Here is a 113676-nt window from a genome sequence, read left to right on the forward strand (position 1 = left end):
CACCGCGATGACGCCGTGGGTGTGGCCGAAGATGCATCTGAACCCGCCGAACTGGATCGACCCGATCACCCAGGCCTGCGAGGCCGGCCAGTCGTCGTGCTTCACCACCGGGATCGACCCCGGTTTCGCCAACGATCTCTTCCCGATGACGCTGATGGGCCTGACCTCTCAGGTGCGCCAGGTGCGTGCCTCGGAGTTGCTGGACTACACCAACTACGAGGGTGACTACGAGTTCGAGATGGGCATCGGTCGTGAGCCCGAGTTCAAGCCGCTGCTGGAGAACTCCGACATCCTGGTCTTCGCCTGGGGGGCGACCGTCCCGATGATCGCTTACGCCGCCGGTATCGAGCTCGACGAGATCACCACCACCTGGGACAAGTGGGTGACCCCGACCGAACGCAAGACCGTCAAGGGCGTCATCCCGCCCGGCCATGTCGCGGCGGTGCGGTTCACCATCAACGGCGTGTACCGTGGCGAGACCCGGATCCAGCTCGAGCATGTCAACCGCATCGGGTCCGACGCCGCACCGGACTGGCCGTCGGGTAACCAGGACGACGTCTACCGGGTGGACATCCAGGGCACTCCCAGCATCTTCCAGGAGACGGCGTTCAGGTTCACCGACGGTTCGCACCGGGACGCCGCCACCGCGGGCTGCCTGTCCACCGGGTTGCGCGCGCTCAACGCCGTGCCGGCGGTCAACGACCTCCCGCCAGGCTGGGTCACACCGCTGGATCTGCCGCTCATCCCCGGTCGGGGCACCATTCGCTGAGTAACGCCGGCGGCGTCCGCACCGACATCTTCGGTGAATCCGAAGATCGGCGCTGGGGCATCCGCACGCCTGGAGATCAGGTCGGCAGCCCGGATTGGACGACATGACAGACCCAACGAGACCGGCCCTCGGCTTGTCGATCGGGGCAAGCATGCTGGTCGCGGTGACCCCCGAGCGTTCGGTCACCCGCAGGCCGGTGATCACGCTTTTCCGGCATCGCCCGCCCGAGGTGGGGTTGCCGGCGGAGAACCCCAACCTCGACGAGACCGGCCTGGTGATCACCGATTTCGTCGACCGGGTCGGTGACCCTGTCGGCATCGTCGCCGCCGACGGGTCGGTGCACCCGGCGGAGACTTTGCTGGCCGATGCGTTGCGGGCGTTGGCCTACGCCGCCACCGCGGGACGGCCGCTGCCCCCGGTCACCGCGATCACCCATCCCGCGCACTGGCGAACCGTCGCCGTCGACGCGCTGCGCCGCGCGCTGCGCCGGGTGCCGGAATGGTCGGCCGACGAGCCGCTGCTCATTGCGGACACCACCGCGGCGTCCAGCGCCCTTCGGGCCGACCCGGGCCTGCCCGCCCGCGGCGTGGTGGCCCTGTGTGATTTCGGCGGCAGCGGCACGTCGATCACCCTGCTGGACGCTTCCGGTGCGCCGGTCGCGCCGACGGTGCGCCACCTCGACTTCTCCGGTGACCTGATCGACCAGGGTCTGCTGGCCCACGTGGTCGCCGAGCTGTCGGCCGGTACGGCGCTCGACGTCACGGGCACCTCGGCCATCGGAAACCTGACCCGGCTGCGCGCCGAGTGCCGCGCCGCCAAGGAACGACTCTCGACCGTCACGGTCACCGCTCTGCCCGCCGACCTTCCCGGCTTCCGCGGTGATGTGCGGCTCACCCGCACCGAACTCGACGACGTGATGAGGCGCTCGCTGACCGACCTGGTCGCCATGGTCGAGGACACCATCTCGCGGGCCGGTGTGCGGCCCGGCGACATCGCTGCCGTGGCATCCGTCGGTGGTGTTGCCGCGATCCCGGCTATCACCACGACGCTGTCGCAGCACCTGCGGGTGCCGGTGATCACCACACCTCGCCCCGCCCTGTCGGGGGCCATCGGTGCGGCACTGCGTGCCGCCCGCGGACCGGCCGACGACAGCGCCACCGCCCTGGCGCCCGCGCCCGCCGTCGTCGTCGCGCCGATCATGGCGGTGGAACCGGCGCCGGCGACCGGCCGTGCCCTGGCCTGGTCGCAGGCCGACGACGACGCCGTGGGTTTCGACGATTCGACGCCGGTGTTCGACCCGCCGGTGTTCGGGCCGCCGGCCGCGGTCGACCCGCGCCCGGAACTGGCGTTCGAGCCGGACCCGGTTCCCGCCGGTGAGGCCGCGCTGCCCTGGTACCGGCGCCCGATGCCGGTGGTCGCCGCCGCGCTGGCGGTGATCGCGCTGGCCGGCGCGGGAACCGCGGTGGCGTTGCGCTCCGAGGGCACCGCCGCCCCGGGCACACCGACCCCGAGCGTCACCACCACCCCGCAGGCCGCGCCGGCGTCGACCGCGCCGGCGGCCGATCCGAGTTCGGCGCCGGTCGAGAACCAGGCCGTGCAGGCACCCACCGCGGCACCTCAGCCGCGCACCGTCGTGCAGGCGCCCGCGCCGGTCACCCAGACCGAGATCGTGCAGGCACCACCGCCGGCACCGGTGACCACCGAGGCCCCGCCGGTCACCGAGACCCAAACCACGACCGTCGTGAGCACCACGGTGTCCACCCCGCCGCCGGTCACCGAGACCGCCACCGTCGAATCGTCGCAGGCCCAGCCGGCGCCGATCATCCCGACCATTCCGCCGATCCCGACGATCCCGGGGCTGCCGCAGTTCCTGCAGCCGCGGGCGTCAGGCTGATCCGCGGCGCTTGACCAGTACGACCTGCGCCAACGGGATGGACATCTGCTCGGGCGCGGCGGCCAGCCGGGCGGCCACCGATGCCTCCAACCGGTCGACGAATTGGCCGGCCCGCTCGTCGACCGAGCCGGGATCGAGCGCCGCTGCCAGGGCCGGGAAGATCGACGCCCGAAGAAACTGAGCCCAGTTCGCGCCGAAGGCCTTGGCGTCACCGTCTTTGGTGAACTGCGCCCAGAACCGGTCTTCGGCGTTGAACAACTCCAGATGCTCGATGGAGAGTCCCTCGAATCGCCCGGACGGGGCGAATGGTGCACGAAAGTCCTTCTCGTCGCGGCCTATCGAGGGGATCGACATGCGCCGCGCCTCCTCGGCCGTGATGAGCCGATCGTCGACGAACTGGCGCAGCGCGGTCACGATCGCGTCGAATGCGGCCTGAAAGCCGGCGCCGCCATCGGCTTCCAGGCCGACGGTGAGTACCACCAGTCGACCGCCCGGCGCGAGCTCGCGACCACGGAACGCGACGAACTCGTGCCAGTCCTCGGCGCCCTGCCGGGCATAGGCCAGCCGAGCCGCCTCGTCGGTGCTGTGGGAGATCTGCACGTGGTCGGGGATCGGCATCGGGATGCGACTCAGCCAGTGCACGGCCCAGGAACTCCAGCCCAGCACGATGCTGTCCGACGGCAGGATCTGTTGGTAGAACGACCGCCCCACCGCGGAGGCGAAGGTGGCCCGGTCGTATTTCAGATAGCTGTCCGGATCGTCGGTGAGCGTGCTGAACAATGCCGTGAAGTCGTTGTCGGCGACATCGGTGTGGGCCACCAGGATGGCGTGGTCGGTGCGGGTCCGCGCGCGCAGGATCGTGATCGCCGCCCCGATCGGCAGCAGCGAGTTGTAGCCGGTGGCCGCCCCGTAGTCGGCTATCGCGATGGGTTGGGGTGCCTTCGGCAGCGGGACACTGCGGGCAGCTTCCTCGAAAAGCGCTATCGCAGGCCGTAATCCGGCCGCTTGCAACCGCGACGAGGCGGTGTAGGTGGCGCTGTCCATCGGTTGCGGGCGCACCACGATACTGGACTCGGGCACGTCAGCCCCGGCGGCGGCGGTGCAACAACAGCCCGACGACGAGCCCGACCACCAGCATCGCCGTCAGCAACAACCACATCGGTGACTCCACGGTGATCCAGAGAACGTGCACCCGCTGGCGATCGCGGTTCTGGGCGATGAACGCCGCCGCCAGCACCACCAGCGTGATCGCCAACCAGTAGCGCAGGGCGAATCGGCGTACCGCACCGCCGGCCCGCGGTGATACTTCGTCTCCGGACATGGCGACCTCCCGTCGTTGCTGTCAGGAAGGACGCTAGTCGCTGAGGGCGCGTTAGTCGGATAACTCACGCCAGTCAATTGCGCGGAAAGCTTCCACAACTGCCCGGCACCCCCGGTAACCTCGGCCTGCGAACCGGGTGGCTAACTGGCTGATCGGAGCCGCGGCGCCGCCTCCGGCATGACACACTTCGGCCATGTCCGCAGCCAAGTCGGCCTCGCGCTTCCTGGGTGCGTCCGGGGTCGTCATGATGATCGTCGGTGGCGTTGGCTTCATCGTCGTGATGGCACTGAACGCGTTCGTCCTCGACAAGTTCGACGCCTACGGCGAGGTGCCGATCCCCGGCGCGGGACAGGTCCAACTGCCCGCCGGCGAGGTGCAGATCAGCTTCCACACGTCGGTGACGGGTTCGCCGGCGAGCGGTTTCCCACTGCCCGCGGTGCGGTTGAGCATCGTCCCACCGGCCGGTGACCCGGATCCGGTTCTCACCGAAAACCACGGCGCCACAACAACGGTCAACAGCGACACCCATGTGCGGATCTGGACCGCTGACGTCGCCGCCGCCGGCACGTACCAGATCCGCACCGAGGGCCAGGTGACCGGCTATATCAATCCGCGCTTGTCTTTCGGCCGCGGCAGCGACTACGACTACCTGCACTGGGTGTTCGCCGCGGTGTTCGGTTTCGGCCTGCTCGACATGATCCTCTCGCTGTTCCTGCGCGGTCGCGGGCCGCGCTCCCAGCCGACGGGCGGGGTCGATGTGCCGGCGTCGGGCCCATTCACGCCCAGCGACCAGGGCGTGCGACTCGAGCAGCTGAAAACGCTGGCGGCATTGCGCGATTCCGGTGCGCTGACCCAGGACGAGTTCGACGCCGAGAAGCGCCGAATCCTACGGGGCTGACCGGCGCAGCCGTCTACACTCACGCGCGTGAGGGCTGTCAGCTGTGTGCATGGAACCCTGTCGGTCGTCGATCTGCCCGCGCCGGTCCCCGCTGACGGACAACTGGTTCTCGACGTGCGTAGTTGTGGGATCTGTGGATCCGACCTGCACGCCAAGGACCACGCCGACGAACTGCGAGGCGTCACCGAGGGGGTCGGCTACCACGACTTCATGCGCAGCGACACCCCCGTCGTGCTGGGCCACGAGTTCTCCGGCGAGATCGCCGAACGCGGGGCCAAGACGCCGAAAGCCTTCAAGATCGGTGCCAGGGTGGTGTCCTTCCCGCTGGTGCGCGCGCACGACGGTGTGCACCTGACCGGCCTGTCTCCGCTGGCTCCCGGCGGCTACGCCGAACAGGTCCTGGTCCAGGCGGCGATGACGTTCCTGGTGCCCAACGGGCTGTCGCTGGAGACCGCCGCGCTGACCGAGCCGATGGCAGTCGCCCTGCACGCAGTCCGGCGCAGCGAGATCGGCAAGAGTGACACCGCGATCGTGATCGGCTGCGGCCCCGTGGGTTTGGCGATCATCTGCCAGCTCAAGACGCTGGGTGTGGGCAAGATCGTCGCCAGCGACTTCTCGCCGGGTCGTCGCGCGCTGGCCGCCCGGTGCGGTGCGCACGTGGTGGTCGATCCCAAGGCGGACTCACCCTATGAGCGCGCCGCGGCCAAGGGTGTGCTGACCAGCGCCCCGGCCCTCTACGAGCTGGGTATGAGCTCCATGGAGAAGTTGCGCAGGGTGCCGGGCTGGCAACACCTCTACCGTGCCGCCGAAGCCCTGGGGGCGGCGGGTCCCAAACGGCCGGTGATCTTCGAATGCGTCGGCGTGCCAGGAGTGCTCGACGCAATCCTCGGCGCCGCACCGATGAACTCCCGGGTGATCGTCGCCGGCGTGTGTATGGGCGCCGATCGCATCCAGCCCTCGATGGCCAACATCAAGGAGATCGACCTGCGCTTTGTGTTCGCCTATACGCCAATGGAATTCCGCGACACGCTGCACATGCTGGCCGACGGCAAGCTCGACGCCTCGGCATTGGTCACCGGCACGGTGGGACTCGACGGCGTGGCGGCGGCCTTCGGTGCGCTCGGCGATCCGGAGACGCACGCGAAGATCCTCATCGACCCCCGCAGCGAACTGACGGCACCTCGTCAGCTGCCCCTGGCGACCCACTCGTCGTAGTTCACCAGCTCGTCGCCGATGCGCGTGGTGTCGCCGTGTCCGGTGTAGACGACGGTGTCGGCGGGCAGCTTGCCCAGCTTTTCTTTGATCGAGCCGAGGATGGTCGGGAAGTCGGAGAAGGACCGGCCCGTCGCGCCTGGGCCGCCCTGGAACAGGGTGTCGCCGGAGAACACCGCGCCCAGTGCCGGCGCGTACAGGCACGTCGAGCCGGGGGAGTGACCGGGGGTGGCGATAGCGTGCAGCTCGATGCCGTCAGCGGTGAGCACCTGGCCGTCGGAGATCGTGCGGAATTGCTTGTCGCCGTGAGTCATTCGCCACAACATGTCGTCTGCGGGGTTCAGTAGGACCGGGGCGTCGAGGTCCTTGCTGAGCTGCGGGGCGACGGTGATGTGGTCGTTGTGGCCGTGCGTGCACACCACGGCCACCACGTGCCGATTGCCGACGGCGGCCTCGATGGCCTTGGCGTCGTGGGCGGCGTCGATGACGATCACCTCGGAGTCGTCACCGACGATCCAGATGTTGTTGTCGACTTCCCAACTGCCGCCATCGAGTTCGAAGGTGCCGTGGGTGACGACACGTTCGATGCCGCTCATTACAGGATCACCACCGAGCGCAGCACCTCACCGGCGTGCATCTTGTGGAACGCGTCCTCGATGGCGTCCAGTCCGATGCGTTCGGAGACGAACTTCTCCAGCGGGAGACGGCCTTGTCGGTACAGGCTGATCAGGGTGGGGAAGTCCCGCTCGGGCAGGCAGTCGCCGTACCACGACGACTTCAGCGATCCGCCGCGGGAGAAGAAGTCCACCAACGGCATCTCCAGGCGCATGTCGGGAGTCGGAACGCCCACCAGCACAACGGTTCCGGCGAGATCGCGGGCGTAAAATGCCTGTTTCCAGGTCGCCGGGCGGCCTACGGCGTCGATCACCACGTCGGCACCGAAGCCGTCGGTGAGGTCCTGGATGGTCTCCACCGGGTCGAGTTCGCGGGCATTGACGGTGTGGGTGGCCCCGAACTGGCGTGCCCACTCGAGTTTCTTGTTGTCGGTGTCGACGGCGATGATCTTCTTCGCGCCGACCAGGGCCGCCCCGGCGATCGCCGCGTCACCGACACCACCACAGCCGATCACCGCGACGGTGTCGTCGCGCCCGACGTTGCCGGTGTTGACCGCCGCGCCGAGTCCGGCCATCACCCCGCAACCGAGCAGGCCCGCCACCGCGGGGTCGGCCTCGGGATCGACCTTGGTGCATTGACCTTCGTGCACCAGGGTCTTGTCGGCGAACGCGCCGATGCCCAGTGCGGGCGTCAGCTCCGTGCCGTCGGTCAGCGTCATCTTCTGTGTGGCGTTGTGGGTGTCGAAGCAGTACCACGGCCGCCCGCGCTTGCAGGCGCGGCACTGACCGCAGACCGCCCGCCAGTTCAGGATCACGAAGTCACCCGGCTCGACGTTGGTCACCCCAGCGCCGACGGACTCGACCGTGCCGGCCGCCTCGTGGCCCAACAGGAAGGGGTACTCGTCGTTGATGCCGCCCTCGCGGTAGGTCAGGTCCGTGTGGCAGACGCCGCATGCCGTCACGTCGACCACGACCTCACCCGGACCGGGATCGGGGATCACGATGTCGACGAGCTCGACGGGTTCGCCCTTCTTGCGAGAAATCACACCGCGCACTGTCTGGCTCATGAGTCAAACCTTAGCGTGATGCGCGCGGAATGCCGTATGCCCGTCCCGGGCTCGGGAACACGGTCCTAGCGCTGAGCTACGCGCACATCGCAAAGCCGCGACCGGGCCGCTGGTCGCCGACTAGGTGCACGACCCGAGGGATGTAGAGCACCGGGCTCTGCGGGCCCAACCCGGTCGCGGGTAACGTCCACCCGATGTCCACGCCACTCGACATGATCGCCGACTGGCCGGTCCCCGCGGTCTCGGCGGCCGTGGTCGGCGCAGCCGGGGTACTGGCCGAGTACGGCGACCCGGTGCGCCCGTACCGGCTGGCGTCGGTGACCAAGCCGCTCGCGGCGCGGGCGGCGCAGGTGGCCATCGAGGAGGGCGTCGTCGAGTTGGACACCCCCGCGGGTCCGCCCGGCAGTACTGTTCGGCACCTGCTGGCACACGCCTCGGGGTTGTCGATGCACTCGCCCCAGGTGATGGCCGAGCCCGGCAAGCGGCGGGTGTACTCCAATTACGGCTTCCAGGTGCTGGCCGAAACCATCGAGGAGAGCTCCGGCATTGAGTTCGGCCGCTACCTGGCCGAAGCCGTCTTCGAGCCGCTCGGTATGGCCGCGTCACGGTTGGAGGGTGGGGCGGCAGCGTCCGGCTACGGGGCGCTGTCCACCGTCGCGGACCTCACGGCCTTCGCCGCCGACCTGCTCGTCCCCGCCACCGTGTCACCACAGCTGCACGCGGCGGCGACCACCGTTCAGTTCCCGGGCCTCACCGGCGTGTTGCCGGGATTCGGTGTCCAGCGGCCCAACGACTGGGGCCTCGGTTTCGAGATCCGCGACGCCAAGTCGCCGCACTGGACCGGCCTGCGGAATTCGCCGCGGACGTTCGGGCACTTCGGTCAGACGGGCACGTTCATCTGGGTGGATCCGGATCGGCACGTGGCCCTGGTCGTCCTGACGGCCCGGGACTTCGACGAGTGGGCCAAGCCACTCTGGCCGGCCCTGTCTGATGAAGTTCTGAGAGTGTACGGGGCGGACTAGCGCAACAGGCGCCCCACAAGGCACAATAAACACGCACGACACAACTGCATCCTCGGAAACACCAGGTCGTTGGGGAAGACGTCCCTCGTGGAGCCGAAGGAGAAAGTCATGCGTGCGTCGAACCAGTTCGCCGACGTGACGACTGGCGTGGTGTACATCCACGCCTCGCCAGCGGCGGTGTGCCCACACGTCGAGTGGGCGTTGTCGTCGACCCTGAACGCCAGGGCGAACCTGAAGTGGACCCCGCAGCCCGCCATGCCCGGGCAGCTACGCGCGGTCACCAACTGGGTTGGCCCTGTCGGTACGGGTGCGCGGCTGGCCAATGCGCTGCGCTCGTGGTCAGTGCTGCGATTCGAGGTCACCGAGGATCCCAGCGCCGGCGTGGACGGGCAGCGGTTCTGCCACACTCCGCAGCTGGGCCTGTGGAGTGGGGCGATGAGCGCCAACGGCGACACCATGGTCGGCGAGATGCGGCTGCGCACCATGATGGCCTCCGGTGCCGACACCCTGGCTGCCGAGCTGGACTCCGTGCTGGGGACCGCCTGGGACGAGGCCCTCGAGCCTTACCGCGACGGCGGCGACAGCGGCGAAGTGAGCTGGCTGAGCCGGGGAGTCGGCTAACCGAACCGCCCGCCGCGATCAGCGGCTCTGGTGGACGCTGGTGTCGCCGAGCCGGGCTTTTCGGTGTCCCGAGCGGCATGAGACCAACAGCGCCGGCTACGGCACCCGCGCAGAATCGGGCGATTCACCCCTTGCGGCGATGATTCGCCATCCTTCAACCGGAGGATGCGGGCAGCACGCTCACGTGGTGATCAGATGCTGGCGGTGCAGCAGTTCGATGGATTCGTGACGATCGCGTTCGATGTGGGCGTAGGCGACGGACTCGGCCAGCCGCTCGTTGCCGGTCTCGATGACCTCGACGATCTCGGAGTGGTCACTGTGGGCCCGTCCGCCGTCCAGCTCTGATGTCATGTAGAACAGCCACATCATCCGGCCGGTGAGCGAGCGCATCATCGTCCGCATGAGGTCATTGCCGGTGAGATCGGCGATCGCCTCGTGCAGATCGGTGCTCTGCTGAGCCACCAGGTAGGCGTCACCGGTGAGCATTCCCTCCCCGGCGGCCGCCAGCGCCTTTCGGAGTGCGGCGGTAGAGCTTCCCTGCGCCACCCGGCGCGCCGCATACCGTGCGGCGCCCACCTCCAGGCACAGCCGCAGATCGAAGAGTTCATGCGCGGACTGCACCGTCCACGTCGTCACGATGGCGCTGCGCCGCGGCAGGGTCCGGATGAACCCTTCGACTTCCAAGATCGGGACCGCCTCGCGAAGCGGCACCCTGCTGACGTTGAACTCGGCGGCCAGCCGTTGCTCGACGAGCCGCGAACCTTGCGGGTACTTCCCGCGGATGATCGACTCGCGCAGCGCCGCATGGATTTGCGTCGACAGCGACCCCGAAGGCTCGTCCCCGTCACGTTCGTTGTCGTCACGGCCATCGTCGAGACACGGCTGCGAGATCGTCCGCTCCTTTCCGCCGCGGCCGCCGGGCCGGTGGCCGGTCTGGTGCGAGGGTAACCGCCGACTGGTCGAGGCGGCCGAATTAGATGCCAAGCGCGTCGAGGGTGTGTTGACCCAGTTCCTTGCGGGACACGTGGACCCCGGCGGTCGTCGCGGGCGCCGGTTCGGCAGCATCGGTTCCGATAATCGGGGACAGGGGGGCGTCGGGATTCGGCTGCTGGAAGAACGCGATCGACTGCCGGCCCGCTTCGGCGCCCGGCCCGGTGGACCACACCACCCGGTGCGGTGTCGCCGCAACCCGCCCGCCCGTCCAGTACTCCAGGACGTCACCGATGTTGAGCACCAGGGAATTCGGCACCCACGGCACCGTCCACCAGTGATCTTGGGCGAAGACTTCCAGGCCACCCGGCTCGCTCGGGCGGTACAGCAGCGTCAGGGCGCCGTGATCGGTATGGGTGCCGTTGGGGATGACGTCGCTGTGCTCGACCGCGTCCCGGGGTGGGTAGTAGTTGAAGGCCAGATTGTTGAAGTGCCGATCGAAGAACCTCTCGAAGACGTTGGAGGGCAGTCCGAAACCGACTGCCACCAACTCGAGCAGCCGCGCACCCAGTGCGTCCATGGCCTGGTAGTAGCTCTCCCAGACCGGCCTCATGGCCGCTGGCCGCTCCGGCCAGAGGTTCGGCCATCGCCACAACCGCCACTCGTTGGAGTCGGGGTTGAAGTCGTCGAGCGGATCGAGCCGGTTGATCAGGAACGACTCCATCGCGTTGAACGCCCGTGCGGTTTCGGCGGTGTCGGGCGCGGGTTCGTATCCCCGGATGATCTCCGGGGCGGGGAACGTCACTTCCAGTTTCTCGGCGAGCGGAAGGGCGAAGAACTCGCTCGACATCGCGCACATGGCGTCGAACAGGCTGCTGGCGACTCCGTGGCCGGTCACGACGGCGAATCCGGTCTCGACGAACGATTGGACCAATTCGGTTGCCACGGAGCGGATATCGTCCGTAGTGGCGGTCGGCGACAGCGCGGGGGCGATGTCGATGACCTGAACTTCGAAGACACCCGTGCTGGGGTCGTCGCTCAGATCGGTCGTGGTCAGGTATTCGGCGGCGGGCACGATGGCGGGTTGGTCGTGGTACGTCATGAGGTCGCCTCTACTTGGTGTCGATGCCGAGTTGGTTGAAATTGAGTTCGAACGATCCGACGTTGTGCGCGTCGGTGACGTTCGTCAGCCACTTCTGCGCGACGACCCAGTCCTTGTTGTAGGCCAGATTCAGGTAGCAGCCGGTCTGCTCGTAGGCCTGGGCGGCTTGGACATAGAGCGCGGTGTCACCCGACTTGACCGCGGAGTTCAGCATGTCGTCGACCTCCGGGTTGTCGCACATGAAGTAGTTGATGCCACCGGTCTTGTCCCAGAACACATGTCCCCACATGTAGGGGTTGCCGCCGTCCGGCCCGTTGGAGCCGTCGACGAAGGCATCCGGTCCCTTGGTGGGGTCATTCGGCCAGGAGAACACCGTTGCGGTGGTGTACCCCTGGGCCGATGCTTTGATACCCATGGTTTGCAGTTGTGCCACTACGAGATTGGCGATCTTCTGGGCGTTGTCGTTGTTGGTGGCGTATCCCAGTGTCATCGTGGTGCCGGCCGGTAACGTCTTGGCGTAGTCCGCCATGACCTTCGGGTCGTGGGTGATGGTCTGCTTGTCCGCGCCGTCGGGGATCATCCCGCGCCCGTACATCGTGGTGGCCGGCTCGGAGGTTTGGCCCATGACGCTGCTGACCAGTTGCTGCTGATCGATCAGCTGCAGGAAGGCCATTCGTGCGGGCTGGGTGGCGAAGAAGCTGCCGTGCGGGTTGAGGGTCAGCAACGCCGCGCCCAACGTGGGCAGGAAGTAGTTCTTGAGGTTGGCGTTGCCGTTGAACCGCTGCAGGGCTGCCGACGGCAGGGCGTTGACCGCTCCGGATACCTCGCCCTGTTCGATGGCCAGCTCCAGTGACGAGACGTCGTTGTAGACGGGCAGTTTCACTGTGGTGAAGGGTGACTTCTGTCCCCAGTAGCCGGGGTAGGCGGTGAGCTCGTACTCGGTGCCGGTCTGGACCTTGCTCAGTTGGTAGGGGCCGGTTCCGAGGTCGTTTTTGGCGAGGTAACTCTGCGCGTGGTCGTTGCCGGCGTTCTTGGCCAGCCCGGTGGGGGATTCCATCCTTGGTCCGAACGGGGATGCGAGGTAGTCCAGGAAAGCCGAATTCGGCTCCTTCAGCGTGATGACCACGGTGTGCGGGTCGGTCGACACGACACTCTGGACGCCGGCCACCATGTACGCGGGTCCGCCGTTGACCGCGGCACGACGATCGAACGAGGCTTTGACCGCGTCGGCGGTGAACGGGGTGCCGTCGTGGAACGTCACCCCGTCCCGCAGCGTGAAGGTGAAGACCGTGTTGGTCGGGTCGACCGACCATGCGGTGGCCAGGGCCGGCGCGATCTCGGGGGTCTGTGCGCCGTCTTTGTATTTCACCAGACCCTCGTAGACGTTCTGGATGATGGCGACACCGTTGTTGGCGTAGTAGATGTCGGGATCCGGCGGCTGGCCGATGTCACCGTTGAGCCCCAGGATCAGGGTGCCGTCGGTGGGGGCGCTGGAACCGCCGCCCGACGATGTCGAGCTGCAGGCGGCCAGGGCGAGGGTCAACGCCAGGGCGGCCGCGCCCAGTCGGGCGGGCTGGCGTACGGCAATGCGGGTCAACGATTCTCCTTCAACAGATGTGAGCTGCGGCCGTCACAGGGTGAGCCGAGGGTCGGCGGCCGCTTGGAGGATGTCGACGACAGCGTTGGCGCCGATGTAGATGGCTGCGAGGAGCAGCGTCACGCCTGCGATCGCGGCGAAGTCTGCTACCGGGATGCTCGCCGCCAGATAGTTGCCGATGCCTGGCCAGTTGAACACCTGCTCCACCACGACGACGCCGGCAAACATGAACCCGAGCTGTAGACCCGCCATGGATAGTGCTGGACTGGCGGCATTTCGGGCCACGTGGCCCATCGCCACCCGAGCCGGGTGCAGCCCCCGCGACTGGGCGGTACGGACGTAGTCGGCGGACATCGTCATCCGCACGCTAGACCGCAGCACCCGGCCGATGGCCAGTGCGGGAGCGATCGCCAGGGTGAGCGCGGGAAGCAAGAGGTGGGTCAGCGCCGACCACAGCGCAGCCGGGTTGGCGGTGAGTAGCGCGTTGAGCAGACCGAAACCGGTCGGACCGGCGACCGTTCCCCGGCCCCCGCCGGGAAGCCAGCCGAGTCGGGCGTAGAACACCACCAGCCCGGCGATACCGATCAGGAACGATGGCGCGCACGCCGCGACCAGCAGCCCGGCGCGCACCGGGATTCCGGCGCGCAGGGACCCCGTCGCCGTGTAGACCGCGGCCATCAGCAGTGCTAGGACGAAGGCGGTGAGGACGAGTTCGATGGTGGCCGGCGCCGCGGTGGATAGATCGGTCGCCACCGGATTGCGGGTGCGCAGCGACATCCCCAGGTCCCCGTGGATCAGGCCCGATAGGTAGTGCATGTACTGAGCCGACACCGGTTGGTCGAGACCGAGTTGCCGGCGCGCCTGGGCGACCGCTTCCGGGGACGCGCCGTTGCCCAGGTAGGCCTTGACACCGTCTGCGGGACTTGCCTTCTGGAGCAGAAAGACCAGCAGCGTCAGCAGCAGGATCAACATGGCGGCCGATGCCAGGCGGCGCAGCGCGAATGCGGTCATACGCGGGTTCCGACCGACTTGCTCATCGCGTCGCCGGCAAGATTGGCCGCCAGGCTCAAGACCAGAACCGCGGTGGCGGGAATGACCGGGACCCACCACTGGGACAGCACCTGCTGCATTCCGCTGGCCGTGTCCGAGCCGAGTTCAGGTGCGGGCTGACGCTGGCCGAGGCCGAGGAACGACAACCCGGCCAGCAACAGCACGACGTTGCCGATGTCGACGCTCGCGGTGACGATCGCGGTGGGCACGGCACCGGGTAGCAGGTGGCGAGTGGTGATGCGGACCGGTCCCACCCCGGACAGGCGGGCGGCCTCTACGTGGGGTCGCGCGGCCAGCGAGCGGATCTCGCCGCGCAGGATCCGTGCATAGTAGGGCCACCAGACGACGCAGATGCCGACGATCGTGTGCAGTAGCCCCGGACCGAGCGCGGCGACGACGGCGATGGCGACCAGAGCCGCGGGCATGGCCAGGAACAGATCCGTCGTCCGCATCAGGATCGCGTCGATCCAGCCCCCTGCGGCGCCGGCCACCACGCCGATGACACCGCCCGCGATCAGGCCTACCGCGACGATGGCCAGCGCCGAAAGCCAGCTGGTTCGCATCCCGAACAACGTGCGGCTCAACAGGTCCCGGCCGAGCGCGTCGGTGCCCAACAGGTGGTGGGCGGTCAGCGGCGGGAGGTTGGGGTCACCAGCCGGCTGCACCGGGTCGTAGACCGCGAGCAGCGGCGCGACGATGATCGCTGCCGTCGCCAGGAGCAGCAGCACGCACACGCCCACGCCGGCGGGCGCGGACGCGAAGCGTGGCCGCACCTTGGGGAGCCCGAACATCCCGGTCACCGGGGCGATTGCGGTCACGTCAGTTCATGCCCCGGGGGGAGGGTGACTTGACAGTTTGTATACAGAAATGCGAACGGGACGCTGGGGCGGCGTTTGCCGCAGAAGCCGAGGGCGTCTGGCGCCGGCCACCGGGAGGTGACGCCGACCGGGTCGCGATGTCCGCACTTCGACGCAAGATATGGTGCTGTACAGGTCAATTCATGCATACCGGAGAGTGCTGCAGTTGGCACTGCCCGCCTCGTGCCCCTCGCGGATGCGCCGGGGGCGCTGAGTGACAGGACCCATCGACGCCGATCGCGACGGGGTATTCCGAGTGCCACGGCGCAGACTGTATACCGTTAATGTTGCTAGCCGGTTGCGCCGTGAAAATTGCGAGTTTCGGCGCGATGACCCGCGCGGATCGTCTCGCGCTACCTGGTCGGCTGCGGCACGAACAACGTCAGTGCGCCTGGGACGGCTGAGATCTCCGCAGGCAGCGGGCAGACGTAGTCGCCGTCGGCGTATGCATTGATACCGGGCGACTCGACGGTGACCGTGCGGGCGCGTTCGGTGGTGACCTCGTCGATGTTGACGTGGGTGCCCTTGAAGACGGTCGGGAACAACCGCATCAGCTTGGTCCGCGACGCGGTCTGGATCATGGTGATGTTGAGCAGCCCGTCGCGGTGATCGGCGCCGGGGCAGATCAGCATGCCGCCGCCGTAGCTGCGGGTGTTGCCGAATGCGGCCAGCGTGAGGTCGGTGACGATCTCGCGCTCGCCGTCGAGAACGAGCCGGAACGGCAGCAGCCGCAGCCGGGAGATCTCGGCGATCATGGCGACGTTGTATCGCATCCTGCCGTGTGGCCAGCGCATGTGATTGACGCGATCGCTGACCAGCGAGTCGAATCCTGTCGCCGCGACCGTGCCGAACCAGGTTCTGCTGGCGTCGGTGCCTTCGATGAGTCCGAGGTCGACGGTCTCGGTGTGGCCGGCGGCGATCACCTCGACCGCGGCCTCGGGGTCGGCGGTGGGCAGTCCGTATTCCCTGGCATGGTCGTTGCCGGTTCCGGCGGGAACGATGCCCAGCGGAATCCCGCTGCGCGCCAACACCTGCAGCGCCAGCCGGATCACCCCGTCACCGCCGACGACGACGAGCGCGTCGGTATCGCGCTCGAGCGCCTCGCTCGTCAACTGCAGGGCATGATCGGCGTCGCGGCCCACGACCCCGGTGACGTCGATCCCCAGCTTCTGGAAGCGGGCCACCGCGCGCTCCGCGGCATGCGGGGCGTTGCCGTGCCCCGACATCGGGTTCGTCAGGACCGTGACGTGACGGATCATGGAATGAGCTTGCCCGGGTTGAGGATCCCCGCCGGGTCGACGGCCTGCTTGACCGCCTGCAGCACCTTGACTCCCAGCTCGCCGATCTCGGCGGTCATCCACCGGCGATGGTCGGCGCCGACCGCGTGGTGGTGGGTGATCGTCGCGCCGGACCGCGAAATCGCCTCGGAGGCAGCGGCCTTTGCCGCCAGCCACTGCTCGGCGACGTCGCCGCGCTGTCCGGCCACGACGGTGAAATACAGCGACGCGCCGGTGGGGTACACATGCGAAATGTGGCACATCACCAACGCCGGTGTCCCGCTTTCGGCGGGGCTGGTCCCCGAATCGCTGGGCTCCTGCCCGGCCAGCGACGTCGTCAGTGCCTCGGTCACCGCGGCCTTCAGCGTCGCGAGATTGGACCACGTGGTGGCCGTCTCGAGGGTCTCGCACAACGCGCCCGCCGCGAGCAGCGAGTCCCTCAGATAGGGAGCGTCGAACCGGCCGTGCTCCCACGCCCGCGCCGGCGCCTCGCCCAACGACGTACCGCCCTGCGCCGCCAGCACCGCGCGGGTCTCCTGGTGGCGGCTGCGCGTGTGGGCGTCGCTGCCCTCGAACACGGTGATCCCCAGGCAACCGCCGGTGATGCTTTGCTCTCCGATGTTTCCGGTGGTGGCCAGGTTCACGCCGGTCTCTGCTTCGTCGGACAGCCGCAGCACGGTCGGGCCGGTACCGATCTGGCTGACGGCGCGCAATGCCGCGGCGCCGGTGGCGAAGTCCGGGAAGGACCACGCCTCATAGCGCGTGGTCTCCGGCACCGGATGCACACGCAGTCGAACCCGGGTGATCACGCCGAAGACACCTTCGGATCCGGAGAACAGTTCACGCAGGTCGGGTCCGGCGGCAGTCTCCGGCGCCCGGCCGAGGTCGAGAACGCCGACCGGGGTGACCACGGTGAGCCCCCGGATCATGTCGTTGAACCGGCCGTATCCCGCGGAGTCCTGCCCGGAAGACCGGGTGGCGGCGAAACCGCCGATCGTGGCGAACCGGAAGCTCTGCGGAAAGTGCCCGAGGGAGAAGCCCCGCTCGCCGAGCAACCGCTCGGCGTCCGGGCCGGTCACCCCGGCGCCGAGTTCGGCCTGCATCGAGGTCTCGTCGAGCCAGTGCAGCGCGTCGAGCCGGCGCAGGTCCAACGAGATGACCGCGGCGAACCGGCCGCGGATGGGGTCCAGGCCACCCACCACGCTGGTGCCGCCGCCGAAGGGCACCACGGCGATGTCATGCTGCGAGCAGTACCGCAAGACGGTGGCGATCTCGTCCTCGTTGCCTGGCAGGATCACCGCGTCCGGGGCGTCCTGGTGAGTGTGCTTGCGGCGCAACAGGTCAAGGGTCGACTTGCCGCCGGCGTACAGCAACCGCTCCTGGTCGCCGGTGCGCACGTGGCCGGCGCCGACGATCGCGCCGAGTCCGTCGCGGTGGACGTCGCCGAGAGTCGACGGACGCACCTGCACCTCGTCGATGCGCGGTGCGGGGATGTCGTTCGCTGTCACACCCAGCGCCTGCTCGAGCAGTGCGCGAATGCCCTCGGACAGCGGCTTGGCGGCGTCCGGGTCGCCCCAGGCGTTCCAGGCCATCGGGGGCAGTAGGGTGCGGGCTTCGTCGCTCATGCGTTACAGTATTACAGATGCTGTCAATCAGTAACGATGAGTCGGTGGACATCGCCGACCGCATACTCACCGCGGCGGCCACCTGCGTGCGGGACTTCGGGGTGGAACGGGTCACCCTCGCCGAGATCGCACGGCGCGCGGGTGTCAGCCGTCCGACGGTGTATCGACGCTGGCCGGACACCCGCACGATCGTGGCAGCGCTGCTGACCGATCGGATCACCGGGGCCTGGCGTGCGGTGCCGGCCCGGCAGCCAGGTCGCGCCGGGCTGGTCGAGCGCGTCGTCACGGTGGCCCGGCGGCTGCGCCGCGACGAGCTGATCGCCGCGGTGCTGCGGACCGCGCCGGATCTGGCGATGGTCTACATCACCGGCCGCCTGGGCACCAGCCAGCAGATCCTGATCGACCTGCTCGCCGACGAACTCCGCACCGCCCAGGCTGAGGGCAGCGTCCGGGACGGCGATGCGCGGCAGATGGCAGCCATGGTGCTGCTCATCGCGCAGTCGGCCACCCAGTCGGGCGCCATCGTCGAGCCGCTCCTCGATTCGGATGCGCTGTCCGCCGAACTCGACCACGCCTTGAACGGATACCTCGCGCCATGAGCGACCGCACCGCCCTCAACGCCGCCCGACGCGCCGCCGACCTGAGTGCGCTCGGTATCGGTGAACCGGTCGACGTCGTGGTCATCGGCGGCGGCATCACAGGCACCGGCATCGCACTCGACGCGGCCAGCCGCGGCCTGTCCGTCGTGCTGGCCGAGAAGCACGATCTGGCCTTCGGGACCAGCCGCTGGAGCTCCAAACTCGTCCACGGGGGACTGCGCTACCTGGCCACCGGCAACGTCGGCATCGCCCGGCGCAGTGCGCTCGAGCGCGGAATCCTGATGACGCGCAACGCCCCTCATCTGGTGCACGCCATGCCGCAGCTGGTTCCGCTGCTGCCGTCCATGGGCGGTGGGCAACGAGCCCTGGTACGCACCGGCTTCCTCGCCGGTGATGCGTTGCGGCTGCTGGCGGGCACCCGGTCGTCGGTACTGCCACGCTCACGGCGCATCGACGCCGCCCGCGCCGTCGCGATGGTGCCGACGGTGCGCCGCGAGGGCCTCGACGGTGCGCTGCTGGCCTACGACGGCCAGCTCGTCGACGACGCCCGGCTGGTCGTGGCCGTCGCCCGCACCGCCGCGCAGCACGGGGCCCGGATCCTGACCCGGGTCTCCGCGCGGTCGGCCACTGGTACCTCGGTGCGACTCGTCGACGAACTGACCGGCGAAGAGCTGACGGTGCGGGCCCGCGCGGTCATCAATGCGACCGGGGTGTGGGCCGGTGACGTGGACCCCGCGATCACCCTGCGCCCCAGCCGGGGAACGCATCTGGTCTTCGACGCCGCAACATTCGGCAATCCGACTGCCGCACTGACGATTCCGATTCCGGGGGAGGTGAACCGGTTCGTATTCGCAATGCCCGAGCAGCTGGGCCGGATCTACCTCGGTCTCACCGACGAGGACGCGCCCGGGCCGATTCCCGATGAACCCCAACCCACCCCGGCCGAGGTGAATTTCCTGCTGGGCACCGTCAACACCGCACTGGGAACGGCGCTGACCCACGACGATGTCCTGGGCGCGTACGCAGGCCTGCGCCCGCTCATCGACCTCGCGGACCGGCGACCCGAGGGTGAGCCGGGCCGCACCGCGGACCTTTCCCGGGAGCACGCGGTGATCGAATCCGAATCCGGGATGTTCAGCATCGTCGGCGGCAAGCTCACCGAATACCGTTACATGGCGCAGGACGCCGTCGACCGTGTGTTGGCGGCTCGGTTCGCCGTCGCGCGGCCGTGTCGCACCCACAATCTCCCGCTGGTGGGGGCAGCCGCCAATCCCGTTGCCACCCTTCGGACGACGAGTGAGATTCCCGGCTCTCTGGTTGCGCGCTATGGCGCCGAATCTCCGAACGTCATCGCGTCGGCGCGCTGCGCACGGCCCACCGACCCGGTCGCCGACGGCATCGACGTCACCCGCGCCGAGTTCGAATTCGCCGTCACCCACGAGGGTGCGCTGAGCGTCGACGACATCCTGGACCGCCGAACCCGCATCGGATTGGTGGCTGCCGACCGGGAATCCGCCGTGAGCGCCGCCGAGGAACTGCTCGCCGCGGTGCGTTAGGCGGCGCGGCGCGTGCGACCATGCCCTCATGCCGAAGATCTATGAGTACAAGCGTCATCCCCGCGCCGCGGAACTGCACGCGGGCAGTCCGGTCCGCACGCGCGACAGCCGCAGGTTGAACCACCCCAACCTTTGGGTCCGCTTCAACGCGAAGTTCGGATTGCTCATCACGGTCACCGTCGGCACCATGTGGACCGCTTACGTGTTCACCGCATTGGCTCTGTTCGCCTTGCCCGACGCGGTCAAGCAGGGCACCTACTACGTCGTCGTGTGGCTGTCGAGCAGCTTCCTGCAACTGGTCCTGTTGCCGATCATCATCGTCGGCCAGAACATCCAGGCCAAGGCCGCCGACAAGCGGGCCGAGGAGACCTACAAGGACGCCGAGGCAGTGCTCAAGGAGGCCGAACAGATCCAACAGCACCTGCTCGCCCAGGACGAGGTCATCGCGGGCATCCTCAAGCACCTGCAGGGCACACCACCGGCAGCCGCCGCACCGACGACCGCCTGACGGCGACCGTTCATGGCCGACCGCCACGACGAGGAGCCCGCCGTCGCGGCCAAGACCGGGGGGCCGGTTACAGCGGGATGTTCTTGTGCCGTCCGCGCCGTGCCGGTGCCTCGGCGAGAGCCTGGGTGAGCTTGCTGCGGGTGTGCGCCGGGTCGATCTTCTCGTCGACGACGCCGATCTCGACGGCGCTGTCCACGCCACCGGCGATCCGCTCGTGCTCGATCGCCAGCTCCTCGTGCAACGCGTCGCGCTCGTGGTCCGGCGCGGCGGCCAGTTTCTTCTTGTGCAGGATGCCGACGGCGGCCTTGGCGCCCATCACGGCGACCTCCGCGTCTGGCCAGGCGAAGACCTTGGTGGCGCCGAGTGACCGGGAATTCATCGCGATGTAGGCGCCGCCGTATATCTTTCGGGTCACCAGCGTGACCCGGGGAACGGCGGCCTCTCCGAAGGCGTGCAGCAGTTTGGCGCCGCGGCGCACTACGCCGCCCCATTCCTGGTCCACGCCGGGCAGGTAGCCGGGGACGTCGACGACGACGACCAGCGGGATGCCGAAGCCGTCGCACAGCCGCACGAAACGTGCTGCCTTCTCGGCGCTTTCAGAGTTCAGGCAGCCGCCGAGCCGCAGCGGGTTGTTGGCGATCACCCCGACGGTGCGGCCGGACAGCCGGCCGAGGCCGACGACGATCGACGGCGCCCACTTGGCCTGGAACTCTTCGAACGGAGTGTCGGCGTCGAGGAGCGCCTCGACCAGCGGATGCACGTCGTAGGCGCGGCGCGGGGATTCCGGAAGCAGAGCATGTAGGTCGGTGTCGCCGGCCTCGGCCTTGCTGCGGTCGAAATGGCCCTGCTGGCTGAACAATCCGACCAGGCGGCGGGCGCGCGCGTAGGCATCGAGCTCGTCGTTGGCGACGATGTGGCACACGCCGGACTTCTTGTGGTGGGTGTCGGGGCCGCCGAGGGACGCCATATCGACGTCCTCGCCGGTCACACTGCGCACCACGTCCGGGCCGGTGACGAAGACGCGGCCCTCGGTCGCCATGATGACGATGTCGGTCAGGGCCGGCCCGTAGGCGGCGCCGCCGGCGGCGAAGCCCACGACGACCGAGATCTGCGGGATGTAACCGGAAGCCCGGATCATCGCCTCGAAGACCAGTCCCACCGCGTGCAGCGCCCGCACCCCCTCGGCGAGCCGGGCACCGCCGGAGTGCCAGATTCCCACGATCGGGCTCTGCTCCTCGATGGCGGTGTCGTAGGCGTTGACGATGTGCTCGCAGCCCTCGACGCCCATGGCGCCGCCCATGACGGTGCCGTCGGTGCAGAAGGCGACGGTGCGCACCCCGTTGACGGTGCCAGCCGCGGCGAGGACGCCCGAGCGGTCACGCTCGTGCAGCAGCTCGACGCTGCCGTCGTCGAAGAACGCCGAGAGCCGCAACATCGGGTCGCGGGGATCGAGTGATTCGCCGACGGCCTGAGGGACCATGATCGTCATCTACATCTCCTTAGTGCGCGCCGGATGTCACTCAAGCACTGTCAGCGCTGATTGCGTCTAGTACTTCCCGAAGGCGATCGCGACGTTGTGACCACCGAATCCGAACGAGTTGTTGATCGCGTACTGGTAGTTGCCTGGCCGGGGTTCCCCGGCCACCACGTCCAGATCGATCTCCGGATCGAGGTTGCGCAAGTTGAGCGTGGGCGGCACGACGCCGTCCCGCAGCGCCAGCACGGTGAGGATCGACTCCACCGCGCCGACGGCACCCACCGAGTGGCCTAGCGCCGATTTTGGTGCGTAGACCGCCGGCCGGTGGTTGCCGAGCGCGTTGTTGATGGCCTTACCCTCCGCGACGTCGCCCACCTGGGTGCCGGTCGCATGAGCGTTGATGTGGTCGATGTCCGACGGCTGCAGGCCCGCGAGTTCGATCGCCCGGGTGATCGCATGACCTGCTTGCTCACCGTTGGGGTCGGGCGCCACGATGTGGTACCCGTCGGACGTGATCGCCGCCCCCATGATGCGCGCGAGGATGTTGGCCCCACGAGCCTTGGCGTGCTCTTCGGTCTCGATGACCATGAGCGCGCCGCCCTCACCGAATACGAACCCGTTGCGGTCCTTGTCGAACGGTCGGCAGGCACCAGCGGGATCATCGTTGGTGGTGGACAGCACGATGCGCATCTGGGCGAAGCCCGCGATCGGCACCGCTTCGATCCTGGTCTCGACGCCGCCACACACCGCGATGTCGGCTTCGCCGAGAACGATCTGGCGCCACGCCTGGGCGATGCCCTCCGAGCCGGAGGCACAAGCCGAGACCGGGGTGGTGACCCCGGCCTTTGCCTTGAGCTCCAACCCGACCGCCGCGGCAGGTCCGTTGGGCATGTACTTCTGCACGACCAGTGGTGAAACGGCCCGCAGTCCCTTGGTCCGCATGCCGTCGTATGCGAACAGCATTTCCTCGGTGGATCCCATGCCCGTGCCGATCGACACCATCAGCCGGCGGGTATCGATGTCCGGCGAGCCTGCGTTTTCCCAGACCCGCCGACCGAGCACGGTCGACATCCTCTGCAGGTACGACAGCCGCCGTAGTTCGACGCGTGTCAACTCGCTTTCGAAGTCTTCCAGGAGGTGTCCGCCGATGCGCACCGGTAGGTCGTACTCTTCGACGAACGGATCTTCCAGCTTGCGGATCCCGCTCTGCCCGTCGAGCAGATTCTTCCAAGTGTTCTCGGCATCAACTGCCAGGGCAGTCGTCATCGCGATTCCGGTGACGACGACGTTGGGGAAGCCGCTCCCCGTCGACAAACGCGTCAACCCTGCCATTACTTCCTGCTCGTCCTTTCCTCCGGGGACAGGTATCAGTAGCGCCCGAAGGCCAATGCCACGTTGTGGCCACCGAACCCGAAGGAGTTGTTGATCGCGTACTGGTAGTCGCCGTAGCGTGGCTCACCAGCCACGACATCCAGATCGATCTCCGGGTCCGGTGTTTCGTAGTTCAGCGTCGGCGGGATCACGCCGTCGCGCAGCGCCAGCACCGTGAGGATCGACTCGAGCGCACCGACCGCACCGATCGAGTGCCCGAGAGCCGACTTCGGTGCGTACACCGCGGCGTGCTCCACGCCGGCGACTCGCAGCGCGTTCGCCTCGGCGACGTCGCCGATGGATGTCGACGTGGCGTGCGCGTTGACGTGGTCGATGTCCTTGGGGGACAAGCCCGCCGTCTCCATAGCGCGCTTCATAGCGTGGCCGGCCCGAAGGCCGTCCGGAGCCGGAGCCACCATGTGGAAGGCATCGGAGGTGATACCTGCGCCCAGCAGCCGGGCCAGCGGTTTGGCACCGCGGGCCAGAGCGTGTTCCTCGGTCTCGATGATCATCATCGCGCCGGCCTCGCCGAAGACGAAGCCGTCCCGATCCTTGTCGAACGGACGCGACGCGCCCGCCGGATCATCGTTGCGGGTCGACATCGCACGCATCATCGAGAACGCCGCGATGGGCAGCGCCTCAATGCCGCCCTCGACGCCGCCGCAGACGGCGAAGTCCGCGTCACCCATGACGATCTGACGCCAGGCGTGGGCGATGGCCTCCGAACCCGAAGAGCAGGCCGAGACCGGGGTGATGACCCCGGCTCGCGCCCCCAGCTCCAGGCCGACGACCGCCGCCGCGCCGTTCGGCATGATCATCTGCACGGCGAGCGGCGACACCTTGCGGGGGCCGCCCTCGTTCATCAGGTCATAGGTCTCGACGATCTTCTCGCCACCACCGAGTCCGGTGCCGATGACCACCGAGAAGCGGTCGGGATCGACCTCGGGGGCACCTGCGTTCTCCCAGAGCTTCGCGCCGACGAACTTCGCCATCCGCTGCACGTAGGACATGCGGCGGAAGTCGAGGCGACCCATGTGGTCATCGACGGGGTCGGCGAGATGACCACCGATACGAACCGGCAGATCCCACTTGGTGACGAAATCGTCTTCGAGAACGCGGATGCCGCTCTCGCCGGCCAGCAAGCCCTTCCACGTGCTTTCAATGTCGCCCGCAAGCGCGGTTGTCGCGGTGACCGCTGTCACCACGACGCTGGGGAAACCGCCGTTAGCAGTGGAAGGTCTGGTCATTCCGCTGCAAACTTCTCACGCAGGGCGGCGGCAGCCTCGGGGTTCTCTTCTTCGAGCTTCTGGATGTAGCTGACGACGTCACCGACGGTGCGCAGGCCCGCGAGGTCCTCGTCGGGGATCTTCACGCCGTACTTGTCTTCGGTCTGCACGGCGATCTCCACCATCGACAGGGAGTCGATGTCCAGGTCGTCGACGAACGACTTCTCTGGGGTGACCTCCGAAGGCTCGATGCCGGTGACCTCTTCGATGATCTCGGCGAGGCCGGCGATGATTTCTTCCTGGCTGGCGGCCACAGTGTGGCTCCCTTCGTAATTGGTGGTGTTACTTCGTAAAACAGTGATGACGTGCTTTATGTGATTGTTCCGGGGGACGCCGGCTGCACTTACAGCTCGGTGAGTCCATCCAGATCTGCGGGTGCCTTGATGGCGTGCGTGGGTACGCCCCGAAGTTCGCGTTTGGCGATACCGGTCAGAGCACCCGCGGGCGGGAACTCCACAATCGCCGTGACCTCTGCGCCCTCGAAGAACTCGCGGATGGTCTGTGTGCAGAGATCCCAGCGCACCGGGCGGGTGAGTTGCGCGACGAGCTTCTCCATCGCGTCCTGTCCCGAAGATACCGGCTTGCCGTCGGAGTTGCTCAGCAGCGTGGTCGTCGGATCCGTGGCGGCGACGCCGGCGGCCGCGGCCGCGTAGCCGTCGAGCGCGGAGGCCATGTAATGCGTGTGGAACGCGCCGGCGGTGGCCAACTGGCGCACCCGGGCCTTGGCCGGGGGGTCCTCGGCGAGCTTCTCCAGGGCGGCAACGGCTCCGGCCGCAACGATCTGACCGGCGGCGTTGCGGTTGGCGGGGATCAGGTCCAGGGCCTCGAGACGAGCCAATACCTCGGCCTCGTCGCCGCCGAGAATCGCCGACATACCGGTCGGCTCGACGGCGCAGGCCTTTGCCATCTCGGCGCCACGGACCGCGGCGAGTTTCACCGCGTCGTCGGGGGAGATGACACCGGCAATGGCGTAGGCCGCGATCTCGCCGACGGAGTGGCCGGCGACGACGGTCTTGGCGGTGAATCCGCCGCGCTTGGTCAGTTCGGCGTTGGCCAGCAGGGTGGCCGCGACGACCAGCGGCTGGGTGACGGCGGTGTCGGTGATCTCGTCAGCCGACGCGCTGGTGCCCAGTCGGACCAGGTCCAGACCACTAATGTCGGACCAGGTGGCGAGCTGTTCGGCGACGCCGGTCAGCTCCAGCCACGGGGCGAGCATGCCGGGGGTCTGTGATCCCTGGCCGGGTGCGAGCACGGCGATCACGGGTTCTTGAGGCACTCATTAAGAAAACATTGTGAAACCGGATTTGCGGGGTGTAAGAGATTATGAACCTTGTCTTATGTTTTTGTTGGTTCTCCACAAAACTGCATGTGATGCGACTCCGCTGATATCTCGTCGCGATCTGCGCAGCGGGCTAATTGGTCCCCGTGGTGGCCACCCGCGGAGGTGTGAGCTGCACTACAGAACCGTTTCCCATGGTGTGGCTGGGCACCGGATATCCGAGTCGGCCGACGGTTGAGGCCACCCTCAGCACGTACGCATCGCGCGGCAGCGTGGGATCGCGGCCGGTGAAGTCGCCGATCCGCCTGAGTCGGTACCGGACGGTATTTGGATGAACGAACAGTTTTCGGGCGCAGGCCTCGATCGCGCCGCCGCTGTCGAGGTAGGCGTCGAGGGTTTCGGTGAGGGCTGGGCCGGCGTCGGCCAGCGGGCGCATGATCTCGGTGTGTAGTGCCGCGATCGCCGACGTGTCGCCGAGAAGCGCCCGCTCGGGCAACAATTCGCGGGCGAGCACCGGGCGCGGCGCGCCGCTCCAGCCGGCTACCGCGTTCATCCCCGAGATCGCCTCGCTGGCGCTGTGGTAGGCGGCGCTGAGCATCGGAGCGGTCGGCCCGATGACCACCGGGCCGGACGAGAACGCGCCGAGCAGGTCGTTGAAGAACTTGTCGGTGGGCGAGAGCTGGCCGGAGATGATCGTGATCAGCCACGTGCCGTGCACGTCGGCGAGTGCGGCGCGGTCGTGGCGCATCGCGATCTCGCGTACGTCCTGGCCGGCTAGCTCCTCGCGGCCGGCCGGCGGGGTGCCGACCAGGACGGTGGCCGGGGCGGTGGTGTCCCAGTTCAAGGCCGCGGCCCGCGACAGCAGTTCTGGGCCCGCATCACCACGCACGATGGCGTCGACGACGCTGGCTTCCATCCGGCTGTCCCACGACCCGCGGGCCTCGGCGGCGTCGGCGTAGGCGGCCGCCGCGGCGAACGCCAGGTCCCGGCTGTAGCGCAGAATGCCCACCGTGAGGGCGTTGAGCTGGTCCTGCGAGCGGGCCAGCAGGGGGACCACCTCTTCGAAGAACTCCATGGTCACCCGCACCATCTCAACGGTCTGGGCCAGTGCGATCCGGCGGGTCAGGTCCTGGGGCACCAGCTCGAAGGCCTGAGCCGTGTAGCCGACATCGCTGGTCGGGTTACGCATCCACTCGACGAAGTTGACCACCGCCGCCTGCACCACCAGCTGCACGCTGGCGCGCTGCGAGGCTTCCAGCTTGGCGAAGAACGGCAACCGCTCCTCCATGGCGTGCACGGCCTGGGTGGACAGCCGCCCGGAGTACTGCTTGAGCCGACGCAGGGTCGACTCCGGCACGTTCTCCAACAACTCCAGCGGAGAGCGCGGCGGATCGAAGGGTGGATTGTCGCTCACCCCTAAAATCTACGCCGAATTTGTGGCAGAACCCACCAAACGCCGGGTTCGCCGGTTTGCGCCGACTGTGCGGTTTCGTACACGACACGCCGCTGTCGGCGTACGAGGTTGCACAGTCGGCGTCCCAAACTATGCGACTCCGGGGTCGCTCGTCTGCTCCGGCGCCGCCATCACATCGTCAATCCGGTACTCCCGAGCCGCCGCCACCGCCACCGACGGGTCGATCTCCCCGTCGCGGGCCAGCGCCTCGAGCACCGCGACCACCACGGACTCGGCGTCGGTGTTGTAGAAGCGGCGCGCCGCCGGCCGGGTATCGGAGAAGCCGAACCCGTCGGTGCCCAGCGTGACGTAGGTGTTGGGCACCCAGGGGCGGATCTGCTCGGGCACGGCGCGCATCCAGTCCGACACCGCGACGACGGGACCTGCGGTGCCGTTGAGCGCCTGGGTCACATAGGGCACCCGGGCCGGCTGGTCGGGGTGGCGCAGCAGATCCTTCTCCACCGCCACACCGTCGCGGTTGAGCTCACCCCAGCTGGTCACCGACCACACGTCGGCCGCCACGTCCCAGCGCTCGGCGAGCAGGTCGGCGGCACGCAGTGCCTCCGGCATCGCCACGCCGGAGGCGAGGATCTGGGCGACGTTGGTGCGCTTCTGCGACGCCTGCCGATACCGGTAGATGCCGCGCAACAGCCCTTCTGGATCGAAGTCTGCCGGCTCCGGCGGCTGCGGGTAGGGCTCGTTGTAGATGGTCATGTAGAAGTACACGTTTTCCGGGTTCTCGCCGTACATCCGAGCCAGACCGCTCTCGATGATGTAGGCGATCTCGTAGGCGAACGACGGGTCGTAGGCCACCACCGCGGGGTTCGTCGAGGCCAGCAGCAGCGAGTGCCCGTCGGCGTGCTGCAACCCCTCACCGACCAGGGTGGTGCGCCCCGCCGTGGCGCCCAGCACGAAGCCACGGGCCATCTGGTCGGCAGCCGCCCACAGCCCGTCACCGGTGCGCTGGAACCCGAACATCGAATAGAAGATGTAGATCGGGATCATCGGCTCGTTGTGGGTCGCATACGACGTGCCGACCGCGGTGAACGACGCGGTGGAGCCCGCCTCGTTGATGCCCTCGTGCAGGATCTGGCCGATCTCGCTTTCCTTGTAGGCCAGCATCAGCTCGGCGTCGACCGCGGTGTAGAGCTGGCCGTTGCGGTTGTAGATCTTCAGGCTGGGGAACCACGAGTCCATGCCGAAGGTCCGGGCCTCGTCGGGGATGATCGGGACGATGCGGGGCCCGATGTTCTTGTCCCGCAACAACTCCTTGAATGTGCGCACGGTCGCCATGGTGGTGGCGACTTCCTGCGCGCCGGACCCCTTCTTGAGCGGCTTGTAGATGTCGCGCGGGGGCAACGTCAGGGCCTTGCTCTTGGTCCGCCGTTCGGGCAGGAATCCGCCAAGAGCACGCCGCCGGTCGATCAGGTAGCGGATCTCCGGTGCCTCTGGACCCGGGTGGTAGTACGGGGGCAGGTACGGGTTGTCCTCGAGCTGGGCATCGGAGACCGGGATCCTGATGGCGTCGCGGAAGTCCTTGAGGTCTTGCAACGCAAGCTTTTTCATCTGATGGGTGGCATTGCGGCCCTGGAAGTGCGCGCCGAGTGAGTAACCCTTGATGGTCTTGGCGAGGATCACCGTGGGCTGGCCCTTGTGCTCCGTCGCCGCCCGGTAGGCGGCGTAGACCTTGCGGTAGTCGTGGCCGCCGCGCTTGAGGTTCCAGATGTCGGCGTCGGACATGTCCGCGACCAATGCCTTGGTTCGCGGGTCCCGGCCGAAGAAGTGGTCGCGCACGTAGGCGCCGTCGTTGGCCTTGTAGGTCTGGTAATCACCGTCGGGCGTGGTGTTCATCAGGTTGACCAGCGCGCCGTCCTTGTCGGCGTGCAGCAGGGTGTCCCACTCGCGGCCCCACACCACCTTGATGACGTTCCAGCCGGCGCCGCGGAAGAAGGACTCCAGCTCCTGGATGATCTTGCCGTTGCCGCGCACCGGTCCGTCGAGGCGCTGCAGGTTGCAGTTGACGACGAAGGTCAGGTTGTCCAGGGCCTCGTTGGCCGCCACCTGGATCAGGCCGCGGCTCTCCGGCTCGTCCATCTCGCCGTCGCCGAGGAACGCCCACACATGCTGGTCGGAGGTGTCCTTGATGCCGCGGTCGTGCAGGTAGTGGTTGAACCGGGCCTGATAGATGGCGTTCATCGGGCCCAGGCCCATCGACACCGTCGGGAACTCCCAGAAGTCCGGCATCAGGCGCGGATGCGGGTACGACGGCAGCCCGCCGCCGGGGTGGCTGTGTTCCTGGCGGAAGCCATCGAGCTGATCTGCGGTGAGTCGTCCTTCGAGGAACGCGCGTGCATAAACACCGGGGGAGGCGTGCCCCTGGATGAACACCTGGTCGCCGCCGCCGGGGTGGGCCTTGCCGCGGAAGAAGTGGTTGAAGCCGACCTCGTAGAGCGCGGCTGAGGACGCGTAGGTGGAGATGTGGCCGCCGACGCCGACACCCGGTCGCTGTGCGCGGTGGACCATGATCGCGGCGTTCCACCGGATCCAGGCACGGTAGCGGCGCTCGACGTCCTCGTCGCCAGGGAACCACGGCTCAAGTTCGGTGGGGATGGTGTTGACGTAGTCGGTGGAGGTCAGGGCTGGGATCGCGACCCGCTGCTCACCGGCGCGCTCGAGCAGCCGCAACATCAGATAGCGCGCCCGAGCCGGCCCGGATCGGGCCAGCAGGTCGTCGAACGATTCCAGCCACTCCGCGGTCTCCTCGGCGTCGATGTCGGGCAGATACGACGCGACTCCTTCGCGGATCACCCGGACACGATCAGATTCGTTTGGGCTGCTTGAGTTTTGGGCCAGATCGTGGCGCGCGAACTCGGTGGTCAACATCAGCTCCTTAGTAGCTGGCGCAGGTTTTGCACCATCTGCCCCCTATCGTGCCGCACTCGAGGCCGTACCGACGAGTAGTGCCGTCGAGGCGCCCGGTGAATTTCTTGCGCCGTGCCGATTAGGACGGTGACCCGGTAACGTCCGAGCTGTGCTGATCAGAACGGCTCGCAGGCTGCGGATCGGTGGGCTGCTGATAGGCGCCGCCGCGGCAGTCACCGCCGGCGTGGTGGGCTGCACGACCGTCACCGGTGGTGATCCGTCGGTCAAGGCCGGCGACGCGCCGGCCTACCGGACCTCCATCTCGGTGTCGATGTCGCAGTCCGCGGCGTCCTCCAGTGCCCGCGAGTCCGAGCGGCAGGCCTCACTGACCACCCAGGCCACCCACGACACCTGCGAGACGTTGTCCACCACCAGCGCCGACGCGATCGACGCCGTCAACGCCTTCGTCGGGGCGTTCAATCAGGGCTCCGGCGACGTGTCGGCCACGGCGGGCCCGGCGGTCGATGCGCTCAACCAGAGCGCCGACGCGGTGGCGGGCAGCATCACCGATGCGGTCCCCCAGGACTTGAAGGATGCTTTCGCCAGCTGGGTGGACGGTGCCCGGGCGACCGCCAAGGCGATCACCGACAAGGCACCCCCCGAACAGTTCAACAAGACCATCAAAGATCTCAATGACACCAGGTCGAAAGCCCTGAGCTTGTGCGACGCGACGTACTGATTCCCACCGGACGGCGAGTTATCTCGCGTGTCGTGCGACGATAGGCCTAGACAGCCGACCCTGATTTGAAGGAGGTTCCGACGGTGGTCGCGGAGGGTGGCCCCCCGGGCTATGCCCAGAAGCTGGGCATCCAAAAAGATCAGGTCGTGCAGGAGTTGGGCTGGGACGAGGACAGCGACGACGACATCCGGGTCGCCGTCGAGGACACGGCCGGCGCGGAACTGCTCGACGAGGATGCTGACGAAGTCGTCGACGTGGTGCTGTTGTGGTGGCGCGACGGTGACGGTGACCTGGTAGACCGGCTGATGGATGCCATCGCACCGCTAGCCGACGACGGTGTCATCTGGGTGCTGACACCCAAGACCGGCAAACCGGGGCATGTGCTGCCGGCCGAGATCGCCGAGTCGGCGCCCACCGCCGGGTTGATGCAGACGTCCTCGGCCAACCTGGGTGACTGGAGCGCTAGCCGGCTGGTGCAGCCCAAATCGAAGGCGGCCGGGAGACACTCGTGATGGTCGGGGTCGGCAGCCCGGCCCCCGACTTCACGCTCAAGGACCAGAACGGTCAACCCGTCACGCTCGGCGGCTTCCGCGGCACCAAGAACGTGCTGCTGGTGTTCTTCCCGCTGGCCTTCACTCCCATCTGCCAGGGTGAGCTCGACCAGATTCGTGATCATCCGGGCGTGTACTCCAGTGGCGACACCACCACGCTCGCGATCTCTGTTGGCCCGCCGCCGACGCACAAGGTCTGGGCCGCGCAGAGTGGGTTCACGTTCCCGTTGCTCGCCGATTTCTGGCCGCACGGCGCTGTCGCCCAGGCCTATGGCGTGTTCAATGCCGACGCCGGGTTCCCCAACCGGGGCACCTTCGTCGTCGACCGCGACGGGATCATCCGGTTCGCCGAATGTAAGCAGCCTGGTGAGGCCCGAGACCAGTCCGTCTGGACCCAGGCCTTGGCCGCGCTGGACGCCTGAGCGGATTTTCCTGCACCCGCACCCGCCGTGTAACCTGCCCGGGCACGGGCGTGTAGCTCAGTGGTAGAGCTCTGGTTTTACACACCAGCGGTCGGGGGTTCGAAACCCTCCGCGCCCACCGAAACGTTTAGCGGACGGGATCGTCCGGGGCCGCCGGACTTTCAGTCCAGGCCGGCCAACGCCTTGCGGGCGGCTTCGAGTTCGGCTTCCAGCGCCGCGACCCTGGCGGCCTGCTGCGAGCGTGCTTCCTCGATGATGTCGTCGATCGGGGTGGACAGATCCTCGTGCAGTTCCTTGGCCGCCCGCGACACCGCCGCAGCCGCCACCGCGATGTCGCGCGCCAGATACGTGCTGCCCTGCTTGAGTTCCGCGCGCCAATCACCGTCAGCGGTCCCGGTCACGGTGAGGGTCAACTCCAGCGTCTTGGTCTTGCGGCCGGCCGCTTTGGCTCGTTTGGGCTTCTCCGCGGCAGCTTCGGGCGACGGCGTCGCAGCCGGTTCCGGGGCCGCGGGCATCGCAGCGCGCGTGTCGAAGGCGGTCGACGGGGCGGGTGCTGCCAAAGTGTCTACGGTCATCGTTGCGACGATCTCCTTGCGAATGGTGGTCAACGGCACTGACGTCATTAGAACACACGTTCGAGCACCTTGGAACGGGCCACGCCGCAAAAAATCCCGCCCGGACCGTACGGCCCGGGCGGGATTTGTGACGACGGTGTCGACGGACTACGGCGCGTAGCAGCGCTCGTCGCCGTTGTCGTTCAGCCAGCAGTTCGAGCTGATGAAGTGAGCGCCGGGGCCGGGCAGGTTGATGACGCAGGTGCCGTTCTCCAGGTGGTAGCCGTAGCCACAGCCGTCCGCGGCGCTGGCGGCGGGCGCGAAGCCCAGGCCCAGGGCGAGCGCCCCGGCGGCGAGGGTGCCGGCGAAGAGGCCCGCGGCGCGCTTGGTGATGTGTGCAGTCATGATTTCCTCCGAGTTGTGTTGTTTGTTGTTCTGGCGTTTTCGGTCCCGCTCCGGTTGAGCGATCCTTGAGAGAAATAGTGCGCCGGCTCACATTGGGTGTCTTTCCGCCAAGTGGCCAGTGCGAGGAGGAATTTCGGGTCCTCCGATTGGGGGAGGCCGGCGCACCGCGAAACCTCTGGTTGGGGTTGCTACCGCATCGAAAATGGCTGTGCTGCAATGACGCCCGCGGCGGTAGCGTCCGGATGGCAAAACGCACCCGCCCGGGCCAGATGGCCCGGGCGGGATTAATCAGGAAGTCTTCAATTGTGGGGTTGGGTCAGTGATGGCTAGTAGCAGCGCTGATCGCCGTTGTCGTTGATCCAGCAGTTGGGATGACCGGGATCGGCCTGGGCGCCCGGGCCGGGCAGGTTGACCACGCAGCTGCCGCCGTCGAGGTGGTAGCCGTAGCCGCAGTCCTGCGCGGCGCTCGCGGTGGGGGCAAAGCTCAAGCCGAGGGTCAGCGCGCCGGCGGCGACGGCACTGGCGAAAAGTCCTGCGGCGCGCTTGGTGATCTGTGCAGCCATCGTGTCCTCCGAGTTGTGGTCCCGCTCCTGCTGAGCCGGGCATGAGAGAAATACTGCGCCCGCACAACTCGGGTGTCTGTCCGCCAAGCGGACTGTGTGCCGGACGAATCGCGTGTACTCCGGTCGGGGGACGCCCGGCGGGTTGATACTGAACTGGGCGGACAAGAGGGGGGGCCTGAAATGCGTACAACGGCGTGCGTGGGTGCAATCGGTGGACTGGCCGTAGGGCTCGGATTGGGTGCGGCGGTGATGATCGGCTGCGGGACCGCGTCGGCTGAAACCGCCGGGCCCGGCTCATCGACGACTAACTCCGCCGCGAGTAAATCCGCCGCGACCGCCCGACCCGCCCAGGGGCGCTCGCAACGGCCGAAGTTCACCCCGGCCAGATCATCCCGGCAATCCGCGCCGCAACCCCCGAAACTAACGGCGAAGACGTTGTCCCGCACCGTATTGCGACCGGCATCCCAGCCTGCGCAGCCGGCGGTTACCGTGCCGCCGATCGCCACCGTCAGCACCGCCACCACCGCGCCGGTCACCACCAAAGTCGGCTGGGTGACCGGACCCGCCACCGCGACCCCGAGCCGGTTCGGTATCTACGGCACGGACGTCGGCATCATGTGGGACAACGGTATGACCGGCGCGAACCACCAGGTGCTGATGATCTTCGGGGACACCTTCAGCGGGCCGAACATGAGCGGAGCCTGGCGGTCCAACGTCTTGCTGAGGACCACAGACCCGATCGGGCGGGTATTCGCTCCCGGTTCCACCACCGATCCGTTCGCCGGATCTCCGCTGAGCTCATCGGGATTGTCCAAGCAGGCCATCGCTGGCAGCGCCCGCTACCTCGGCCCGCTCGGCTCGCAGGTGACGATCATCCCCACCGCCGCGATCTCGGTGCCGTACGACAACACCTACGGTGCAAGGCAATACGTCAACTTCATGTCCGTGCGATCCTGGGATTTCGGCGGCGCGTGGACCACCAACTACTCCGCGATCGCCTACTCCGACGACAACGGGCAGAACTGGACGGTCGCGCCGCAGACCATCCGGGCGGGCAGCTGGTTGCGCTCGTCGACCCCGTTCGTCTACGGAAACCAGAACTTTCAGCAGGGCGCGTTCGTCAAGCCGCCGGCCGACTCGCCCGACGCCGGATACGTCTTCTCCTACGGCACGCCGTCGGGCCGGATGGGATCGGCCTACGTCTCCCGAGTCGCGGAGGCCGACATTCTCGATCTGTCGAAGTACGAATACTGGAACGGCACCGACTGGACGGCCGGCAACCCCGACGCCGCGGTTCCGATCCTGCCGCCCACCAGGCAGAGCCAGTACGCCGGCGGGTTCCTGGGCCGGTTGGGACTGTTCTTCGGCGGCTGGGTCGCCGGGGTGTTCGGGGTGGGCGGCCCCAACGGCCACGTCAGCGAAATGTCGGTGCAGTACAACACCTACCTCGACAAGTACGTCGCCACGTACTCCAACGGCGTCGGCAGCGTCGTCATGCGTACCGCGGACTCGCCGCAGGGCACCTGGTCGTCGGCCACCACACTGGTGACTTCGCTGCAGTACCCGGGGCTGTACGCGCCCATGATGGATCCGTGGTCCGCCGGGCAGGACATCTACTGGAACCTGTCGCTGTGGGGCAGCTACAACGTCGTGATGATGAAGACGACGCTGGCCTAGGCCGGCGGGGCGAAGAACTCCAGCCGAGCCACCGAAGGTCATGCCGGACAACGATGTTGGGGCCGGTTCGGTTCAACAGCAGGTGTGGCGAGGCTGGTCGGCCAGGTGCGTGTGCCGGCCGGGATCGGCGGCGCCGACCGCGCCGAGGAACGCCGCGAGATCGATGCGTTCGCCGCTGAGCCACGTCCCCGCCACCTGAGCCTGCTGTGCCAGCTCGGCGGGGTCGACGGCGTACGGGTCGGCGGTGAGTTCGGTGAAATCGGCCAGCTTGCCGACTTCGATGGAGCCGACGAGGGTCTCGCGATGCAATGTGCGGGCCGCGTCGATGGTGTGCGCGCGCAACGCCTGATCCAGCGTGATCGCCTGGTCGGCGCCGTGCACATTGCCCGCCCGGGTGCGCCGAGTCACCGCCGTCTGGATGTTGAGCACCGGCGTCGGCGGCGACACCGAGCCGTCGTTGTGCAGCGACACCACCGCCCCGGAGGCCACCGCGTCGGCGAACGCCTGCCACCGGCCGCCGTGCTCGTGATCGAAGATCTGCCCGTCGAGCAGCTCGCCCCAGTAGTAGTACTGGAACGGGGCCATCGAGATGTGCACCCCCAGCGACGCCGCGCGGTCGAACTGGGCGCGGGTGCCTGCCCCGAGGTGTTCCAGCCGCCAGCGGTGGTCGGTGCCGATCAGATCGTGCCGATGCAACGCGGCCTCGTAGGCGTCGAGAGCGAGTTCGATCGCCAGGTCACCGTTGGCGTGGAACGCCATCTGCCAGCCCGCTGGAGCCGCGATGTCGAGGATGGCGTCGAGTTGTTCACGGCTGTAGTTCATCGAGTCGGCGCCGCCGGCCACCGCGGGGTCGATGCCGGCGGTCCGGGTGGCGTCGGTGCTCAGATAGGGGAAAGAGATAGCGATGTTGCCGATCCACGGCGAGCCGTCGGTCCACAGCTTCACGCCCCGCTTCACCAGCAACTCTTGCGGGGCAGCGAACGTCTCGGCGTCGTTGAAGGTACTGCTGGTCGACATCTCCCACATGCTGACGCGAAGTGGGCACGACGGGGCGGCGGCCAGCGCCTCGTAGGCTGCCTTGAGCTTCGGGTCATAGGTCATGTCGGAGGTCGACGTATAGCCGCCCCGCGCCATCCAGGCGTAGTACTCGGCGGCGCTGACCAGTGGGTTGCCCAGCTCGGCCAGGATCGGCCCGGCGACGGCCACCAGCACCGGCGTCTCGAACCCTTGCCCGGACAGGCTGCCGTCGGCATTTCGGCCGAAGTGGCCGCCGACCGGCTCAGCAGGTGGGTTGACGTCCCATCCGTAGCGCTTCATCACCGCGGTGTTGAAGTACACCCCGTGACCGGAGTTGTCGGTGACCACAGCTTGGCGGTCACCGAAGATGCGGTCGAGCTCGGGGGCCTTCGGCGAGGGACGCTGGTGCAGCAGCGCGTCGAACCCCGCGAAGAGCAGCGGTGTAGCGGGGTCGGTGTTGGCGACGGTCTCGGCGAAGATTGCTTCGATGTCGGTCCAGGTCGGGGCATCCCACGGGGCGACGGATCGGGCGGGCGGCTGGGTGGCCACGCCGCTCATCACCGGATGACTGTGCGGCTCAACGAATCCGGGCACTAGGGCGGCAACCCCGGTATTGATCACCTCGGCGTCGGGGAAGTCGGCCCGGCACTGCGCGGTCGAGCCCACCGCCGCGATCCTGCCGTCGGACACGACGACGGCCTCGGCGCGTGGCCGGTCGGGATCCATGGTGATGACTGTCCCGGCGGTGAGGATTCTGGTGTCGGACATGGGCCTCCTCGGGTCGGTCGGTCGAAGGCAGTACACCACGTGTGAGAGAGTGCCGGGGTGTTTGCGCGCAGACGGTGGCCGGCGGTGGGCATTCTGGTCGCCACCCTGGCCGACCTCGTGTTTGCCGACCCGGCCCGCGGTCATCCGGTGGCGGGGTTCGGTTGGTGCGCAGCCGCACTCGAAACGCGCACCTACCGCGACAGTCGTGCCGCCGGGGCGCTGCACACCGGTGTGCTGGTAAGTGCAGTGGCCGTCGCCGGTGTGGTGGCTCAGCGCAGCGTGCGGGGCCCCGCATTGGGTGCGCTGACCGCCGCCGCGACATGGGCCGCACTCGGCGGAACCACCCTGGCCCATACCGGCGACCGGCTGGCCGCCCTGCTGGCGGCCGATGACGTCGACGGGGCGCGCGCGCTGCTGCCGTCGTTGTGTGGACGCGACCCGGCGGCGCTGGACACCGCGGGGTTGGCCAGGGCCGGCCTGGAATCGGTGGCCGAAAACAGCTCAGACGCCCAGGTGGCGCCGCTGCTGTGGGCGGCGGTCGGGGGAGTGCCGGCGGTTCTGGCCTATCGCGGCGTCAACACCCTGGATGCGATGATCGGGCATCGCTCACCGCGCTATGGCCGGTTCGGTTGGGCGGCAGCGCGATTGGACGACATCGCGAACTACCTCGCGGCGCGGGTGGCCGGCGTCCTGGTTGTGCTGTGCGCGCCGGTGGTCGGTGGGTCACCGGCCGGTGCGTTACGGGCCTGGCGACGCGACGCCGCCCGCCATCCCAGCCCGAACGCCGGTGTGGTGGAGGCGAGCTTCGCCGGAGCGCTGGGTGTGCGCCTCGGCGGCCCGACGCAGTACCACCATCAGCTCGAGATCCGCCCCACCCTCGGTGACGGGCGGGTTCCGGGCGTGGACGACCTGCACCGCGCGGTGCGGTTGTCGCGGGCGGTTCAGCTGGCGGCGGCAGCCGTGGCGGTCGCGATCACTGCCGCCGGCCGTAGCGGTCGGCCAGCTTGTCTTCGACGGTGACCGGGCCTGCCGGCTTCGCGGCGGCGGTGGCGGCCGCCTGCGCCTCGCGGCGGCGGGCCTTGATCTCGGAGTAGGCGAAGTACCCGAGCCCGATCGGGGCGACGATCCCGAACGCGATCCACTGGATGCCGTAGGACAGGAACGGTCCGGAGTCCAGGTGCGGCAGCTCGGCGATGCCCAGCGAGCCCGGCTGGTTGTCCACCAGCTGCAGGTAGGAGCGGGTCAGCGGGACCCCGGTGACCCGCGTCGCCAGCGCGGTGTCGACGGCGTAGAGCTGGGTGACGCCGTTGTCCCGGAACGGAGGCTTGTCCGGCGGCGCGGTCTCGGAGTCCCGCAGCCGGGCGGTGATCGTCACCGTCCCGGACGGGACGACCGGGATCTCAGGCACCTTGGAGCCCTGGACGGGGCGGACATAGCCGCGGTCGACCAGCACCGTCGGTCCACCGTCGACCACGAACGGCACCAGGACCTCGAACGCCGGCTCACCGCCGACCACGCGCAGCCTGGCCAGCACCTGGGCTGGCGCGATATAGCGACCGGTGGCCGTCACCCGCCGCCACTGCTCGTCGGGTGCCGCCGAATCCTGATGGGGCAGAGCCGATGTCACCGGCACCGGATCGGCGTTCAACGACGCCGCGATCTGGCTGTTCTCCCGGTTGGTGCGAGTGTTTTTGCCCAGCTGCCACGGTGCCAGCACCGTGAAGCACAGGTAGGCGAACGCCACCACCACCAGCGCCAGGGCGATCCAGCCCGGTCGCAGCAGGAACGCCCAGCGCTTCATCAGCCCGCCAGTCCCTGCGCGGCCAGCTGTTCGTCGACCCAGGCGTGCAGCCCCGGCAGCGCCGCCTGGATCACGGTGAAGGTCTCCTCGAACTCGGTGTGGTCGCCGTAGTACGGGTCCTCGACGTCCTGGGCGTGGGCGCCCGAGCGCGGGTCGAACGAGCGCAGCAGTCGCACCCGTTCGGGCTCCACCCCGAGATGAGTCAACATCCGCAGGTGGTTGCGGCCCAGCGCGACCACCAGATCGGCGGCCAGGTGGTCGTCACCCACCTGCGCGGCGCAGTGCTGGGTGGGATATCCGTGTCGGCGCAGCACGGCGTTGGCCCGCTCGTCGGCGCCGTCACCGACATGCCAGTGGCCGGTCCCGGCGCTGGTCACCCGGACCGCGCGGGCCAGGCCACGCTGCGCGATCTGGTGGGCGAACATTTTCTCGGCCATCGGGGAGCGGCAGATGTTGCCCGAGCACACGAAGGTGACGTGCAGCGGGGCGGGGGAGTCAGACACCGAGCACCTCGCGCAGCGCGGGAACGGACGAGACGTGGGCGGCGGCGGTCGCCGCGGCGGCCGGGTCCGCGAAGTCCGTCGCCCCGTAACCCCAGCCCACCACCACGGTGCCGATGCCGTGTGTCGCCGCACCGTGCACGTCGTGGGCCCGGTCGCCGACCATCAGCACGCGATCCGGCACCGGTTCGAGCTGGTTCAGGGCATGTGCCACCACATCGGCTTTCGCCGAGCGCGACCCGTCGGGGCTGGCGCCGGCGATGACGTCGAAATAGCCGCTCAACCCGAAATGGTCGAGGATGCGCCGAGCGGTCGGCTCGGCCTTGGACGTGGCGACGGCCAACCGGACCCCGGCTGCGCGCAGGTCGGCCAGCAGCTCCGGAATCCCGTCGAACAGGCTGTTCATCGCCCAGCCGCGGCTGGTGTAATCGGCGCGATAGGCCGCGATGGCGTCGTCGGCCCGGTCGCCGAGTCCCATCCCGAGCAGGGTCTGGTGCATCGGTGGTCCGATTATCCGGCCGGCTAGGTCGCCGGCGGGGACTTCGGCGCCGACCGCATGCAATGCGTGCCGGAAACTGGCCACGATGCCCTCCGCCGAGTCGGTGAGGGTGCCGTCGAGGTCGAAGATCACCAATTGGGGTCGGGTAGCGGAGGCCGTGCGGGTCACCCGTCCATTGTCGCCGATCCCCGCGGGGAGCCGCCGCATGCCTCGGTTGCGGGCCCGCGCACTACTGTTCTTGACGTGGCGAAGGGAGCGATGAGCGCTTGCGCGAAGAGCAGATGACACGCGATGAGCGCTTGCGCGAAGAGCAGATGACACAGACGGGCGTGACACTCGCTGAGGTGATCGCCGTGCTCGACGCTGCCTACCCGCCCGCGTTGGCGCACAGCTGGGACTCGGTCGGGTTGGTGTGCGGCGACCCGGACGACACCGTCGAGTCGGTGACTGTCGCCGTCGACGCGACCGCCGACGTCGTGGCGACCGTCGGGCCGCGTGCGCTGCTGCTGGCCCACCACCCGCTGCTGTTACGCGGCGTCGACACGGTGGCGGCGAGCACCCCCAAGGGCGCGCTGATCCACCAGCTGATCCGTCGAGGTGCCGCCCTGTTCACCGCCCACACCAACGCCGACGCGGCGAACCCGGGCGTGTCCGATGCGCTGGCAGCCGTCCTGGGGGTGACGGTCGACGGAGTGCTGGAGCCGGCCACCGCCGGACCGGACGTCGGGTCCCCGGCCGCGGGTGTCGGCATCGGCCGCGTCGGCAGCCTGGCCGAGCCGGTCAGCCTCGCAGACTTCGCGGCACACGTGCGCGCCGCGCTGCCAGCGACCACCTGGGGCGTGCGGGCGGCGGGCGATCCCGACGCCTGGGTGTCTCGGGTGGCTGTGTGCGGCGGCGCGGGGGATTCGCTGCTCGCCACTGCCGACAGCGCCGGCGTGGACGTCTACGTGACCGCCGATCTGCGCCACCATCCCGCCGATGAGCATCGGCGAGCCGGCGGGGTGGCGCTGGTCGATGTCGCGCACTGGGCCAGCGAATACCCGTGGTGCGCGCAGGCCGCTGCATTGTTGACCGCGCACTTCGGTGCTGCGCTGCCGGTGGCCGTGTGCCCGCTGCGCACCGACCCCTGGAACATCGATTCCCAACCGCGAGAGGTATTTCGTGAAAGCTGAACTGGCACAGCAACAATCACTTCTGGAGCTGGCCGATCTGGATGCCGAGCTGTCTCGCCTGTCCCATCGGGCGGCGCACCTGCCCGAACAGCAGGAGTACGACCGGGTGCAGGCCGAGCACCGTGCGGCCGGCGACAGGCTGGCCGCACTTGTCATCGCACTCGACGACCTCGACGCGCAGGTGGCGCGGTTCGAGTCCGAGGTCGACGGGGTGCGCCAGCGTGAGGATCGTGACCGCAGCCTGCTGGACTCGGGCACGGTCAGCCCCAAACAGCTCGAGGAGTTGCAGCACGAGCTGCACACCCTCGAGCGCCGGCAGGCCAGCTTGGAGGATTCCCTGCTGGAGGTCATGGAGCGCCGTGAGCAACTCGACCGCGACCGTGCCGCCCGGCAGGCTGACCTCGACGCGCTGCAAGTCGATCTGGCCGCCGCGGCGCAGGCCCGCAACGAGGCGCTCGCCGACGTCGAGCAGGCGCGCGGGCAGTGCATGGCGCGCCGGACCGAGATTGCCGGGGGACTGGATGCGGCGTTGGTGGCGCTCTACGAACGGCAGCGCGCATCCGGTGCCGTCGCCGCAGGCCGGTTGCTGGGCAAGCGCTGCGGCGCGTGCCGCATCGAATTGGATCGCGGTGAGCTGGCACGGATCTCGGCGGCACCCGTCGACGAGGTGGTGCGCTGCCCCGAATGCCAGGCGATCCTGCTGCGGATCGGTGGAGCGGAGAAGTGAAGGTGCGCATCGAGGCCGACGGCGGGTCGCGGGGAAACCCCGGTCCGGCCGGGTACGGCTGTGTCGTCTGGTCGGACGATCACGCCACGGTGCTCGGTGAACGCAAAGCGTCGATCGGCATCGCCACGAACAATGTCGCCGAATACGAGGGACTGATCGCCGGGCTGGAGGAGGCGCGGCGGCTGGGGGCCGACGAGGTCGAGGTGTCGATGGACTCGAAGCTCGTCGTCGAGCAAATGTCCGGGCGATGGAAGGTCAAGCACGCCGCGATGGCCGAACTCCATCAGCAGGCACGCGCCTTGGCATCGACGTTCGCCTCCGTTGCCTATCGGTGGATTCCCCGCGCGCAGAATTCCTACGCCGACCGGCTGGCCAACGAGGCGATGGACCGTGCCGCCGGTTCGGCCGGTGACCCGCCGCCCGAGGCGGTGGCGGTGCCGCCGGCGGCCTGGACCGGCAATCGCGGTGCCCCGACCCGCCTGCTGCTGCTGCGCCACGGCCAGACCGAATTCTCCCGTCAGCGCCGCTATTCCGGTCGCGGCAACCCCGAGCTGACCGATACCGGCCGGCAACAGGCCGAAGCGGCGGCGCGATACCTGGCCAAACAGGGCAGCGGCGTTTCGGCGGTGATCAGTTCCCCGCTGCAACGTGCCTACGACACCGCGGGGGCCGCGGCGGGTGCGCTCGGGCTCGATGTCACCGTCGACGACGATCTGATCGAGACCGACTTCGGTGCGTGGGAGGGCCTGACCTTCGCTGAGGCCAGCGAGCGCGACCCGGACCTGCACGGGAATTGGTTGCGTGACACGAGTTTACGACCTCCGGGCGGGGAGAGCTTCGACGACGTGCAGGAGCGGGTGCGGCGGGTCCGGGATCGGCTGATCGCCGATCATCCCGGCGACACGGTGCTGCTCGTGTCGCACGTGACGCCGATCAAGACGATGTTGCGCCTGGCCCTCGACGCCGGAACGAGCATCCTGCACCGGCTGCATCTGGACCTGGCGTCGCTGAGCGTCGCCGAGTTCTATCCCGACGGCAACGCGTCGGTCCGTCTGGTCAACCAGACGTCCTATCTGGGCTGAGCTGCTACGCCCGCAGGTGCACCCGTTCGCCGTGCGGGCCGAACAGGATGATGGCTTCCACGGGTCCCTCGACCGCGCCGAACCAGTGCGGGGTCCACGTGCTGAACTCCACCGCCTCGCCGGGCTCGATGACGAAGTGCTGCTCGCCGAGGATGAGCTGCAGGCGCCCGGCGAGCACATAGAGCCACTCCTGGCCCTCGTGGGTGGGCAGGTCGGCCGGTGGGGTGCGCCGTCGGGCGCTGATTCGGATCTTGAAGGCCTGCGGTCTGCCCGCGCCGCCATGGCGGGTCAGCGGCCAGTAGGTGACCAGATTGCGGGTGTGCGAGGGAGCTCGCACGCGCGGGTCGGTGGGTGGCGGCGCCTCGAGCAACTCGTCGACGCTGACCGACAGCGCCGCGGCCAGCCGGGGTAGGTGATCCAGCGCCAGCCGGCGCTTGCCCGATTCCAGCCGGCTCAGCGTGGAGACGTCGATACCGGCCCGGGAGGCGACGTCATCCAGGGTCAGCCCGAGCCGGATCCGCAGTTCCCGCAGCCGCCTGCGCACGCGGAGGTCGACATCGTCGGCGTTTGCCTGCATGGCAATCGACATTGCCATCTCTGCTGTGGTCGCGGCAAGCTCGATCCATGGATACCGATCACCACAGCCACTGGGAGACGCGCTACGCGGAGAAGCCGCGAATGTGGAGCGGACGCCCCAACGCCCACCTCGCCGAGATTGTCACGCCGTTGAAAGGTTCGCGCGCATTGGATCTCGGTTGTGGCGAGGGCGGCGACGCCATGTGGCTGGCCGAACATGGTTGGCACGTCGTGGCCGTCGATGTCTCCACCACCGCACTGGCCCGCGCCGCCGAAGACGCAGCGATGCGGGGAGTGTTGGAGCGCATCGACTTTGAGCACCACGACCTGACCCGCAGCCTGCCCGAGGGGCCGTTCGATCTGGTCTCGGCGCACTTCTTTCACACCCCGTTGGAGATGGACCGGCCGGCGATCCTGCGACGGGCGGCGGCTACCGTGGCCCCCGGCGGCACACTGTTGATCGTCGATCACGGCGGTGCCCCACCGTGGGCGCCAGCCGAGGTTCACCACCATGACTTCCCGCCCGCCGAGGGCGTGCTGGCCGGACTGGCGCTGGACGACACCCAGTGGGAGACGGTGCGGCTGGGCCCGGTCGAGCGCGACGCCGTTGGCCCCGACGGCCAGCAGGCCGTCCTCGTCGACAACGTGATCCAGTTGCGGTGCAGATGGGCTACCGTGTTCAGGCGGACGAGTTGGCCGGGCGGCCGCGGCTCACCTGGTGAGCCGAGGAAAGTCCGGACTTCACAGAGCAGGGTGATTGCTAACGGCAATCCGAGGTGACTCGCGGGACAGTGCCACAGAAAACAGACCGCCGCCGGCCTTCGGGCCGGTGGTAAGGGTGAAACGGTGCGGTAAGAGCGCACCAGCATCCCGGGTGACCGGGGTGGCTCGGTAAACCCCACCCGAAGCAAGGCCAAAAGGCCGCACCTGGTGCGGCTGCGCAGGCGCTCGAGGGCTGCTCGCCCGATGCCTGCGGGTAGGCCGCTCGAGGCACCCGGCGACGGTGTGCCCAGATGGATGGTCGCCGCCGCCCTGTCGCGGTCCACCGTGGCGGGGCGGGACAGAATCCGGCTTACAGGCCAACTCGTTCGCCCGCCGGGGCCCGCCCGCCGGGGCCCGTCAGTGGGCCTTGTCGACGCTCTTGCGCAGTGCGCTCAACGCGTCGTCGAGCTGCTCACGGCAGCGGTTGGCCGCGTCGTCCTCGCGCTGATAGAGCAGGCCGTAGGTGAACGTGTCCTCACCGGCCGCCTGCGCGGCGAGTGCCTGCTGACTCAGATGGGTTCGGCTGACCACGCTGTCCTGATGATCGCCCAGCAGGGTCTGGATGGTCTTGGCCCGGTCAGAGACCTTCGGCTCGCCCGTCGCCGCTGCCACATAGCGAAGTCGTTTGGCGCCCTTGCGGATCCGGTGCAGCGCCTCGTCCTTGTCCTCCAGGGGCGCGCGTGACGCCGCCTTGGCGGCCTTGCGTACCCGCCGATAGGCCGAGTCGATGTTGACCGGTGCCTGCGCGGCGACCGATTCCGGCGGCTGCGCGGCCACCAGCGCCTCGAGCCCGTCGAGCAACCGGAAGTACCGCGGTGAGCGCATCGCCTGCAGCGAACGCCGCAGGCCGGCCTGATAGCGGCGGCGTGCCCCCTCGACCAGGCGTTCCCACACCGGGCCGCGGACCAACTCGGCGGGCAGCGCCGTGAGCGCGGCCTCGTAGCGGTCGGCCAGCACCTCGGCGTCGCGTGCCACCCCGAGGACACCGGCCAGCTGGCGCAGCTCGTCGAGGATCCAGGTGTCGTCGGTCAGTCCGAACGCATCCTCCGAGGTTTGCAGCAGGCTGCGGATCTTGCGAGTGGTCACTCGCATCTGATGCACCGAGTCGTAGGTGTCGGCCCGGACCGCGCGATCCCACACCAGCAGCTGTTCGACCTGCTCGGCCACCGCCCGGTGCACTGGGTCGTTCGACGCCTGCGGTTTCTCGGGAGCCCCGGCCGCCGCCATGGCCGAGTCGAGGACCTTGGCCAGTTTCGAGCCGTGGCCCGCCGGCACCGCACCGGCGTCGAGCAATCGGTTGCCGAGCCGCGTGAGCACCTCGGCGGCGTTCTCGACGTCGCCGTCGACCAACTCGAGTTCCCACTCGTGCCAGTTCTGCGCTTCGCCGTCGCTGCCGTCGACCGGGTCGATGGCCCAGGCGCTGACCTCGTCGTCACAGAACTCGGCCAGCTCCGCGCCGCCGGCGGCGTACATCATGACGACGTTGCGGGTCGTGGTGATGCGTGCGACCGGCGTCAGCGGGCGATCCCGCACGATCGCCAGCACGACGTCGGCCAGCTCCTCGGGGACGGCGGTCTCGCTCGTGGCCGCCGACAGCGGCACCCGGACCTCGGTGCGCGCATCCGGGCCGGACGGCAGCTTCAGATGCCAGCCGGCATCGGGTCCGCCGGTGCGGCGCCGGAGGGTGATCCGGTGCCGCGCGAGGTCCCGTGCCGGTGTGTCGAAGTACACGGCATCCAGTGACTGTGATGCCTGCCGCTCCACGCGGGCCACGAACGAGAGGCCCTCGAAGGACGGGAATACTGTCTCGGCAGGCACGTCGAACTTGCGCTCCACCTCGAGATGGCGGTTGGTACCTGCAGCTCTTGGACCCATCTTCACCTTCGCTCGCGACGAACACCTGCAGTGCGCTACTGAGGCCAGGGTGTCACATCCCAGTGAACACGGCCCGGACGCCGGCAGCAGCGGGATCAGGGGCGGCAACCGAAAGATCCACGACTTCGCGCCACGCCCACCCCGCAGCAGTGCGTAGGCGCCTTTAGCTCTTAAGATCTTCTTATGGGTCGTGGAACGCTTGCCGCCGCTGGTCAGGGTGCCCGGCTGAAACTTGAGGATTATCTCGACACCGACGGCAACATCGCGCTGCCGTCCGACGTCACCATCACCCGGTTCCTGGACCACAACGTCGCCGAGCTGGGTGACACCCCTGCCTACCGTTACCTGGACTACGACCACGACCCCTCTGGCCGGCCCATCGAGTTGACCTGGGACCAGCTGGGCAAGCGGCTGCGCGCGGTCGGCGCCCGGCTGCAGCAGATCACCCAGCCCGGTGATCGGGTCGCGATCCTGGCGCCGCAGGGCCTCGACTACGTGGTGGGCTTCTTCGCCGCGATCCAGGCCGGCAACATCGCCGTCCCACTGTTCGCGCCCGAATTGCCCGGCCACGCCGAGCGCCTGGACGCGGTCCTCTCCGATGCGCTGCCCTCGACGGTGCTCACCACCACGTCCGCCGCCGCGGAGGTGCAGGCCTTCATGCGCAAGCTGCCCCGCACCCGCCGGCCCCGGGTGATCGCCATCGACGCGGTGCCCGAGTCGGTCGGCGAGACGTTCACCCCCTCGGCCCTCGACGGAAACAGCATCGCCTACCTGCAGTACACGTCGGGATCGACCCGCACTCCCGCCGGTGTGGAGATCACCCATCGTGCGGTCTGCACCAACGTCGTGCAGATGATCATCTCGGTCGGGCTGGACTGGGACGTCGCCAGCATCAGCTGGCTGCCCCTGTTCCACGATATGGGCCTGCTGATGATCATGTTCCCGGCGCTGTTCGGAGCTCACCTGACCCTGATGTCGCCGACCGCCTTCGTGCGCAGACCGCACCGTTGGATCAAGGAACTGGCGGCCGAGGCCAAACGTGGCCGGACGTTCGCCGCCGCACCGAACTTCGCCTTCGAGCTCGCCGCCCAGCGCGGCTTGCCGCCGCAGGGCGAGGACATCGACCTGAGCAACGTGGCGGGGCTCATCAACGGCTCCGAGCCGGTGAACATCAACTCCATCAACAAGTTCAACGAGGTGTTCGGCGCCTTCGGCCTGTCGCCCAACGCGGTCAAGCCGTCCTACGGAATGGCCGAGGCCACCCTGTTCGTGTCCACCATCGGTGCCGAAGACCGCGCCACCGCAACTTATCTCGACCGCGTGGAGCTCGGTCTGGGCCGGGCTGTGCGGGTCGATCCGGATGCCCCCAACGCCGTTCCGCACGTGTCGGTCGGCCACATCGCGCGCAGCCAGTGGGCCGTCATCGTCGACCCTGCCTCCGAGGCTGAACTGCCCGACGGCTACGTCGGCGAAATCTGGCTGCACGGCGAGAACATCGGCCGCGGGTACTGGGGCCGTGACCGCGAGACCGAGCGATCGTTCCGCAACAAGTTGCAGGTGCGCCTCGAACACGGCAGCCACGCCGAGATGGCTCCGGCCGACGGCACTTGGTTCCGTACCGGCGACATGGGCGTCTACCTAGACGGCGAGCTCTTCATCACCGGTCGGATCAAGGACATGGTGATCGTCGACGGCCGCAACCACTACCCGCAAGACATCGAGGCCACCGTCGCCGAGGCCTCGCCGGCCGTGCGGGCCGGCTTCGTAGCGGCGTTCTCCGTGCCGGCCGACGATGCGCCGGGGGAGCGGCTGGTAGTGGTCGCCGAGCGCGCACCCGGCTGGGGCAAAGCCGAACCGGAACCGATTCTCGAAGCGATCCGCGCGGCCGTCTCGCGGCGCCATGCCCTGCCGGTGGCCGACGTCAGACTGGTTGCCGCCGGAGCGATCCCGCGCACCACGAGCGGTAAACTCGCCCGTCGCGCCTGTCGTGCCGAGTACCTGTCCGGGGAACTGGGCGAGCGCTAGCGGCGGGTGGCTCAGCTGGCCAGCTGACCGGCGAACTCCCCGGCTCGGTCCCAGGCGTTGCGCTCGGCCGCGAACGCCTCGGCCTGCTGAGCCCGGAACTCGGCGATGTCGCCGGCGTTGGCGGCCAGGAAGTGCTGATAGTCGGCCATCGAGAACTTCCCGTCGACGATCTGCACGTCGCCGCGCCCGGCGGCCATGTCCGAGCGCAGGTCCAGCAGCTCCTCGGCGCTGACCGGATAGAAGTTGATCCGATCGAAATACCTTAGCAGCCAAGGGGTTCCGGGCTCGAAGGACTGCGAGTCCGCCGGGTGGCGGTGATTCCAGACCTGGGTGGTGCGGCCGACGAACTGGTAACCGCCGGGACCTTCCATGCCGTAGATGCACAGGTAGGCACCGCCGATCCCGACGGCGTTCTCCGGGGTCCAGGTGCGGGCCGGGTTGTACTTGGTGGTGACCAGCCGGTGGCGGGGATCCAGCGGGGTGGCCACCGGTGCACCCAGGTAGACGTCACCGAGCCCGAGCACCAGATACTGTGCGTCATAGACGATGTCGTGCACACCCTGCACATCGGCGAGACCGTTGATCCGGCGGATGAACTCGATGTTCCACGGGCACCACGGGGCGTCAGAGCGCACGCCATGGATGTAGCGCTGGATCGCCTCGTGGGTGGAGGGATCGTCCCAGGACAGCGGCAGGCGCACCGTGCGGCTGGGGACCACCAGTTCGGCGGTGCCGGGCAGCGTCTCCTCGGTACGGGCCAGCAGATCGACCAGTTCGGCCATGCTCAGCACGGCCGGGTCGAACTGCACCTGCAGCGAGCGCACCCCGGGGGTGAGCTCGTTGACCCCGGGAACTCGGCTGGACAGCAGGGACTCGTAGAGCACGTGCACCCGCGCGCGCATGGCGAGGTCGAGCACCATGGCGCCGTATTCGACCAGCACGCCGCCGTCTCCGGCGCGGCGCACGGTGACCTCGGTGCCGTCGGATCCCGCGAACCTCGTCAACACCCCGTCGTCGGCATCACTGGAGGTCGAGATGACCAGCGGTATCGACGCCCGCCGGTCGGCGTCGATGCTGCCCAGCGACGGTGCCCGGTCGGCGCGCACCGGAACGAACCGCACGCTGTCACCGGGGGCCATCTGCCCGAGCTTCCACCGGTCGCCGCGCACCACGGTGACCGGGCAGACGAAGCCGCCGAGGCTCGGTCCGTCCGGCCCCAGCAGGATGGGGGTGTCGCCGGTGAAATCCAAGGCGCCGACGCAGTAGGCGTTGTCGTGAATGTTGGACGGATGCAGGCCCGCTTCGCCGCCGTCGGCCCTGGCCCACTGCGGCTTCGGTCCGACCAGGCGCACACCGGTGCGGTCGGAATTGAAGTGCACGGTGTAGTCGGTGCCGACGATGGTCTCGATGTCGGCGCGGGTGAAGAACTCCGGTGCCCCGTGCGGACCCTCGGTGACCGCTACCTCCCAACGGTGACCGATGGCGGGTTGTTCGTCGATCGCCGCCCGCGCCGGCCGAGCGGAGGCCGCACCGGGGTCGGCGGCCGTGGTCAACAGGTCACCGGCGCGAAGCCCGCGGCCCTCGTGTCCTCCGAAGCAACCCATGGTGAATGTCGCTGCGCTGCCCAGATATTCGGGCTCGACCAACCCGCCGGCCAGCAGGATGTAGCAGCGCATCCCCGGACCGTCGACAAAGCCGACGTCGAGGACCCCGCCGCTGGGGATGGTCACCGACTGCCATTGCGCCACCGGCGCCCCGTCGACGGTCACCGGGGCCGGGGCGCCGGCGACACAGACCCGGCCGCCGTCGGGAAACCGCAGCGCGGGACCGGCTTTGGTGCACTCCAGGCCCGCAACACCTTCTGGGTTGCCCAGTACCCGGTTCCCGATCCGGAACGACAGGTCGTCCATGGGCCCCGACGGCGAGACGCCGACATGCCAGTAACCGACCCGGCCGGGCCAGTCCTGCACCGTGGTCAGCATTCCCGGCCGGACCACTTCGATGGTGCTCATGCGCCGGAGATCACCATCCGCACGGGTGTCGGGTCGAACCCGTTGCAGGGGTTGTTGATCTGCGGGCAGTTCGACACCAGAACCAGGGTGTCTGTCTGGGCCTGCAATGTCAGCGACTTGCCCGGCGCGGACAGGCCGTCGACGATGCCCAGCGTGCCGTCGGCCTCGATGGGCACGTTCATGAAGAAGTTCACGTTGGAGACGATGTCGCGCTTACCCATTCCCCATTTGGCCGCCTCGGCCAGGAAGTTCTCCGCGCACGCGTGCTGGTGGACCGTGTGATGGCCGTAGCGCAGCGTGTTGGACTCCTTGGAGCAGGCACCGGCGATGGTGTCGTGGTTGCCCACCTCGTCGGCGACGATCCGCACCAGCGGCCTGCCGTCGTCGGCACGCAGCACCGAGCCGGTGGTCAGGAAGATATTGCGCTGCGAGGCGATGGTGGCCTGCGCGCTGTAGCGCCCCGCCGGGTCCACCGCCTCGCCGGTAACGGCGTAGAACAACGTGTCCACCGCCTGGTTGCCGTGCAGGTCGATGATCTGCAGGGACTGACCGGCTCGCAAGATCGCCGACCACGGTGAGCGGGCCGCGACGACCTCGTCGGAGATCACGGCCGTAAGTGCAGATGTCATCGCGGTGCCTCGCTGGATTGTGCTGCGGCCCAGGTCGCTTCGGTGTTGAACAGGGCCCTGAAATACTCCGGGTCGTCGTTGACGGGGTAGGTGAGTTCGTCGTCGGCGCGCCAGGCCACGATGTCGAGCTCGGTGACGGCGGGTTGCGGGTCGAGGGGGTGGGCGGTGTTCACCACTGCGACGATTACCGGCAGGTGGATCAACAAGTCGATCGCCGCACCCGGTCCGGCGGAACCGGTGTAGGTCAGTGCTCCGGTGTCCTCGACGCGCACTCCCTTGAGGAGCGCTGCCGACGGCGCCACGTCGCGGACGTCCATCCCGTGCTTCATCGCCGCCAACAACATCTGCTGGCGGCCCGCCGCGGGCAGCCCGCACAACATGTCGTGCTGGCCGGAGCTGTCGGCGACGATCGTCGCGAGCAGGCGGCCCTGGTCCGACAGCAGTGGGTGGCCCACCCCCAGGTAGGCCTGCCAGGGGACCTTCATGGTGTCGGCGACGTTGAGCCGCTCCCATGAGGCGTCGGCGCGGAACAGCAACAGGTGCGCGCAGGCCCCGCCGTCCGGGTCGGAGAACCGAACTCGGGTCCCGCGACCCAGCACCCGAGTGGTGTAAGACTCGGCGGGCACCGATTCCGCCCAGGCCAGCCGCGAACCGTCGACACCGTCCGGAAGGGCCGGTATCCGCATGGTCGCGGCACTGGCCTGAGACCGGGCGTGCGAGCGGGCGCCATCGGTGGACGCGGTGGTCATCGTGTCACTCCTGTCCGGGCCTGAGCCCGATTAACTGTCAAGTGAAAGTTTTCCCAGGCGTCGTTCCCGCCGGATGTCGCCGGTGTAACGACTGGGTTGACTGTATTTCTATCAAATGACAGTTATTGACGCTGGGTGAGAATGCGACAATGCCGTATGCGCAGCGACGGACGAGGTCGTCCGCGGCTGGAACAATCCCGCCGACCGGGCAACACGGCGCGTGAGGAGATCCTCGACGCCGCCGCCGAACTGTTCACCACGATCGGCTACGCCGGCACCTCCACCCGGCGCATCGCCGACGCCGTGGGGATGCGGCAGGCCTCGCTCTACCACCATTTCGCCACCAAGGACGACCTCCTCGACGCGTTGCTGGCCGGGACCGTCGAAGAGGCGAGGCGGCTGGCGGGTGAGTTGATCGCGGGGCCCGGCCCCGCAGCCCCCCGGCTGCACGCCCTAGTGGTCGGGGACTGCACGCAGTTGTGCGCCAGCCGGTGGAATCTCGGTGCGCTGTACCTGTTGCCCGAGCTGCGAGTGGATCGCTTCGCCCGGTTCCGGGCCGACCGGGAGGATCTGCGCAGCCGCTACCGCACGCTGGCTCAGCAGGTCGTCGCCGAGTCCGGTGGTCACAGTGAGGCCGACGATCTGCCGTTCCGGCTGGTGGAATCGGTGATCAACCGCCGGTCCGACGACGGGTCCTGCCCGCCGCAGACGCCAGGCATCATCGCCGACGCCGCCCTGCGGATCCTGGGTTGGCAGGGCGACTTCGCCGGCCTGCGCCGCCGCAGCGACGAGCTGCTGGACACCGCGCGCAGGGATCTGGCGGTCACCGGCTAACGTTCCGCGGGTGAGCGACTACCAGACCCTGTCCTTCGAACAGAGCGCTGCCATCACGCGGATCGTGCTGAATCGGCCCGAGGCGGCCAACGGCATGAACGACGTCATGACCCGCGAACTTGCCGACGCCGCGGCGCGTTGCGACGTCCCCGGGACCAAGGTCGTCGTGCTGACCGGTGCCGGCCGGTTCTTCTGCGCAGGCGGCGATCTCAAGGCGATGGCTGCCTCTCCGCTGGGGGCCGGCCGCTTCGTCAAGGGCATTGCCGACGACCTGCACCGCGCCATCTCGACGTTCGCGCGGATGGACGCGGTGCTGATCACCGCGGTCAATGGCGTCGCGGCGGGGGCGGGCTTCAGCCTGGCGGTGGCCGGTGATCTGGTGCTGGCCGCCGACACCGCCTCGTTCACCATGGCCTACACCAAGGCCGGGCTGAGTCCGGACGGTAGCTCGTCGTACTACCTGCCGCGGCTCATCGGCGTGCGACGCGCCCAGGAACTGATGCTGACCAACCGCACCCTGTCGGCGGCCGAAGCTGCCGAGTGGGGGCTGGTCACCGCCGTGGTTGCCGCGGGCGACCTCGATGATCGCGTCCAGCAACTCGCCGCTCAGATGGCTTCTGGGGCAAGGGGTTCGGGCAGTGCGGTGAAGAAGCTGCTGCTGGCCTCGTTCGGCAACGGGCTCGAGGAACAGATGGAGATGGAGGCCGACCTGATCGCGGCGTGCGCGGACAGCACCGACGGTCGCGAGGGGATCGACGCCTTCATCAACAAGCGCGCGCCCGAGTACGGCTAGAAGCTGTGCTCCTCGGCCGGGAACGTGCCGGTCGCTACCTCTTCGGCGTATTGCGTTGCCGCCCGGCGTAATTCGCCGCCGACGTCACCGAAGCGCTTGACGAACTTGGCGGTCTTGCCGGTGGTGAGCCCGGCCATGTCCTGCCAGACCAGCACCTGTGCGTCGCAGTTCGGTCCCGCGCCGATACCGATAGTGGGGATTGTCAGCTTGCCGGTGATCTGGGTGGCCAGTTCGGCGGGCACCATCTCCATGACGACGGCAATGGCTCCGGCCTCCTGAACGGCGATGGCGTCGTGGATGGTCTGCTCGGCGGCGTCGCCGCGGCCCTGCACCCGGAATCCGCCGAGCCCGTTGACGCTCTGCGGGGTGAACCCGATGTGGGCCACCACCGGGACGCCTGCGGCGCTGAGGGTCGCGATCTGCTCGGCGACCCGCTCGCCGCCCTCGAGCTTGACCGCGTGCGCGCCGGTCTCCTTCATGAACCGGGTTGCGGTGCGCAGCGCTTGCTTGGGCCCTTCTTCGTAGGTTCCGAACGGCAGATCGGCGACCACGAGCGCGTGTTCGGCACCGCGAACAACTCCGCGAACCAGCGGAATCAGCTCGTCGACCGAGATCGGCACGGTGGTGTCGTAGCCGTAGACCACGTTTGCGGCGGAGTCGCCGACCAGCAGAACCGGGATTCCCGCCTCGTCGAACGCGCGGGCGGTGGAGTAGTCGTAGACCGTGAGCATCGCCCACTTGTGGCCTTCGGACTTCCACTTCAACAGGTGATGGGTACGGACCTTGGTGCGCGAAACAGGCGGCACGCTGCCGCCACCATAGACAGTCTGCTCAGACATCGATGTCCTCAGTGATCGTCTTTGTCGATCCTCGTGGCCCATCCGGGTCCCCGGGTTCGGTTGACGTCCTTCAGTCTGCCACCGGCAGGTGGCAAAGGTGAACAGGCGGTGAAGTGGACTTTCTCACACCGTCGTCAGGGAGTCGCGGCAACGTTCGCCATTTGCCACTAGCCCCATCACTGGCGACATACGATCGGCGGCATGGTGCAACACCTGCAGCGGCTCAGCGGACTCGACGCCAGCTTCCTTTATCTCGAAACCCCTTCACAGCCATTGCATGTGTGCTCGATCCTCGAACTCGACGCCTCCACGATCCCGGGTGGTTACACCTTCGATCGGCTCCGGGACGAAATGGTGTTGCGGGTCAAGGCAATTCCGAGTTTCCGGGAGAAGCTGGCCAACAGCTTCCTGAACCTCGACCACCCGGTCTGGGTGGAGGACGAAGACTTCGACATCGACCGTCATCTGCACCGAATCGGCCTGCCCGCACCTGGCGGGCGGATGGAACTGGGGGAGATCTGCGGGCATCTGGCGTCTCTCCCGCTGGACCGGCGCTATCCGCTGTGGGAGACCTGGGTCATCGAGGGTGTCGACGGCACCGATGCCCGCGCCGGCGGCCGGCTGGCGGTGCTGACCAAGGTGCACCATGCCGCCGTCGACGGGGTGACCGGTGCGAACCTGATGTCACAGCTGTGCAGCACCGAACCCGACGCGCCGGCGCCGGACCCGGTCGAAGGGCACGGCGACACCAATCAATTGCGGATCGCGCTCGGCGGGCTGGGCCGGTTCGCCACCCGGCCGGTGCACCTGGCCACCAAGGTGTTGCCCGCGACCGTCAGCACCGTCGTCGACACCGTTGCGCGCGCGGTCGGCGGACGCGCGATGGCCGCGCCGTTCGCCGCGCCGCAGACGCGGTTCAACGCCAGCATCACCGCCCACCGCAACGTCGCCTTCGCAGAACTCGACTTCGAGGACATCAAGACCGTCAAAAACCACTTCGGGGTGAAGGTCAACGACGTCGTCATGGCCTTGGTCTCCGGGGTGCTGCGGCAGTTCCTGCTCGATCGCGGCGAACTGCCGGAATCCTCGCTCGTGGCGATGGTCCCGGTGTCGGTGCACGATCGATCGGACCGGCCGGGGCGCAACCAGGTCTCGGGCATGTTCTCCAGGCTGGAAACCCAGATCGAGGATCCGGCGGAACGCCTGTCGGCCATTGCCGAGGCGAACTTCACCGCCAAGGAACACAGCTCGGCGATCGGAGCGACCTTGCTGCAGGACTGGAGCCAGTTCGCCGGGCCCGCGGTCTTCGGCATTGCCATGCGGGTGTACGCCCGGAGCCGGCTTACCGAGGCGCGGCCGGTGCACAACCTGGTCGTCTCCAATGTGCCCGGCCCACAGATACCGCTTTACTTCCTGGGCGCCGAGGTCTCCGCGATGTATCCGCTCGGACCGATCTTCCACGGCTCCGGATTGAACATCACCGTGATGTCGTTGAACGGCAAGCTCGACGTCGGGCTCATCGCCTGCCCCGAGCTGTTACCCGACCTGTGGGATCTGGCCGACGATTTCGCCGTCGGCATGAAGGAACTGCTCGACGCGGTCAATTGAGCACGTCGGCGGGTCGGTGCGGCGGCCGAACCCGCCGAGCATGGCAGCATGTTTGCCATGAGGCTCTACCAACGACCGCGCGCTGTCCGCACCGCCCTGGTGCTCCCTGCCGTGGCCGCACTCGTCGCGAGCGCCGGCTGCAGCACCATGGTGGCGGGGAAGGCCACGATCGCCGGGCCGCAGATTGGGCAGCCGGTGCAATGGGGGCCGTGCCGTGTCGGTGGTGGTGGTGGCAACGCCCTGCCGATTCCGGCTGGGGCGGAGTGCGGCAAGATCGCCGTTCCGGTCGACTACGCCAAGCCCGACGGCGATGTCGCGACGCTGGCCCTGATCCGTTTCCCGGCCACCGGGGACAAGATCGGCTCGCTGATCATCAATCCGGGTGGTCCGGGGGAGTCGGGCATCGAGGCCGCGGCCAGCATCGTTGAGAACCTGCCCGCCGAGGTGCGCCAGCGGTTCGACATGGTCGGCTTCGACCCGCGCGGGGTGGCGGCATCCACGCCGGCACTGTGGTGCAATTCCGACGCCGACAACGACCGCATCCGGGCCGACCCGCAGGTCGACTACAGTCCCAAGGGCGTCGAGCACATCGAGAACGAGACCAAGGCCTTTGTCCAGCGCTGTGTCGACAAGATGGGCAAGGAATTCCTGGCCAACGTCGGCACCGCCAGTGTCGTCAAGGACATGGACACGCTGCGCGCGGCGGTCGGTGACGACAAGCTGACCTATCTGGGCTACTCCTATGGCACCCGGATCGGTTCGGCGTACGCCGAGGCCTACCCGGACAAGGTGCGGGCGATGATCCTCGACGGTGCCGTCGACCCCGACGCCGACCCGATCCAGGCCGATATCGACCAGGCCGCGGCGTTCCAGCAGGCGTTCAACGATTACGCGGCCGACTGTGCCAAGGACCCGACCTGCCCGCTGGGCACCGACCCGGCCAAGGCCGTCGACGTCTACCGCAGTCTGGTCGACCCGCTGGTGGACAAACCGCTGCCGACGGCCGACCCGCGCGGGCTGGGCTACAGCGACGCGATCATTGGCACGATCATGGCGCTCTACTCGCCGAACCTGTGGCGGCACCTGACGCAGGGGCTCACCGAGATGGTCAACGGCCGCGGCGACACCATGCTGGCGCTGGCCGACATGTACATGCGTCGGGACGCGCAGGGGCATTACACCAACGCCACCGACGCCCGCATCGCCATCAACTGCGTCGACCAGCCGGCGATCACCGACCGGCAAAAGGTGATCGACGAAGACCGCAGGATGCGTCAGGCCGCACCCTTCATGAGCTACGGCGAATTCACCGGGCACGCCCCGCTGAGCACGTGCGCCTTCTGGCCCGTTCCGCCGACCAGCGAACAGCATTCCGCCTCCGCTCCGGGCCTGCCGCCGGTGCTGGTGGTATCCACCACCAACGACCCGGCGACTCCGTACCAGGCGGGTGTCGATCTGGCCAAGCAGCTGGGCGGATCGTTGCTGACGTTCAACGGAACTCAGCACACCGTGGTCTTCCAGGGCAACGCCTGCGTGGACAACTACGCCGCGGCCTACCTGGTCGACCTGAAGCTGCCGCCGCCCGGCGCGACTTGCTGAGCCGCAAACACCGCACGACACAACGGATTTACGGCGTCGTCAACAATCTTTACCAGGATGGTTCGCATCTGAGATCGAGGCGTGACCGCCTCGCCGCCACACCTGCGGCCGACTCGTGCGACGATGGCAGCCATGGGACGCACGAGTCGGACCGGCTCGGCGCTCTTGATCTGCACCGTGCTGGCGGTCGGTGGCACGGCCCCGGCGGCCGCTGCCACCGGGGAAACAGGCGGTGGTCAGGCGACGGCGCCTCAGGTCACGTGGAAGGGCTGTCAGCAATTCCTCGGTGACGCCGCCAAGGACCTTCCCACGGCGCGTTGCACGACCGTCCCGGTTCCGATCGACGACGCGGATCCGGCTGGCGCGCAAGCGCAATTGGCCGTCATCAAGGTGCCTGCCAGTGGTGAACGCATCGGTTCACTGTTCATCAACCCCGGCGGCCCGGGAGCCTCGGCGGTGGATGCCGCCGCCGCGATGGGCTATGCGCTCGAGGGCAGCCCGATCAACGAGCACTTCGACCTGGTCGGGTTCGACCCGCGCGGGGTGGGCTACTCGACGCCGCAGCTGCGGTGCCGTACCGACGCAGAGTTCGACGCGTGGCGGCGCGACCCGATGGTCGACTACAGCCCGGCCGGCGTCGACGCGATCGAGCAGATCTACCGCGACTACACCAAGGAATGCGCCGACAAGCTGGGCACGGCATTTCTGGCCGGAGTCGGGACCGACTCGGCGGCAAAGGATATGGACACCGTCCGCCAGGTGCTCGGCGACGACCGGATCAACTACCTCGGGTTCAGCTACGGTACCGAGCTCGGTGCCACCTACCTGGAGAAGTTCCCGGACCGGGTGCGCGCGATGGTGCTCGACGGTGCCATCGACCCGACCGAGGACACTACGCAGTCGATCATCGAGCAGATGACCGGCTTCCAGGTGGTGTTCAACGACTACGCCGCCGACTGCGCGAAATCGCCGCAGTGCCCGCTGGGTACCGACCCGGCGCAGTGGGTGAACCGCTTCCATGAACTGGTCGACCCGCTCGCGACTACGCCGGGTCGCACCTCTGATCCGCGGGGCCTGAGCTACCAGGACGCGATCACCGGCACGTTCAACGCCCTCTATGCCCCGCAGTACTGGAAGTTCCTCACCAGCGGGCTGTTGGGCCTGCAGCGCCAGACCGACGCCGGCGATCTGCTGCTGCTCGCCGACGAATACGAGGGGCGTGACCCCTACGGCCACTACAGCAACGGCCAGGACGCCTTCAACGCGATCCGGTGCGTCGACAACCCGACACCCACCGACCCGGCGGTGTGGGCCGACATCGACCGACGGACCCGGGAGAGCGCGCCGTTCCAGTCCTACGGGCAATTCACCGGATTCGCGCCCCGCGACATCTGCGCGTTCTGGCCGGTGCCGCCGACGTCGGCGCCGCACGCCGCGCCGCCCGCGCCGCCCGGCAGTGTCGTGGTGGTGTCCACCACCCACGACCCGGCCACCCCGTACGAAGCGGGCGTCAACCTGGCCCGCCAGCTCGGCGCACCGTTGATCACCTATGACGGCAACCAGCACACGGCGGTGTTCAACGGCGACGAATGTGTCGATTCCGCGGTCGTGAAGTTCTTCGTCGACGGGGTCGTGCCGGGCAACCTGCAGTGCTGACCGCCAGGCGCAGCAGTCCTGTAACACGGAATTAACACCCGCTGCATACGCTCGCCGTATGGACCGCCAGAAGGAATTCGTGCTGCGCACGCTGGAAGAACGGGACATTCGTTTTGTCCGGTTGTGGTTCACCGACGTGCTCGGGTTCCTCAAGTCGGTGGCGATCGCCCCGGCGGAGCTGGAAGGTGCCTTCGAAGAGGGCATCGGCTTCGACGGTTCGTCGATCGAGGGCTTCGCGCGGGTCTTCGAATCCGACACCGTCGCCCGGCCCGACCCGTCCACCTTCCAGGTGCTGCCCTGGACGACCAGTGGCGGCCAGCACCACTCGGCACGGATGTTCTGCGACATCACGATGCCCGACGGGTCACCGTCGTGGGCCGACAGCCGCCACGTGCTGCGCCGCCAGCTCGCCAAGGCAAGCGACCTCGGCTTCTCCTGCTACGTGCACCCGGAGATCGAGTTCTTCCTGCTCGAGCCCGGCCCGTACGACGGGAGCGTGCCGGTCCCGGCCGACAACGGCGGCTACTTCGACCAGGCGGTGCACGACTCGGCACCCAACTTCCGCCGCCACGCCATCGACGCGCTGGAGCAGATGGGCATTTCGGTGGAGTTCAGCCACCACGAGGGTGCGCCCGGCCAGCAGGAGATCGACCTGCGCTACGCCGACGCCCTGTCGATGGCCGACAACGTGATGACGTTCCGCTACGTCGTCAAGGAAGTCGCGCTGGGCGAGGGGGTCCGGGCCTCGTTCATGCCCAAGCCGTTCGCCGAATATCCGGGTTCGGCGATGCATACCCACATGAGCCTGTTCGAGGGCGAGAACAACGCCTTCCACAGTGCCGAGGATCCGCTCCAGCTCTCTGATGTCGCCAAGTCGTTCATCGCCGGGATCTTGGAGCACGCCAGCGAGATCAGCGCGATCACCAACCAGTGGGTGAACTCCTACAAACGGCTGGTGCACGGCGGCGAGGCGCCGACCGCGGCATCGTGGGGCGCGTCGAACCGCTCGGCGCTGGTGCGGGTGCCGATGTACACCCCGAGCAAGGCGTCCTCCCGGCGCATCGAGGTGCGCAGCCCCGATTCGGCGTGCAATCCGTACCTCACCTTCGCGGTGCTGCTGGCGGCCGGGTTGCGCGGTATCGAGAAGAACTACGTGCTCGGCCCGCAGGCCGAGGACAACGTGTGGACGCTGACCCCCGAGGAGCGCCGCGCGATGGGTTATCGCGAGCTGCCGTCCAGCCTGGGCATCGCCCTGCAGGAGATGGAGAGCTCCGAATTGGTCGCCGAGGCGCTCGGCGAGCACGTCTTCGACTACTTCCTGCGCAACAAGCGCGCGGAGTGGGAGGAGTACCGAAGCAACGTGACGCCGTACGAACTGAAGGCCTACCTGTCCCTCTAGACCGGGAGCGTAGCGAGCCGGGAAAAGGCTCTGCGCTACCGTCGTGCACGTGGCCAAACCCGCGACGCAGCGCCCACGCATCCCCAGCGTGGGCCGACTGGGTCTGGTCGAACCATCCGCGGCCGATGACCTGGCCTCTCTCGGTTGGTACACCGACGCTTACGTCGAGCTGTTGTGGTCGTTGTCGCGAGCCGCGGACGCCGACGTCGCACTGCAGACGATCGTCCGGCTGGCTGAGGCACTGGGACCGGACTGGCCGGAACTCAACGCCGCACTGCTGAAAGACCGCAGCCTGCGCGGCCGGCTGTTCGCGGTGCTCGGTGCGTCGCTGGCGCTGGGCGACCACCTGGTCGCCAACCCCGCCTCATGGCACCTGCTGGTCGGTCCGCTGACCCTGCCCGGGGCCGACCGGCTGCGCGCGGTGTTCGACCACCGTATCGCCGCGTCCGGGACCAACCCGGCCGAGATCATGCCCCGGCTGCGCACGCTCTACCGCGACCAGCTGCTGGTGCTGGCCGCACTGGACCTAGCGCCGACCGTGGAGAACGAGCCGGTGCTGGCGTTCACCACCGTCGGCGAGCACCTGGCGAACCTGGCCGACGCCGCGCTGCACTCCGCGCTGAAGGTCGCCGCGGCCGCGGTGTGCAAGGAAAGCGAGCAAGCACCCCGCCTGGCTGTCATCGCAATGGGTAAATGCGGTGCGCGCGAACTCAATTACGTCAGCGACGTCGACGTCATCTTCGTTGGTGAGAACGCTGATCCGCTCACCACCCGCGTCGCCGGGGAGATGATGCGGTTGGCCTCGGACACCTTCTTCGAGGTCGACGCCGCCCTGCGCCCGGAAGGCAAGCAGGGTGCGCTGGTGCGCACTCTGGACTCGCACGTCGCCTACTACCAGCGGTGGGCCAAGACCTGGGAGTTCCAGGCGTTGCTCAAGGCTCGTCCGGCGGTCGGCGATGCCGAACTGGGACAACGCTATATCGACGCGCTCATGCCGATGGTTTGGACGGCCTGCGAGCGTGAGGATTTCGTGCCGGAGGTGCAGGCCATGCGCCGTCGGGTGGAATCCCTGGTGCCCGCCGACGTGCGCGGGCGTGAGCTCAAACTCGGTACCGGTGGGCTGCGCGACGTCGAATTCGCCGTACAGCTACTGCAACTCGTGCACGGTCGTACCGACGACTCCCTGCATGTCTCCTCGACGGTCGATGCGCTGGCGGCACTCGGCGAAGGCGGGTACGTAGGCCGCGACGACGCCGCCAACATGACCGCGTCCTACGAGTTCCTGCGGCTGCTCGAGCACCGCCTGCAGTTGCAGCGGCTCAAGCGCACGCACCTGCTGCCCCCGCCTGACGACGACGAGGCTCTGCGCTGGTTGGCCCGGGCCGCACACATGCGCCCGGACGGTACCCACGACGCGCTCGGTGTGCTGCGTGAAGAGCTCAAACGGCAGAACCTGCGGGTGTCGCGCCTGCACGCCAAGCTCTTCTATCAGCCGTTGTTGGAGTCGGTGGGTCCGTCGGTCGGCTTCGACGCCGGCATGTCGGCGGAGGCCGCCGAGCGGCAGCTGGCCGCTTTGGGCTACGAGGGTCCACAGAGTGCGCTGACCCACCTTGGGGCGCTGGTGAATTCCAGCGGGCGGCGGGGCCGGGTCCAGTCGGTGCTGCTGCCCCGGTTGCTGGATTGGCTCTCGGATGCCCCTGACCCGGACAGCGGCTTGCTGGCCTACCGCCGGATCAGCGAGGCGCTGTCCGAACAACGGTGGTATCTGGCCACGTTGCGTGACGAGAGCGCCGTCGCCAAGCGACTGATGCGCGTGCTGGGTACCTCGGCATTCGTCCCTGAATTGTTGATGCGGGCGCCGGAGGTGATCCAGCAGTACGCCGACGGACCCACCGGCCCGAAGCTTCTCGACGTGGAGCCCGATGGGCTGGCCAAGGCACTGGTGGCATCGACCGCGCGCCATCCCGATCCGGTCCGGGCGATCGCGGCGGCGCGCACGCTGCGCCGGCGCGAGCTGGCCCGGGTGGCTTCCGCCGATCTGCTGGGCATGCTCGAGGTCCGCGATGTCTGCGCCGCACTCACGTCGGTGTGGGTGGCGGTGCTACAGGCGGCGCTGAATGCGGTGATCCGCGCGAACACCCCTGACGACGGCGACATCCCGGCCAAGATCGCCGTGATCGGCATGGGCCGGCTAGGTGGGGGCGAGCTGGGCTACGGTTCGGACGCCGATGTCATGTTCGTCTGCGAACCGAACGCCGGGGTGGAGGAATCCCGCGCGGTCAAGTGGTCGGTGTCGATTGCCGAACAGGTGCGCGCGCTACTCGGGACACCCAGTGCGGACCCGCCATTGGAGGTCGACGCCAACCTGCGCCCGGAGGGCAGGCAGGGGCCGCTGGTGCGAACCTTGGCCTCCTACGAGGCGTACTACGCGCAGTGGGCCCAGCCGTGGGAGGTCCAGGCGCTGCTGCGCGCACACCGGGTCGCCGGGGACATGGACCTCGGGCACCGCTTCCTGCTGATGGTCGACAAGACCCGCTATCCGGCCGGCGGGGTGTCCACCGAAGCGGTCCAGGAGATCCGCCGCATCAAGGCACGCATGGATGCCGAGCGGCTGCCCCGCGGTGCCGACCCGAACACCCACACCAAACTCGGTCGCGGCGGGCTGGCCGACGTCGAGTGGACGGTGCAGTTGCTGCAGCTGCGCCACGCCCACGAGGTACCGGCGCTACACAACACCTCGACGCTCGAGTCGCTGGACGTGATCGGCGCCGCGGAACTGCTCGCCGAGGACGATGTCGACCTGCTGCGTCAGGCCTGGCTCACGGCAACCAGGGCGCGCAACGCCCTGGTCCTGGTGCGGGGTAAGCCCACCGACCAGCTGCCCGGCCCGGGCCGTCAACTGAACGCGGTCGCGGTCGCTGCCGGCTGGCGCGGCGACGACGGCGGGGAGTTCCTGGACCACTACCTGAGGGTGACTCGACGCGCAAAAGCAGTCGTGCTCAAGGTCTTCGGGAGTTAGGAACAGCTGGTGAAGGATGTCGAGTGGGGGTTTGTCAGCGCCGACGAGTACGACCGGATCCAGGCGGTACACGAGCCGCTCGCCGAGGCGGTGCGCCGGCTCGTCGACGCCAGCGTCCACACCGGTGCTGACGCCGACGTCATGGAGCGGGCCCGCCAGCTCGTCGACGAGGTCACCGAGATGCTGGCGAGCACCCCCACCGACCGGCCCAGGATATTGCGGCACGCGGACACCGGATTGCCGGTCGTGTGGCGCAATCCTGCTGTTGGACAGCACAATCCGATTGCCCCGCCGATGAACGTCCGGCACGAGAACGGCCGGTTTTTCAGCGAGTTCACGCTGGGACCGGTCTACGAGGGTCCGCCTGGTCTGGTGCACGGCGGAGTCTGCGCCCTGCTACTGGATCAGCTTCTCGGTGAGGCAGCCACCGACCGGCTCAGCATGCCCATGTTCACCGGGACGATCACCTTGAAGTACCTGCGGGGAACCCCGCTCGGGCCGCTGCGGGCCGAGGCGTGGGTTGAGCGCACCGAGGCGTACAAGACTTATGCGCGTGGCATTCTCGCCGACACGCAGGGCGCGACCGTCGAGGCGGAAGGGGTATTCATCATGCCGGTGTGGGCACGTGAGGCCGACGGGGGAGAGCGAACCGGCTGGCAGGTAGGCACCGCATGAAGTTCTACGTCAGCGTCGCCTTCCTCCAGACCCGAGAGGCCGTCGAGATCGCCAAGGCGGCAGACGATCTCGGCTACGACGGGCTGGGCATCCCCGACCACGTCGTGAATCTGGAGACCCTCGCCACGCCCTACCCCTACACCAAGGACGGCCAGCGTCGCTGGCAGCCATTCACCGACTGGCCCGATCCGTGGGTGCTGGTCGGGGCGCTGGCGCTGGTCACCGAGCGGCTGAAGTTTGTCACCACGGTCTACATCCCGGCGATGCGCGACCCGTACTCCGCGGCCAAGTCCATCGGCACAGCAGCTTGTCTGGCCGACGGCCGGGTGGAGCTCGGGATCGGGGTGGGCTGGTGCGAAGAAGAGTTCACCTTGATGGGGCAGCGGTTCGCCAAGCGCGGCAAGCGGACCGACGAGATGATCGAGCTGATGCGGGCGTTGTGGCAGCCGGGCTGGACGGAATTCGACGGCGAATTCTACCAGACGCCCCGCCTGGAGATGACGCCTACGCCGCCTCCGATTCCGGTCTACAGCGGCGGTCTGTCCGACATCGCGCTGCGCCGGGCCGCTCGCCTCGACGGCTGGATCGGCGACCTGATCAGCCTCGACCAGGCCATCGCGCGGGTCGACAAGCTGCGTGAGCTGCGGGCCGAGAAGGGGCTGACGATGGACGGGTACACGGTCCTGACGCCGCTGACCGACGCGTTCACCGTCCCGCACTTCGAGCGCGCCGAAGCGGCCGGGATCACCGGGATCGTGACGATGCCGTGGATGTTCTATTGCGGGATGGATGCGCCGCTGGCCGAGAAGGTCGATGGTATGCGGCGCTTCCGGAAGGATCTCGCGCTGGACGCCTGACCTCGACGGCAGGTGGGGATCAGGCGGATCCTTCGCTGCCTTTCGGCTCGTGCAACACCGACAGGATCTCGCCGATGTGGTGGCCGCGTTCCACGGGATGGCGCAGCGGGCGGTCGGCCCGGATTCGGTAGTAGTTGCGCCGCCCTTCTCGCAGCCGGTCCAGATAACCGGCTTCGACGAGGTCGCTGACGATGCGTTGCGCCGCGCGTTCGGTGACTCCCACGCGTTCGGCGACGTCGCGCAAGCGGATTCCCGGGTCGCGGGCGATACACAGCAGGGTGTGGGCGTGATTGGTCAAGAACGTCCACTCTGCCACACCGGAAGTCTAGTTCGGCACTACCAAGACACGAAATAGGGCGCGCCCAGCGCGAGGTCCCAGACCTATGGCATGTGATTCACGATACTTGACATACGTTTCTAAATACAGGTAATTTGTGTCGCATGTCAGGCAACTCAAGCTTCCTGCTGGTGGCAACGCTCGTGACGCCCGCGGCAATGGCGTTGGGCGCCAGTCTTTTCGGGGCCCGGCACCCCCGACGGTGGGCCCTGGCCGGTGCGCTGACCGCCGGCGTCGGTTTTCTCGCAGCCGGTGCGATGGCGGTCCAGGCAGGGCGCGGCACCCCTGCATCCGCCGCCGTGGGTGGGTTCATCGTGTCGGCCGACCGCCTCGCCGCGATGCTCCTGCTGCTGGTGTTCGGCGTCAGCTGCGTGGTCCAGGCCTTCGCGGTCCGCTACCTCGCCGGCGACCCGCGGGCGGCCTGGTTCACCGCCGGGGCAGCACTGCTGACCGCCGCCTCGGCCGGGCTGGTGACCTCGGCGACCCTGATCGGCCTGGCGATCAGCTGGACCGTCGCGGGTGTGGCCCTCTGCCTACTGCTGGCGACGTACTGGCACCTGCCGGCCGCCCGCGACGGGGTTCGACGAACGGCCACCGCCTTCGTCATCGGTGATCTGGCGCTATGGACTGCGGTGGGTATCGCGACCGCTCGGTGGGGCACGATCGACCTTCGCACCCTCGACAGTGCGCGGTTCGACGATCCGCTGCTGCCGGCGGTCGCCTGCCTGATCGTGCTGGCTGCACTGTCCCGCTCGGCTCAGCTGCCCTTTCATCGGTGGCTGCCCGCCACCCTAGCCGCGCCAACCCCAGTCTCGGCGCTGCTGCACGCCGGGGTCGTCAACGCCGGCGGCATCCTGCTGGTGCGGCTGGCACCGCTGATTACCGGAGAACTCGCCCGGGGCCTGACGATCGTGGCGGGACTTCTCACCATGATCTACGGGGCGACCATCATGATGGTGAAGCCGGATATCAAAGGTGCGCTGGCCAATTCGACCATGGCGCAGATGGGCTTCATGATCCTCACCTGTGGGCTGGGGCTGTGGGCCGCGACGATCTTCCACCTTGTCGCGCACGGCTTCTACAAGGCCACCCTGTTCCTGTCCTCCGGCTCGGCGATCGCCCAGCAGCGCCGTGCCGCGGCGCGGCCGCCGGCACCTGCCATGTCCGCCGTCCGGCGGGTACTCACCGCGACCGCCGCGGTGACGCTGCCGGCCATCGCGCTCGCCGCGTCGGTTCGGCTTATCGCCCTACCGCCCGGCGATCACACCGCCGAACAGGTGCTGCTGATCTTCGCTTGGGTGACCGGTACGGCAGCCACCTGGGGCTGGCTCGCGCGGCGACGCGGTATCGGTGCCGCGGTCACCGCGGTGGCGGTGCTACTGCCGGTGGCCGTCGCCTACCGCGCGCTGGTGGCCGCGGTGAGTGGCTACCTGGCGCCGGCGCTGCATGCCGGGGCTGCTCCGGCCGCGCTCGGGTGGTCTGTCATGACCATCGCCTGCGCGGTACTGGCTGCCCTGGCGGTACTGCGGTGGATGCCCGACAGCGCGGTGCACCGCGCGGTCTACGCGCGGGCGATCAGCGCCGGCCACCCCTCGATACCCGTGCTCGCACAACCGACAGGAGTACGTTCATGACCCACACCGACACCTACCGCGCACGGCTGCGCACTGACATCTCGATCGCGGCCCGGGTACTACCTACCCATTACCCGCTGGAGACCTTCATCGCGGTCAATCCACTGGCCGGCCTGGAGGGCATGCCTTTCGAACAGGCGATTCGGCGGGCTGGCGATCTCTACGGCCGCCCGGGAACCCTGCCGCTCAACACCTTTCGCGAACTGCACAGGTCGGGCCGGATCTCCGACGCCGATCTCGATGCGGCGCTCATCCGCCGCTATCCGCAGCTCGGTGAGGCGCCCACGCTGGCGCTGGGGGACCGGGTGGTGGCGCCACTGGAACTGATGAGGGCCGACCTGCTGCACGGCATCGGCGAGCCGGCGCCCTTGCGGCGCTACCGCACCCGAGCCGAACAGCTGGACGCGCGGCTGGCAGCGATCGTCGACGACCAGAGCGCCAAATGGTGCTCGGCGTTCTTCGGCCACGGTGCCTGGCCTATGCCTGGTCGGGAGAACGGTTTCTACGCTGCCTGGCGCGAGCTGGCGGCCGCGGACCCGACGCTCAAGCGCGCCGTGCGGGCCCGGCTGCGGGAGGTGCCGCCGCGACCCGACGATGCTGTGCTCTCGGCCCTGTCCGCTCTCGGTGTCGAAGACGGCGCCCGGATCGCTTACCTGCAGGCGCATCTGACGCGGCTGCCCGGGTGGGCCGCCCATATCCAGTGGTGCGGCAAGCGGGAAGCCGGCATCGACCTGCTGGAGTACCTCGGTATGCGGCTGGCCTACGAGACCGCGCTGGTTGCCGGGCTGAGCTCTGGCGCCGCCGTCGAACCGATTCCCACCCCGCTGCCCTCGGCGCGTGAGCGGGCCGCCCACCTGGAGCGGGTATGGGGAGTTGCCGGCGTCACCGACCAGCAGCGTGCGGCCGCCGCCAGAGTGCTGTCCGCCCTGCCGGTGACGGCACGGGACATGTTGTGGCAGAACGCCTTCGAGGGTCGCTACCGGGACGGCCTGCTCGGCGACCTGGACCGCAGCGCTCCCGTCGGGGCCCCCAAACCGGCGCACACACAGATCGTGACCTGCATCGATACCCGCTCGGAGGGCTTGCGGCGCCGGCTGGAGTCGCTCGGCGGTTACGAAACGCTGGGTTTCGCGGGGTTCTTCGCCGTCGCCATCCGCTTCTCCGACCTGCTCGGCGGCGCGTCCAGTGACCTGTGCCCGGTCCTCATCGCACCGAGTCACGACATCCGCGAAACGTCCGCTCCGCAGGCCGTCGAGCAGGCCGCTCGGCGGGTGTCAGGGGTGCTGCAGCTGGCAGGCGCCGAGTCAGCGTTCCACGCCGCTAAGGAGTCGCTGGCGGCGCCTTTCGTCCTCGCCGAGGTGTCGGGTTGGGCATCGGCGCCGCTGGCGGCGGCCAAGACGCTGGCGCCAGCGCTGAGCGGGACCATCCGCAACGGGTTGCACCGGATGGCGGTGCCCGACGCGCCGACCGTGCTCAACGTCGACGCCATTGCGCTGGCCGACCGGGCTCTGTTTGCGCAGGTGGCGTTGACCACGATGGGCCTGCTCGGTGGGTTCGGGCGCCTGGTCGTCTTCTGCGGCCACGGCAGCTCGACGGAGAACAACCCGTACCAGGCCGCGCTGGACTGTGGTGCCTGTGGGGGACAGGCGGGCGGCCCCAACGCGCGGACCGCGGCGCTGATCCTCAACCAGCCCCAGGTCCGCGAGGAACTGCGCGCAGTCGGAATCGACATCCCCGACCACACCTACTTTCTTGCCGCGCAACATGACACGGCGACCGACACGGTCAGCATCCTGGATCAGCACCTGATCCCGGCGGATCACCGCGAGGACGTCGAGCGGCTTCGTGCGGACTTCGGCCGCGCCGGCGCCGCGCTGGCCGCCGAACGATGCGCGACGCTACCCGGCGCCCGGCGCAGCCTCACACCGCATCGGGCGGCCCGTCACGTCGCCACCCGGTCGGTCGACTGGGCCCAGGTCTATCCCGAGTGGGGATTGGCCGGCAATGCGGCTTTCGTCGTCGCCCCGCGGGACGTCACCGCTGGGCTGGACCTGCAACGCCGCACGTTTCTGCACTCATATCAGGCCGATGTCGACGAGGACGGGACAGCGTTGGAAACCATTCTCACCGCCCCGCTGGTTGTCGCACAGTGGATCAACTGCCAGTACTACTTCTCCGCTGTCGCCCCGGATGTCTTCGGGGCCGGCACCAAGACGGTCCATAACGTCGTCGGCACCGCGGGGGTGATCGCCGGGCACAGCGGCGATCTGCGCCTCGGCCTGCCCTGGCAGTCGCTGGCCGACGGAGACCAGCTGCGGCACGAACCCCTGCGCCTGCTCGCGGTGATCCAGGCGCCACTGAGCCGGATCGACATGATCGTCGAGCGCAACCCGATCCTGCAGGATCTGTTCGGCAACGACTGGGTGGCGGTGGCGGCTCGGGAGGACGGTACCGCGCCTTGGCATCGATGGAGTCGCTTCGGTTGGCGGCCCTGGTTCGAATCTGATTCCACCCCAACAACTCTCGATGAGGAGATGGTTTCATGAATGTACCGACCCTGACCAAGATGACCAAAATCGAGGTCGTCGTCCCGGGCGGCGATGCCCCGGCTGTGCGTGACTTGATCCAAAGCGTCGGCGCCACCGGCTTCACCAGCCTGTCCGGAGTGTCCGGCCTGGGCCACCACGGCTATCGGCAGGGCAGACTGCTGTTCAACCAGCAGGCGGCGCTCGAACTGCTCATCACCGTCGTGCCGGAATCGAAAGCTGACGCACTTCTGGCCGGCTTGCGGCCGCTGCTCGATGCCTCGTCCGGGGTGATGTTCGTGACCGAAACCTACGTTAGTCGCCCCGACTACTTCAGCTGACCCCGATACACCTCCGAAGAAAGGAACACACCATGTCCGAGCCCCTGATCGCCTGGCAACGCCTGCGTGCCGGCAACGAGCTCTTCTTCGCCCCGGTCCGCGGTCGTCGCGGGGAACCGGTCGTCGACAAACCCATTGCGGCGGTGTTCCGTTGCGCCGACGCGCCGGTCGGCAGCGAGATGGTCCTGGGCCAGGCCTGGGGATCGCTGCTCGACGTGAGCACCTGGGGACACGTGATCGACTCCGGTGTCCTGGCCACGATGGAGTACGCCGTCGAGACGCTCGAGGTGCCGCTGATCGTGGTGCTCGGTCACGACGAGTGCCCGGCGATGCGCGCCGCACTGCGGGCCTGGGACGAAGCGGTGGTACCCGACGGAGCCACCCGTGCCGCGGTCCAGCAGGCGCTGTCGTCGATTGTTCGTCGCGATGCGGGTGTGGACGCCGTCGACACGGTCACCGCGGCCCACATCGTCGAGGTGGGTGTGGCGCTGCTGGATCGCTCTCCGGCGATCGCGCGGCGCGTCGACGCCGGCAAATGCGGAATTGTCTGTGCCGCTACGGATCCCGTAACTGGACTGCTGCGCACCCATGCCACCATCGGGCCGGTTGGTGAGGCCTCCGACGCGCTGTTGGAGGTGGTTTGACAGCGCAGTTATCGCCGCCGGGCCCGGCTCTCCAGGGCGAGGGCCCCGGCTCCGGCAAAGGCGATCAGCAGAAAGGAGAAGCAATACAGGACGCTAAGTTCGCCGCCGTTCTCGATGGGCAACAACGCTTTTGGCTGGTGCTGGGTGAAGTAGGCGAACGCCATCTCGCCCGAGCCGATCAGGGCCGCGATGCGGGCGAACAGCCCGAGCGCAACGAGGACGCCGACGACGAGTTCGATGACGCCGGCATACCAGTAGGGCCACGCACCCACCGGGGCGGCGCCGCCCTGGTCGACCGGCCACGCGAAGAGCTTCGCGGTGCCGTGAATGGCGAACGACAGGCCGATGATGATGCGGAAGAGGGCGAGCGCGGCGGGCTGAAAAGTGTGGAGGCGGGCGTCGAGTCGTTGTGTCATGGGACCGACCCTACTATCCGGACCGCGGTCCGTTCACGTTGCCGACGGGTGGCTTCGGGTTTCCTGTGATGTTGCTCTGCATTCGGCATGGCCGTCATCGGCCGTCGCTACTGTCGCGAACGTGAGGAGCCCTGACGCGAAAAGTCCACCCGTCCGGCGGGTTGACGCCGGACGGGTGGACTCCGTCAGTACTACGGGTTACACGTCGTAGTACAGCGCGAACTCGTACGGGTGAGGACGGATCTGGATCGGCATGATCTCGTTCTCGCGCTTGTAGGCGATGTACGTCTCGATCAGGTCCGGGGTGAACACGCCGCCCTCGGTGAGGTATTCGTGGTCTTCCTCGAGCCGGTCGATCACCGCTGCGAGCGAGGTCGGAGCCTGCGGGATGTTGGCGGCCTCGTCCGGCGGCAGCTCGTAGAGGTCCTTGTCCACCGGGGCCAGCGGCTCGATCTTCTTCTTGATGCCGTCGATACCGGCCATCAGCATCGCCGCGAACGCCAGGTACGGGTTGCCCGAGCTGTCCGGGCAGCGGAACTCGAGGCGCTTGGCCTTCGGGTTGTTGCCGGTGATCGGGATACGCACGCACGCAGAGCGGTTGCGCTGGCTGTACACCAGGTTGATCGGGGCCTCGTAGCCCGGCACCAGGCGCTTGTAGGAGTTCACCGTCGGGTTGGTGAACGCCAGCAGCGACGGCGCGTGGTGCAGGATGCCGCCGATGTAGTGGCGGGCCAGGTCGGACAGGCCGGCGTAGCCGGACTCGTCGTGGAACAGCGGCTTGCCGTCCTTCCACAGCGACTGGTGGGCGTGCATGCCCGAACCGTTGTCGCCGAACAGCGGCTTGGGCATGAAGGTGACGGTCTTGCCGTTGGCCCACGCCGTGTTCTTGATGATGTATTTGAACAGCAGCACGTCGTCGGCCGCGTGCAGCAGCGTGTTGAACTTGTAGTTGATCTCGGCCTGGCCGGCGGTGCCGACCTCGTGGTGGCCGCGCTCGAGGGTGAAGCCCGCGTTCTGCAGGTTGGTGGCCATCTCGTCGCGCAGGTCGACGTAGTGGTCATACGGCGCGACGGGGAAGTAGCCGCCCTTGGGGCGGACCTTGTAGCCGCGGTTGGCCGAGCCGTCGGCCTCGAACGGCTCCCCGGTGTTCCACCAGCCCGACTCGGAGTCGACCTCGTAGAAGGTGCCGTTCATCTTCGAGTCGAAGCTCACCGAGTCGAAGATGTAGAACTCGGCCTCGGCGCCGAAGTAGCAGGTGTCGGCAATGCCCGTGCTGGCCAGGTAGTTCTCGGCCTTGCGGGCGACGTTGCGCGGGTCGCGCGAGTAGGCCTCGCGGGTGAAGGGGTCGTGCACGAAGAAGTTCAGGTTCAGCGTCTTGGCGGCGCGGAACGGATCGATACGCGCGGTCTCGGGGTCCGGCAACAGCATCATGTCGGACTCGTGGATCGACTGGAAGCCCCGCACCGACGAGCCGTCGAATGCGAGGCCGTCCTCGAAGACGCTCTCGTCGAACGCGGACGCCGGAATCGAGAAATGCTGGACGACGCCAGGGAGATCGCAGAACCGAATGTCGACGTATTCGACGTTCTCGTCCTTGATCTGCTTGATGATGTCGTCAGCGGTCTTTTCTGCCACTTACCACTCCTTCGTGCGGCCTGTCTTGCGCATGTCTAGGCACATAGGTTTCTTAACCCGCGGCTGACGCTAGGGAGCTGATGTTGCCTGCCCGTCAAGGTCATGTTGCGCCAACGTTACGCATCCTAGGTCCAGGTGCGACGTGGGGCTTTGCCGAGGGCCGCATATCCTGGGTGCATGGCGCGCGAGATCGGATCCTGGCTGTCTGGACCGGAACCGGTGCAGCCGGCTGTCGACGGCGACTATCCGGGTCAAGCGCTGGGCCTGCCGGAGGCGGGGCCGCAATCGTTGGCCGGCACGGGGCGGCGGTTCGCGGCCCTGCTGATCGATTGGCTGATCGCCTACGGGCTCGCCGCGCTCGGCATCACGCTGGGAATCGTCACGATGGCGACGTTGTCGACGGCGGTACTGCTCATCTGGTTCCTGCTCGGGGTGATCTCGGTCCGGCTGTTCACCTTCACCCCGGGGCAGTACGCGCTCGGGCTGATGGTGGTGCCGGTGGATAACCGGATTCACGTCGGGACCGGCCGCGCGATTGTGCGGGGGCTGTTGCTCGCGTTGGTGATCCCGGCACTGTTCTCCGATGCCGACGGTCGGGGTCTGCAGGACCGGTTGACCGCAACGGCGGTCGTGCGCCGCTGAGCCTCCGAGACAACGCGGCCCGACGGTCCCTATCCCGCGGCGACGTTGGGCCGCCGCGTCAGTAAAGCGCCTTGCCGCCGTCGAGGCGGATGACCGTGCCCGTCAGGTACGGCGAGCAGGTCGACAAGAACAGCAGCGTCTCGGCGACATCGTCGGCGTCGCCGTTGCGGAACTCATAGCGGGTGCCGACTCGGTAGGTATCGCCCTCCGCCAGAGGCTCGCCGCGATAGCGGCGCAGGGCGTCGTTGGTTCCATCGTCGGATCGGAAGAACTGCGTCGGTGCAACGGCGTTGCACTGCACAGTCGGCGAGAGCGCAACCGCGAGCTGCTCCATCAGCCGGATCAGAGCTGTCTTGGACACTCCGTGCGGGATGAGGTTGGGCCACGCCTCGTTGGTCGAGTTGCCGACCAAAGCGATGATTCTGCCGTGTCCTTGTTTCTGCATGACTCTCGCGGCTTGTTGGCTAAGGAAGAACGGTCCGCGGATATTGATCCCGAACGCAGCGTCGAAGTCGTCCTCGGTGACGTCCTCGAACTCCTTCGCCCGCAGCGAGCTCGCGTTGTGGATCACCACGCTGAGGTCGCCCCGCCAGCCCGCTGCCTGGTCCACCAACGACCGCGCCTGCGACGTATTCGACACATCGGCGTCAATCGCGGTCGCTTCGCCGCCTTCGCGGCGAATGAGTTCGACGGTCTCCTCGGCGAGTTCGGATTGCTGCCAGTGATTGACGACGACGGCGGCGCCGGCGGCGGCGAATCTGCGAGCAAATTCTCGGCCGGCACGTTCGGCGGCACCGGTGATCAGGACCGTCTTTCCGGCGAGCTTCGAATTCATGTGATTTCCGTTCTCTGCGTGTGGTGGCTGTGGTTCGGCGGTCTCAGGTCGAGGAGACGATCGTGGCTGCAGGTCAGATTTCGCGAACGCCGGCCCTCCAGACGGCATGTGTGAGCGGCACCCCAGGGCGGTATGCGAGATGGGTGGTCGACGGCGCATCCAGTACCTGAAGGTCTGCCCGAGCCCCGACCCGGGCGAGGAACTCACTCGCCTGGAGTTCGATCAGCGACTGCGGTTGCGCCGCCGCGGAATCTTTGCGCTAGAGGAATTGTGGAGGGCAGGCACGACAGGCGGGCAACGCTCACTGGGATTGACGGGGGTACCCCGGCCCAGGCCGGGCCTGGTCGTTGGCGAGCCGTTCGACGCGGTCGAGATCGACCCCGGGACATCCAGGACGCGCGGTGCGCAACTGCCCCAGCTCCCGATTGTCGCGCGCTCCGCCGACGTCACCGCGACAATCGTGGGCGGCCAGCTGACGCGACCCCGGGCTCGTCGGCGCCTCTCGCCGGGGCGTGCCCGGGGCAGCGTCGACTGAACGCCGCCAGCCGAAGGGCAGTGGATCATGCAGCAGGGTCTGTGGCATTGGCGGCGCCAAGAACGGTAACGGCAACCGAATGGTCGGTTGCAATACTGTCGGATCGCCCCACGAGTCGTCCGCGCGCGGCGACAACGACCCTGCTGCCGTTCTAAAGTTGGTGCCGGACTTCGCCGTTCATCATCGTCATGGTGACGGTCGCGCGATGGATGTCGTGCGGATCGATCTCGAAGATGTTGGTGTCCAACACGATCAGGTCGGCCAGCTTGCCCACCTCGACCGAACCCACCCGGTCGTCCATGCCCAGTTGATAGGCGGCGCCCAGCGTATTGGCGTGAACCGCTTCGGCGACGCTGAGGCATTGATCGGCGGGCGGCAGCACCGGTGCGTCCGGTGTCCCGATCAGCTGTCGGGTCACCCCGATCTGGATGGACTCCAGCGGCTTGTACGTGGAGTAGTAGCCCGCCGCCGGCCAGTCGGTGCCCAGCGAGATGCGCCCGCCCGCCCGCAGCACGTCCTGCGGGCGATACATCAGATCCTGGCGCGGGTGGCCGTAGCGAGCGGCCATGTTCTGCAGCGTGTCGGGATCGGCCGAGAGCCAGTTGGCCGAGAACTGCGCCACGACGCCGAGGGGCCCGAACCGCCGGCTGTCGGATTCCTCGACGTAGACCAGGTGGGCGACCGCATGCCGGCGATCGCGGCTCGGATTCGTGGCTATCGCCCGCTCGATGGAATCCAGCGCGACGCGCGCGGTCCGCTCGCCACAGGCATGCACGTGCACGTCGAACCCGGCGGCGTCGACGTCACCGATGAGTTGGTGCCACTGTTGCTCGGTGAAAGGCGACGCACCGATCGAATCGGGCTTGTCGGCGTAGGGCTCGAGGAGCCACGCGGTGTAACCGCCCTGGGTGCCGTCACCGACTACCTTCACCACGTCGACGGCGACCAGCTCGGTCGCGATCCGCTCCCGGATCTCGGTCAGTCGGGCCACCGCGTCCCCGATCGGCGGGGACTTCACGCTGTAGGACGCCATGACACGGAACGGCAGCGCACCGCGATCCTCGATATCCGTGTACAGCGCGATCAGGGCGGCCTGGTCGTCACCGATCGGCGGAACCCCCGCGTCGAAAACCGTGGTGATACCCGCGGCCGAGGCCTTCGGCAGCCAGCCCTCCAACAGTCGCTGCATGGACACCGCCGAGATCGGCTCCACCGCGTTGACCACCGCCAGCACGGCGTCGACTTCGAGGATGTAGCCCGTCGGCGCACCGGCCTCGTCACGGGCGAAATAGCTGAACCCCGGAATCGGGTCGGGGGTGTCGCGGTGCACGCCGGCCATCTCCAGCGCCGCGCTGTTGGCCCACAGGCTGTGGCCGTCGATCGCGAAGAAGAAGCCGGGCCGGTCGGGCAGGATCCGGTCCAACTCGGCGCGGGTGGGGCCATCGGTGTCGAACATGTCGACGCGCCAACCGAAGCCCCGCACCGGGCCGTCGGGATGGTCTCGCGCATACGCCGCGATCGCGTCCAGCGCGTCGTCGCGCGTCGGCACCTGCAGATCGGCGCCGCTGGTGAGGAAGGCGCCGAGGAACGGGTGGATGTGTCCCTCGACGAACCCGGGCATCAGTAGCTTGCCGTCGAGTTCGATGACGCGGGTGTCCGGGCCGGTGAGTGCCGCGGCGCCGGCCTCGTCCCCGACGTAGGAGATCGTCGTTCCGGTAACGGCTACGGCCCGCGCCCAGGGGCGTCCCTCGACACCGGTATAGGCGGGGCCGCCGCGAAAGACGAAGTCGGCGGTGGTCTCGGGCCGGCGCCGGTCGGTGACGGCGGGTGCCGGAGTCGTCTCGTGGGCTATCGGTCGAGCGGGGCGCAGGGCGGTGAAATGCGGCGCCCACTCACACGCGGTGCACACGACGACTCTCCGCTGGCGTCAGCGCCGGCGGACCGAGCGCTGCACGCCTCGCATCTTGGCCTGCGCGGGCAGTGGGCCCTTGGGCATGGCTGCCGGACCGACGCGGGTTCCCAGGGCGGTCAGCTTCGACTCCAGGACATCCATCTGCTTGACGGTGATGTTGGCCGGCAGCTTGGTCAGATGCCGCTCCAGCTTGGACAGCGGTACCTCGCCCTCGCCGTTGCCCACGATCACGTCGTAGATCGGCACGTCACCGACGAGCCGAGCGGTGCGCTTCTTCTCCTGGGCCAGCAACGGCTTGACCCGCGTGGATGCACCCTCGGCGACGAAGATGACGCCCGGCCGACCGATTACCCGGTGCACAGCATCGAAATGCCCGGTGGCCGCCACACCCGGGGTGACCCGCCACTTACCCCGCAGGTTGTCCAGCGCCCATGCCGCCGCACCGGTCTGGCCCTCGGCCTTGCGGTACACCGACTTCTGCGCGCGTCGCCCGAAGATGATGAATGCCACCAGCGCGCCGAGCACCACGCCGAGTGGAATCAGCATGTAGGCGGTGAACCCGCCGACCAGCACGCCCGCGACGACCGCCGCCGCCACGATCAGGACGAAAGCGCCGATCATGTAGGGCAGTAGCCGCTTGTCCTCTTTGCGCTGCATCTGGAAGGCCTGCCACAGCTGGCTGCGACGTTGTTTGGAGGCGGCCTTGCGGGCGGCCTTTGCCTCAGCCTTGGCCGCCTTGGTCTCGGCGGTGGAGCGGGATTTCGCCATAACTACCAAGAATACGGGGACGCGATCAGCGTCGACCCGCGGTGGCCTCGCGGGCCTGCTGGTACAGCCGGCCGGCCCGGTAGGAGGAGCGCACCAGGGGACCGGAGAGCACGCCGGCGAATCCCAGACCCTCGGCGTAGGCAGCCAGGTCGACGAACTCCTCGGGTTTGACCCACCGCTCGACAGGGTGGTGGCGCACGGAGGGGCGCAGGTACTGGGTGATGGTGATGATGTCGCAGCCCGCGTTGTGCAGGTCGACCAGCGCGGTATGCACCTCGTCGATGGTCTCGCCCATGCCCAGGATCAGATTGCTCTTGGTGACCAACCCGAAGTCGCGGGCGGCGCTGAGCACGTCCAGGCTGCGCTGGTAGCGGAACGCCGGCCGAATCCGCTTGAAGATCCGGGGGACGGTTTCGACGTTGTGCGCGAATACTTCCGGACGCGACTCGAATACCTCACGCAGCAGGTCGGGCTCGCCGTTGAAGTCCGGTGCCAGCAGTTCGACACCGGTCGACGGGTTGAGGGCCTTGATGGCGCGGACGGTCTCGGCGTAGAGCCACGCACCGCCATCGGGCAGGTCGTCGCGGGCCACGCCGGTCACCGTGGCATAGCGCAATCCCATCGCGGCCACGCTCTCGGCGACCCGCCGCGGTTCGTCACGGTCGAGCTCGGCGGGTTTACCGGTGTCGATCTGGCAGAAGTCACAGCGGCGGGTGCACTGCTCGCCGCCGATCAGGAAGGTGGCCTCGCGGTCTTCCCAGCACTCGTAGATGTTGGGGCAGCCGGCCTCTTCACACACGGTGTGCAGACCTTCGCGACGCACCAGGCTCTTGAGGGCGGTGTACTCCGGTCCCATCCGGGCCCGGGTCTTAATCCACGGCGGCTTGCGCTCGATCGGGGTCTCGGCGTTGCGGACCTCCAGGCGCAGAAGCTTGCGGCCAGCCGGTTCGACGCTCACCTGGTCGATGCTACGTGAGTCGACACCGGCAGGCGGCCGTCGAGTGCGTCACACACCGCCTCGGCGACGCGGGCGCGGACGTCGTCGACACCCACCCGCCGGCCCAGTTCTGCAGACAGCGACGTCACACCGGCGTCGGCGATTCCGCACGGCACGATCGCCGAGTACGCACCGAGGTCGCAATCGCAGTTCAGCGCGAAGCCGTGCAACGTGGTCCCGCGGGCCACCCGGATGCCGATGGCCGCGATCTTGCGGGCCGGCCGCGGGCCCTCGGCCGGCAGCCAGACACCCGAGCGGCCTTCCACTCGGCCGGCGTCCAGTCCGAACTCGGCACACACGCTGATCAGTGACTCCTCGAGGCGCCGAACGTAATTCACCACATCGAGCGGTTCGGCCAACCCAATCACGGGGTAGCCGACCAGTTGGCCGGGGCCGTGCCAGGTGATCTTGCCGCCGCGGTCGGTGTCGACGACGGGGGTGCCATCCACCGGCCGCTCGTGGGCTTCGGTGCGCCTGCCGGCGGTGTAGACCGTTGGGTGCTCCAGTAGCAGCAGGGTATCCGGGCCGCCCGCCACCCGGGCGTCGGCGAGCTCGCGTTGCACCTGCCAGGCGGCCAGGTAGTCGACGGCACCGAGCTGACGGACCTGCATCGCCGCGGAGCTGGATCGGATGGACTGGCGCACCCGATCGACGGTACTACCCCTGCGTCGACGCGGTGGCGTAGACCAGGGCCTCGCCGATGGTGTTGTGGTGGAACACGAACCCGGCCCGTTCCAGGGCGGCGGGAATGGCCCGCTGACCGCCGAGCAGACCCTCGTCGGCGAACTCGCCGAGCAGGGTGCGCAACGCGAACCCGGGCACCAGCCACGGTGTGGGTCGGTTGAGCGCTCGGCCCAACGCGGCAGTGAATTCGGAATTGGTCACCGGCGCCGGCCCGGTGTAGTTCACCGGTCCGGACAGGTCGTCGTTGCTGATCGCGAACAGCAGCGCCCGGATCTCGTCCTCGAGGCTGATCCACGGCATGTACTGCCGCCCGGAACCCAGCCGGCCGCCCAGGCCCACCGCGAACAGCGGCCGCAACCGGCCCAGGACACCGCCGCCGGGGGACAGGACCAGGCCGGTGCGTGCCAGCACCACCCGCACGCCGGCGTCCTCGGCGGGCAGGGTTGCCGCCTCCCAGTCCACACACAGCTGGGGCAGGAAACCCCTTCCGGCGGAGGCGGTTTCGTCGACCACCCGGGTGCCGGTGTCGCCGTAGAAGCCGACCGCGCTCGCGTTGATCAGCACCGGTACGCCGGCGTCGACGACTGCCGTGGAGATCACGTCGGTGGGTGTGATGCGGCTGTCGCGCAGGCTCTGCTTGAACGCGCCGGACCAGCGCTTCTCGCCGACGTTGACACCGCACAGGTTGATCACGGCGTCGACACCCTCCAGGCCGGCCGGATCGAACTCGCCGCTGTCGGGATTCCAATGCAACTCGTCGCTGCTTGCCGGCGCACGGCGCACGATCCGCAGCACCCGGTGGTCGGCGGCACGCAGCGCCGAGACCAGCGCGGACCCGATCAGGCCCGAAGATCCGGCGATCGCGACGGCGAGCCCGCTTACTGGCTGGCCCATGCCGGTCAGAGGCCGAGGTCGGCCTCGAACGCCCCGTCTTCGAGCCGGCGCTTCACGGTGGTCAGGAACCTACCGGCGTCCGCGCCGTCGATCAGTCGGTGGTCGTAGGTCAGCGGCAGGTAGCAGATGGACCGCACACCGATGGACTCGTTGCCGAACTCGTCGACGATGACCCGCGGACGCTTCACGATCGCGCCGGTGCCCAGCATCGCCGCCTGCGGCGGCACCAGGATCGGAGTGTCGAACAGGGCGCCCTGGCTGCCGATATTGGTGATCGTGAAGGTGCCGCCGGACAGCTCGTCGGGCTTGAGATCGCCCGAGCGCGCCCGGCCGGCGATGTCGTTGATAGCGCGGGCCAAGCCGGCCAGCGACAGATCACCGGCGTTGTGGATCACGGGGGAGAGCAGACCCTGCTCGGTGTCGACGGCGAACCCGAGGTGCTCGGCGTCGTAGTAGGTGATCTCTTTGGTGTCCTCGTTGTAGCTGGCATTGACGTTGGGGTGCGCCTTGAGTGCGTCGATCACTGCGCGCGTGATGAACGGCAGGTAGGTCAGGTTCACCCCTTCGCGCTCGGCAAAGTCGTTCTTGGCCCGCGCCCGCAGCGCCACGATCTTGGTCATGTCGACCTCGTGGGTCTGCGTCAGCTGCGCGGTGGCCTGCAGCGACTCGCGGGTTTTCTTCGCCGTCAGCTGGCGGATGCGGTTGGCCTTTTGCGTCGTCCCGCGCAGATGCGCCAGCGGCGAGGGGCCTGCTGCTGCGGCGGGCGCCGGGGCTGGCGCGGCCGGGGCTGCTGCCGCAGCGGCTGGTGCTGCGGGAGCCTTCTTGGCGGCATCCCTGGCCTCGACAGCGGCAAGTACATCCTGCTTGCGGATCCGGCCGCCCACGCCGGTGCCCTTGACAGCGGCAAGGTCGATTCCGTTCTCGGTGGCCAACTTTCGCACCAACGGCGTGACGTAGGGGCTGCCGTCGGCGGCGCCGGCCGGCTCAGTCTCGGCTGCCGGGGCGGGCGCCGGCTGGGGCTCGGGCCTGGGTTCGGGTTTCGGTTCCGGTTTCGGTTCGGCCTTGGGCTCGGGTTTCGGTTCTGGCTTGGGTTCGGGGGCGGGCTCCGCCGCGGCACCGGCATCGCCGATCTTGGCGAGTTCACCGCCGACGGCGACCGTGTCGTCCTCCGCGGCGGTGATGCTGACCAGGGTCCCGGCGACCGGCGAGGGGATCTCCGTATCGACCTTGTCGGTGGAGACCTCTACAAGCGGCTCGTCGACGGCAACCGAATCGCCGACCTTCTTCAGCCACCGGGTGACGGTCCCTTCGGTGACCGACTCACCGAGTTCGGGCATCAACACCGAAGTAGCCGACCCGGACGCCGCGGGAGCCGGCGGTGCGGACTCCGGTTCGGGCTCGGGCTCGGGTTCTATCTCTTCGGCGGCCGGCTCGGGCTGGGCGGCCGGCTCCTCGGCGGCAGGAGCGGGCGTCGACTCCGCCGCCTCACCTGCCTCGCCGATCACGGCGAGTTCGCCGCCGACCTCGACGGTGTCGTCTTCCTGCGCGACGATCTTGGTCAGCACGCCGGATGCCGGCGAAGGTATCTCCGTGTCGACCTTGTCGGTCGAGACCTCCAGCAGCGGCTCGTCGACCTCGACGGTATCGCCCTCTTGCTTGAGCCACCGGGTGACGGTCCCCTCGGTAACGCTCTCACCGAGTGCCGGCATCTGGACGGAGACGGCCATTGTGTTGACTCCCTCGAACTCGAATGGCTGGTCGTGCGGGTCGTCTCTCCATCCTGTCATCACCCGGGCACTCGCATGCACTCAGGGCGACGTGTGTTTTCTCTGGCACCATCGAGTGGAAAGCTACGCGGAGAGGAGTTCGTCGGAGTTGGGGCTGTTCGATAGGTTGCTGCCTGGTCGCCGAGGCGAATCCGACGCGGCCGCAGATCAGAGGCACCTGCGCGAGTGGGCGGCTCAGCGCACCGGGGTCGAGGCATTCGTCGAGCCCAAGACCAGCGTGACGCCCATGACCATCGTGCTGGTGGCGGCCGATGGCGAGTGGACGCGGCGGCCCGCCGGCGGCGCTTCCGGGGCGAGGCGCCTCGGCGAACAGCTCGGGATTCCGGTCTATGACGTGCAGAAAGTCGGGTATCCGCAACGGATGCGTGACCACGATGCCCGGCGCAGGATCGAACGTCGCCGTGCGCTGCGCGAGGAGCTCGACGAGCGCTGAATCGCGCCTTGACACCCATTGGCTCCCCGAGGCAGGGTCAAAAACGTTCGGTACCAACGGTATGAGCTACTCATCGTCACAGTTACTGATGGGGCTAGCCGGTGTCTTGGAGGGTTCGGATGACTACGCACCATGTCGGGAGCAGCGACGGAACCCGTCTCGCGGTCTACGAGGAGGGCAATCCCGACGGCCCGACTATCGTCCTCGTCCACGGGTGGCCCGATTCGCACGTGCTGTGGGACGGCGTCGTGCCACTGCTGACCGAGAAGTTCCGCGTCATCCGCTACGACAACCGCGGCGCCGGCGCTTCCTCGGCGCCCAAGGGTGTGTCGGCCTACCACCTGACTCGCCTCGCCGATGACTTCGCCGCAGTCATCGCCGAGCTGTCCCCGGGCCGGCCGGTGCACGTCATCGGACACGACTGGGGGTCATCGACGGTGTGGGAGTATCTGACCCGACCGGTCGCTACCGACACGGTCGCATCGTTCACGTCGATCTCCGGTCCCGACGCCGACCATCTGAGCCGCTATGTCCGTGACGGTCTTTCGAATCCCTTGCGGCCGCGGCGATTTGCGAAAGCGCTCGCCCAGGCCGCGCACCTGAGCTATATGATGAGCTTCTCCATCCCGGTGCTCATGCCGTTGGCCATGCGGGCATTCCTGGCGGGGGTGGTCCGGGCGGTGTTCATCGCCCCCGGCATTCCGCCTTCGCGCATGCGCCACGGGGACACCTACGTTTCCGATGCGGCCAACGGGCTGAAGATCTACCGCGCCAACTTCTTTCGCTCACTGCTGAGGGTGAAGGGCAACCGGTACGTCTCGGTTCCCGTCCAGCTGATCGTCAACACCGCGGACAAATTCGTACGCCCCTACGTATACGACGACACCGCGCGCTGGGCACCCCGGTTGTGGCGCCGCGACATTCGGGCCGGGCACTGGTCGCCGATGTCGCATCCCGAAGTAATCGCCACCGCTACGGCCGAGCTGGCAACCCACCTCGGCGGCGGGGCCCCAGCCCGCGCGCTACTGCGTGCCGAAGTGGGTCGGCGCCGAAAAGCGTTCGGCGACATGCTTGTATCGGTTACCGGTGCGGGAAGTGGAATTGGCCGCGAAACCGCGCTGGCGTTCGCCCGTGAGGGCGCCGAGGTGATCGTCAGCGACATCGACGAGGCCGCGGTCAAGGAGACGGCCGCCCGGATCGGCTCCGACGGCGGTGTGGCACATCCGCACGTAGTGGACGTCGCCGACGCCGAGGCCGTCGAGCGGTTCGCCGGCGAGGTGTGCGAGAGCTACGGCGTACCCGACATCGTGGTCAACAACGCCGGCATCGGGGTCGCGGGTGCATTCCTGGACACGCCGCCCGAGCAGTTCGACCGGGTACTCGACGTCAACCTTGGGGGGGTGGTCAACGGCTGCCGGTCTTTCGCCCGGCGCATGGTGGACCGGGGAACCGGCGGGCACATCGTCAACGTCGCCTCCATGGCGGCGTACGTGCCCCTGCAGTCGCTTAACGCCTACTGCACGTCCAAGGCTGCGGTGTACATGTTCTCCGACTGTCTGCGGGCCGAACTCGACGCCGCCGGAATCGGATTGACCACCATCTGCCCCGGGATCGTCGACACCAACATCGTGTCGACCACCCAGCTGCACGCGCCCGATGGCAAGGGCTCCGCGGTGCCGGGCCGGCGCGCGCAGCTGGAGAAAATGTTCAGGCTGCGCCGGTACGGGCCGGAGAAAGTAGCCGGTGCGATCGTCTCGGCGGTACAGAAGAACAAACCGATCCGCCCGGTCACGCCCGAGGCGTACCTGCTCTACGGCACCTCGCGGGTCCTGCCGCAGGCGCTGCGCAGCACCGCCCGTGGCAAGGTCGTCTAGCTGTTGCGGGTCATGACGTTGTTGGCAGTTGATTGAACGAGCCGAACCGGAGGTGGTCCGGTTATGTGGCTTGTGATGGATACCGCAGCGCCAGGATCGAGGCGCTAGCCCATCAAATTGTTGCGCGCGTTCCTAGACACGCGATCGAGGAGATCAGCTAACGCCTGCCGTTCGTCTGGTGCCAGGCCGCCGAGAAGCACGTCTTCGGCCTGCCGCAGCGCCTTGCTTCCTCCACGAAGGGCCGATTTCGCGGTGGGCGTGGGGAAGACCTGCAAAATCTTTCCGTGCACGGGATGAGGACGGCGCTCGACTAGTCCTTGGTCTTCGAGCTTGCCGACTGCGTGGGCAATGCTCTGGGGCCGCACTTGAGCACGCCGGGCGAGCTCTGCGGTCGACACGCCAGGATCGTCAACGACCATCCGGAGTGTCCCGAGGAGCGTGCTCGACAAGCCACAGGCAGACAGGGCGTGGTCTATCGCCCGATCCACCACATTCTCGGTGCGCCATAACCGGCGAGAGAACGAATCGTCCGGGCCTGTCATGTGTCTTCCTGCCATCTCAGATTATTGCCGTGATCATAACAGCGTCCTGTGAACACAGTCGCGAACAAATATGACAGCGTGCTGTTAACATGACAGTAAACTGTTAACCCGCGGGGTTGAGGAGTCGAGATGAACGCGTGCGAAGTGCTTGTGGTCGGCGCCGGACCGACAGGTCTGATGCTGGCTGCTGAGTTGAACCTTGCCGGTGTCGACGTGGTGATCGTGGATCGTCGGCTCGAGCGCAATCCGCTTTCGCGGGCCGGGTGGATTCAGCCGCGGATCGCCGACATTCTGTGGCAAAGGGGCTTGTTGGCTGAAGTGCTGAGCTCTGGACACTACGAGCCGTCGACGCTGGCCCACTTTGCGGGCATCCCCGTCGACCTCGGCGACTGGATCGACAACCAACCAGCCTGGCCGGTGCCGCAGATTCACGTCGAGCGAGCCCTCGAGGAGCACCTGGCCGACCGCGGGGTCCACGTACATCGTGGCCACGCATTGGAACAACTGACGCAAGCCGAGACTCATTGCGACGTAACCATCAGCACCGACGTGGGACGACGGTACGCGCTGGGCCCCCTGTATGTCGTTGGCGCCGACGGCGCCCACAGCAGCACCCGACGTCTTGCAGACGTGAACTTCCCCGGTCGCCCAGCCGATGCCACCGGCATCATTGCTGACGTGCGACTATCCATGTCTGAGCCGCTACAGCGCTTCACCCAAGGACTGGACGGTCGGTGGGCGCTCGCCTTCCCCCTCGACGACCAGGTGCTACGTGTGGTCGTCGCGGGAGGTGAAGACAAGATAGACCGCGACACGGTGGTTACGGGCGATGCGCTGACGACCGCGCTCACCGAAATCTTCGGCGTACCAACACGTGTCGAAGAGTGTCTGTACAGCACCGTCATCGACAACGCTGCACGCCAGATCGAGAACTACCGACACCGTCGCCTGCTGTTCGCCGGAGATGCCGCACATATTCATCTGCCCATGGGTGGCCAAGGGATGAATCTCGGCATCGGCGACGCCCACAATCTCGGATGGAAGCTGGCCGCCACCGTCCAGCACACCGCGCCACCGACACTTCTCGATTCCTATAACGCCGAACGGCATCCGATTGGCGTCGACGTCCTGGACAACACCCGCGCCCAAGGCGTCCTCCTCGACTGGGCACCCACACGGCACCCAGACGGACCTGCGCTGCGGTCCCTCTTCGCCGCTCTGGCCAAGACCCCTGACGGTCAGCACGTGCTCGCCGGGATTCTCAGTGGTCAAGCAACACGCTACGGTCGCTCCGACACTGACGTCATCGGCCGCCCCGCTCCCAATGCGGACCTGTCCCACGGGTACGGCCGCATTCACGATCACCTCGGTACAGGTCAAGCTGTATTCATCGGCACCGACGACGCGTTGGCCCGCACGGCTCAACTCTGGGGTGCACGCGTCGAGCACCTCGACGCACACATCATGACGAACCACAGGCAACGGCACGCCTCGCAAACACTGGTGCGGCCCGACGGATACGTCGCATGGACCGCCAACTTCGACGCCCCCGATTCAGTCGAACAGTCCCTCACCGCTGCACTACACCAATGGCTGGGCGCACCTGCCGTCAACGACACGGTGGAGCTGTGACCCACCGCAACGCACCACTATCCATCGAAGGCCGTCGGAGGCTCATTCAGCGCTGCCAGTCACGACCCATCGCGCACGTCGCCGCCGAAATGGGAATCTCCCGCTCGTGTGCGTCCAAATGGGTCAATCGGTTTCGTCGATACGGCGAGCTGGGTTTGTACGACCGCTCCTCAACGCCGCACCACCAACCTACCGCCACCTCGGCTTCTGCCGTCGAGATCATCGAAGCTCTGCGCCGCGAACGAAAGTGGTCCGCATCGCGCATCAGCCACGAACTTCTGATCCGACACGAAGTGGCAGTCAGCCGCCGCACAGTGTCACGGATACTGCTCGACCTCGGACTGAACCGCCGCCGCTTCATCGACCCCAGTGGAGAAACGAACCGTACGGCAAGACCAATCAACGCCAGCCGACCAGGTCACATGGTTCACATTGACGTCAAAAAGGTGGGCCGGATCCCAGACGGCGGCGGATGGCGTGCGCACGGCCGCGGGAGTCCACAGGCCAAAGCCGTCGCTGCCGCCACTAGGCGCGGCACAAAGGCCGGATACGTCTATCTGCACTCCGCCGTCGACGGATACTCCCGACTCGCTTATACCGAAGCCCTGCCCGATGAACGGGCCACGACCGCAATATCATTCGTGCACCGAGCACGGGTGTGGTTCGCCGCTCACGGCATTCAACACATCGAAAGAATCGTCACCGACAACGGACCCTGCTACCGAGCCAGTGACTTCAGCCGGGTGCTCCACGGTGCCCGCCATCAACGGATAACTCCATACACCCCACGTCATAACGGGAAAGTAGAACGCTACAACCGCATCCTGGCCGAAGAGTTCCTCTACGCCCGCACATGGACCTCAGAACAACAACGCACCGACGCGCTCAAAATCTGGAACCTCCACTTCAACTACCACCGGCCCCATGGAGCCCGCGGCGGACAACCTCCAGCTCAAGGTCTGGCAAGACACGTAACAAACGTCGTGTCCTCGTACACCTAGCGCGTTTTGCGGCACTTGCCCGACGGCTGGACCGATCGCTCATACCCGGCTCACATATAAGCCACAGCTGAGTCACATCGATTGATCAGTAAAATTCCGCTCGTGCGAAAATTTATCTCCAAGGTGACTCACTCATCTTCGAGATCAATTGCCGCCAGGGGGTTTTAGAAGCCAAGGCGTCCCACTTTTCATAATCGTCAGGACGAAAACGCTCAGTGACGCGGGTACTGCGACGGCGCTTGCACGCTCATCAGTGAATGCACACGCACCGCGATCGCGCGTCTAGGAGATACGTTTCATGAGTCTTCCATGTCTGTACATCTCGCGGCCCGCCACCGTCACTCCCGATGCGGCGGTCGACAACGAGACGGTGTTGTCCCGGGTGCGGGCCTCTTTCCGCGGCGCGGCGTCGGAATGGAGCGTGATCGAACAAGCCATTCGCTACGTCTTCGACCGATGTAATACCAAGACGCGCTACCTCGACAGCTACCCCGGGATGTCCCCCGGGCAGTTCGCCTCGCTCGCGGCGAACGCCTGCCTTCGGGAGAACGGCCTGGCACCCACCGATATCGACCTGCTGATTTATGGCGGAATTGCCCGCGATGCGTTCGAACCGGCGACGGCTGCAGAAGTAGCCGGACGCCTCGGCGCCAAGCCGCTTCACGCCATGGATGTCACCTGCGCCTGTGCCGGACTCATCGAGGCCCTGCACGTCGCCACCGGCTACTTTGCCCTGCACGACGAAGTCCAGACGGCGCTCATCTGCGCCGGTGAGCTAACGGGCGACCGGATCAACTACGACATGCAAACGATCGAGGATGTGGCGCTCGGCGCCGCCGGCCTGACGCTCGGGAACGCTGCCGCCGCATTCGTGGTCACCCGCACGGTGCTGCCACGGGGTGGCGCGCGGCTCGCGGCTCTGCGGCACACAACACTCAGCGAGCACTATGCACTCTGCAAGGCGCCGGTCGACGGGCACTTCATGTCGCAGTCGACCGAACTGTTCGCGCTTGCCAAACATGCGGCCCCCGAGGTCCGCCGTCTGCTTGCCGAGATCGGGTGGACTCCGCAGGAGGTTGATCACTATGCCTTCCACCAGCCCAGCGAGGCGTTGGTGGAGCGAGTTCTCAACGAACTCGGCGCGCGACCCCAGGCGTGCGTGCACACCCACTCGTTATACGGCAACACAGCGAGCACCTCGTCGGTCCTCGCGCTCGACTACCGCCTCAAACACGGCACCGTGGAGCCCGGCGACAAGATCGTCCTCGCAACTGCCGCGGCCGGATTCACCATTGTGAGCGCCGCTGCTACGTGGGAAGCGGCATGAGAAGCCACTATCTGCGGCTCTACCGAGTCATCAGGACGACATTCGGGTTCAGACTGCGCCCGCTGGGAGCGTTTGCGATGCTCCAGGTGCGGCAGGCGGTCTCCGCGACGACCCTGGGCCTGGACAATCTCGTCTACCCGCGCTACCGCAGGCAGCCGATCGACCGACCGATCTTCATCATCGGCAACCCCCGCAGCGGCACTACATTCCTGCACCGACTGCTGTTGGGTGCCGGTGGGATGGCCGCCTTCGAACTGTGGGAGATGCTCTTCCCGGCGATCACGGCACGCAAGCTGCTCGGCCGCGTGGTCCCGCGCCTGGACCGGCTTTCACCGGCGCGCTATCACTCTTCGGACATCCATGACACAAGTCTTCGCGGTATCGAGACAGACGATGTGGCGTGGTTCTTCCGTACCCTCGACGGGCCATTCGCATGGGCGTATTTCCTTGCCTGGCAGGATACTTGGGGAAGCGCGCAGTCGCGCCGCGCACTTGGTATCGAAGGCGTGACCCAACGCGATAGCGAGCGCTTCTTCGGCTACTACGAGGCGTGCTGGCGACGGAACCTGACGTACAAACGCTGCAGTCGCATCTTGGCCAAAACGAGCATGCTCACCTTCCGGCTGGAGGAGGTGCTGGAGCGCTATCCCGACTGCAAGCTCGTCTACATCATCCGCGATCCGGTCGAAGTCATCCCGTCCGGTATGTCGCTGCTGGCGAGCGTGCTTGAGAACGGGTACGACGTCTGGAACCGCACACGGGACGACGACCAGCAGCGGTGGATCGAGAACCTCTATCAGGCTTCCTGCGACATGCTCAGAGCGTTTCATCAGGCGCAGTCGTCCGGCTCCATCCCGGAACGCAACCTCTGCGTGGTCCGCTACACCGACCTCCTGCAGGATCTCGAGCCGACGATCGAACGCATCCTCGACTTCCTCGAGATCGAGCCCTCAGCGCAGTTCCGTGAGGAAGTCCGCGCGCAGGCCGAGCGGCAGCGCAGCTACAAGAGTCGTCACCATCATGCGCCGGATCAATTCGGTATCAGCCCCGACCGCATCCGCAAAGACCTCGGATTCGTCTACACCGCTTACGACCTGCCGGGTGGGCCGGCGGATATGTCCGCGAAATCGGTTGGCGGCGAAGCCGACATCTCTGTGTCTACTCAAAGCGGCTAGAAGATGAGCGCCGCACGCTATGTCGGGGGTGTAGGGGGACTCGCGGTCATCTGCGGTATGAGCATGGGAGCCTTGACGACCTGCTGGGTCGCCTCGGCCGACGCGGGCTCCGCGGATTCGTCCAAGTCGTCGACGAGCAACTCGGCGACTGGTGGCAGCGCGCGCACACGGTCAGCTGGGACCACGCAGTCCTCGACGTCGTCCACGTCTGCGTCCACGTCTTCAAGCACGTCTTTAACCGCGTCTTCATCGACGACGCGGTCGACCGCGTCAACCGGGCACAGCGCCCGTGGGGTCACGACCGGCACCACCGACTCGACAGGTAGTACCAGCCAGACGACAGCCTCGACCGACGACACGGCGGCGTCGGAGACCGCCGAGACGGAGACCGCGGCAACAACCACAACCGCGGCAACAACGACAACCGCGGCGGCGGCGTCGGAGACAACAACCGCGACAACGGCGACCGAGACCGCGGCAACGACCACGGCGACCGCTGCAGCGGCGACCGAGACTGCGACCAGCGCGACCGCGACGAGCTTGGCGGCGACCGTCGAGGCGATCCAGAAGAATTTGACCGCGACCGCGACCGTGATCCAGACGAATTTGACCGCGACCGCGACGGCGATCCAGACAAGTTTGACCGCGACCAAGTCGAATGTCACCGCGATCGCGGAGCTCGCCAGCCTCGCCTTTACCACTGTGCTCGAGGCCGCGTTCACCACGATCGTCTCCGTCGTCACCACTACGCAGAACAGCGTGTCGGGGGTGACCACGTCGCTCCAGCTGAACGGCTACACCCTGGTGCCGAGTTCCACCGAAGTGATCACTTCGTTTTACGGAATATGGACGTATCTGCCGGGTGCGCCGAGCCTGATTCAGGGAGAACAGTCTTTCGACGTCGTCGACCCGAGCACCGGTGAAACGGTGGGGAGCTTCGACGCCATCGTGAGTAGGGGCAACGGATACCCGTACACCGAAATCCTTGTCACCGCCAACGACGGAACCAACGTGGGTACCGGTGCCGGGCAAACTCCACCGGTCGGCTCAGTGATTGCCACCTTCAATGTCGCCGGCTGGGGCTGGACCTACACCTCGATGCCCACGGATTCCGGGGACGTGATCTCGTTCAAAATTGTGACGCCGTTCGGGAACATTTCCATTCCCCTGTCGTTCGACGCGGCAGCAGGGATCGCCGATCATACGGTGGACAATCGTGCCATTGATCTCGGCAACGGCTACACGATCGCTCCGGCAGATCCCGACGGCGAAACCATAACCGGGATAAGCGGAATTGTGCCCGGCTACACGACCGTTCAGGGTACGCAGGTATTCAATATCTACGATTCGGACGGCAATGTTGTGGGGAGCTTCGAGGGCGTCTTCACGGTGACGTCGGATATCACCGGCCTCTATACCGAGGCAATCCTGGTCACCTCCAACGATGGGATCAATGTCGGCACCGACGCGGGACAGGTCCCGCCGGTCGACACGGTGTACAACGTGATCTACGAGGGTTCCGACGACAATTACGTTCTGTACACCTCGATGCCCTCAGATTCAGGTGACGTCGTCTCGGTGATACGGGTGACTGCCGACGGGATCACCACGATCAAAGAGGACTATCTCGATGCGTCGTCCGAGCCGACAGGCCATTCGTTAACAACCCCCGGCGGCCTCGTCTTCGTTGCCGTTTCCGACCTGATCGTCAGCGGGGTGAACGGGCTCCCGCCCAGAGAAGTTCAAGTCCAGGGCTACCAGCAATTCAATATCTACGATTCGCTGGGCAACCTGCTCGGGACCGTCGATGCTGACGTGTCCACCCAATGGGACTGGCTCGGCATCTATAGCAAAGCGATCCTCATCACCGACGTCGTCGAGGGCGTCGACGTCCCGGGGATCGGTTCGATATTCAACTTCATCTACTTCGGAAACAGCGGATTCGGGGTCGCGTACTCGGTTGTCGCCGAGTCGTCGGGTGACGTGATCTCGTTCGGCATCATGACGCCCCTCGGCGATTTCACCATCTTCACGATCTATCGGAAGGACCCAGATCGTACGGCCGTCGACTTTTACGATCCCTACGAAACCGTTTGATTGGCTACCCGTTCGCGGCGATGTCCTCCAGCACGGCGAACATCGTGCGCGTCGGCACGCCGGTGCCGCCCTTGGGGGTGTATCCCCACGGACCGGAGGTGTTGTACGCCGGACCGGCGATGTCGATGTGGGCCCACTGCACCCCGTCGGCGACGAATTCGCGCAGGTACACCCCGGCCACCAGCATGCCGGCGAAGCGTTGCGAGCTGACGTTGGCCAGGTCGGCCACCGTGGACTTCAGGTCGTCCTTCAATTCTTCGGGCAGGGGCATCGGCCAGGCGTTCTCACCTTCGGCCTGCGAGATCCGCGCCACCCGGTCGCGGAACTCGTCGCTGCCCATCACTCCCGGCGTGCGGGCACCGAGTGCGACGGTCTGCGCGCCGGTCAGCGTCGAGGTCTCGATCAGGTAGTCCGGATCGTCCTCGCAGGCCCGCACGATCGCATCGGCCAGGATCAGCCGGCCCTCGGCGTCGGTGTTGAGCACCTCGACGGTGATCCCGCCGTACTGGGTCAGCACGTCACCGGGGCGCTGCGCGGTCGACGACGGCATGTTCTCGGCCATCGGCACGGTGGCGATCACGTCGATGGGCAGCTCCTGCTGCGCGGCCAGCACCACGGTCGCGATCACCGCGGCGGCCCCGCCCATGTCGGAGGTCATGTGGTGCATCGAGGCGGCCGGCTTGATCGAGATGCCGCCGGTGTCGAAGGTGATGCCCTTGCCGACTAACGCGACGGTTTTCGCCTTCTTGCCCTTGCCGCCTCGGTAGGCCAGCCGCACCAGCCGGGGCGGACGCGACGAACCCTTGCCGACCCCCACGATCCCACCGAACCCGGCCTTGGCCAGCGCCTTGTCGTCGAGTACCTCGACCTCCAGGCCGGCCGCCTCGCCCAAAGCCTTGGCGCGCTTGGCGAACTCGGCCGGGAACAGATGGCTGGGCGGGGTGTTGACGAAGTCGCGTGCGGTGGCAACGGCGGTGGCGATGGCTGCGGCCCGGGCGGCGTCCTTCTTGGCTCCCGAGACGGTGCTCAGGGCCGTGATCTTGGTCAGCCCCGGCTCCTTGGGCGCCGTTTTGGCGCTGCGGAACTCGGTGAACCGGTAGCCGCCCAGGATCAGGCCCTCGATCGCGGCCTCCAGGTGCAGCTCGGTCAGCGTCGTGATGACGGCCTCCACCCCGGACAGCGACCGTGCGGCCACGCCCGAGGCGCGCCGGATCACCTCGGCCGGCCACTCGTCGCGCGCGGCACCCAGCCCGACGGCCAGCACGCTGCCCACCGGAAGCGACGGCACGTGCAGCCGCGTCACCTGATCGGCACCGCCCTTGGCGCCTAGCGCGCGCAGGCTCACCTCGATCTCGCCGATGGTCTCGGCGTCCAGGAACGGACCGCCGACCACCGCGGCGGAGCCGTCGGCGTCCGAGCCGGTGACCACCGGGACGACCAGTACGGCTGACCCCGTGCCGCGCTTGGGCAGGGAGGTCGCAACGGTGACGGACGGGGCTGGGTAACCGGGTTGGGTGCTCACGAGCATCAACCCTAACGATGGGGGTTTAATGTTGTTGGCCGTGACCGACAATTCCGAGCTGTTGCACGGGCCCCTCGAGAGCCGACACCGCGAGCTGGGCGCCACCTTCGCCCCCTTCGGCGGCTGGCTGATGCCGGTGTCCTACGCCGGAACTGTCGGCGAGCACACCGCCACCCGCGAGGCGGTCGGTCTGTTCGACGTCAGTCACCTCGGCAAGGCGCTGGTCGTCGGGCCGGGCGCGGCCGAGTTCGTCAACTCCGCGCTGACCAATGACCTGCGCCGCGTCGGGCCCGGCAAGGCGCAGTACACGCTGTGCTGCACACCCGGCGGAGGTGTCATCGACGATCTCATCGCCTACTACGTCAGCGACGACGAGATCTTTCTGGTGCCCAATGCCGCCAACACCGCCGCCGTGGTCGCCGCGCTGCAAGAGGCCGCCCCGCAAGGGATTTCCATCACCGATGAGCACCGCTCCTACGCCGTACTGGCGGTGCAGGGACCGCGTTCCGGCGATGTACTCGGGGCGCTGGGGCTGCCCACCGACATGGACTACATGGGTTATGCCGACGCCACGTACTCCGGTGTTCCGGTGCGGGTGTGCCGGACCGGCTATACCGGCGAGCACGGCTACGAACTGCTGCCGCCGTGGGAGTCCGCGCCGGTGGTGTTCGACGCACTGGTCGCCGAGGTGCAGGCCGCCGGTGGACAACTCGCCGGTCTCGGGGCGCGCGACACCCTGCGCACCGAGATGGGATATCCGCTGCACGGCCACGAGTTGTCGTTGGAGATCTCCCCATTGCAGGCCCGGTGTGGCTGGGCGATCGGCTGGAAGAAGGACGCCTTTTGGGGCCGCGAGGCCCTGCTGACCGAGAAGACGGCCGGTCCGCGGCGGCTGCTGCGCGGGTTGCGCGCGACCGGCCGCGGTGTGCTGCGCGCGGACCTGACCGTGCTCGACGGTGCGACTCCCGTCGGGGTGACCACCTCGGGAACGTTCTCGCCGACCCTCAAAGTCGGTATCGCGCTTGCCCTCATCGACACCGAGGCCGGCATCGACGACGGTGCGCTGGTCAACGTCGACGTTCGCGGGCGTGCGCTGGAGTGTGAGGTGGTCAAGCCGCCCTTCGTCGAGGTCAAAACTCGCTAGCGGCCCGGTCTACAATCGCCGTATGACCAACGGCCCCCTCGAATTCACGGTTGAGCGCAACACTGCTGCGGCCACCGACGAGGTACGCGGCCGGATTCTCGCCGATCCCGGATTCGGCCGCTACCACACCGATCACATGGTCTCGGTGCTCTACACCGACGAACTCGGCTGGCATGACGCGCGGGTGCTCCCGTACGGGCCGATCGAGCTCGATCCGTCGGCCATCGTCCTGCACTACGCCCAGGAGATCTTCGAGGGTCTCAAGGCGTACCGCTGGGCGGACGGATCGATCGTGTCGTTCCGGCCGGAGGCCAACGCCGCGCGGCTGCGTGCGTCGGCCCGGCGGCTCGCCATCCCCGAACTCCCCGAGGAACTGTTCATCAACTCGCTGCGGCAGCTGATCGCCGTCGACAGTGACTGGGTTCCGCCCGCCGGTGGGGAGGAGTCGCTGTACCTGCGGCCCTTCGTCATCGCCACCGAACCCGGGCTCGGGGTGCGGCCGGCGTCGGAGTACCGCTACCTGGTGATCGCCTCGCCGGCCGGGGCGTACTTCAAGGGCGGCATCAAGCCGGTCAGCGTCTGGTTGTCGACGGAGTACGTGCGGGCCAGCCCCGGCGGCACCGGCGCGGCCAAGTTCGGCGGCAACTACGCCGCCTCGCTGCTGGCCCAGGCCGAAGCGGCTGAGCATGGCTGCGATCAGGTGGTGTGGCTCGATGCGATCGAGCGGCGCTACATCGAAGAGATGGGCGGGATGAACCTGTTCTTCGTCTTCGGTAGTGGCGGCTCCGCGCGCCTGGTCACTCCGGAACTGTCCGGCTCGTTGCTGCCCGGGATCACCCGGGACTCGCTGTTGCAGCTGGCCAGCGACGCCGGCTTCGCCGTCGAGGAACGCAAGATCGACGTCGAGGAGTGGCGCAAGGGGGTGGCCGCGGGGGAGATCACCGAGGTGTTCGCCTGCGGCACCGCGGCGGTCATCACCCCCGTGTCGCAGGTGAAGTTCGGCGAGGGCGAGTTCACCATCGCCGACGGCGAGCCAGGCGAGGTGACGATGGCGCTGCGCGACACGCTCACCGGCATTCAGCGCGGCACCTTCGCCGACACGCATGGCTGGATGGCCCGGCTCAGCTAGCCGCGCACCGCGTTGCGCCCCGACCGCTTGGCCTTGTAGAGAGCTTCGTCGGCGGCGGGCAATCTCGATGAAAACTTCGTCGCCGGTCTGGTGGCCGTGGGTGTCGTTGATGCGTTTGAAGCAATCGACGTCAAGCATCAGCAGCGACAGTGTGTGACTGTGGTCGCGGGCGTGGTTCGGGTCGGCCTGCCAAAGCTGTTCGCCGTGGCGGCGATTCCACACTCCCGTCACCGGGTCGGTGCGGGCAAGGCGGGTGAGCTCGCACTCGAACTTCTTGCGTTCGCTGACGTCCCGGATGACGTCCCGGATGACGCCGAGGATCGCCGCGATCCGCCCGTCGTCGTCCAGGTGCGGGATCACCTGCATCTCGCCGACCATGATCGAGCCGTCCCTGCGGTAGGAGTCCAGCTCGGAGCGGAACACCGGCAGCTCGGTGCCGTCCACCGCCGCGGTCCAGATGATGTCGCGGGTGGTCCCTTCCAGCACCACCGAACCGCGTCGCGGCAGCACGACCGCATCCACGTCCGGGCGTAGACGTTGTGCCCGGCGTGGTGCTTCCAGGTCAGCTGCACCACGGTGTCCGCGCCGGGCGACAGTGCCAGAGCCTGGGCCAGCCGATCGGCGAGTCCATCAGCGGCCGAACAGCCGGATCTGGTTCGCCACCGCGTCGTTGAGGCATTCGAAGGCCAAGGTGCTCGTCAAACCACCCCCACGCGACGGTGCAATTGACAACTGTGTCAACTTTGTTTGGACCTAGCCCGTTGACGAGCGCGTGACACGTGACCAATTTGTGTCGAATTCCGCGCGCTCAGACGCGGATCGCCAACCCCACGATCGCCAATGTCGTCGCCACCTCGATCACCGCACCCAGCACGTCGCCGGTGATGCCGCCGAAGCGGCGAACGCAATGTGACACCAGCGCCGTCGTCATCGCGAGAACAACCAGCACGACCACCGGCCCCTGCCAGATCCGGGGCGTCGCCGGCACCGCAAGCCCGGCCGCGAGTACCCCCCAGCCCAGTGCCACCGCCGCGGGCTGAGTGCCGGCGACCAGCCCGCCGAGGGCGCTGCCGTCGGCGGCCGGTATTCCGCGTCGGCACGCCAGCACCGCCGCCACCCGACCGGTCGTTAGCGCTGCCACGACGGCGAACACCCCGGCCGGTCCTCCCGCCGTGGATCCCAACGCCAGCGCCTGAGCGGCCACCGCAACGACGACGGCGGCGACCCCGAACGGACCCGCGGTCCCGTCGCGCATCACCCGCAGCGCCCGATCGGGCGGCCCGTAACAACCGAGCCCGTCAACCGTGTCGGCCAGTCCGTCGATGTGCAGTCCGCGGGTGGCCAGCAGCAGTGCGGCCACCGTGAGCACGCCCGACAGCGCGCTGTGTGCGCCGAACGCCCATCCGCCGGCCCACAGCACTCCAGCGGCGAGGCCGCCGAGCACGATGCCGACCACCGGCAACGCCGTCATCGTCGCCCGGCCGACCGCCGACCCGCGCACCGGCAGCACCGTCGCGAAGGCGAAAGCTGTTGCCAGCGAACGGAACACGGTCAATCCGTGGTGCGATCGGACACGCCAGCGGTATCGAACGTAGCCATCGACGTCAATGTCGCAACCGCCGCCCGAACCAGTGGCAACGCCACCGCCGCTCCGGTTCCCTCGCCGAGGCGCAGGCCCAGGTCGACGATGGGTTCGAGCTCTAGATGTGCCAGTGCGAGCGTGTGGGCCGGCTCAGTGGACCGGTGTCCGGCCTGCCACCAGGACCGTGCGCCCGGCGCGAGGCGATCGGCGACGAGCGCCGCGGACGCCACCACCACGCCATCGAGCAGCAGGGGAGTGCGCCGCACCGCGGCCTGCGCGCAGAAGCCGGCCATCGCCGCCAGGTCGGCACCACCGCAGGTACGCAGCAGGCCGACCGGATCGGAACGCAACCGCCGGGCCCGGAACATCGCGTCGCGCACCGCGCCGGTCTTGCGGACCCAGCCGGCGTCGTCGATCCCGGTACCGCGCCCGACCACCGCCACCGGCTCGGTGTCGGTGAGTGTTGCGATCAAAGCCGTTGCGGCCGTGGTATTCCCGATCCCCATGTCGCCGGCGATCAGCAGGTCGGCACCGGAATCCACCTCGTCGTCGGCGATCCGGCGCCCGGCATCCAGCGCGGCGAGGACCTCGTCGGCGCTCAGTGCGTCCTCGACCGCGATGTTGCCGCTGGAGCGACGCACCTTGTGTGCGCCGATCGCCTCGGACGCCGGTTGCTCGCAATCCACCGCGATGTCGACGACGCGGACGGTCGCACCGGCCACGCCGGCCAGTACGTTGATCGCGGCGCCGCCGGCGGCGATGTTGGCCACCATCTGCGCGGTCACCTCCGGCGGATACGCCGACACGCCGGTACGGGCCACCCCGTGGTCACCGGCGAACACCACCACCCTGGCCCGCTCGAATTGCTGTGGCGGACAGAGCCCCTGACACGAGGACACCCAGACCGAGAGCGCCTCGAGCCGGCCGAGTGAACCGGCCGGCTTGGTCAGGATGTCCTGCCTGCGCCGCGCCGCCGCGGCGGCGCGGGAGTCCGGCGGGGTGACCTCGGGGAAATCCATCAGTGTGACGCCTTTGTTGTCTTGACCCAGACCGGCAGCCCGGCAACCACGAGGACCACCTGCTCACAGCACTGGGCGAGTCGTTGATTGAGGGTGCCGAGCTCGTCGGTGAAGCGCCGGCCCGACGCCGTGGCCGCCACTACGGTCAGGCCCACCTCCGGGCTGACCAATGCCAGTGGCGCGGCGAACCCGTCGACCGCCGCCACCAGTTCGTCGACGTCGGTGTCCACCGGGGCGTCATCCCAGCCGCGGCGGTCGAGGGTGGCCGTCAGCCAGCCGCCGAGGTCGTCGACCAGGGTGGCGGTCGCAGGATCGGTGCCCAGTGCCGCAGCTACATCGGTGGTTTCGACCGTCGTCCACGATGCCGGTCGCCGCTCGCGGTGTGCGGTGACCCGGTGTGCCCAGGACGAATCCCCGTCCGCCACCGGGCCAGTTGCGACATAACGCACCGCGGGCTCAGCGGCCATCGCGGCCTCCGCCCATCGTGACTTGCCCGACCTGATTCCGCCGAGCACCAGCGTGCGCACCCCGTCGAGTCGGCTCAGGCGACCTTGGCGCCGCGCTCGACCTGAGGTCGAGGCGCCCGCATCCGGCGGATCTGCGAGGCGCGGCCGGCGGCGTAGAGCCCGAGCTTCCAATGTCCTTCGGTGTTGTCCGGGAATTTGGTATCCACCGCGATGTTGACCTTGCGGGCCAGCAGGATGCCGTCGACGGCCATGATCGCCATCAGCACCAACATCGCCGGGGAGATGAACAGCTGTACCTGCGGCACGGCGAGCATCACGAAGATCAGCGCCAGCGCCGCGGGCATGAACAACCCGAGCACGTTGCGGCGCGAATCGACGATGTCGCGGGCGAATCGGCGGACCGGACCCTTGTCGCGCGGCAGCAGGTAGGCCTCTTCGCCGGACATCATCCGCTCACGCCGGTCGTTCATCGCTGCCCGGCGCTCGAGCTTGTCGGCTCGGCGCTCCTCCTTGGTCAGGGTTGCGCGCATCTCCTTGCGGCGCTTGCGGGCCTCGGCCGCCGTCATCGGGGCCGGGGCGACCGGGCCACGACGCTTGGCGGACTCGTTGCGCCGGGGCGTGGGCCGCCCTTTGGGTGCGGTGGTACCCCCGGGGACGGCAGGCTCGTCGACCTCTGTCGGCTCGGCCTGCTTGGCGTCGCCGTCGTCGTTCTTGCGGCCCAGCAGTTTCACGCCTGTCAGGTTACCCTGCAGCGATGCGGGTGCTCATCGCGCCGGACTGCTACGGCGACAGCCTGACCGCCGTCGAGGCCGCGCATTCGATCGCCGCGGGCTGGCGGCAGGCCAGGCCGTTCGATGAGCTCATCCTGGCGCCGCAGTCCGACGGTGGCCCCGGATTCGTCGGCGTGCTGACCGGCAGGCTCGGTGAGGTGCGCCGCACCCGCGTCTCGGGTCCGTTGACCGGCGAGGTGGACGCCGAGTGGGTGTACGACCCGGCCACCGCGACCGCCTACCTGGAATGCGCGCAGGCCTGCGGGCTGCACCTGCTCGGCGGGCCGCCAACCCCGGACACCGCCGTCGCGGCCCATAGCGGTGGGGTGGGCCAGCTGGTTCACGCCGCGCTGGATGCCGGCGCCCGCACGATCGTCGTCGGTCTCGGCGGCAGCTCGTGCACCGACGGCGGCCGCGGGCTCGTCGAGGCGTTCGGCGGACTGACCAAGTCGCACGCCGCGCTGGCCGGAGTCGAGCTGATCGCCGCCACCGACGTCGAGCACCCGCTGCTGGGGCCGATGGGAGCGGCACGGATCTTCGGACCGCAGAAGGGTGCCGACCCGGAGACGGTGGAGATTCTCGAGCAGCGGATGACGGCGTGGGCCGCCCGCCTCGACGCGCTGGCCGGACGCCCGGTCAGCCCGCTGGCCGGAGCTGGAGCGGCCGGTGGACTCGGGGCTGCGCTGTTGGCATTGGGGGCCCGGCGCGAGTCCGGGGCGGCGGTGATCGCCGAGCGCACCGCGCTGGCCGAGGACATCGCGGCCGCCGACGTGATCATCACCGGCGAGGGCCGCTTCGACGACCAGTCCCTGCACGGCAAGGTGGTCAGCGCGCTGGCCGGTGGCGCACGCCCGCGGGGCATCCCGGTGCTGGTCCTGGCCGGACAGGTCACCCTCGGGCCGGCGGTACTCGCCGATGCCGGCATCGCGGCCGCGCACGCGATCGCCGATTTCGCCGGCTCGGTGCAGCTGGCCATCGACGATGCCGCCGCACAGCTGACCGGGTTGGCCCGCCGGACCGCGGCCGACCTGCCGCGCTGAGTCGGGAATAGTGCCCGAACAAGGTACCGTTGTTGAGGTGGGTCAAATCCCCACGGGAACCCACACAGACATCTGCTTTGAGGGAGACGCAATGACTGTTTCCGATCAGTCGACCACCACCACTACGCATGGGGTGACGTTGACCGACGCTGCGGCCGCCAAGGCGAAGTCGCTCCTCGACCAGGAGGGCCGCGACGACCTGGCGCTGCGCATCGCCGTGCAGCCGGGTGGTTGCGCTGGCCTGCGCTACAACCTGTTCTTCGACGATCGCGTGCTCGACGGCGACCTGACCGCCGATTTCGGTGGGGTCACGTTGACCGTCGACCGGATGAGTGCCCCCTACGTGCAGGGCGCCTCGATCGACTTCGTCGACACCATCGAGAAGCAGGGCTTCACGATCGACAACCCCAACGCCACCGGGTCCTGCGCCTGCGGCGATTCGTTCAACTGACGCTCGTCTGGTGACGGCCGCCCGGTCAGTACTGGGCGGCCGTTCGCAATAGGTACGAGCAGACCAGCAACTGATTGCCCTGCCGGAGCACTTGGGCGACGCCCTGCTCCTCACTACGGGTGCCGCGCGCACTCGATGACGGTGCCACCTTCATGGTGAACAGCACCTGCGCCTGATAGTTCGACCACGGCACGATCGCGTCGATCGAGGACACCTCGGCCCCGGCGAACTGCCTGCGGAACGCGTCGCTGGCCAGCCGCGCGAGCGCGAGGTCGGACTTGCGGTCCTTGACCCCGTCGTACATGCCGCACAGGTTGTTGCGGGCGACGGTTTCGGTGTCGCCGTTGGACAGCGCCGTCAGATAGCCCTGGATCGAGGTCTTGGTCGCCGAGTCGGTGAAGGTGCCTGCGGCGGTGCCGGTCGGCCGGTCGGTCCGGATCGCCAGCACGGTTCCGATGGCGGCCAAGACGAGCACCACGGCTAGCGCGGCCAACCACAGAGCCTTGCGTCGGCGCGGCTTCGGATAGGAGACCGGCGGCGGCAGGGCCCCCGGGTACACGCCGGGGTAGGGCCCCATCGGCGCGGGACCGCCGGGGCGGCCGTACGGTTCTTCTGGATAAGGTTCGGAATAGGCGGGCTGCCCAGCCGGCGGTTGACCCTCGGCGCCGACCCGTTGGTTCGGCGGAATGGGGCCAGCCATCGATATGTCTCCCGGGGTCGGAGGCCTGAAATTGAGATGCCGACCGCGATAGCACCGATACCGGGGCCATATAGTCGGCTCTTGTACGAGAGGCTAGCGCACGGGACCGGAAATCGACGCGCGGCGTCGCGCAGGTACCGTTAGCTAGATCCACTAGTGAATGAAGGGCGGACGCTTCGTGACCATCGCGGTGACCGGATCCATTGCCACCGACCACCTGATGCGTTTTCCCGGGCGGTTCTCCGAGCAGCTGTTGGCCGAGCACCTACAGAAGGTGTCGCTAAGTTTCCTCGTCGATGACCTGGTGGTCCACCGCGGCGGTGTCGCGGGCAACATGGCCTACGCGATGGGCGTGCTGGGTGGCAGCCCGGCCCTCGTCGGTGCGGTCGGCTCGGATTTCGACGAGTATCGGCAGTGGCTCGAATCGCATGGGGTAGACACCTCGCACGTTCTGGTGTCGAAGACCGCCTACACCGCGCGGTTCGTCTGCACCACCGACGAGGACATGGCCCAGATCGCGTCGTTCTATCCCGGCGCGATGTCGGAAGCCCGCGATATCAAACTGGCCGACCTCGTCGAGCGAAGCGGGGCACCGGAATTGGTGATCATCGGCGCCAACGATCCCGAGGCCATGTTCCTGCACACCGAGGAGTGCCGAAAGCTGGGCCTGGCGTTCGCCGCCGATCCCAGCCAGCAGCTGGCCCGGCTCTCCGGTGAGGAAATCCGCCGCCTGATCGACGGCGCCACCTACCTGTTCACCAATGACTACGAGTGGGATCTGCTGCTGCAGAAGTCCGGCTGGTCGGAGGCCGAGGTGATGAGCCAGATTCAGCTGCGCGTCACCACATTGGGCCCCGACGGCGTCGACCTCGTCGGACGTGACGGCACCTTCATCCACGTCGACGTGGTGCCCGAGACCCAGAAGGATGACCCGACCGGGATCGGCGACGCCTTCCGCGCCGGGTTCCTCACCGCCCGAGGCGCCGGTCTGAGCCTGGAACGCTCCGCGCAGCTGGCGTCCATGGTCGCCACCCTGGTGCTCGAAGCGCCCGGCCCGCAGGAATGGGGCTGGGACCGCAACGCCGCCGTCGCGCGGATCAAAGACGCCTACGGGCCGGACGCCGCCGACGAGATCTCGGAGGCGCTTGCCGCCGACAAATAGCGGGAGAGGCGCTTGCCGCCGACAAATAGCGGGAGAGGCGCTTGCCGCCGACAAATAGCGGGGGAGGCGCTTGCCGCCGACAAATGGCAAATAGCGGGAGTCGTGCTTCCGTTAAAGCTGGACGGGGTACTGCGGCTCGCTGATCGTGGGCACGACACTCTTCTCGACGAAGATGGCGTACCACAGCATGAAGATCAGCACCGTCCACAACCGGCGGCTGTGGTCGCTCTCGCCCGCACGGTGCTCGTCGAGCATGCGGCGGACGGCCGCTGCGTCGACCAGGTGGTCGGTCTGCGACGAGGCGATCATCTGGTAGGCCCAGTCCATCAGCTCACCGGAGCGCAGCCAGTGCCGGATCGGTACGGGGAAGCCCAGTTTTGCCCGGTTGAGGACATGGGCGGGCACGATCGGTTCCAGGGCGCGCCGCAGCGCGTACTTGGTGGTGGTGCGGGTGATCTTCTGGTCGAACGGCAACCGGGAGGCCACCGCGAACACCTCGGGATCCAGGAACGGCACCCGCAGTTCCAGCGAGTTGGCCATCGTCATCTTGTCCGCCTTGACCAGGATGTCGCCGCGCAACCAGGTGAACAGATCCACGTGCTGCATGCGTGCCACCGGATCCCAGCCCGCCGACTCGGCGTAGATCGCGGCGGTCACGTCGGTGTGTGTCCAGTTCGGGTTGAAACCGGGCAGAACGGCCCGCAACTGCTCGTCGGAGAAGCTGCGGGCATTGCCGTAATAGCGTTCTTCGAGTGTCAGCGAACCGCGGTGCAGCAGACTCTTGCCGCGCATACCCTCAGGCAGCGGCCGCGAGGCCTTGCCGAGCGACTTGCGCAAAGGCCGCGGAAGATAATCGAATCCCTTGAGCGACAACGGTTCCCGGTAGATCGTGTAACCGCCGAAGAGTTCGTCGGCGCCTTCGCCGGACAGCACCACCTTGACGTGCTTGCGGGCTTCCTTGGCGATGAAGAACAGCGGGACCAGAGCGGGGTCGGCCACCGGTTCGTCGAGATACCAAACGATCTCAGGCAGCGCGGCAACGAATTCCGACTGGCTGACCACCTTGGCGACGTGCCGCGCGCCGATCGCCTCGGCAGAGGCCACCGCCACGTCGACCTCGGAGAAACCCTCCCGCTCGAAACCGGTGGTGAACGTGATCAGCCGCGGATTGTGCCGGATCGCGAGCGCGGCGATGGCGGTGGAGTCGATGCCGCCGGACAGGAACGCCCCGACCGTCACATCGGCGCGCATGTGCTTGGCCACCGAGTCCTCGAGCACCGCGGTGATCTCGTCGTAGCGGGCCTGCTCCTCGCCCGCGGTGAACGGCGTGCTGGTGAAGCGCGGGGTGAAGTAGCGGCTGACCTTCGGCGCCTGCCCCGGCCGGATGACCGCGTAGCAACCGGACTCCAGACGGCGGATGCCGCGGTGCAGGGTCTCGGGCTCGGGCACGTACTGCAGCACCGTGTAGTGCTGTACGGCCCGGTGGTCGATACAAAGGTCGATGCCGACGCGCTCGGCCAGATCCAGCACGCACTTCTTCTCGCTGGCCAGGATGGTGCCACCGGCACCGGTCGCCATGAACAGCGGTTTGATCCCGAACGGATCGCGGGCGCAGAACAATTCTTGGCGCTTGGTGTCCCACAGCGCGAAGGCGAACATGCCGCGCAAGCGGCTGAGGGCGTCGATGCCCCAGTGGTGGTAGGCGGCCACGATGGCCTCGCTGTCACCGTCGGTTGCAAAGTCGGCGCCGAACTCGGCGCGCAACTGCTCGCGCAATTCCAGGTAGTTGTAGATCTCGCCGTTGAAAACCAGCTCATAGCGGTCGGGTGTGTCCGGCGGACCCCAACGCAGCGGCTGATGACTGTGCGCGATGTCGATGAACGACAGGCGGTTGAAGCCGAAGGTCACGGTGCCGTCTGACCAGCTTCCACCCGGTTCGTCGGGACCGCGGTGCCGCATCAGGCGGGTGGCGCCGGCTACAGCGTCGACCGCGGACGGGGTGTCCTCCTGCTTGCCACCAGGGTCTGTCACCAGGGCCAGCAGTCCGCACACCGGGCCCAGTATGCCGCACGTCGGCGGGTGCCTCGAACGCGCGGCACAGCTGTTTTGGAGGTGTGTCGGGCTTGGCGTTCGGGTGTGGTCTACGCTGCGTAGTATTCGATTCGCGGAAAAGTTCCCGCGATACGAAAGAAGCGGTTCATTAGGGCCACGAGCTGGACCTGAAACAGGAGGCGCCAAAGTGAAGACCCGCGGTTCCCGGCTCCGTCTGGTGGCGCTTGCCGTCACCTTCGGTGTGCTGGCGCTGACGCTCAGCGGGTGCAGCTGGCAGGAAGCCCTGGGCCTCGGTTGGCCCAAAGGCATCACACCGGAGGCGCACGCCAACCGCGACCTTTGGGTCGGCTCGGTCATCGCCGCTCTCGTCGTCGGCGTCATCGTCTGGGCCCTGACGTTCTGGACGATGGCCTTCCACCGCAAGAAGAAGGGCGTCGATGAGCTGCCCCGCCAGTTCGGCTACAACATGCCGCTGGAGTTGGTGCTCACGGTCATCCCGTTCCTGATCATCTCGGTGCTCTTCTACTTCACCGTCGTCGTGCAGGAGAAGATGGTGCACCGGGACCCCAATCCCGAGGTCGTGATCGACGTCACCGCGTTCCAGTGGAACTGGAAGTTCGGCTATCAGAAGGTCGACTTCAAGGACGGCACGCTCAACTACGACGGCGCAGACCCGGCCCGCAAGGCCGCGATGGTCTCCAAGCCCGAGGGCGTGGACGCGCACGGCGAGGAGCGCGTCGGGGCGGTCCGCGGCCTGAACCCTGAGGACCGCACCTACCTGAACTTCGACAAGGTCGAGACGTTGGGCACCAGCGACGAGATCCCGGTTCTGGTGTTGCCGGTCGGCAAGCGCATCGAGTTCCAGGTCGCTTCCGCCGACGTCATCCACTCGTTCTGGGTGCCCGAGTTCCTGTTCAAGCGCGACGTGTTCCCGAACCCGGAAGCCAACCACTCGGAGAACAAGTTCCAGGTCGAGGAGATCACTCAGACCGGCGCGTTCGTCGGCCGCTGTGCCGAGATGTGCGGCACCTACCACTCGATGATGAACTTCGAGGTTCGGGTTGTCTCGGCCAACGACTTCAAGGCATACCTGCAGCAGCGAATCGCCGGCAAGACCAACGCCGAGGCGCTGCAGGCGATCAACCAGTCGCCGGTGGCGATTAGCACCCGCCCGTTCGACACGCGACGGGGCCAGCAAGTGATCCCGCAGGCGAGCAAGTAGGGGACCGCAGATGCATATCGAAGCCAGGCTTTTTGAGATCCTGACCGCGTTCTTCGTTCTCGCCGCCGTGGTCTACGGGGTGTTGACCGCAGTCTTCGGCAATGGCGGTATCGAGTGGGCGGGCACCACGGCGCTGGTGCTCACCGCCGGTCTGTCGCTCATCATCGGCACCTTCTTCCGGTTCGTGGCACGTCGTCTCGACACCCGCCCAGAGGACTACGAGGACGCCGAGATCAGCGACGGCGCAGGGGAGTTGGGCTTCTACGCGCCGCACAGCTGGTGGCCGATCCTGATCGCCCTGTCGTTCTCGACCGCAGCCGTCGGCGCCGCACTGTGGCTGCCCTGGCTGATCGCAGCCGGTGTGGTGTTCGTGCTGGCGGCCGTCTCGGGCCTGGTGTTCGAGTACTACATCGGTCCCGAGAAGCACTGAGCGCCTCGACGAAGGTCACAATCAAGGCGCCACTTGGTGCCGAACGGCGTGCTGCGTGCGTCGCCCGCCGAGCCGGTTCGGTAGGGTTTTGCCAGGGCAACGGGAGCCGTCGGCACGCTGCGTGCCAGTCCTTGGCCCGCGTGCCGCGGTGATGTAGTCGAAAGAGGACAGGCGAGCATGAGCGGGCCGAATCCGCCGGATGAGGAGCTGGGCGGTCACCAGCCGGATCAACCGGCCGAGGAGTACCGGGCGGACACGGCCGGAACTGGTTTCCACGCCTACTCCGCGCCGGAATCCGAGCAATACACCGCGGGTCCCTACATCGCTCCTGAGCCCGGACTCTACGACTACGACGCCTACGATGCCTACGACGCCGGAACCGAGCTGATCGAGGACGTCGCTCCGCCGAAATGGCCGTGGGTCGTCGGGATCACCGCGATCATCGCCGCCATCGCGCTGGTGGTGTCCGTCTCGCTACTGGTGACCAGTACCGACACGAACAATCTGGCCATCCCGACGACAACCACGGTGAAACCGCCGCCGGTGCAGGATGAGATCACCCCGACCACGGAGCCGCCGCCCCCACCGCCTCCGCCGACCACCGAAGAGCCGCCGCCCCCGCCGCCGCCCACCGAGACCGTGACGGTGACGACGGAGCCGCCTCCGCCTCCTGCACCACCGCCGGCGACGACCGAGGCACCCCCGCCCGTCACGACGACCACCGCGCCGCCGCCGACCACCACGACCACCACCACGACGCCGGCCGGGCCCCGCCAGGTCACCTACTCGGTGACCGGCACCAAGGCCCCCGGCGACATCATCTCGGTGACCTACGTCGACGCCTCCGGGCGTCAACGCACCCAGCGCAACGTCTACATCCCGTGGTCGTTGACGGTGACACCGATCTCGCAGTCCGACGTCGGCTCGGTGCAGGCCTCCAGCCTGTTCCTGGTCAGCAAGTTGAACTGCTCGATCACGACCAGCGATGGAGTTGTGTTGTCGTCCAATCAGAACAACGCTGCACAGACGAGCTGTTGATGGCACGCGAATCCGAACTCCCGCTCGCCGGGGAGACCGAATCCCAGGACCGTTCACCGGAGACGGTGGACCGTCTGCTGGTCGGCGTGTGTGGGGCGATCTGGCTGGCGCTGCTGGCCGTGAGCGTGATCGCCGTCGTCGCGCTGGTCGACATGAGCCGAGGACACACCACCGCCGCCGGTGGCGACGGCGGTCGCACACCGTGGCTGCTCTACAGCGTCATCATCGTCTCCGCGTTGATCATCGTGGCGGCGATCCCACTGCTGATCCGGGCCCGGCGCACGGCGCTGGCCGACGCACGCTCCGGTGACGCTCCTGCGCCGCCTGCGCCACCTGCGGCGCGCCCGCCGGCGGCGGGCCGACCCGTCGAGGCGCCGACCGAAAAGATCAAGGTGTTCGGTTCTACGGTCGACCCGTACGAGCGCTACCAACCGGACTTCGCCCTGTCGTCGGCCTCACGGCGCGCCGATCCGCTGATTCCCGCCACCGAGCTGGACCGGTTGTGGCTGCGCTGTACGTCCGTGTTGACCGGGGCGATCGGGCTTGCGTTGGTTGGTGTCTCGACGGCGACGTATCTGTTGGCGGTGGGCGACGACACCGCGGCCTGGGTTGCGCTGGGCGTGGCTGCCGTCATCACCGTCGCGATGCCTGCGATCCCGGTGACCTACCTGCGCCAACTGCACGGCGCGGTGGAGGAGACGGCTGCGGCGGTGTGAGCCCCTGGTGGCTCTGAGGGGCGGCTGCTCCGGCGCCACATCACCTGCTTGAACCCCTGACCGCTACGACGCGATCCTGCTGCCTGCTGCCTGCTGTGTGTCTCGGTGGAAGCTACGAAGAAACCCCGGGCCTTCCGGCCCGGGGTTTCTTCGTATACGAACTCTCAGTGCTGGCTGTCGCCGTTCGCATGCCCGTTGGACGCCTCATCCTGCCGCTCGCGCAGCGCCGTCAGCGTCCGGACTTCCTGGGCGTGTTCGGCTTCGTTGAGCGCGGCATCCTCGGACGCCGGATCCGCGGTCAAGAAGCTGCCGTGGCCAGGTCGGCCACCGGAGCCCAGTTTGTTCATCCGCTTGGGCACCGGAGCGCCCTGGTACTCCAGCGGAATCGGGTGGCCGTGGTCGTCGACCGGGCCGAGCGGCTGGTGCAGTTCGACGTAGGCACCGTGCGGCAGGCGCTTGATGATGCCGGTCTCGACACCATGCTCGAGCACCTCACGGTCACTACGCTGCAGACTGATCGCCCAGCGGTAGGTGATGAAGAAGACCAGCGGCGGCAACACCACAGCACCGATGCGGCCGATCCACGTCGTCGCGTTGAGCGAGATGTGGAACTTCAGCGCGATGATGTCGTTCATGCAGGCGTAGGTCAGCAGCATGTAGAACGAAATCGCCATCGCGCCGATCGCGGTACGGACCGGGGCGTCACGGGGACGCTGCAGCAGGTTGTGGTGCGCGTTGTCGCCGGTGAACTTCTTCTCCAGGAACGGCCACGCCATCAGCAGGATGAACACCAGGCCCATGCCCAGCGCAATCCAGAACGGCTGCGGGATGGTGTGGTTGCCGATGTAGATCTCCCATGGCGGGAACAGGCGGATCAGGCCGTCGGTCCACATCATGTAGAAGTCGGGCTGGCTACCCGCTGACACCTGAGACGGCTTGTAGGGACCCAGCTGCCAGATCGGGTTGATCTGCAGTACGCCGCCCATCAGGCCCAAGATGCCGAGCACCATCGCGAAGAACGCGCCCGACTTCACCGCGAACACCGGCATGACACGCACGCCGACGACGTTCTTCTCGGTGCGGCCGGGGCCGGGGAACTGGGTGTGCTTCTGGAACCACACCAGCGCCAGGTGAACTCCGATGAGCGCCAGGATGATTCCCGGGATCAGCAGGATGTGCAGCGCGTAGATGCGGGGGATGAAGATGTCGCCGGGGAAGTCGCCGCCGAACAGGGCCCAGTGCATCCAGGTGCCGATGAGCGGGATACCCATGGTGATACCCGACAGGGCGGCGCGGACGCCGGTGCCTGAGAGCAGGTCGTCGGGCAGCGAGTAGCCGAAGAAGCCCTCGAACATCGCCAGGATCAGCAGCAGCGAACCGATGACCCAGTTGGCCTCACGCGGGCGCCGGAACGCACCAGTGAAGAAGATGCGGGCCAGGTGCACCATGATCGCCGCGGCGAACATCAGGGCCGCCCAGTGGTGCACCTGCCGGACGAACAGACCGCCGCGTACCTCGAAGCTGATGTTCAAGGCGGTCTCGTAGGCCCGCGACATCTCCACACCGCGCAGCGGTTGGTAGACGCCGTTGTAGGTGACCTCGGCCATCGACGGATCGAAGAACAGGGTCAGGTACACACCGGTGAGCAGTAGAACGATGAAGCTGTACATGGCGATCTCGCCCAGCAGGAACGACCAGTGCGTGGGGAAGACCTTGTTCAGCTGTCGCCGGACCGCCGCCGAAGGGTGATAGCGGGAGTCGATGTCGTCGCCCTGCTTGGCCAGGGCATCAGCGAGTTTCGGACTCATGATCTGCGCTCCCAGAATGCGGGTCCGACGGGTTCGATGAAGTCACCGTTGGCGACCAGGTACCCGTCCTTATCGATGGTGATGGGCAGCTGCGCCAATGCGCGCGCAGCCGGACCGAAAATGGGCCGTGCGAAATGCAGTGCGTCGAACTGCGATTGGTGGCACGGGCACAGGATTCGGTAGGTCTGCTGTTCGTACAGCGAGGCCGGGCAGCCCAGGTGCGAGCAGACTTTGGTGTAGGCGAACAGGTCACCGAAGTTGAAGCTCTCCTGACCCTGGCGCTTGACCACCCGGGGCATGTCGACCGGCTTGATGCGGATCAGCATGACCGGGTTGCGCACGCCCATGGCGATCTCGCCCAGCTTCTCGTGCGACTCGACCGTCGTGCCGTCGCCGTCGGACTCCCGCCAGGGGAACACGGTCTCCATGCCACCGGCGTCGAGGTCCTCGGGTCGCATCTTGACGAAGGGAGACTCGCCCGGCAGACCGGTCGCGCGGGCCAGGTAGATGGTCTCGCCCGCGAAGCGCGGCGTCCACCCGGAGGTCCACAGCACAGCCTTCTTGCCTTCGGCGGTCGGGACCACGGGCTTCCACGGGTTCTTGATCAGGCCGCCGATGAAGGCCACCAGTGTGCCGGCACCGAAGGCGCCCAGCCCGATGCCCAGCGACAGTCCGATCAACTTGCGCCGCTTGACCGTCGACCCCTCGAGGGCATCGGTGAGGTTGGCCACGACCGTCTTGCGGTCGACTTCGGAGGACCGCCCGTCGTGCCGGTCCTGGACCGAGATCTCCTCGGGGATGAACCTCTTCTGGAAGAGCACCGCTCCGACGCCGATCGCCAGGATCGAGAGCCCGAAGGTGATGCCGTACAGCGGGGTGGCGAGGGTGTAGACGAGGTTTCCTTCGGCGCCGTCGGGCTTGTACTCCCACGGCCAGAACAAGAAGACCAGGAGCAGGGCGAGCCCGAAGACGCCGCCGAGCAACAGCCACAGCGCCACACCGCGTTCGGCGCGCTTCTCGGCGCGAGTGCCCTCGACCGGCCAGCGCGGCTCCTTGAGAATGGTTTCGACGCCGTCGATCCGGCCGCCGAGTTCGACCAACTCTTCCCGGGACATCGCCGCGAGTTGTTCGTCAGTCGGCTTGTTCACGTCGCTCATGCGCGATCCGCCTTCGCTACTCGCTGGGCGCTCATGCCCTCGCCCCGATCCACAGTGCCGCACCGATCGCGGCGACCATGCCGATGATCCAGATCGCCATACCCTCCGGCGCCGGCCCGAAGCCGCCGAGCCCGTACCCGCCGGGATTCGGTGTCTTCTCCGCCATCCGGACGTAAGCGACGATGTCCTTCTTCTCCTCCGGCGTGAGCTGCCGATCGGAGAACTTCGGCATGTTCTGCGGACCGGTGAGCATCGCCGTGTAGATCTGGGCGGGCGTCGCCTCGCTCAGCGCCGGGGCGTACTTGCCGGACGACAGCGCGCCGCCCTTACCGGTGAAGTTGTGGCACGAGGCGCAGTTGAGCCGGAAGAGATCGCCACCACGGGCAACGTCGTTGCCGAGCAGCGAGTGGTCGGCAACCTGGCCGTTGCTGTCCCGGGGGACCAGCGGCCCGCCGCCGTTGGCCTGGACGTATGCACCGAGGGCGTCGATCTGAGCCTCGTCGTAGACCGGATCCTTGCGAGGCGCCTGTGCCTCGCCGCGCATGGCCGGCATCCGGCCGGTGGAGACCTGGAAGTAGACCGCGGCCTCGCCGACACCGACCAGGCTGGGCCCGCGGCCCTGGACGCCCTGCAGGTTGGCTCCGTGGCAGGTGATGCATGCCGTCTCGTAGAGCTGCTTGCCGGTGCGCAGCAGTGCCGACTGCGATTCGTCGGCGACCGCCACCTGCGGTGTGGGTGTCAGCGTGGCGGCTAGGCCGCCCGCGACTCCGAGGCCGACCAACAGCAGGACCGCTCCGGTGAGGCGGCGACGAAGTCGGCGACGCGACTTGTCACTCTTCGGAGAATCGGACCGCCCCGATCTCTTCAGCATCGAACCCCTTCTCATCAACGGATGAAGTAGATCGTCGCGAACAGCGCGATCCACACGATGTCGACGAAGTGCCAGTAGTAGGACACGACGATGGCGGCGGTGGCCTGCGCGGGGGTGAACTTGCTCATCTTGGTGCGCAGCAGGAGCAGCACGAAGGCGACAAGACCGCCGATGACGTGCAGGCCGTGGAAGCCGGTGGCGAGGTAGAACACGCTGCCGTAGGCGCTACCCGGGATCGTCGTACCGTGGGTGATCAGGTGGTAGTACTCGTAGCCCTGCCCCAGCACGAAGAAGGTGCCCATCGCCAGGGTGATCACATACCAGCGGCGCAGCCCGAAGACGTCACCCCGCTCGGCCGCGAACACACCCATCTGACAGGTGAACGACGACGCGATCAGCACCAGCGTCACCGGAACCGCCTGATACAGGTTCAGCTCGGTGGGCGGCGGCGGCCATACCCCGCCGGCCTGAGCACGTGCAGTGAAGTACATCGCGAACAGTCCAGCAAAGAACATCAACTCACTGGAAAGCCACACGATGGTGCCAACACTGACCATGTTCGGCCGGTTCAGCGAATGCACGCGCGATGTGATCGCAGTTCCCGAAGTGCCAACAGCGCTCGTCACATCAAGAAGTATGACGCTTTGTAGTTGTTGAGGTACAGCCAGGGGCCGAATTAGTCATAACTGTCGTCGAACCGCCCGGTGGAGTTCCCCGTCGGCGTGGGATTATCGGCGCGTGACTCACCCTGTTTCGAACCTTGGCTCCGGCTCACCGATTTCGTCATGGCCGCAGGTCCTGGACCGTTTGACGGCCGGTCTGGAGCTCGTGCCGGGGGAGGCGGCCTGGGCGATGGACCAGATCATGACGGGCGTCGCGACACCGGCTCAGATCGCGGCCTTCGGCGTGTCGATGAAGATGAAGCGTCCGACGGCTGCCGAGGTGCGCGAGCTGGCCGACACGATGTTGCGCTACGCGCTTCGGGTGCCCACCGATGTGATCGGCACCGACACCGTCGACATCGTGGGCACCGGTGGCGACCGGGCGAACACGGTGAATCTCTCGACCATGTCGGCGATCGTGGTCGCCGCGGCCGGCGTCCCGGTGGTCAAACACGGCAACCGCGCCGCGTCGTCGAAAAGCGGGGGTGCCGACATGCTCGAGGCTCTCGGTGTCCGCATCGACCTGGGTCCCGAGCAGGTTGCTCGGTGCGTGGCCGAGGTGGGGATCGGTTTCTGCTTCGCCCCGGTGTTCCACCCGTCCTACAAGTACGCCGGAGCGCCGAGGCGCGAGATCGGCGTGCCGACGGTGTTCAACCTGCTCGGGCCGCTGACCAATCCGGCCGGTCCGCGGGCGGGCTTGATCGGATGCGCGTTCGGCGACCTGGCCGAGGTGATGGCCGGGGTCTTCGCGGCGCGGCGCAGCAGCGTGCTGGTGGTGCACGGCGACGACGGGCTCGACGAGTTGACCACCACGACCACCAGCACCATCTGGCGGGTTCAGGCAGGCACCATCGACAAACTCACCTTCGACCCGCTGGGCTTCGGCTTTCCGCGGGCCGGCATTGAAGAACTGGTCGGTGGGGAGGCGCAGGAGAACGCCGAGCAGGCGCGTGCGGTTCTCGGTGGGGCGCAGGGTCCGGTGCGCGACGCCGTGATCCTCAACGCGGCCGGGGCGATGGTCGCCCACGCCGGGCTATCCAGCCACGCCGAATGGTTGCCGTCGTGGGAGGACGGGCTGGCTCGGGCCGCCGACACCATCGATTCCGGTGCGGCCGAGCAGCTCTTGACGCGTTGGGTGCGGTTGACCCAACAGCTCTGAATCCAGTCGCTGGACCTGCTCGGCGGCCAGCCGCGCCGAACGTGCCGTGGCCGCCCACTGCGCGAAGGGTCCGGCGGACGCCCTCGGTGAGGCGAAACCTGTTGTTGCCCAGACTATTCGAACTCCAGGTTCGGCGAGCCACCGGCTGATCAGTGCGGTCTCCTCCACCAGGGCGCCGCCCAGCGGTGCCGGTCGCGGCAGCACCACCTGGGCGCCGGCGCACAGCGCGTCGACCACCGGCATCGGTGGGACGCGACGGGGGGCCACTCCGGCCGCG

At 67.8% G+C, this 113676-nt stretch carries 105 protein-coding genes, 1 tRNA gene, 1 other RNA gene and 3 pseudogenes (2 of these 110 only partly in view); 54 read left to right on the plus strand and 56 right to left on the minus strand.

Annotation, left to right across the window (positions count from 1 at the left end; all coding sequences use genetic code 11):
* Positions 1-769 carry the 3' portion of an NAD(P)H-dependent amine dehydrogenase family protein gene (locus ACXDF8_RS04790; RefSeq protein ID WP_457222114.1) on the plus strand. Its footprint begins 302 nt before the window's first position, so 769 of the gene's 1071 nt are visible here — the last part of the coding sequence; its start codon lies beyond the left edge, outside the window; it ends in the stop codon at positions 767-769.
* A gap of 103 nt (positions 770-872) precedes the next feature.
* Positions 873-2663 (plus strand): Hsp70 family protein, encoded by a 1791-nt coding sequence (locus ACXDF8_RS04795; RefSeq protein WP_457222115.1) that lies wholly within the window; start codon positions 873-875, stop codon positions 2661-2663.
* Here the strand turns inward: ACXDF8_RS04795 and ACXDF8_RS04800 are convergent.
* Together ACXDF8_RS04800 and ACXDF8_RS04805 are read right to left on the minus strand one after the other, a co-directional pair.
* Positions 2655-3743: a class I SAM-dependent methyltransferase gene (locus ACXDF8_RS04800; RefSeq protein ID WP_457222116.1), complete on the minus strand. Its 1089-nt coding sequence runs from the start codon at positions 3741-3743 to the stop codon at positions 2655-2657. The genes ACXDF8_RS04795 and ACXDF8_RS04800 overlap by 9 nt on opposite strands.
* Position 3744: 1 nt before the next feature.
* A complete protein-coding gene (locus ACXDF8_RS04805; protein ID WP_457222117.1) occupies positions 3745-3984 on the minus strand; it encodes a DUF1049 domain-containing protein in 240 nt (79 codons plus the stop codon).
* 193 nt (positions 3985-4177) lie between these two features.
* On the opposite strand from ACXDF8_RS04805, the gene ACXDF8_RS04810 reads away from it, so the two are divergent.
* Both ACXDF8_RS04810 and ACXDF8_RS04815 read left to right on the plus strand, forming a co-directional pair.
* Positions 4178-4882, plus strand: a complete 705-nt coding sequence (locus ACXDF8_RS04810; protein ID WP_457222118.1) for an SHOCT domain-containing protein — start codon at positions 4178-4180, stop codon at positions 4880-4882.
* A gap of 27 nt (positions 4883-4909) precedes the next feature.
* Positions 4910-6097, plus strand: a complete 1188-nt coding sequence (locus ACXDF8_RS04815) for a zinc-binding dehydrogenase (RefSeq protein ID WP_457222119.1) — start codon at positions 4910-4912, stop codon at positions 6095-6097.
* On the opposite strand, the gene ACXDF8_RS04820 is transcribed toward ACXDF8_RS04815, so the two are convergent.
* Positions 6067-6690 carry an MBL fold metallo-hydrolase gene (locus ACXDF8_RS04820; protein ID WP_457222120.1) on the minus strand — a complete coding sequence of 208 codons (624 nt, stop codon included), beginning with the start codon at positions 6688-6690 and terminating at the stop codon, positions 6067-6069. The two genes, ACXDF8_RS04815 and ACXDF8_RS04820, sit on opposite strands and share 31 nt — an antisense overlap.
* Positions 6690-7775: an S-(hydroxymethyl)mycothiol dehydrogenase gene (locus tag ACXDF8_RS04825; protein WP_457222121.1), complete on the minus strand. Its 1086-nt coding sequence runs from the start codon at positions 7773-7775 to the stop codon at positions 6690-6692. The genes ACXDF8_RS04820 and ACXDF8_RS04825 overlap by 1 nt, the downstream gene beginning before the upstream one ends.
* A gap of 194 nt (positions 7776-7969) precedes the next feature.
* On the opposite strand from ACXDF8_RS04825, the gene ACXDF8_RS04830 reads away from it, so the two are divergent.
* Positions 7970-8797, plus strand: coding sequence for a serine hydrolase domain-containing protein (locus ACXDF8_RS04830; RefSeq protein WP_457222122.1), 828 nt, complete (start codon positions 7970-7972; stop codon positions 8795-8797).
* Positions 8798-8905: 108 nt separating this feature from the next.
* Complete coding sequence (locus tag ACXDF8_RS04835; protein ID WP_457222123.1) at positions 8906-9418, plus strand: DUF3145 domain-containing protein; 513 nt, start codon at positions 8906-8908, stop codon at positions 9416-9418.
* Between the two features lie 180 nt (positions 9419-9598).
* Here ACXDF8_RS04835 and ACXDF8_RS04840 read toward each other — a convergent pair whose 3' ends face one another.
* The 7 genes from ACXDF8_RS04840 to ACXDF8_RS04870 all read right to left on the minus strand — a co-directional run bounded on the left by ACXDF8_RS04840 (position 9599) and on the right by ACXDF8_RS04870 (position 17823).
* Positions 9599-10402, minus strand: a complete 804-nt coding sequence (locus tag ACXDF8_RS04840; RefSeq protein ID WP_457222124.1) for a GntR family transcriptional regulator — start codon at positions 10400-10402, stop codon at positions 9599-9601.
* Complete coding sequence (locus ACXDF8_RS04845) at positions 10392-11450, minus strand: isopenicillin N synthase family dioxygenase (protein WP_457222125.1); 1059 nt, start codon at positions 11448-11450, stop codon at positions 10392-10394. Before ACXDF8_RS04845 ends, ACXDF8_RS04840 begins: the two co-directional genes overlap by 11 nt.
* A 10-nt stretch (positions 11451-11460) precedes the next feature.
* Entirely contained in the window at positions 11461-13047 is a 1587-nt protein-coding gene (locus tag ACXDF8_RS04850) for an ABC transporter substrate-binding protein (protein ID WP_457222126.1), read from the minus strand.
* Between the two features lie 33 nt (positions 13048-13080).
* Entirely contained in the window at positions 13081-14058 is a 978-nt protein-coding gene (locus tag ACXDF8_RS04855; protein WP_457222127.1) for an ABC transporter permease, read from the minus strand.
* Complete coding sequence (locus ACXDF8_RS04860) at positions 14055-14915, minus strand: ABC transporter permease (protein ID WP_457222128.1); 861 nt, start codon at positions 14913-14915, stop codon at positions 14055-14057. Before ACXDF8_RS04860 ends, ACXDF8_RS04855 begins: the two co-directional genes overlap by 4 nt.
* Before the next feature lie 392 nt (positions 14916-15307).
* Entirely contained in the window at positions 15308-16213 is a 906-nt protein-coding gene (locus tag ACXDF8_RS04865) for a diacylglycerol kinase (RefSeq protein ID WP_457222129.1), read from the minus strand.
* Positions 16210-17823, minus strand: coding sequence for an FAD-binding oxidoreductase (locus ACXDF8_RS04870; RefSeq protein WP_457222360.1), 1614 nt, complete (start codon positions 17821-17823; stop codon positions 16210-16212). The genes ACXDF8_RS04865 and ACXDF8_RS04870 overlap by 4 nt, the downstream gene beginning before the upstream one ends.
* 50 nt (positions 17824-17873) lie before the next feature.
* Here ACXDF8_RS04870 and ACXDF8_RS04875 point away from each other — a divergent pair, with 50 nt between their 5' ends.
* The 3 genes from ACXDF8_RS04875 to ACXDF8_RS04885 are packed head-to-tail and all read left to right on the plus strand — an operon-like array spanning position 17874 to position 20519.
* A complete protein-coding gene (locus ACXDF8_RS04875; protein ID WP_457222130.1) occupies positions 17874-18455 on the plus strand; it encodes a TetR/AcrR family transcriptional regulator in 582 nt (193 codons plus the stop codon).
* On the plus strand, positions 18452-20011 hold the full coding sequence (locus tag ACXDF8_RS04880) for a glycerol-3-phosphate dehydrogenase/oxidase (protein WP_457222131.1): 1560 nt from the start codon (positions 18452-18454) through the stop codon (positions 20009-20011). The genes ACXDF8_RS04875 and ACXDF8_RS04880 overlap by 4 nt, the downstream gene beginning before the upstream one ends.
* A gap of 28 nt (positions 20012-20039) precedes the next feature.
* On the plus strand, positions 20040-20519 hold the full coding sequence (locus tag ACXDF8_RS04885; RefSeq protein WP_457222132.1) for a DUF1003 domain-containing protein: 480 nt from the start codon (positions 20040-20042) through the stop codon (positions 20517-20519).
* 67 nt (positions 20520-20586) lie between these two features.
* Here the strand turns inward: ACXDF8_RS04885 and ACXDF8_RS04890 are convergent, their stop codons facing one another.
* The 7 genes from ACXDF8_RS04890 to aceE all read right to left on the minus strand — a co-directional run bounded on the left by ACXDF8_RS04890 (position 20587) and on the right by aceE (position 30265).
* A complete protein-coding gene (locus ACXDF8_RS04890; protein ID WP_457222133.1) occupies positions 20587-22008 on the minus strand; it encodes an acyl-CoA carboxylase subunit beta in 1422 nt (473 codons plus the stop codon).
* Positions 22009-22065: 57 nt separating this feature from the next.
* Positions 22066-23328, minus strand: a complete 1263-nt coding sequence (gene kasB / locus ACXDF8_RS04895; RefSeq protein WP_457222134.1) for a 3-oxoacyl-ACP synthase KasB — start codon at positions 23326-23328, stop codon at positions 22066-22068.
* A gap of 35 nt (positions 23329-23363) precedes the next feature.
* The gene (kasA, locus tag ACXDF8_RS04900; protein WP_457222135.1) at positions 23364-24614 is read right to left on the minus strand and encodes a 3-oxoacyl-ACP synthase KasA; all 1251 of its coding nucleotides are present in this window, start codon (positions 24612-24614) and stop codon (positions 23364-23366) included.
* Positions 24611-24907, minus strand: coding sequence for a meromycolate extension acyl carrier protein AcpM (acpM, locus tag ACXDF8_RS04905; protein ID WP_047331275.1), 297 nt, complete (start codon positions 24905-24907; stop codon positions 24611-24613). The genes kasA and acpM overlap by 4 nt, the downstream gene beginning before the upstream one ends.
* 89 nt (positions 24908-24996) lie before the next feature.
* Positions 24997-25914, minus strand: a complete 918-nt coding sequence (locus tag ACXDF8_RS04910) for an ACP S-malonyltransferase (protein WP_457222361.1) — start codon at positions 25912-25914, stop codon at positions 24997-24999.
* Between the two features lie 151 nt (positions 25915-26065).
* Positions 26066-27346, minus strand: a complete 1281-nt coding sequence (locus tag ACXDF8_RS04915) for a PucR family transcriptional regulator (protein WP_457222136.1) — start codon at positions 27344-27346, stop codon at positions 26066-26068.
* A 129-nt stretch (positions 27347-27475) separates the two neighbouring features.
* The gene (aceE, locus tag ACXDF8_RS04920) at positions 27476-30265 is read right to left on the minus strand and encodes a pyruvate dehydrogenase (acetyl-transferring), homodimeric type (protein WP_457222362.1); all 2790 of its coding nucleotides are present in this window, start codon (positions 30263-30265) and stop codon (positions 27476-27478) included.
* 151 nt (positions 30266-30416) lie between these two features.
* On the opposite strand from aceE, the gene ACXDF8_RS04925 reads away from it, so the two are divergent.
* From ACXDF8_RS04925 to ACXDF8_RS04940, 4 genes are all read left to right on the plus strand, one after another.
* A complete protein-coding gene (locus ACXDF8_RS04925) occupies positions 30417-30986 on the plus strand; it encodes an Rv2240c family protein (RefSeq protein ID WP_457222137.1) in 570 nt (189 codons plus the stop codon).
* A gap of 83 nt (positions 30987-31069) precedes the next feature.
* Entirely contained in the window at positions 31070-31498 is a 429-nt protein-coding gene (locus tag ACXDF8_RS04930) for a DUF3052 domain-containing protein (RefSeq protein WP_457222138.1), read from the plus strand.
* Complete coding sequence (locus tag ACXDF8_RS04935; protein WP_457222363.1) at positions 31498-31959, plus strand: peroxiredoxin; 462 nt, start codon at positions 31498-31500, stop codon at positions 31957-31959. The genes ACXDF8_RS04930 and ACXDF8_RS04935 overlap by 1 nt, the downstream gene beginning before the upstream one ends.
* Before the next feature lie 46 nt (positions 31960-32005).
* Positions 32006-32077 (plus strand) — tRNA-Val (locus ACXDF8_RS04940).
* 43 nt (positions 32078-32120) lie between these two features.
* Here ACXDF8_RS04940 and ACXDF8_RS04945 read toward each other — a convergent pair.
* From ACXDF8_RS04945 to ACXDF8_RS04955, 3 genes are all read right to left on the minus strand, one after another.
* On the minus strand, positions 32121-32474 hold the full coding sequence (locus tag ACXDF8_RS04945; protein WP_457222364.1) for a DUF6319 family protein: 354 nt from the start codon (positions 32472-32474) through the stop codon (positions 32121-32123).
* A 207-nt stretch (positions 32475-32681) separates the two neighbouring features.
* Positions 32682-32918 carry a hypothetical protein gene (locus ACXDF8_RS04950; protein ID WP_457222139.1) on the minus strand — a complete coding sequence of 79 codons (237 nt, stop codon included), beginning with the start codon at positions 32916-32918 and terminating at the stop codon, positions 32682-32684.
* 326 nt (positions 32919-33244) lie between these two features.
* Positions 33245-33481 (minus strand): hypothetical protein, encoded by a 237-nt coding sequence (locus ACXDF8_RS04955; RefSeq protein ID WP_457222140.1) that lies wholly within the window; start codon positions 33479-33481, stop codon positions 33245-33247.
* A 489-nt stretch (positions 33482-33970) separates the two neighbouring features.
* On the opposite strand from ACXDF8_RS04955, the gene ACXDF8_RS04960 reads away from it, so the two are divergent.
* Positions 33971-35158, plus strand: coding sequence for a glycoside hydrolase family 183 protein (locus ACXDF8_RS04960; protein WP_457222141.1), 1188 nt, complete (start codon positions 33971-33973; stop codon positions 35156-35158).
* 72 nt (positions 35159-35230) lie between these two features.
* On the opposite strand, the gene ACXDF8_RS04965 is transcribed toward ACXDF8_RS04960, so the two are convergent.
* On the minus strand, positions 35231-36943 hold the full coding sequence (locus tag ACXDF8_RS04965) for an amidohydrolase (RefSeq protein ID WP_457222142.1): 1713 nt from the start codon (positions 36941-36943) through the stop codon (positions 35231-35233).
* 57 nt (positions 36944-37000) lie between these two features.
* Between ACXDF8_RS04965 and ACXDF8_RS04970 the strand changes: the two genes are divergently transcribed.
* A complete protein-coding gene (locus ACXDF8_RS04970) occupies positions 37001-37963 on the plus strand; it encodes a cobalamin biosynthesis protein (protein ID WP_457222143.1) in 963 nt (320 codons plus the stop codon).
* On the opposite strand, the gene ACXDF8_RS04975 is transcribed toward ACXDF8_RS04970, so the two are convergent.
* From ACXDF8_RS04975 to ACXDF8_RS04985, 3 genes are read right to left on the minus strand one after another with little or no spacing between them, the layout of a single operon-like run.
* The gene (locus ACXDF8_RS04975; protein WP_457222144.1) at positions 37917-38744 is read right to left on the minus strand and encodes an SURF1 family cytochrome oxidase biogenesis protein; all 828 of its coding nucleotides are present in this window, start codon (positions 38742-38744) and stop codon (positions 37917-37919) included. The genes ACXDF8_RS04970 and ACXDF8_RS04975 overlap by 47 nt on opposite strands.
* Complete coding sequence (locus tag ACXDF8_RS04980) at positions 38744-39247, minus strand: low molecular weight protein-tyrosine-phosphatase (RefSeq protein ID WP_457222145.1); 504 nt, start codon at positions 39245-39247, stop codon at positions 38744-38746. The genes ACXDF8_RS04975 and ACXDF8_RS04980 overlap by 1 nt, the downstream gene beginning before the upstream one ends.
* Entirely contained in the window at positions 39240-39950 is a 711-nt protein-coding gene (locus ACXDF8_RS04985) for an HAD-IA family hydrolase (RefSeq protein WP_457222146.1), read from the minus strand. The genes ACXDF8_RS04980 and ACXDF8_RS04985 overlap by 8 nt, the downstream gene beginning before the upstream one ends.
* A gap of 107 nt (positions 39951-40057) precedes the next feature.
* Between ACXDF8_RS04985 and ACXDF8_RS04990 the strand changes: the two genes are divergently transcribed.
* From ACXDF8_RS04990 to ACXDF8_RS05000, 3 genes are read left to right on the plus strand one after another with little or no spacing between them, the layout of a single operon-like run.
* Complete coding sequence (locus ACXDF8_RS04990; protein WP_457222147.1) at positions 40058-40915, plus strand: Nif3-like dinuclear metal center hexameric protein; 858 nt, start codon at positions 40058-40060, stop codon at positions 40913-40915.
* The gene (locus ACXDF8_RS04995) at positions 40905-41642 is read left to right on the plus strand and encodes a zinc ribbon domain-containing protein (protein ID WP_457222148.1); all 738 of its coding nucleotides are present in this window, start codon (positions 40905-40907) and stop codon (positions 41640-41642) included. Before ACXDF8_RS04990 ends, ACXDF8_RS04995 begins: the two co-directional genes overlap by 11 nt.
* On the plus strand, positions 41639-42724 hold the full coding sequence (locus ACXDF8_RS05000; RefSeq protein WP_457222149.1) for a bifunctional RNase H/acid phosphatase: 1086 nt from the start codon (positions 41639-41641) through the stop codon (positions 42722-42724). Before ACXDF8_RS04995 ends, ACXDF8_RS05000 begins: the two co-directional genes overlap by 4 nt.
* A gap of 4 nt (positions 42725-42728) precedes the next feature.
* Here the strand turns inward: ACXDF8_RS05000 and ACXDF8_RS05005 are convergent, their stop codons facing one another.
* The gene (locus ACXDF8_RS05005; protein ID WP_457222150.1) at positions 42729-43301 is read right to left on the minus strand and encodes a type II toxin-antitoxin system RelB family anti-toxin; all 573 of its coding nucleotides are present in this window, start codon (positions 43299-43301) and stop codon (positions 42729-42731) included.
* A gap of 47 nt (positions 43302-43348) precedes the next feature.
* Here ACXDF8_RS05005 and ACXDF8_RS05010 point away from each other — a divergent pair.
* A pseudogene (locus tag ACXDF8_RS05010) lies at positions 43349-43762 on the plus strand (class I SAM-dependent methyltransferase); the annotation flags it as partial.
* A 226-nt stretch (positions 43763-43988) separates the two neighbouring features.
* Positions 43989-44391, plus strand: an RNA gene (gene rnpB / locus ACXDF8_RS05015) — RNase P RNA component class A.
* A 28-nt stretch (positions 44392-44419) separates the two neighbouring features.
* Here the strand turns inward: rnpB and ACXDF8_RS05020 are convergent.
* Complete coding sequence (locus ACXDF8_RS05020; protein WP_457222151.1) at positions 44420-45937, minus strand: CYTH and CHAD domain-containing protein; 1518 nt, start codon at positions 45935-45937, stop codon at positions 44420-44422.
* A 183-nt stretch (positions 45938-46120) separates the two neighbouring features.
* Here ACXDF8_RS05020 and ACXDF8_RS05025 point away from each other — a divergent pair, with 183 nt between their 5' ends.
* Positions 46121-47962, plus strand: a complete 1842-nt coding sequence (locus ACXDF8_RS05025) for a fatty acyl-AMP ligase (protein ID WP_457222152.1) — start codon at positions 46121-46123, stop codon at positions 47960-47962.
* Positions 47963-47973: 11 nt separating this feature from the next.
* On the opposite strand, the gene ACXDF8_RS05030 is transcribed toward ACXDF8_RS05025, so the two are convergent.
* From ACXDF8_RS05030 to ACXDF8_RS05040, 3 genes are read right to left on the minus strand one after another with little or no spacing between them, the layout of a single operon-like run.
* On the minus strand, positions 47974-49974 hold the full coding sequence (locus tag ACXDF8_RS05030; RefSeq protein WP_457222153.1) for a 5-oxoprolinase/urea amidolyase family protein: 2001 nt from the start codon (positions 49972-49974) through the stop codon (positions 47974-47976).
* A complete protein-coding gene (locus ACXDF8_RS05035) occupies positions 49971-50603 on the minus strand; it encodes an urea amidolyase associated protein UAAP2 (RefSeq protein ID WP_457222154.1) in 633 nt (210 codons plus the stop codon). Before ACXDF8_RS05035 ends, ACXDF8_RS05030 begins: the two co-directional genes overlap by 4 nt.
* The gene (locus ACXDF8_RS05040) at positions 50600-51352 is read right to left on the minus strand and encodes a DUF1989 domain-containing protein (RefSeq protein WP_457222155.1); all 753 of its coding nucleotides are present in this window, start codon (positions 51350-51352) and stop codon (positions 50600-50602) included. The genes ACXDF8_RS05035 and ACXDF8_RS05040 overlap by 4 nt, the downstream gene beginning before the upstream one ends.
* A 156-nt stretch (positions 51353-51508) precedes the next feature.
* Between ACXDF8_RS05040 and ACXDF8_RS05045 the strand changes: the two genes are divergently transcribed.
* Together ACXDF8_RS05045 and ACXDF8_RS05050 are read left to right on the plus strand one after the other, a co-directional pair.
* Positions 51509-52186, plus strand: coding sequence for a TetR/AcrR family transcriptional regulator (locus ACXDF8_RS05045; RefSeq protein ID WP_457222156.1), 678 nt, complete (start codon positions 51509-51511; stop codon positions 52184-52186).
* A gap of 10 nt (positions 52187-52196) precedes the next feature.
* Positions 52197-52979 (plus strand): enoyl-CoA hydratase/isomerase family protein, encoded by a 783-nt coding sequence (locus ACXDF8_RS05050; RefSeq protein ID WP_457222157.1) that lies wholly within the window; start codon positions 52197-52199, stop codon positions 52977-52979.
* On the opposite strand, the gene panB is transcribed toward ACXDF8_RS05050, so the two are convergent.
* Positions 52976-53818 carry a 3-methyl-2-oxobutanoate hydroxymethyltransferase gene (panB, locus tag ACXDF8_RS05055; protein ID WP_457222158.1) on the minus strand — a complete coding sequence of 281 codons (843 nt, stop codon included), beginning with the start codon at positions 53816-53818 and terminating at the stop codon, positions 52976-52978. The two genes, ACXDF8_RS05050 and panB, sit on opposite strands and share 4 nt — an antisense overlap.
* Positions 53819-54031: 213 nt before the next feature.
* Between panB and ACXDF8_RS05060 the strand changes: the two genes are divergently transcribed.
* The 7 genes from ACXDF8_RS05060 (at position 54032) to ACXDF8_RS05090 (ending at position 64631) form a co-directional block, all read left to right on the plus strand.
* Positions 54032-55426, plus strand: a complete 1395-nt coding sequence (locus ACXDF8_RS05060; RefSeq protein WP_457222365.1) for a WS/DGAT/MGAT family O-acyltransferase — start codon at positions 54032-54034, stop codon at positions 55424-55426.
* Positions 55427-55483: 57 nt separating this feature from the next.
* Positions 55484-57025, plus strand: coding sequence for an alpha/beta hydrolase (locus tag ACXDF8_RS05065; RefSeq protein ID WP_457222159.1), 1542 nt, complete (start codon positions 55484-55486; stop codon positions 57023-57025).
* Positions 57026-57148: 123 nt separating this feature from the next.
* The gene (locus tag ACXDF8_RS05070) at positions 57149-58681 is read left to right on the plus strand and encodes an alpha/beta hydrolase (protein WP_457222366.1); all 1533 of its coding nucleotides are present in this window, start codon (positions 57149-57151) and stop codon (positions 58679-58681) included.
* A 58-nt stretch (positions 58682-58739) separates the two neighbouring features.
* Complete coding sequence (gene glnA / locus ACXDF8_RS05075) at positions 58740-60080, plus strand: type I glutamate--ammonia ligase (RefSeq protein WP_457222160.1); 1341 nt, start codon at positions 58740-58742, stop codon at positions 60078-60080.
* A gap of 43 nt (positions 60081-60123) precedes the next feature.
* Positions 60124-63099, plus strand: coding sequence for a bifunctional [glutamine synthetase] adenylyltransferase/[glutamine synthetase]-adenylyl-L-tyrosine phosphorylase (locus ACXDF8_RS05080; protein ID WP_457222161.1), 2976 nt, complete (start codon positions 60124-60126; stop codon positions 63097-63099).
* 9 nt (positions 63100-63108) lie between these two features.
* The gene (locus ACXDF8_RS05085) at positions 63109-63774 is read left to right on the plus strand and encodes a PaaI family thioesterase (RefSeq protein ID WP_457222162.1); all 666 of its coding nucleotides are present in this window, start codon (positions 63109-63111) and stop codon (positions 63772-63774) included.
* Entirely contained in the window at positions 63771-64631 is an 861-nt protein-coding gene (locus tag ACXDF8_RS05090; protein WP_457222163.1) for a TIGR03619 family F420-dependent LLM class oxidoreductase, read from the plus strand. Before ACXDF8_RS05085 ends, ACXDF8_RS05090 begins: the two co-directional genes overlap by 4 nt.
* 19 nt (positions 64632-64650) lie before the next feature.
* Here the strand turns inward: ACXDF8_RS05090 and ACXDF8_RS05095 are convergent, their stop codons facing one another.
* Positions 64651-64947 carry a helix-turn-helix transcriptional regulator gene (locus ACXDF8_RS05095; protein ID WP_457222164.1) on the minus strand — a complete coding sequence of 99 codons (297 nt, stop codon included), beginning with the start codon at positions 64945-64947 and terminating at the stop codon, positions 64651-64653.
* A gap of 125 nt (positions 64948-65072) precedes the next feature.
* Between ACXDF8_RS05095 and ACXDF8_RS05100 the strand changes: the two genes are divergently transcribed.
* The 4 genes from ACXDF8_RS05100 to ACXDF8_RS05115 are packed head-to-tail and all read left to right on the plus strand — an operon-like array spanning position 65073 to position 70112.
* Positions 65073-66602 (plus strand): proton-conducting transporter transmembrane domain-containing protein, encoded by a 1530-nt coding sequence (locus ACXDF8_RS05100; RefSeq protein WP_457222165.1) that lies wholly within the window; start codon positions 65073-65075, stop codon positions 66600-66602.
* Positions 66599-69148, plus strand: coding sequence for a DUF2309 domain-containing protein (locus ACXDF8_RS05105; RefSeq protein WP_457222166.1), 2550 nt, complete (start codon positions 66599-66601; stop codon positions 69146-69148). The genes ACXDF8_RS05100 and ACXDF8_RS05105 overlap by 4 nt, the downstream gene beginning before the upstream one ends.
* Positions 69145-69468, plus strand: coding sequence for a P-II family nitrogen regulator (locus ACXDF8_RS05110; protein WP_457222167.1), 324 nt, complete (start codon positions 69145-69147; stop codon positions 69466-69468). Before ACXDF8_RS05105 ends, ACXDF8_RS05110 begins: the two co-directional genes overlap by 4 nt.
* 32 nt (positions 69469-69500) lie before the next feature.
* Complete coding sequence (locus tag ACXDF8_RS05115; protein ID WP_457222168.1) at positions 69501-70112, plus strand: carbonic anhydrase; 612 nt, start codon at positions 69501-69503, stop codon at positions 70110-70112.
* A gap of 8 nt (positions 70113-70120) precedes the next feature.
* Here the strand turns inward: ACXDF8_RS05115 and ACXDF8_RS05120 are convergent, their stop codons facing one another.
* On the minus strand, positions 70121-70528 hold the full coding sequence (locus ACXDF8_RS05120) for a DoxX family protein (RefSeq protein ID WP_457222169.1): 408 nt from the start codon (positions 70526-70528) through the stop codon (positions 70121-70123).
* A gap of 198 nt (positions 70529-70726) precedes the next feature.
* A complete protein-coding gene (gene glnA, locus ACXDF8_RS05125; RefSeq protein WP_457222170.1) occupies positions 70727-72163 on the minus strand; it encodes a type I glutamate--ammonia ligase in 1437 nt (478 codons plus the stop codon).
* Between the two features lie 177 nt (positions 72164-72340).
* Between glnA (ACXDF8_RS05125) and ACXDF8_RS05130 the strand changes: the two genes are divergently transcribed.
* On the plus strand, positions 72341-72805 hold the full coding sequence (locus ACXDF8_RS05130; protein ID WP_457222171.1) for an RDD family protein: 465 nt from the start codon (positions 72341-72343) through the stop codon (positions 72803-72805).
* Positions 72806-72863: 58 nt separating this feature from the next.
* On the opposite strand, the gene ACXDF8_RS05135 is transcribed toward ACXDF8_RS05130, so the two are convergent.
* Positions 72864-73640, minus strand: a complete 777-nt coding sequence (locus ACXDF8_RS05135) for an SDR family NAD(P)-dependent oxidoreductase (RefSeq protein ID WP_457222172.1) — start codon at positions 73638-73640, stop codon at positions 72864-72866.
* A gap of 139 nt (positions 73641-73779) precedes the next feature.
* Between ACXDF8_RS05135 and ACXDF8_RS05140 the strand changes: the two genes are divergently transcribed.
* Positions 73780-74175: a hypothetical protein gene (locus ACXDF8_RS05140; protein ID WP_457222173.1), complete on the plus strand. Its 396-nt coding sequence runs from the start codon at positions 73780-73782 to the stop codon at positions 74173-74175.
* 151 nt (positions 74176-74326) lie between these two features.
* Here the strand turns inward: ACXDF8_RS05140 and ACXDF8_RS05145 are convergent, their stop codons facing one another.
* The 6 genes from ACXDF8_RS05145 to sucB all read right to left on the minus strand — a co-directional run bounded on the left by ACXDF8_RS05145 (position 74327) and on the right by sucB (position 81157).
* Positions 74327-76027, minus strand: coding sequence for an amidohydrolase (locus tag ACXDF8_RS05145; protein WP_457222367.1), 1701 nt, complete (start codon positions 76025-76027; stop codon positions 74327-74329).
* Positions 76028-76102: 75 nt separating this feature from the next.
* Positions 76103-76855, minus strand: coding sequence for a DUF4191 domain-containing protein (locus ACXDF8_RS05150; RefSeq protein ID WP_457222174.1), 753 nt, complete (start codon positions 76853-76855; stop codon positions 76103-76105).
* 25 nt (positions 76856-76880) lie between these two features.
* Positions 76881-77813 carry a lipoyl synthase gene (gene lipA, locus ACXDF8_RS05155; RefSeq protein ID WP_457222175.1) on the minus strand — a complete coding sequence of 311 codons (933 nt, stop codon included), beginning with the start codon at positions 77811-77813 and terminating at the stop codon, positions 76881-76883.
* Positions 77810-78496, minus strand: coding sequence for a lipoyl(octanoyl) transferase LipB (gene lipB / locus ACXDF8_RS05160; RefSeq protein ID WP_457222176.1), 687 nt, complete (start codon positions 78494-78496; stop codon positions 77810-77812). The genes lipA and lipB overlap by 4 nt, the downstream gene beginning before the upstream one ends.
* Positions 78497-78509: 13 nt before the next feature.
* On the minus strand, positions 78510-79430 hold the full coding sequence (locus ACXDF8_RS05165) for a TIGR01777 family oxidoreductase (RefSeq protein ID WP_457222177.1): 921 nt from the start codon (positions 79428-79430) through the stop codon (positions 78510-78512).
* 5 nt (positions 79431-79435) lie between these two features.
* Positions 79436-81157: a 2-oxoglutarate dehydrogenase, E2 component, dihydrolipoamide succinyltransferase gene (gene sucB / locus ACXDF8_RS05170; RefSeq protein WP_457222178.1), complete on the minus strand. Its 1722-nt coding sequence runs from the start codon at positions 81155-81157 to the stop codon at positions 79436-79438.
* A gap of 148 nt (positions 81158-81305) precedes the next feature.
* On the opposite strand from sucB, the gene ACXDF8_RS05175 reads away from it, so the two are divergent.
* Together ACXDF8_RS05175 and ACXDF8_RS05180 are read left to right on the plus strand one after the other, a co-directional pair.
* Positions 81306-81650, plus strand: a complete 345-nt coding sequence (locus tag ACXDF8_RS05175) for an oxidoreductase (protein ID WP_457222179.1) — start codon at positions 81306-81308, stop codon at positions 81648-81650.
* A 119-nt stretch (positions 81651-81769) separates the two neighbouring features.
* Positions 81770-83524 (plus strand): SDR family oxidoreductase, encoded by a 1755-nt coding sequence (locus ACXDF8_RS05180; protein WP_457222180.1) that lies wholly within the window; start codon positions 81770-81772, stop codon positions 83522-83524.
* Between the two features lie 104 nt (positions 83525-83628).
* Here the strand turns inward: ACXDF8_RS05180 and ACXDF8_RS05185 are convergent, their stop codons facing one another.
* Positions 83629-84066 carry a MarR family winged helix-turn-helix transcriptional regulator gene (locus tag ACXDF8_RS05185; protein WP_457222181.1) on the minus strand — a complete coding sequence of 146 codons (438 nt, stop codon included), beginning with the start codon at positions 84064-84066 and terminating at the stop codon, positions 83629-83631.
* Between the two features lie 129 nt (positions 84067-84195).
* On the opposite strand from ACXDF8_RS05185, the gene ACXDF8_RS05190 reads away from it, so the two are divergent.
* From ACXDF8_RS05190 to ACXDF8_RS05205, 4 genes are all read left to right on the plus strand, one after another.
* Complete coding sequence (locus ACXDF8_RS05190) at positions 84196-85698, plus strand: FAD-dependent monooxygenase (RefSeq protein WP_457222182.1); 1503 nt, start codon at positions 84196-84198, stop codon at positions 85696-85698.
* Positions 85695-86699 (plus strand): IS481 family transposase, encoded by a 1005-nt coding sequence (locus ACXDF8_RS05195; RefSeq protein WP_457222183.1) that lies wholly within the window; start codon positions 85695-85697, stop codon positions 86697-86699. The genes ACXDF8_RS05190 and ACXDF8_RS05195 overlap by 4 nt, the downstream gene beginning before the upstream one ends.
* A 298-nt stretch (positions 86700-86997) precedes the next feature.
* Positions 86998-88026, plus strand: coding sequence for a 3-oxoacyl-ACP synthase III family protein (locus tag ACXDF8_RS05200; RefSeq protein ID WP_457222184.1), 1029 nt, complete (start codon positions 86998-87000; stop codon positions 88024-88026).
* Positions 88027-88103: 77 nt separating this feature from the next.
* Positions 88104-89201 (plus strand): sulfotransferase family protein, encoded by a 1098-nt coding sequence (locus ACXDF8_RS05205; protein WP_457222185.1) that lies wholly within the window; start codon positions 88104-88106, stop codon positions 89199-89201.
* 17 nt (positions 89202-89218) lie between these two features.
* Here the strand turns inward: ACXDF8_RS05205 and ACXDF8_RS05210 are convergent, their stop codons facing one another.
* The gene (locus ACXDF8_RS05210; protein ID WP_457222186.1) at positions 89219-89977 is read right to left on the minus strand and encodes a hypothetical protein; all 759 of its coding nucleotides are present in this window, start codon (positions 89975-89977) and stop codon (positions 89219-89221) included.
* Between ACXDF8_RS05210 and ACXDF8_RS05215 the strand changes: the two genes are divergently transcribed.
* Complete coding sequence (locus ACXDF8_RS05215) at positions 89970-91298, plus strand: hypothetical protein (protein WP_457222187.1); 1329 nt, start codon at positions 89970-89972, stop codon at positions 91296-91298. The genes ACXDF8_RS05210 and ACXDF8_RS05215 overlap by 8 nt on opposite strands.
* Before the next feature lie 4 nt (positions 91299-91302).
* On the opposite strand, the gene ACXDF8_RS05220 is transcribed toward ACXDF8_RS05215, so the two are convergent.
* Positions 91303-92826 carry a leucyl aminopeptidase gene (locus ACXDF8_RS05220; RefSeq protein ID WP_457222188.1) on the minus strand — a complete coding sequence of 508 codons (1524 nt, stop codon included), beginning with the start codon at positions 92824-92826 and terminating at the stop codon, positions 91303-91305.
* Positions 92827-92860: 34 nt separating this feature from the next.
* Between ACXDF8_RS05220 and gcvT the strand changes: the two genes are divergently transcribed.
* Positions 92861-93964 carry a glycine cleavage system aminomethyltransferase GcvT gene (gene gcvT, locus ACXDF8_RS05225; protein WP_457222189.1) on the plus strand — a complete coding sequence of 368 codons (1104 nt, stop codon included), beginning with the start codon at positions 92861-92863 and terminating at the stop codon, positions 93962-93964.
* Positions 93965-93986: 22 nt separating this feature from the next.
* Positions 93987-95093 carry a branched-chain amino acid aminotransferase gene (locus ACXDF8_RS05230; protein WP_457222190.1) on the plus strand — a complete coding sequence of 369 codons (1107 nt, stop codon included), beginning with the start codon at positions 93987-93989 and terminating at the stop codon, positions 95091-95093.
* 75 nt (positions 95094-95168) lie between these two features.
* Here the strand turns inward: ACXDF8_RS05230 and ACXDF8_RS05235 are convergent.
* Positions 95169-95315: pseudogene (locus ACXDF8_RS05235) on the minus strand (diguanylate cyclase); the annotation flags it as partial.
* On the opposite strand from ACXDF8_RS05235, the gene ACXDF8_RS05240 reads away from it, so the two are divergent.
* Entirely contained in the window at positions 95247-95627 is a 381-nt protein-coding gene (locus ACXDF8_RS05240; RefSeq protein WP_457222191.1) for a hypothetical protein, read from the plus strand. The pseudogene ACXDF8_RS05235 and the gene ACXDF8_RS05240 sit on opposite strands and share 69 nt — an antisense overlap.
* 274 nt (positions 95628-95901) lie before the next feature.
* Here ACXDF8_RS05240 and ACXDF8_RS05245 read toward each other — a convergent pair whose 3' ends face one another.
* From ACXDF8_RS05245 to ACXDF8_RS05260, 4 genes are read right to left on the minus strand one after another with little or no spacing between them, the layout of a single operon-like run.
* Positions 95902-96642 carry an adenosylcobinamide-GDP ribazoletransferase gene (locus ACXDF8_RS05245; RefSeq protein ID WP_457222192.1) on the minus strand — a complete coding sequence of 247 codons (741 nt, stop codon included), beginning with the start codon at positions 96640-96642 and terminating at the stop codon, positions 95902-95904.
* 2 nt (positions 96643-96644) lie between these two features.
* A complete protein-coding gene (gene cobT, locus ACXDF8_RS05250; RefSeq protein ID WP_457222193.1) occupies positions 96645-97694 on the minus strand; it encodes a nicotinate-nucleotide--dimethylbenzimidazole phosphoribosyltransferase in 1050 nt (349 codons plus the stop codon).
* Positions 97694-98221 (minus strand): bifunctional adenosylcobinamide kinase/adenosylcobinamide-phosphate guanylyltransferase, encoded by a 528-nt coding sequence (locus ACXDF8_RS05255; RefSeq protein WP_457222194.1) that lies wholly within the window; start codon positions 98219-98221, stop codon positions 97694-97696. The genes cobT and ACXDF8_RS05255 overlap by 1 nt, the downstream gene beginning before the upstream one ends.
* Positions 98222-98235: 14 nt before the next feature.
* Complete coding sequence (locus tag ACXDF8_RS05260; RefSeq protein ID WP_457222195.1) at positions 98236-98892, minus strand: DUF3043 domain-containing protein; 657 nt, start codon at positions 98890-98892, stop codon at positions 98236-98238.
* Between the two features lie 23 nt (positions 98893-98915).
* On the opposite strand from ACXDF8_RS05260, the gene ACXDF8_RS05265 reads away from it, so the two are divergent.
* The gene (locus ACXDF8_RS05265) at positions 98916-99971 is read left to right on the plus strand and encodes a glycerate kinase family protein (RefSeq protein ID WP_457222196.1); all 1056 of its coding nucleotides are present in this window, start codon (positions 98916-98918) and stop codon (positions 99969-99971) included.
* A gap of 91 nt (positions 99972-100062) precedes the next feature.
* Positions 100063-100422 carry a HesB/IscA family protein gene (locus ACXDF8_RS05270; protein ID WP_457222197.1) on the plus strand — a complete coding sequence of 120 codons (360 nt, stop codon included), beginning with the start codon at positions 100063-100065 and terminating at the stop codon, positions 100420-100422.
* A 25-nt stretch (positions 100423-100447) separates the two neighbouring features.
* Here the strand turns inward: ACXDF8_RS05270 and ACXDF8_RS05275 are convergent, their stop codons facing one another.
* Positions 100448-101122 carry an Rv0361 family membrane protein gene (locus ACXDF8_RS05275; RefSeq protein ID WP_457222198.1) on the minus strand — a complete coding sequence of 225 codons (675 nt, stop codon included), beginning with the start codon at positions 101120-101122 and terminating at the stop codon, positions 100448-100450.
* 178 nt (positions 101123-101300) lie between these two features.
* Here ACXDF8_RS05275 and ACXDF8_RS05280 point away from each other — a divergent pair, with 178 nt between their 5' ends.
* Positions 101301-102284 (plus strand): carbohydrate kinase family protein, encoded by a 984-nt coding sequence (locus ACXDF8_RS05280; RefSeq protein WP_457222199.1) that lies wholly within the window; start codon positions 101301-101303, stop codon positions 102282-102284.
* Between the two features lie 111 nt (positions 102285-102395).
* Here ACXDF8_RS05280 and asnB read toward each other — a convergent pair whose 3' ends face one another.
* Positions 102396-104336, minus strand: coding sequence for an asparagine synthase (glutamine-hydrolyzing) (gene asnB, locus ACXDF8_RS05285; RefSeq protein WP_457222200.1), 1941 nt, complete (start codon positions 104334-104336; stop codon positions 102396-102398).
* A gap of 103 nt (positions 104337-104439) precedes the next feature.
* On the opposite strand from asnB, the gene ctaC reads away from it, so the two are divergent.
* From ctaC to ACXDF8_RS05305, 4 genes are all read left to right on the plus strand, one after another.
* Positions 104440-105558, plus strand: coding sequence for an aa3-type cytochrome oxidase subunit II (gene ctaC / locus ACXDF8_RS05290; RefSeq protein WP_457222368.1), 1119 nt, complete (start codon positions 104440-104442; stop codon positions 105556-105558).
* 10 nt (positions 105559-105568) lie between these two features.
* Positions 105569-105988 (plus strand): cytochrome c oxidase subunit 4, encoded by a 420-nt coding sequence (locus tag ACXDF8_RS05295; protein WP_457222201.1) that lies wholly within the window; start codon positions 105569-105571, stop codon positions 105986-105988.
* A 177-nt stretch (positions 105989-106165) separates the two neighbouring features.
* The gene (locus tag ACXDF8_RS05300) at positions 106166-107026 is read left to right on the plus strand and encodes an MmpS family transport accessory protein (RefSeq protein WP_457222202.1); all 861 of its coding nucleotides are present in this window, start codon (positions 106166-106168) and stop codon (positions 107024-107026) included.
* Positions 107026-107742 carry a DUF2561 family protein gene (locus tag ACXDF8_RS05305; RefSeq protein ID WP_457222203.1) on the plus strand — a complete coding sequence of 239 codons (717 nt, stop codon included), beginning with the start codon at positions 107026-107028 and terminating at the stop codon, positions 107740-107742. Before ACXDF8_RS05300 ends, ACXDF8_RS05305 begins: the two co-directional genes overlap by 1 nt.
* 164 nt (positions 107743-107906) lie before the next feature.
* Here ACXDF8_RS05305 and qcrB read toward each other — a convergent pair whose 3' ends face one another.
* Genes qcrB through ctaE form a run of 4 tightly spaced genes read right to left on the minus strand, consistent with a single transcriptional unit; the run spans position 107907 to position 112204 of the window.
* Positions 107907-109550 carry a cytochrome bc1 complex cytochrome b subunit gene (qcrB, locus tag ACXDF8_RS05310; protein WP_457222204.1) on the minus strand — a complete coding sequence of 548 codons (1644 nt, stop codon included), beginning with the start codon at positions 109548-109550 and terminating at the stop codon, positions 107907-107909.
* Positions 109547-110707 carry a cytochrome bc1 complex Rieske iron-sulfur subunit gene (gene qcrA / locus ACXDF8_RS05315; protein ID WP_457222205.1) on the minus strand — a complete coding sequence of 387 codons (1161 nt, stop codon included), beginning with the start codon at positions 110705-110707 and terminating at the stop codon, positions 109547-109549. The genes qcrB and qcrA overlap by 4 nt, the downstream gene beginning before the upstream one ends.
* 31 nt (positions 110708-110738) lie before the next feature.
* On the minus strand, positions 110739-111578 hold the full coding sequence (qcrC, locus tag ACXDF8_RS05320) for a cytochrome bc1 complex diheme cytochrome c subunit (RefSeq protein WP_457222206.1): 840 nt from the start codon (positions 111576-111578) through the stop codon (positions 110739-110741).
* A 14-nt stretch (positions 111579-111592) separates the two neighbouring features.
* On the minus strand, positions 111593-112204 hold the full coding sequence (gene ctaE / locus ACXDF8_RS05325; protein ID WP_457222207.1) for an aa3-type cytochrome oxidase subunit III: 612 nt from the start codon (positions 112202-112204) through the stop codon (positions 111593-111595).
* 112 nt (positions 112205-112316) lie between these two features.
* Here ctaE and trpD point away from each other — a divergent pair, with 112 nt between their 5' ends.
* On the plus strand, positions 112317-113399 hold the full coding sequence (gene trpD / locus ACXDF8_RS05330; RefSeq protein ID WP_457222208.1) for an anthranilate phosphoribosyltransferase: 1083 nt from the start codon (positions 112317-112319) through the stop codon (positions 113397-113399).
* Here trpD and ACXDF8_RS05335 read toward each other — a convergent pair.
* Positions 113337-113676, minus strand: a pseudogene (locus tag ACXDF8_RS05335) (DEDD exonuclease domain-containing protein); its annotated part runs 1457 nt beyond the window's last position; the annotation flags it as partial. The gene trpD and the pseudogene ACXDF8_RS05335 sit on opposite strands and share 63 nt — an antisense overlap.

It is taken from the genome of Mycolicibacterium sp. CBM1 (assembly GCF_054073305.1).

Bases quoted from the DNA above. Each gene is read 5' to 3' on its own strand.
- ACXDF8_RS04795 (WP_457222115.1), top strand. From the start codon at position 873: ATGACAGACCCAACGAGACCGGCCCTCGGCTTGTCGATCGGGGCAAGC.
- ACXDF8_RS04805 (WP_457222117.1), bottom strand. From the start codon at position 3,984: ATGTCCGGAGACGAAGTATCACCGCGGGCCGGCGGTGCGGTACGCCGA.
- ACXDF8_RS04810 (WP_457222118.1), top strand. From the start codon at position 4,178: ATGTCCGCAGCCAAGTCGGCCTCGCGCTTCCTGGGTGCGTCCGGGGTC.
- ACXDF8_RS04820 (WP_457222120.1), bottom strand. From the start codon at position 6,690: ATGAGCGGCATCGAACGTGTCGTCACCCACGGCACCTTCGAACTCGAT.
- ACXDF8_RS04825 (WP_457222121.1), bottom strand. From the start codon at position 7,775: ATGAGCCAGACAGTGCGCGGTGTGATTTCTCGCAAGAAGGGCGAACCC.
- ACXDF8_RS04830 (WP_457222122.1), top strand. From the start codon at position 7,970: ATGTCCACGCCACTCGACATGATCGCCGACTGGCCGGTCCCCGCGGTC.
- ACXDF8_RS04835 (WP_457222123.1), top strand. From the start codon at position 8,906: ATGCGTGCGTCGAACCAGTTCGCCGACGTGACGACTGGCGTGGTGTAC.
- ACXDF8_RS04845 (WP_457222125.1), bottom strand. From the start codon at position 11,450: ATGACGTACCACGACCAACCCGCCATCGTGCCCGCCGCCGAATACCTG.
- ACXDF8_RS04855 (WP_457222127.1), bottom strand. From the start codon at position 14,058: ATGACCGCATTCGCGCTGCGCCGCCTGGCATCGGCCGCCATGTTGATC.
- ACXDF8_RS04865 (WP_457222129.1), bottom strand. From the start codon at position 16,213: ATGATCCGTCACGTCACGGTCCTGACGAACCCGATGTCGGGGCACGGC.
- ACXDF8_RS04870 (WP_457222360.1), bottom strand. From the start codon at position 17,823: ATGGCCTGGAACGCCTGGGGCGACCCGGACGCCGCCAAGCCGCTGTCC.
- ACXDF8_RS04875 (WP_457222130.1), top strand. From the start codon at position 17,874: ATGCTGTCAATCAGTAACGATGAGTCGGTGGACATCGCCGACCGCATA.
- ACXDF8_RS04880 (WP_457222131.1), top strand. From the start codon at position 18,452: ATGAGCGACCGCACCGCCCTCAACGCCGCCCGACGCGCCGCCGACCTG.
- ACXDF8_RS04885 (WP_457222132.1), top strand. From the start codon at position 20,040: ATGCCGAAGATCTATGAGTACAAGCGTCATCCCCGCGCCGCGGAACTG.
- ACXDF8_RS04890 (WP_457222133.1), bottom strand. From the start codon at position 22,008: ATGACGATCATGGTCCCTCAGGCCGTCGGCGAATCACTCGATCCCCGC.
- kasB (WP_457222134.1), bottom strand. From the start codon at position 23,328: ATGGCAGGGTTGACGCGTTTGTCGACGGGGAGCGGCTTCCCCAACGTC.
- kasA (WP_457222135.1), bottom strand. From the start codon at position 24,614: ATGACCAGACCTTCCACTGCTAACGGCGGTTTCCCCAGCGTCGTGGTG.
- ACXDF8_RS04935 (WP_457222363.1), top strand. From the start codon at position 31,498: ATGGTCGGGGTCGGCAGCCCGGCCCCCGACTTCACGCTCAAGGACCAG.
- ACXDF8_RS04945 (WP_457222364.1), bottom strand. From the start codon at position 32,474: ATGCCCGCGGCCCCGGAACCGGCTGCGACGCCGTCGCCCGAAGCTGCC.
- ACXDF8_RS04950 (WP_457222139.1), bottom strand. From the start codon at position 32,918: ATGACTGCACACATCACCAAGCGCGCCGCGGGCCTCTTCGCCGGCACC.
- ACXDF8_RS04955 (WP_457222140.1), bottom strand. From the start codon at position 33,481: ATGGCTGCACAGATCACCAAGCGCGCCGCAGGACTTTTCGCCAGTGCC.
- ACXDF8_RS04965 (WP_457222142.1), bottom strand. From the start codon at position 36,943: ATGTCCGACACCAGAATCCTCACCGCCGGGACAGTCATCACCATGGAT.
- ACXDF8_RS04975 (WP_457222144.1), bottom strand. From the start codon at position 38,744: ATGAAGCGCTGGGCGTTCCTGCTGCGACCGGGCTGGATCGCCCTGGCG.
- ACXDF8_RS04985 (WP_457222146.1), bottom strand. From the start codon at position 39,950: ATGCGGCGGCTCCCCGCGGGGATCGGCGACAATGGACGGGTGACCCGC.
- ACXDF8_RS04990 (WP_457222147.1), top strand. From the start codon at position 40,058: ATGACACAGACGGGCGTGACACTCGCTGAGGTGATCGCCGTGCTCGAC.
- ACXDF8_RS05005 (WP_457222150.1), bottom strand. From the start codon at position 43,301: ATGCAGGCAAACGCCGACGATGTCGACCTCCGCGTGCGCAGGCGGCTG.
- ACXDF8_RS05020 (WP_457222151.1), bottom strand. From the start codon at position 45,937: ATGGGTCCAAGAGCTGCAGGTACCAACCGCCATCTCGAGGTGGAGCGC.
- ACXDF8_RS05025 (WP_457222152.1), top strand. From the start codon at position 46,121: ATGGGTCGTGGAACGCTTGCCGCCGCTGGTCAGGGTGCCCGGCTGAAA.
- ACXDF8_RS05030 (WP_457222153.1), bottom strand. From the start codon at position 49,974: ATGAGCACCATCGAAGTGGTCCGGCCGGGAATGCTGACCACGGTGCAG.
- ACXDF8_RS05035 (WP_457222154.1), bottom strand. From the start codon at position 50,603: ATGACATCTGCACTTACGGCCGTGATCTCCGACGAGGTCGTCGCGGCC.
- ACXDF8_RS05040 (WP_457222155.1), bottom strand. From the start codon at position 51,352: ATGACCACCGCGTCCACCGATGGCGCCCGCTCGCACGCCCGGTCTCAG.
- ACXDF8_RS05045 (WP_457222156.1), top strand. From the start codon at position 51,509: ATGCGCAGCGACGGACGAGGTCGTCCGCGGCTGGAACAATCCCGCCGA.
- panB (WP_457222158.1), bottom strand. From the start codon at position 53,818: ATGTCTGAGCAGACTGTCTATGGTGGCGGCAGCGTGCCGCCTGTTTCG.
- ACXDF8_RS05065 (WP_457222159.1), top strand. From the start codon at position 55,484: ATGAGGCTCTACCAACGACCGCGCGCTGTCCGCACCGCCCTGGTGCTC.
- ACXDF8_RS05070 (WP_457222366.1), top strand. From the start codon at position 57,149: ATGGCAGCCATGGGACGCACGAGTCGGACCGGCTCGGCGCTCTTGATC.
- glnA (WP_457222160.1), top strand. From the start codon at position 58,740: ATGGACCGCCAGAAGGAATTCGTGCTGCGCACGCTGGAAGAACGGGAC.
- ACXDF8_RS05090 (WP_457222163.1), top strand. From the start codon at position 63,771: ATGAAGTTCTACGTCAGCGTCGCCTTCCTCCAGACCCGAGAGGCCGTC.
- ACXDF8_RS05100 (WP_457222165.1), top strand. From the start codon at position 65,073: ATGTCAGGCAACTCAAGCTTCCTGCTGGTGGCAACGCTCGTGACGCCC.
- ACXDF8_RS05105 (WP_457222166.1), top strand. From the start codon at position 66,599: ATGACCCACACCGACACCTACCGCGCACGGCTGCGCACTGACATCTCG.
- ACXDF8_RS05110 (WP_457222167.1), top strand. From the start codon at position 69,145: ATGAATGTACCGACCCTGACCAAGATGACCAAAATCGAGGTCGTCGTC.
- ACXDF8_RS05115 (WP_457222168.1), top strand. From the start codon at position 69,501: ATGTCCGAGCCCCTGATCGCCTGGCAACGCCTGCGTGCCGGCAACGAG.
- ACXDF8_RS05120 (WP_457222169.1), bottom strand. From the start codon at position 70,528: ATGACACAACGACTCGACGCCCGCCTCCACACTTTTCAGCCCGCCGCG.
- ACXDF8_RS05130 (WP_457222171.1), top strand. From the start codon at position 72,341: ATGGCGCGCGAGATCGGATCCTGGCTGTCTGGACCGGAACCGGTGCAG.
- ACXDF8_RS05135 (WP_457222172.1), bottom strand. From the start codon at position 73,640: ATGAATTCGAAGCTCGCCGGAAAGACGGTCCTGATCACCGGTGCCGCC.
- ACXDF8_RS05140 (WP_457222173.1), top strand. From the start codon at position 73,780: ATGGGTGGTCGACGGCGCATCCAGTACCTGAAGGTCTGCCCGAGCCCC.
- ACXDF8_RS05150 (WP_457222174.1), bottom strand. From the start codon at position 76,855: ATGGCGAAATCCCGCTCCACCGCCGAGACCAAGGCGGCCAAGGCTGAG.
- ACXDF8_RS05165 (WP_457222177.1), bottom strand. From the start codon at position 79,430: ATGGGCCAGCCAGTAAGCGGGCTCGCCGTCGCGATCGCCGGATCTTCG.
- sucB (WP_457222178.1), bottom strand. From the start codon at position 81,157: ATGGCCGTCTCCGTCCAGATGCCGGCACTCGGTGAGAGCGTTACCGAG.
- ACXDF8_RS05180 (WP_457222180.1), top strand. From the start codon at position 81,770: ATGACTACGCACCATGTCGGGAGCAGCGACGGAACCCGTCTCGCGGTC.
- ACXDF8_RS05185 (WP_457222181.1), bottom strand. From the start codon at position 84,066: ATGACAGGCCCGGACGATTCGTTCTCTCGCCGGTTATGGCGCACCGAG.
- ACXDF8_RS05190 (WP_457222182.1), top strand. From the start codon at position 84,196: ATGAACGCGTGCGAAGTGCTTGTGGTCGGCGCCGGACCGACAGGTCTG.
- ACXDF8_RS05200 (WP_457222184.1), top strand. From the start codon at position 86,998: ATGAGTCTTCCATGTCTGTACATCTCGCGGCCCGCCACCGTCACTCCC.
- ACXDF8_RS05205 (WP_457222185.1), top strand. From the start codon at position 88,104: ATGCTCCAGGTGCGGCAGGCGGTCTCCGCGACGACCCTGGGCCTGGAC.
- ACXDF8_RS05220 (WP_457222188.1), bottom strand. From the start codon at position 92,826: ATGCTCGTGAGCACCCAACCCGGTTACCCAGCCCCGTCCGTCACCGTT.
- ACXDF8_RS05230 (WP_457222190.1), top strand. From the start codon at position 93,987: ATGACCAACGGCCCCCTCGAATTCACGGTTGAGCGCAACACTGCTGCG.
- cobT (WP_457222193.1), bottom strand. From the start codon at position 97,694: ATGGATTTCCCCGAGGTCACCCCGCCGGACTCCCGCGCCGCCGCGGCG.
- ACXDF8_RS05265 (WP_457222196.1), top strand. From the start codon at position 98,916: ATGCGGGTGCTCATCGCGCCGGACTGCTACGGCGACAGCCTGACCGCC.
- ACXDF8_RS05270 (WP_457222197.1), top strand. From the start codon at position 100,063: ATGACTGTTTCCGATCAGTCGACCACCACCACTACGCATGGGGTGACG.
- ACXDF8_RS05275 (WP_457222198.1), bottom strand. From the start codon at position 101,122: ATGGCTGGCCCCATTCCGCCGAACCAACGGGTCGGCGCCGAGGGTCAA.
- ACXDF8_RS05295 (WP_457222201.1), top strand. From the start codon at position 105,569: ATGCATATCGAAGCCAGGCTTTTTGAGATCCTGACCGCGTTCTTCGTT.
- ACXDF8_RS05300 (WP_457222202.1), top strand. From the start codon at position 106,166: ATGAGCGGGCCGAATCCGCCGGATGAGGAGCTGGGCGGTCACCAGCCG.
- ACXDF8_RS05305 (WP_457222203.1), top strand. From the start codon at position 107,026: ATGGCACGCGAATCCGAACTCCCGCTCGCCGGGGAGACCGAATCCCAG.
- qcrB (WP_457222204.1), bottom strand. From the start codon at position 109,550: ATGAGTCCGAAACTCGCTGATGCCCTGGCCAAGCAGGGCGACGACATC.
- qcrA (WP_457222205.1), bottom strand. From the start codon at position 110,707: ATGAGCGACGTGAACAAGCCGACTGACGAACAACTCGCGGCGATGTCC.
- qcrC (WP_457222206.1), bottom strand. From the start codon at position 111,578: ATGCTGAAGAGATCGGGGCGGTCCGATTCTCCGAAGAGTGACAAGTCG.